At 73.8% G+C, this 115343-nt stretch carries 97 protein-coding genes, 1 pseudogene and 1 riboswitch (1 of these 99 only partly in view); of the genes and pseudogenes, 67 read left to right on the top strand and 31 right to left on the bottom strand.

Features of this window, described 5'->3' with window-relative positions:
• Positions 1-214 precede the first annotated feature (214 nt).
• Positions 215-688 (top strand): phage holin family protein, encoded by a 474-nt coding sequence (locus tag SM573_RS23320; RefSeq protein WP_474610696.1) that lies wholly within the window; start codon positions 215-217, stop codon positions 686-688.
• 90 nt (positions 689-778) lie between these two features.
• Positions 779-2578 carry a thiamine pyrophosphate-dependent enzyme gene (locus SM573_RS23315; RefSeq protein WP_474617059.1) on the top strand — a complete coding sequence of 600 codons (1800 nt, stop codon included), beginning with the start codon at positions 779-781 and terminating at the stop codon, positions 2576-2578.
• A gap of 29 nt (positions 2579-2607) precedes the next feature.
• Here SM573_RS23315 and SM573_RS23310 read toward each other — a convergent pair whose 3' ends face one another.
• From SM573_RS23310 to SM573_RS23295, 4 genes and pseudogenes are all read right to left on the bottom strand, one after another.
• On the bottom strand, positions 2608-2772 hold the full coding sequence (locus SM573_RS23310; RefSeq protein ID WP_474617058.1) for a hypothetical protein: 165 nt from the start codon (positions 2770-2772) through the stop codon (positions 2608-2610).
• A 142-nt stretch (positions 2773-2914) separates the two neighbouring features.
• Positions 2915-3202: a BON domain-containing protein gene (locus SM573_RS23305; RefSeq protein ID WP_474617057.1), complete on the bottom strand. Its 288-nt coding sequence runs from the start codon at positions 3200-3202 to the stop codon at positions 2915-2917.
• A 197-nt stretch (positions 3203-3399) separates the two neighbouring features.
• Positions 3400-3948, bottom strand: a pseudogene (locus tag SM573_RS23300) (STAS domain-containing protein); the annotation flags it as partial.
• A gap of 69 nt (positions 3949-4017) precedes the next feature.
• The gene (locus SM573_RS23295; protein ID WP_474617056.1) at positions 4018-4329 is read right to left on the bottom strand and encodes a hypothetical protein; all 312 of its coding nucleotides are present in this window, start codon (positions 4327-4329) and stop codon (positions 4018-4020) included.
• 221 nt (positions 4330-4550) lie between these two features.
• Here SM573_RS23295 and SM573_RS23290 point away from each other — a divergent pair, with 221 nt between their 5' ends.
• The 5 genes from SM573_RS23290 (at position 4551) to SM573_RS23270 (ending at position 9608) form a co-directional block, all read left to right on the top strand.
• Complete coding sequence (locus SM573_RS23290) at positions 4551-5225, top strand: response regulator transcription factor (RefSeq protein ID WP_474610691.1); 675 nt, start codon at positions 4551-4553, stop codon at positions 5223-5225.
• Positions 5222-6577, top strand: coding sequence for a sensor histidine kinase (locus tag SM573_RS23285; protein ID WP_474617055.1), 1356 nt, complete (start codon positions 5222-5224; stop codon positions 6575-6577). The genes SM573_RS23290 and SM573_RS23285 overlap by 4 nt, the downstream gene beginning before the upstream one ends.
• On the top strand, positions 6565-7137 hold the full coding sequence (locus tag SM573_RS23280) for a GerMN domain-containing protein (RefSeq protein WP_474617054.1): 573 nt from the start codon (positions 6565-6567) through the stop codon (positions 7135-7137). The genes SM573_RS23285 and SM573_RS23280 overlap by 13 nt, the downstream gene beginning before the upstream one ends.
• Positions 7138-7161: 24 nt before the next feature.
• A complete protein-coding gene (locus tag SM573_RS23275; RefSeq protein WP_474617053.1) occupies positions 7162-8433 on the top strand; it encodes an MFS transporter in 1272 nt (423 codons plus the stop codon).
• A gap of 86 nt (positions 8434-8519) precedes the next feature.
• The gene (locus tag SM573_RS23270; protein ID WP_474617052.1) at positions 8520-9608 is read left to right on the top strand and encodes a cellulose binding domain-containing protein; all 1089 of its coding nucleotides are present in this window, start codon (positions 8520-8522) and stop codon (positions 9606-9608) included.
• 18 nt (positions 9609-9626) lie between these two features.
• Here SM573_RS23270 and SM573_RS23265 read toward each other — a convergent pair whose 3' ends face one another.
• Entirely contained in the window at positions 9627-11219 is a 1593-nt protein-coding gene (locus tag SM573_RS23265; RefSeq protein WP_474617051.1) for a GMC family oxidoreductase, read from the bottom strand.
• Positions 11220-11400: 181 nt separating this feature from the next.
• Between SM573_RS23265 and SM573_RS23260 the strand changes: the two genes are divergently transcribed.
• From SM573_RS23260 to SM573_RS23250, 3 genes are all read left to right on the top strand, one after another.
• Complete coding sequence (locus SM573_RS23260; protein ID WP_474617050.1) at positions 11401-14211, top strand: family 78 glycoside hydrolase catalytic domain; 2811 nt, start codon at positions 11401-11403, stop codon at positions 14209-14211.
• A gap of 126 nt (positions 14212-14337) precedes the next feature.
• Positions 14338-18990, top strand: a complete 4653-nt coding sequence (locus SM573_RS23255; RefSeq protein ID WP_474617049.1) for a family 78 glycoside hydrolase catalytic domain — start codon at positions 14338-14340, stop codon at positions 18988-18990.
• 35 nt (positions 18991-19025) lie between these two features.
• Positions 19026-22877 carry a family 78 glycoside hydrolase catalytic domain gene (locus tag SM573_RS23250; RefSeq protein WP_474617048.1) on the top strand — a complete coding sequence of 1284 codons (3852 nt, stop codon included), beginning with the start codon at positions 19026-19028 and terminating at the stop codon, positions 22875-22877.
• A 142-nt stretch (positions 22878-23019) separates the two neighbouring features.
• Here SM573_RS23250 and SM573_RS23245 read toward each other — a convergent pair whose 3' ends face one another.
• Positions 23020-24051, bottom strand: coding sequence for a LacI family DNA-binding transcriptional regulator (locus tag SM573_RS23245; RefSeq protein ID WP_474610682.1), 1032 nt, complete (start codon positions 24049-24051; stop codon positions 23020-23022).
• 316 nt (positions 24052-24367) lie between these two features.
• Here SM573_RS23245 and SM573_RS23240 point away from each other — a divergent pair, with 316 nt between their 5' ends.
• From SM573_RS23240 to SM573_RS23200, 9 genes are all read left to right on the top strand, one after another.
• Entirely contained in the window at positions 24368-25894 is a 1527-nt protein-coding gene (locus SM573_RS23240) for a sugar ABC transporter ATP-binding protein (protein ID WP_474610681.1), read from the top strand.
• Positions 25895-25967: 73 nt separating this feature from the next.
• Positions 25968-27029 carry an ABC transporter permease gene (locus SM573_RS23235; protein ID WP_474617047.1) on the top strand — a complete coding sequence of 354 codons (1062 nt, stop codon included), beginning with the start codon at positions 25968-25970 and terminating at the stop codon, positions 27027-27029.
• Positions 27019-28080, top strand: a complete 1062-nt coding sequence (locus SM573_RS23230) for an ABC transporter permease (protein ID WP_474617046.1) — start codon at positions 27019-27021, stop codon at positions 28078-28080. Before SM573_RS23235 ends, SM573_RS23230 begins: the two co-directional genes overlap by 11 nt.
• 32 nt (positions 28081-28112) lie before the next feature.
• The gene (rhaS, locus tag SM573_RS23225) at positions 28113-29198 is read left to right on the top strand and encodes a rhamnose ABC transporter substrate-binding protein (RefSeq protein WP_474610678.1); all 1086 of its coding nucleotides are present in this window, start codon (positions 28113-28115) and stop codon (positions 29196-29198) included.
• Between the two features lie 64 nt (positions 29199-29262).
• Complete coding sequence (locus tag SM573_RS23220) at positions 29263-29616, top strand: L-rhamnose mutarotase (protein WP_474610677.1); 354 nt, start codon at positions 29263-29265, stop codon at positions 29614-29616.
• The gene (gene rhaI / locus SM573_RS23215; RefSeq protein ID WP_474610676.1) at positions 29613-30794 is read left to right on the top strand and encodes an L-rhamnose isomerase; all 1182 of its coding nucleotides are present in this window, start codon (positions 29613-29615) and stop codon (positions 30792-30794) included. The genes SM573_RS23220 and rhaI overlap by 4 nt, the downstream gene beginning before the upstream one ends.
• Positions 30782-32863: a bifunctional aldolase/short-chain dehydrogenase gene (locus tag SM573_RS23210; RefSeq protein ID WP_474617109.1), complete on the top strand. Its 2082-nt coding sequence runs from the start codon at positions 30782-30784 to the stop codon at positions 32861-32863. The genes rhaI and SM573_RS23210 overlap by 13 nt, the downstream gene beginning before the upstream one ends.
• A gap of 34 nt (positions 32864-32897) precedes the next feature.
• The gene (locus SM573_RS23205) at positions 32898-33098 is read left to right on the top strand and encodes a helix-turn-helix domain-containing protein (protein ID WP_474610675.1); all 201 of its coding nucleotides are present in this window, start codon (positions 32898-32900) and stop codon (positions 33096-33098) included.
• Complete coding sequence (locus SM573_RS23200; protein ID WP_474617045.1) at positions 33095-34525, top strand: rhamnulokinase; 1431 nt, start codon at positions 33095-33097, stop codon at positions 34523-34525. Before SM573_RS23205 ends, SM573_RS23200 begins: the two co-directional genes overlap by 4 nt.
• Before the next feature lie 76 nt (positions 34526-34601).
• On the opposite strand, the gene SM573_RS23195 is transcribed toward SM573_RS23200, so the two are convergent.
• The 10 genes from SM573_RS23195 to SM573_RS23150 all read right to left on the bottom strand — a co-directional run bounded on the left by SM573_RS23195 (position 34602) and on the right by SM573_RS23150 (position 44257).
• Complete coding sequence (locus tag SM573_RS23195) at positions 34602-35273, bottom strand: FadR/GntR family transcriptional regulator (RefSeq protein ID WP_474610673.1); 672 nt, start codon at positions 35271-35273, stop codon at positions 34602-34604.
• 41 nt (positions 35274-35314) lie between these two features.
• Complete coding sequence (locus SM573_RS23190; RefSeq protein ID WP_474617044.1) at positions 35315-36166, bottom strand: amidohydrolase family protein; 852 nt, start codon at positions 36164-36166, stop codon at positions 35315-35317.
• The gene (locus SM573_RS23185; protein WP_474617043.1) at positions 36163-37173 is read right to left on the bottom strand and encodes an aldo/keto reductase; all 1011 of its coding nucleotides are present in this window, start codon (positions 37171-37173) and stop codon (positions 36163-36165) included. The genes SM573_RS23190 and SM573_RS23185 overlap by 4 nt, the downstream gene beginning before the upstream one ends.
• The gene (locus tag SM573_RS23180) at positions 37170-37505 is read right to left on the bottom strand and encodes an L-rhamnose mutarotase (protein ID WP_474617042.1); all 336 of its coding nucleotides are present in this window, start codon (positions 37503-37505) and stop codon (positions 37170-37172) included. Before SM573_RS23180 ends, SM573_RS23185 begins: the two co-directional genes overlap by 4 nt.
• A 32-nt stretch (positions 37506-37537) precedes the next feature.
• A complete protein-coding gene (locus tag SM573_RS23175) occupies positions 37538-38563 on the bottom strand; it encodes an ABC transporter permease (RefSeq protein WP_474610669.1) in 1026 nt (341 codons plus the stop codon).
• Positions 38560-40095 (bottom strand): sugar ABC transporter ATP-binding protein, encoded by a 1536-nt coding sequence (locus tag SM573_RS23170; protein WP_474610668.1) that lies wholly within the window; start codon positions 40093-40095, stop codon positions 38560-38562. Before SM573_RS23170 ends, SM573_RS23175 begins: the two co-directional genes overlap by 4 nt.
• Positions 40095-41141 carry a sugar ABC transporter substrate-binding protein gene (locus SM573_RS23165; protein ID WP_474610667.1) on the bottom strand — a complete coding sequence of 349 codons (1047 nt, stop codon included), beginning with the start codon at positions 41139-41141 and terminating at the stop codon, positions 40095-40097. Before SM573_RS23165 ends, SM573_RS23170 begins: the two co-directional genes overlap by 1 nt.
• Positions 41142-41322: 181 nt before the next feature.
• Positions 41323-42084, bottom strand: a complete 762-nt coding sequence (locus SM573_RS23160) for an SDR family NAD(P)-dependent oxidoreductase (RefSeq protein WP_474617041.1) — start codon at positions 42082-42084, stop codon at positions 41323-41325.
• On the bottom strand, positions 42081-43427 hold the full coding sequence (locus SM573_RS23155; RefSeq protein ID WP_474617040.1) for an L-fuconate dehydratase: 1347 nt from the start codon (positions 43425-43427) through the stop codon (positions 42081-42083). The genes SM573_RS23160 and SM573_RS23155 overlap by 4 nt, the downstream gene beginning before the upstream one ends.
• Positions 43424-44257, bottom strand: coding sequence for a fumarylacetoacetate hydrolase family protein (locus SM573_RS23150; protein WP_474617039.1), 834 nt, complete (start codon positions 44255-44257; stop codon positions 43424-43426). Before SM573_RS23150 ends, SM573_RS23155 begins: the two co-directional genes overlap by 4 nt.
• A 327-nt stretch (positions 44258-44584) precedes the next feature.
• Here SM573_RS23150 and SM573_RS23145 point away from each other — a divergent pair, with 327 nt between their 5' ends.
• The 4 genes from SM573_RS23145 (at position 44585) to SM573_RS23130 (ending at position 51045) form a co-directional block, all read left to right on the top strand.
• Positions 44585-47968, top strand: a complete 3384-nt coding sequence (locus SM573_RS23145) for a glycosyl hydrolase family 95 catalytic domain-containing protein (protein ID WP_474617038.1) — start codon at positions 44585-44587, stop codon at positions 47966-47968.
• A 262-nt stretch (positions 47969-48230) separates the two neighbouring features.
• Positions 48231-49004, top strand: coding sequence for a (Fe-S)-binding protein (locus SM573_RS23140; protein ID WP_474610662.1), 774 nt, complete (start codon positions 48231-48233; stop codon positions 49002-49004).
• A gap of 17 nt (positions 49005-49021) precedes the next feature.
• The gene (locus tag SM573_RS23135; protein ID WP_474610973.1) at positions 49022-50443 is read left to right on the top strand and encodes a lactate utilization protein B; all 1422 of its coding nucleotides are present in this window, start codon (positions 49022-49024) and stop codon (positions 50441-50443) included.
• Positions 50440-51045 (top strand): LutC/YkgG family protein, encoded by a 606-nt coding sequence (locus tag SM573_RS23130; protein WP_474610661.1) that lies wholly within the window; start codon positions 50440-50442, stop codon positions 51043-51045. Before SM573_RS23135 ends, SM573_RS23130 begins: the two co-directional genes overlap by 4 nt.
• A gap of 46 nt (positions 51046-51091) precedes the next feature.
• On the opposite strand, the gene SM573_RS23125 is transcribed toward SM573_RS23130, so the two are convergent.
• A complete protein-coding gene (locus SM573_RS23125; RefSeq protein ID WP_474610660.1) occupies positions 51092-51973 on the bottom strand; it encodes a sigma-70 family RNA polymerase sigma factor in 882 nt (293 codons plus the stop codon).
• Positions 51974-52121: 148 nt separating this feature from the next.
• On the opposite strand from SM573_RS23125, the gene SM573_RS23120 reads away from it, so the two are divergent.
• From SM573_RS23120 to SM573_RS23110, 3 genes are all read left to right on the top strand, one after another.
• Positions 52122-52586, top strand: a complete 465-nt coding sequence (locus tag SM573_RS23120) for a carboxymuconolactone decarboxylase family protein (RefSeq protein ID WP_474617037.1) — start codon at positions 52122-52124, stop codon at positions 52584-52586.
• Positions 52587-52745: 159 nt separating this feature from the next.
• Positions 52746-54341 carry a glycosyltransferase 87 family protein gene (locus SM573_RS23115; RefSeq protein ID WP_474610658.1) on the top strand — a complete coding sequence of 532 codons (1596 nt, stop codon included), beginning with the start codon at positions 52746-52748 and terminating at the stop codon, positions 54339-54341.
• Between the two features lie 112 nt (positions 54342-54453).
• Positions 54454-55617, top strand: a complete 1164-nt coding sequence (locus SM573_RS23110; protein ID WP_474617036.1) for a CapA family protein — start codon at positions 54454-54456, stop codon at positions 55615-55617.
• A 36-nt stretch (positions 55618-55653) separates the two neighbouring features.
• On the opposite strand, the gene SM573_RS23105 is transcribed toward SM573_RS23110, so the two are convergent.
• On the bottom strand, positions 55654-56415 hold the full coding sequence (locus SM573_RS23105; RefSeq protein WP_474610656.1) for a FadR/GntR family transcriptional regulator: 762 nt from the start codon (positions 56413-56415) through the stop codon (positions 55654-55656).
• Positions 56416-56550: 135 nt separating this feature from the next.
• On the opposite strand from SM573_RS23105, the gene SM573_RS23100 reads away from it, so the two are divergent.
• The 9 genes from SM573_RS23100 (at position 56551) to SM573_RS23060 (ending at position 64587) form a co-directional block, all read left to right on the top strand.
• Positions 56551-57837 (top strand): ABC transporter substrate-binding protein, encoded by a 1287-nt coding sequence (locus tag SM573_RS23100; RefSeq protein WP_474610655.1) that lies wholly within the window; start codon positions 56551-56553, stop codon positions 57835-57837.
• A gap of 72 nt (positions 57838-57909) precedes the next feature.
• Positions 57910-58860 carry a carbohydrate ABC transporter permease gene (locus SM573_RS23095; protein ID WP_474610654.1) on the top strand — a complete coding sequence of 317 codons (951 nt, stop codon included), beginning with the start codon at positions 57910-57912 and terminating at the stop codon, positions 58858-58860.
• Positions 58857-59672, top strand: coding sequence for a carbohydrate ABC transporter permease (locus SM573_RS23090; RefSeq protein ID WP_474610653.1), 816 nt, complete (start codon positions 58857-58859; stop codon positions 59670-59672). Before SM573_RS23095 ends, SM573_RS23090 begins: the two co-directional genes overlap by 4 nt.
• Before the next feature lie 7 nt (positions 59673-59679).
• Positions 59680-60828, top strand: coding sequence for a galactonate dehydratase (gene dgoD / locus SM573_RS23085; protein WP_474610652.1), 1149 nt, complete (start codon positions 59680-59682; stop codon positions 60826-60828).
• Between the two features lie 4 nt (positions 60829-60832).
• Positions 60833-61459, top strand: a complete 627-nt coding sequence (locus SM573_RS23080) for a bifunctional 4-hydroxy-2-oxoglutarate aldolase/2-dehydro-3-deoxy-phosphogluconate aldolase (RefSeq protein WP_474617035.1) — start codon at positions 60833-60835, stop codon at positions 61457-61459.
• Positions 61456-62409, top strand: a complete 954-nt coding sequence (locus tag SM573_RS23075; protein WP_474617034.1) for a sugar kinase — start codon at positions 61456-61458, stop codon at positions 62407-62409. The genes SM573_RS23080 and SM573_RS23075 overlap by 4 nt, the downstream gene beginning before the upstream one ends.
• Before the next feature lie 34 nt (positions 62410-62443).
• Complete coding sequence (gene manD / locus SM573_RS23070) at positions 62444-63673, top strand: D-mannonate dehydratase ManD (RefSeq protein WP_474610649.1); 1230 nt, start codon at positions 62444-62446, stop codon at positions 63671-63673.
• Positions 63663-64208, top strand: a complete 546-nt coding sequence (locus tag SM573_RS23065) for a gluconokinase (protein ID WP_474617033.1) — start codon at positions 63663-63665, stop codon at positions 64206-64208. Before manD ends, SM573_RS23065 begins: the two co-directional genes overlap by 11 nt.
• A 37-nt stretch (positions 64209-64245) precedes the next feature.
• Complete coding sequence (locus SM573_RS23060; protein ID WP_474610647.1) at positions 64246-64587, top strand: MmcQ/YjbR family DNA-binding protein; 342 nt, start codon at positions 64246-64248, stop codon at positions 64585-64587.
• Positions 64588-64639: 52 nt separating this feature from the next.
• On the opposite strand, the gene SM573_RS23055 is transcribed toward SM573_RS23060, so the two are convergent.
• Positions 64640-65212, bottom strand: coding sequence for a TetR/AcrR family transcriptional regulator (locus tag SM573_RS23055; RefSeq protein WP_474610646.1), 573 nt, complete (start codon positions 65210-65212; stop codon positions 64640-64642).
• A gap of 73 nt (positions 65213-65285) precedes the next feature.
• On the opposite strand from SM573_RS23055, the gene SM573_RS23050 reads away from it, so the two are divergent.
• Entirely contained in the window at positions 65286-67064 is a 1779-nt protein-coding gene (locus tag SM573_RS23050; protein ID WP_474610645.1) for an ABC transporter ATP-binding protein, read from the top strand.
• A gap of 138 nt (positions 67065-67202) precedes the next feature.
• On the opposite strand, the gene SM573_RS23045 is transcribed toward SM573_RS23050, so the two are convergent.
• Entirely contained in the window at positions 67203-68549 is a 1347-nt protein-coding gene (locus tag SM573_RS23045) for an MFS transporter (RefSeq protein ID WP_474617032.1), read from the bottom strand.
• 82 nt (positions 68550-68631) lie between these two features.
• Complete coding sequence (locus SM573_RS23040) at positions 68632-70071, bottom strand: SagB/ThcOx family dehydrogenase (RefSeq protein WP_474617031.1); 1440 nt, start codon at positions 70069-70071, stop codon at positions 68632-68634.
• 188 nt (positions 70072-70259) lie between these two features.
• Here SM573_RS23040 and SM573_RS23035 point away from each other — a divergent pair, with 188 nt between their 5' ends.
• The 15 genes from SM573_RS23035 (at position 70260) to SM573_RS22965 (ending at position 85555) form a co-directional block, all read left to right on the top strand.
• Positions 70260-71537, top strand: a complete 1278-nt coding sequence (locus tag SM573_RS23035) for a multidrug effflux MFS transporter (protein ID WP_474617030.1) — start codon at positions 70260-70262, stop codon at positions 71535-71537.
• A 230-nt stretch (positions 71538-71767) separates the two neighbouring features.
• Positions 71768-72547 (top strand): SAM-dependent methyltransferase, encoded by a 780-nt coding sequence (locus tag SM573_RS23030; protein WP_474617108.1) that lies wholly within the window; start codon positions 71768-71770, stop codon positions 72545-72547.
• A 60-nt stretch (positions 72548-72607) separates the two neighbouring features.
• Positions 72608-73057: a VOC family protein gene (locus tag SM573_RS23025; RefSeq protein WP_474610641.1), complete on the top strand. Its 450-nt coding sequence runs from the start codon at positions 72608-72610 to the stop codon at positions 73055-73057.
• A 172-nt stretch (positions 73058-73229) separates the two neighbouring features.
• Complete coding sequence (locus SM573_RS23020; RefSeq protein ID WP_474610640.1) at positions 73230-73937, top strand: phosphatase PAP2 family protein; 708 nt, start codon at positions 73230-73232, stop codon at positions 73935-73937.
• Between the two features lie 425 nt (positions 73938-74362).
• Positions 74363-75832 carry a cytochrome P450 gene (locus tag SM573_RS23015; RefSeq protein WP_474617029.1) on the top strand — a complete coding sequence of 490 codons (1470 nt, stop codon included), beginning with the start codon at positions 74363-74365 and terminating at the stop codon, positions 75830-75832.
• Positions 75833-75914: 82 nt separating this feature from the next.
• On the top strand, positions 75915-76367 hold the full coding sequence (locus tag SM573_RS23010; protein ID WP_474617028.1) for a helix-turn-helix transcriptional regulator: 453 nt from the start codon (positions 75915-75917) through the stop codon (positions 76365-76367).
• Positions 76368-76639: 272 nt separating this feature from the next.
• On the top strand, positions 76640-79078 hold the full coding sequence (locus tag SM573_RS23005; RefSeq protein ID WP_474617027.1) for a sensor histidine kinase: 2439 nt from the start codon (positions 76640-76642) through the stop codon (positions 79076-79078).
• Positions 79079-79094: 16 nt separating this feature from the next.
• Positions 79095-79499, top strand: coding sequence for a roadblock/LC7 domain-containing protein (locus tag SM573_RS23000; RefSeq protein ID WP_474610636.1), 405 nt, complete (start codon positions 79095-79097; stop codon positions 79497-79499).
• 52 nt (positions 79500-79551) lie between these two features.
• Positions 79552-80745 (top strand): ABC transporter substrate-binding protein, encoded by a 1194-nt coding sequence (locus SM573_RS22995; RefSeq protein WP_474610635.1) that lies wholly within the window; start codon positions 79552-79554, stop codon positions 80743-80745.
• The gene (locus SM573_RS22990; RefSeq protein ID WP_474617026.1) at positions 80742-81638 is read left to right on the top strand and encodes a branched-chain amino acid ABC transporter permease; all 897 of its coding nucleotides are present in this window, start codon (positions 80742-80744) and stop codon (positions 81636-81638) included. The genes SM573_RS22995 and SM573_RS22990 overlap by 4 nt, the downstream gene beginning before the upstream one ends.
• Positions 81635-82657: a branched-chain amino acid ABC transporter permease gene (locus SM573_RS22985; RefSeq protein ID WP_474617025.1), complete on the top strand. Its 1023-nt coding sequence runs from the start codon at positions 81635-81637 to the stop codon at positions 82655-82657. Before SM573_RS22990 ends, SM573_RS22985 begins: the two co-directional genes overlap by 4 nt.
• A complete protein-coding gene (locus SM573_RS22980) occupies positions 82654-83397 on the top strand; it encodes an ABC transporter ATP-binding protein (protein ID WP_474617024.1) in 744 nt (247 codons plus the stop codon). The genes SM573_RS22985 and SM573_RS22980 overlap by 4 nt, the downstream gene beginning before the upstream one ends.
• Positions 83397-84194 carry an ABC transporter ATP-binding protein gene (locus SM573_RS22975; protein WP_474617023.1) on the top strand — a complete coding sequence of 266 codons (798 nt, stop codon included), beginning with the start codon at positions 83397-83399 and terminating at the stop codon, positions 84192-84194. Before SM573_RS22980 ends, SM573_RS22975 begins: the two co-directional genes overlap by 1 nt.
• Before the next feature lie 5 nt (positions 84195-84199).
• Positions 84200-85006 (top strand): methyltransferase, encoded by an 807-nt coding sequence (locus SM573_RS22970; protein WP_474617022.1) that lies wholly within the window; start codon positions 84200-84202, stop codon positions 85004-85006.
• 165 nt (positions 85007-85171) lie between these two features.
• Positions 85172-85555, top strand: coding sequence for a DUF2267 domain-containing protein (locus SM573_RS22965; RefSeq protein ID WP_474610629.1), 384 nt, complete (start codon positions 85172-85174; stop codon positions 85553-85555).
• 84 nt (positions 85556-85639) lie between these two features.
• Here the strand turns inward: SM573_RS22965 and SM573_RS22960 are convergent, their stop codons facing one another.
• Positions 85640-87316, bottom strand: coding sequence for a coiled-coil domain-containing protein (locus tag SM573_RS22960; protein ID WP_474617021.1), 1677 nt, complete (start codon positions 87314-87316; stop codon positions 85640-85642).
• A 281-nt stretch (positions 87317-87597) separates the two neighbouring features.
• Here SM573_RS22960 and SM573_RS22955 point away from each other — a divergent pair, with 281 nt between their 5' ends.
• Positions 87598-88389: a maleylpyruvate isomerase family mycothiol-dependent enzyme gene (locus SM573_RS22955; RefSeq protein ID WP_474610627.1), complete on the top strand. Its 792-nt coding sequence runs from the start codon at positions 87598-87600 to the stop codon at positions 88387-88389.
• Between the two features lie 194 nt (positions 88390-88583).
• Here SM573_RS22955 and SM573_RS22950 read toward each other — a convergent pair whose 3' ends face one another.
• Entirely contained in the window at positions 88584-89615 is a 1032-nt protein-coding gene (locus tag SM573_RS22950) for a LacI family DNA-binding transcriptional regulator (protein ID WP_474610626.1), read from the bottom strand.
• Positions 89616-89737: 122 nt separating this feature from the next.
• Here SM573_RS22950 and SM573_RS22945 point away from each other — a divergent pair, with 122 nt between their 5' ends.
• The 7 genes from SM573_RS22945 to SM573_RS22915 all read left to right on the top strand — a co-directional run bounded on the left by SM573_RS22945 (position 89738) and on the right by SM573_RS22915 (position 97674).
• On the top strand, positions 89738-90961 hold the full coding sequence (locus tag SM573_RS22945) for an amino acid ABC transporter substrate-binding protein (protein ID WP_474610625.1): 1224 nt from the start codon (positions 89738-89740) through the stop codon (positions 90959-90961).
• A gap of 6 nt (positions 90962-90967) precedes the next feature.
• Positions 90968-91855: a branched-chain amino acid ABC transporter permease gene (locus SM573_RS22940; RefSeq protein WP_474610624.1), complete on the top strand. Its 888-nt coding sequence runs from the start codon at positions 90968-90970 to the stop codon at positions 91853-91855.
• Positions 91839-92966, top strand: a complete 1128-nt coding sequence (locus tag SM573_RS22935) for a branched-chain amino acid ABC transporter permease (protein WP_474610623.1) — start codon at positions 91839-91841, stop codon at positions 92964-92966. Before SM573_RS22940 ends, SM573_RS22935 begins: the two co-directional genes overlap by 17 nt.
• 22 nt (positions 92967-92988) lie before the next feature.
• Positions 92989-93735: an ABC transporter ATP-binding protein gene (locus SM573_RS22930; protein WP_474610622.1), complete on the top strand. Its 747-nt coding sequence runs from the start codon at positions 92989-92991 to the stop codon at positions 93733-93735.
• Positions 93725-94474, top strand: a complete 750-nt coding sequence (locus SM573_RS22925; RefSeq protein WP_474610621.1) for an ABC transporter ATP-binding protein — start codon at positions 93725-93727, stop codon at positions 94472-94474. The genes SM573_RS22930 and SM573_RS22925 overlap by 11 nt, the downstream gene beginning before the upstream one ends.
• 102 nt (positions 94475-94576) lie before the next feature.
• Entirely contained in the window at positions 94577-95539 is a 963-nt protein-coding gene (locus SM573_RS22920; protein WP_474610620.1) for a LamG-like jellyroll fold domain-containing protein, read from the top strand.
• A gap of 38 nt (positions 95540-95577) precedes the next feature.
• Entirely contained in the window at positions 95578-97674 is a 2097-nt protein-coding gene (locus SM573_RS22915) for a PQQ-dependent sugar dehydrogenase (RefSeq protein WP_474610619.1), read from the top strand.
• Between the two features lie 121 nt (positions 97675-97795).
• On the opposite strand, the gene SM573_RS22910 is transcribed toward SM573_RS22915, so the two are convergent.
• The gene (locus SM573_RS22910; protein ID WP_474610618.1) at positions 97796-98821 is read right to left on the bottom strand and encodes a LacI family DNA-binding transcriptional regulator; all 1026 of its coding nucleotides are present in this window, start codon (positions 98819-98821) and stop codon (positions 97796-97798) included.
• Between the two features lie 206 nt (positions 98822-99027).
• Between SM573_RS22910 and SM573_RS22905 the strand changes: the two genes are divergently transcribed.
• The 3 genes from SM573_RS22905 to SM573_RS22895 are packed head-to-tail and all read left to right on the top strand — an operon-like array spanning position 99028 to position 102250.
• Positions 99028-100179: a Gfo/Idh/MocA family protein gene (locus SM573_RS22905; protein WP_474617020.1), complete on the top strand. Its 1152-nt coding sequence runs from the start codon at positions 99028-99030 to the stop codon at positions 100177-100179.
• Positions 100176-101339 carry a dihydrodipicolinate synthase family protein gene (locus SM573_RS22900; protein WP_474617019.1) on the top strand — a complete coding sequence of 388 codons (1164 nt, stop codon included), beginning with the start codon at positions 100176-100178 and terminating at the stop codon, positions 101337-101339. The genes SM573_RS22905 and SM573_RS22900 overlap by 4 nt, the downstream gene beginning before the upstream one ends.
• Positions 101336-102250: a sugar phosphate isomerase/epimerase family protein gene (locus tag SM573_RS22895; RefSeq protein WP_474610615.1), complete on the top strand. Its 915-nt coding sequence runs from the start codon at positions 101336-101338 to the stop codon at positions 102248-102250. Before SM573_RS22900 ends, SM573_RS22895 begins: the two co-directional genes overlap by 4 nt.
• A gap of 18 nt (positions 102251-102268) precedes the next feature.
• Here SM573_RS22895 and SM573_RS22890 read toward each other — a convergent pair whose 3' ends face one another.
• From SM573_RS22890 to SM573_RS22875, 4 genes are all read right to left on the bottom strand, one after another.
• Positions 102269-103012, bottom strand: coding sequence for an amino acid ABC transporter ATP-binding protein (locus SM573_RS22890; RefSeq protein ID WP_474610614.1), 744 nt, complete (start codon positions 103010-103012; stop codon positions 102269-102271).
• Complete coding sequence (locus tag SM573_RS22885) at positions 103009-103788, bottom strand: amino acid ABC transporter permease (RefSeq protein WP_474617018.1); 780 nt, start codon at positions 103786-103788, stop codon at positions 103009-103011. Before SM573_RS22885 ends, SM573_RS22890 begins: the two co-directional genes overlap by 4 nt.
• A gap of 44 nt (positions 103789-103832) precedes the next feature.
• A complete protein-coding gene (locus SM573_RS22880; protein ID WP_474610612.1) occupies positions 103833-104708 on the bottom strand; it encodes an ABC transporter substrate-binding protein in 876 nt (291 codons plus the stop codon).
• Between the two features lie 105 nt (positions 104709-104813).
• Positions 104814-104963, bottom strand: coding sequence for a hypothetical protein (locus SM573_RS22875; protein WP_474610611.1), 150 nt, complete (start codon positions 104961-104963; stop codon positions 104814-104816).
• Positions 104964-104997: 34 nt separating this feature from the next.
• Positions 104998-105110: riboswitch (SAM riboswitch) on the bottom strand.
• Between the two features lie 205 nt (positions 105111-105315).
• On the opposite strand from SM573_RS22875, the gene SM573_RS22870 reads away from it, so the two are divergent.
• Together SM573_RS22870 and SM573_RS22865 are read left to right on the top strand one after the other, a co-directional pair.
• Positions 105316-105723, top strand: coding sequence for a ChaB family protein (locus SM573_RS22870; RefSeq protein ID WP_474617107.1), 408 nt, complete (start codon positions 105316-105318; stop codon positions 105721-105723).
• Positions 105724-105727: 4 nt separating this feature from the next.
• On the top strand, positions 105728-106141 hold the full coding sequence (locus SM573_RS22865; protein ID WP_474617017.1) for a nuclear transport factor 2 family protein: 414 nt from the start codon (positions 105728-105730) through the stop codon (positions 106139-106141).
• 49 nt (positions 106142-106190) lie between these two features.
• Here SM573_RS22865 and SM573_RS22860 read toward each other — a convergent pair whose 3' ends face one another.
• Positions 106191-108284 carry an amylo-alpha-1,6-glucosidase gene (locus SM573_RS22860; RefSeq protein WP_474617016.1) on the bottom strand — a complete coding sequence of 698 codons (2094 nt, stop codon included), beginning with the start codon at positions 108282-108284 and terminating at the stop codon, positions 106191-106193.
• 225 nt (positions 108285-108509) lie between these two features.
• Here SM573_RS22860 and SM573_RS22855 point away from each other — a divergent pair, with 225 nt between their 5' ends.
• The 3 genes from SM573_RS22855 to SM573_RS22845 all read left to right on the top strand — a co-directional run bounded on the left by SM573_RS22855 (position 108510) and on the right by SM573_RS22845 (position 110876).
• Positions 108510-108830, top strand: coding sequence for a hypothetical protein (locus SM573_RS22855; RefSeq protein ID WP_474610608.1), 321 nt, complete (start codon positions 108510-108512; stop codon positions 108828-108830).
• Positions 108824-109111 carry a hypothetical protein gene (locus tag SM573_RS22850; protein WP_474617015.1) on the top strand — a complete coding sequence of 96 codons (288 nt, stop codon included), beginning with the start codon at positions 108824-108826 and terminating at the stop codon, positions 109109-109111. Before SM573_RS22855 ends, SM573_RS22850 begins: the two co-directional genes overlap by 7 nt.
• 190 nt (positions 109112-109301) lie before the next feature.
• Entirely contained in the window at positions 109302-110876 is a 1575-nt protein-coding gene (locus SM573_RS22845) for a Na+/H+ antiporter (protein ID WP_474617014.1), read from the top strand.
• 117 nt (positions 110877-110993) lie between these two features.
• On the opposite strand, the gene SM573_RS22840 is transcribed toward SM573_RS22845, so the two are convergent.
• Entirely contained in the window at positions 110994-113045 is a 2052-nt protein-coding gene (locus SM573_RS22840; RefSeq protein ID WP_474617013.1) for a glycosyl hydrolase family 28-related protein, read from the bottom strand.
• A 90-nt stretch (positions 113046-113135) separates the two neighbouring features.
• Positions 113136-115343, bottom strand: the 3' portion of a protein-coding gene (locus SM573_RS22835) for a galactose-binding domain-containing protein (protein ID WP_474617012.1). The gene runs 165 nt beyond the window's last position; the window shows 2208 of its 2373 coding nt (coding positions 166-2373); the start codon falls outside the window, past its right edge; it ends in the stop codon at positions 113136-113138.

The following is a 115343-nucleotide window of genomic DNA, read 5'->3' as shown; positions in this document are numbered from 1 at the left end:
CGCGCGCCACCGCGCACCGACCGCGCCACCGCACACCGTCGGGAGTGGGCGGACGGTGGCGGCCCGACCTTCTGACGTCGCGGGCCTCGGTCGCGCGGCGAAACGGTGGCGGCGGGGGCTCGCGGATCAGCGCACCGATCCCCTCGCCGGTGCCCGAATGCCGCCCCGCTCGCCGGGTACCCAGGCGGCCCGGAACGAGCCGAGGGGAGCGGAAATGAGTGATGTCGTCGCAGGTGGGTCGCGTGGTGACGGGCGGCGGGGTGGCCCGTCCGACAGCCTCGCGGAGAGCGTGGCCGAGGTGGTCCGCGCGGAGGTGCGGACGGTGCGCGGTGAGCTGGTGGCCGCTCTCCGGCCGGCGGGGATCGGCGTCGTGCTGCTCGGCGCGGCGGGTGGGTGCGCGGTGCTCGCCGTCGGGGCGGCGTCCACCACCGTGCTCCGGATGCTCGAATCGTTCCTGCCCCGCCGGCTCGCCGTCGCGGGGCTGACCGGGGGCTACGTGGTGGCCGCCGCGTTCCTGGGCAGGCTGGGTCTGGACCAGCTGCGGTCCGCCGGAGGCAAGCCGGCGCGCATCGCCGACGAGCTGCGGGACGCCGTCTCCACCACCGCCAACCGGATCCTGCCGGCCGGCGCCGCGGCGGGCGGTGACGGGCGGCACCAGGCCCGTACCGACACGGCGCGGGAGCGCTGACGCCGCGCACCTCCTCGGGGTGGACCCTCCGACCTGGGGCATTTCTCCTCTTTGCGGGGATATCCCGCTGCTCGTCCCCGAAGATGGCGGGTGACGGCCGAGCCCCACCACCAGGAGGACGACGTGCAGGAGATCGTTGGCGAGAGCCTGGCCCGCCGGCTGGTGGAGTGGGGGGTGGACACGATCTTCGGCCTGCCGGGCGACGGGATCAACGGCCTCATGGAGGGCTTCCGCCGGCACCGGGAGAAGCTGCGGTTCGTCCTGGTGCACCACGAGGAGGCGGCCGCCTTCATGGCCACCGGGTACGCGAAGGCCACCGGCCGCCTCGGCGTCTGCGCCGCCACCTCCGGGCCGGGCGCCATCCACCTGCTCAACGGCCTCTACGACGCCAAGCTCGATCACGTGCCGGTGCTGGCGATCACCGGCATGCAGGAGACCTCGGTGCTCGGCGCGCAGTACCAGCAGGAGGTGCACACCACGCAGCTCTTCCACGACGTGGCCGCGTACAACCTGATGGTCACCAACCCGCAGCAGATGCCGGCGGTGGTGGACCTGGCCATCCGCAACGCGCTGAGCAAGCGGACCGTGGCGCACCTGACCTTCCCCAACGACATCCAGGTGGCCCCGATCGGCGAGGACCCGTACCGGCACGTCAGCCCGGGCACGCCCCCGTCGAGCAGCGCGATGGTCGCCCTCCCGCGGCTGTCGCCCGACCCGGAGGAGATCGCCCGGGCGGCCGACGTGCTCCGGCAGGGCCGCAAGGTGGCCATGCTGGTCGGCGCCGGGGCGCGGGGCGCGCGCGAGGAGGTGCTCGCCCTGGCGGAGGCGCTGGCCAGCCCCGTCGTCAAGACCCTGCCCGGCAAGCACGTCGTGCCCGACGACCATCCGCTCACCACCGGCGGCCTCGGGCTGCTCGGCACCCGGCCGAGCGAGGACCTGATGGAGGAGTGCGACACCCTGCTGATGGTGGGCACCTCCTACCCGTACGGGAAGTACCTGCCCTCGCCCGGCCAGGCCCGGGTGGTGCAGATCGACGTCGACCCGAGCCTCATCGGCATGCGGCTGCCGCTGGCCGTGGGTGTCTGCGCGGACGCCCGGCTGGCCCTGCGTCACCTGCTGCCGCTGGTGGACCGGCGTGACGACCGGTCGTTCCTGGAGAAGTACCAGCACGAGACGCGGACCTGGCACGCCGACATGGCGAGCCTGCGGGACCCGGGGCGGCACCCGATCGCGCCCCAGTACCTGATGGGCTGCGTCGACGAGGCCGCCGCCGACGACGCGATCCTGACCTGCGACTCCGGCACCATCACCACCTGGTCGGCCCGGCACTGGACGATTCGGGGCGGCCGCGAGTACTACCTCTCCGGCAACCTCGCGAGCATGGCGCCGGGCCTGCCGTACGCGATCGCCATCCAGCACGCGTACCCCGGCCGGCAGGTCATCGCGTTCGTCGGTGACGGCGGGTTCGCCATGCTGATGGCCGAGTTCCTCACCGCCGTACGGCACGAGCTGCCGATCAAGGTGATCGTCAACAACAACAACGCCTACGGCGAGATCCTCTGGGAGCAGATCCTGCTCGGCTACCCCGAGTACGCCGTGCGGCACCGCCCCCCGGAGGCCGACTTCGGCGCCTGGGCCCGGGCCTGCGGCGGCTTCGGCGTCAAGGTCACCGATCCGGCCGCGCTGCCCGACGCGATCAGGCAGGCGCTGGCGCACCCGGGGCCCGCGCTGGTCGACTGCGACGTCAACGCCGACGAGCCGCCGATGCCCGGCAAGGTCAACTACGAGCAGGCGAAGCGCTTCACCGAGTCGTTCCTGCGGGGTCAGCCGCGCAAGATCGCGACGTTGGCGAGCGTCGCCCGGGACAAGCTCAACGAGCTGCGCACCTGACCGGGGTCGGCCACCCGCCCCGCGGGCGCTCAGGCCAGCAGGTGCTCGTCGCCGCGCAGCCGCAGCTCCTGGCGCACGGCCGCGGGAGCGCGCACGACGCGGACGCGGGTGGCGCCGTCGCCGGCCGCGCCGATGACGGCGGCGACCGTCCCCGCCACGCCCGGGTCCAGCTCGAACACGCCGGAGAAGTCCACCTCCAGCTCCCGGGGCGGTGCGCCCTGAGCGCGTCGCCGATCGCCGTGCGGAAGGCGTCCAGGTCGAGGCGCCCCACCGAACCGCGCAGCGCCAGGACGACCGTCCCCGAGGAGCGGATCACCGACGTGATCGACATCCCGCTCATCCCTGGCCGCGCCGGCGGCCCGCCAGGCGAAGGGTGTTGCACACGTCGAAGACGCCGGGCACGTCCCAGGCGAGTTCGGCCGCGACGTGGCGCACGTCCGCGCTGGCCACCACGCCGGAGAGGATCACCACCCGGTTCTGCACGGTGACCTCGATCTGCTGGTTGCGGGTCGTCCAGTCGGCGGCCAGCCGTTGGGCGACGAGCGTGGAGAGCCGGATGTCGTCGCCCAGCGGCTCGGGCGGGGGTGTGTAGGGGTGCGCGGCGTCGTCGGGCCAGGGTGGCACGGGTGTCTCCTCCGGGTGGTGCGTCGGTTCGTCGGTGATCAGGTCCGCGTCGCGCGGGCGCCGGCGGTCTCGGTCCGGCCGGGCGGTGCGGTGTCGACGCGGTCGGGTGGGGCGGTGTCCGGCGGGGCGGTGTCGGCGGCTCCGCCCGAGGTGGGGCCGGGCGGAGCCGGGTGGCCCGCCCCGGGCGGGTCGCTCTCGCGCGGGCCGAACGCCGCCGCGTCGCGGGTCTCCGCCACGGCGAGCACCCCGTCGAGGCGCATCGTGTGCAGCACGGTCAGGACGAACCGGGACGGCGCGACCAGGTAGAGCGTCTTGCCGCGCTGCCGGGCCTCCTGGTGGGCGCGGACCAGCAGGCCCAGGCCGACCGGGTCGATGACGTCCACCTCACCGAGGTCGACGAGGACCCGGTCGCCGAGGTCGGCGGCGTCCCGCAGCGCCCGCCGCACCATCTCCCGCGAGTCGGGCTCGGCGGCGGTGAGGGGCTCACCGACCTCGTCCAGGTAGTCGATGGCGAGCCCCTGCGCGCCCGCGGCCGGCTTCCCGGCGGGCCCCTCCTCGGGCAGCGTGAGCGCGCAGCGGGGGCAGTGGTGCGGGCCGGAGGCGAAGGGGGAGCCGACCCAACCGTTCTCGAAGACCAGCGTCCAGACGACCTCCGCGTCGGGGAGGACGCACGCCGTGCCGGTGATCGTGTCGCCGCAGCCGTCGCAGATCAGGGTCATGAGGTGATCCGCGGGTACGACGGTCATCGTCGGTCCTCTCGTTCGTCGCGGGCCGTGGGGAACGGCGCGATCGGTGGCCTGCGGGGGTGGGATCGGTCAGCGTCGCCGGAGGGTGCCCGCGCCGTCGGGAACGGTCGGCGAGTCGCGGTGCCGACGGCCGGCCGTCACGAGGGCCAGCAGCACCGCGGCGGCGGCGCAGCCCGCCTGGACCGCCAGCCGGAGGCCGGGCAGACCGTCGACGTCGGCGCCGGCCACCCGCGCGACGATCGAGCCGAGCAGCGCGGCGGCCACGCCGAGGGAGAGGGTCAGCCAGAAGGGCGCGACCCGGCGCCCGGGCACCGCCCACCGCCCGACCACGCCCACGGCGAGCCCGACGACCAGTGCGTGGACCAGGGTCTCGCCGCTCACGCGCACCTCCTTCGTCACGCGCGGGACGACGCGGCCGGTGCCCGTGCCCGCTCGCGAGCCGACCCCGGCCCCGGACCCGTGCCACGCGCCGGCAGGGCCTGGCTATCACCCTGGGTGACGATCTTGGAGGTGGCCACGCGGTTCCATGACAGTTGTGTGACAAATCCGGGGAACGGCGACCACGGTTGGGCCTGCCCCCGCCCGGCGGGGATGATGCCGATATGACGGCCGTGCTGGTGATCGAGGACGACGACCGCATCCGGCTGGCGCTGCTGCTCGCGCTCGAAGAGGAGGGCTACCAGGCGCACGGCGTGCCGACGGCGGAGGAGGGGTTGCGGCGGCAACGCGCCGAGCCGGCGGAGAACGTGCTGGTCGACCTCATGCTCCCGGGGATGGACGGGTTCGAGTGCATCCGGCAGTTGCGGCGCGACGACGACGTGCCGATCGTGGTGATCAGCGCGCGGGACGACACCCACGACATCGTGGCCGCGCTGGAGGCGGGTGCCGACGACTACGTGGTGAAGCCGGTGGCGATCAAGGAGCTGTCGGCGCGGCTGCGGGCGCTGCGCCGCCGGGGTCGTGCCGGGGCGGCACCGGTGAGCAGCCAGGTCTTCGGTGACCTGGAGGTCAGCCCCGAGGCCGGCGAGGTGCGCCGGGCCGGCGAGGTGGTGCCGGTCACCCGCACCGAGTTCCGGCTGCTCTGCGAGCTGGCCGAGCACGCCGGCCGGGTGCTGTCCCGCCGGCAACTGCTGCAACGCGTCTGGGGGTACGACACCGGGGACGAGCGCCTGGTCGACGTGCACGTCGGACGGCTGCGGCAGAAGATCGAGGAGGATCCGGCCAACCCGCGGCACCTGGTCACACTCCGGGGTCTCGGCTACAAGTTGCAGCGATGACACGTCTCGGACTGCGGGCACGGGTCACCGCCGCGTTCGCCGTCGGCGCCCTGCTGCTGGCCGCGTCGATGGCGCTCTTCTCGTACGACCTGACCCGGCGCTCACTCCTGGAGGAGCGGGAGCGGACGGCGGTGCGCGCCGCCTACTACGACGCCGCCGTCGTGCGTGCCGGTCTCGACACCGAGGCTCCCGACGTCGTCGAGGTGCTGCGGTCCCTGGACACGGGCAGCAGCCGCCGCCCGCTGCTGCACCGCGACGGCCGCTGGCACAGCCGCTCGGCCGAGATCAACGGCAGCCCGGTCCCGGGGGACCTGCAACAGGTGGTGCGCTCCGGTGACGCCGCGGTGCAGCGGATCACGGTGGCCGGCCAGCCCACCCTGCTGGTCGGGGTCCCGGTGTCGGACACCACCAGCTATTACGAACTCACCTCGCTGCGCGAGGTCGCGCAGACGCTGCGGGTGGTCGCGCTCACGCTGACCGCCGTGGCCATCATGACGGCCGGGTCCGGCGCGGCCCTCGGCTGGTACGCCACCCGGCACAGCGTGCGCCCGCTCACCGCGGTGGCCGACGCCGCCGAGCGGATCGCGGCCGGCGACTACACCACCCGCCTCGACGTGACCACCGACCCGGACCTGACCCGGCTGTCGACCTCGTTCAACCGGATGGTCGACGAACTGGTGGAGCGCATCGACCGGGATCGCCGCTTCGCCGCCGACGTCAGCCACGAGCTGCGGTCGCCGTTGCAGACCCTCGCCGCCGCCGCGAGCGTCCTGGGCCGCCGCCGCGAACACCACGACGAGCGTACGGCGACCGCGGCGCGACTGGTCGCCGAGGAGATCACCCGCTTCCAGCGTCTCGTCGACGACCTCATCGAACTCGCCCGCACCGAGCAGCCCGCCCAGCGCGAACTGGTCGACGTGGTGACGCTGGCCCGGGAGACCTGCCGCGCGCGCGGCCTCCCCGCCGACCTGGTCCGGGCCGGCCCCGGGTCGACGACGGAGTGGCTGGTCGACCGGCGCCGGTTCGAGCAGATCCTGCTGAACCTGCTCGACAACGCGATCCGGTACGGCGGTGGCCCGGTCGCCGTACGCCTCTCGTCCCACCCGCCCGAGACGGGTGTGCTGGAGGTGGACGACGACGGCCCGGGCGTGCCCGCCACCGACCGGGAGGCCATTTTCGACCGCTTCGTCCGCGGCCGGGCGGCGCACTCCCGCGCGGACAGCGACGGCACGGGTCTCGGGCTGGCGCTCGTCGACCAGCACGCCGCCGCGCACGGCGGACGCGCCCTCGTCGTCGACCGCCCCGAGGGCGGGGCCCGGTTCCGGGTCGAGCTGCCGGGATGCCTGCCGTGAGCCGCCGCGCGGGGGTGGTCCTCCTCGTCGCGCTGCTCGTCGGCGGCTGCGGGGTGCCGGTCGACGACGCGCCTCGCCGCGTCCAGGCGCCGCCCGGCCCGTTCCCGACGCCCGCGACGGCCAGCCCGACCGCCGCCACGGGCCGGGTCGACGAGACCCTCTGCTTCGTCCGGGACGACCGGCTGGACCGCGCCGTACGACGGGTCGAGGCGCTGCCCGGCGTCGACCTGCACCTCCAGCACCTGCTGGCCGGGCCGTCCGCCATGGAGCGGGAGGCGGGGAGCACCAGCGCCCTGCCCGGCACGGTGGTCGTGGCCGGCGTCCGGGTCACCGGCACGCTGGCCGAGGTGGACGTCCGGGCCGCCGGGGAGGACACCGGGCGCAGCGACGAGGTGCTCGCCTTCGGACAGATCGTCTGCACGCTCACCACCCGCCCCGACGTGGAGCGGGTCTCGTTCCGGCGGGACGGGCGGCCGTTGGACGTGCCGCGGGCCGACGGTTCCCTCTCCCAGGATCCACTCACCCTGGCCGACTACCGGGCGCTCCTGCCGGAGCGCTGACCCTCGGACCGGTAGCCTGCCGCCATGAACCCAGGCCCGGCCACCGCTCGTGCGTCCCTGTGGCGGGACCGCGCCTTCGGCACGTACTGGGCGGCGCAGTCGCTCTCGGCCGCGGGTGACGCGTTCGCCTACCTCGCCGTCCCGCTGCTGGTGCTGCACGCCACCGGGTCGGTCGCGCAGATGGGCCTGCTCACCGCCGTGGCCGGGGCCGCGTCCGTGGGCGCGGGGGTCTTCGGCGGTGTCCTCGTCGACCGGTACGACCGGCGCACGCTGATGATCGCGGCGGACCTCGCGCGGCTCGTGCTCTACAGCCTCGTTCCGCTGGCCTGGCTCGCCGGACCGCAGGTCTGGCTGCTCTTCGTCGTCCTGCCGATCAGCGAGGCGGCCGGGATGGTGTTCCAGATCGCGGCGGTCGCGGCGGTGCGCAACCTGGTGGACCGGGACCGGATCACGGAGGCCAACGGACGGTTGCAGGCCACGTACGCGCTCGCGGCCGTGGCCGGGCCGCTGCTCGCCGGCGTGGTGTCGGCCCGCTTCGGTGCCACGGCCGCGATCGCCGTCAACGCCGCGAGCTTCGCGCTCTCCGCCGTGGGGCTCGCGCTGATCCGGTTCCGGTCGCTCGCCTCGCGCGACGGTGCCGCTGGCCGTCGGGAGGGACCGGTGACCGAGTTCCTCGCCGGAGCGCGATTCCTCTGGCGCGAACCCGTGCTGCGGGCGCTGACCGTCCTGCTGTCGGTCTTCGTCTTCCTGACCTACGGCTTCACCGACGTGCTGGTCTACCACGTCAAGCACGACCTCGGCGGCTCCGACGGCACGGTCGGGACCGTGCTGGGCCTGGCCGCGCTGGGCACCGTCGCGGGCGCCCTGCTCGTGGCGCCGCTGCGCCGCCGTCGCGGCTTCGGCACCGCGTGGATCGGGGCGCAGCTGGTGTGCGGTCTGGCGATCGCGGGCGTGGGCCTCGCGGGGAACGTCCCGGCCGTCACCGTCCTCACCGCGGTGTACCTGTGCGGCCTCAGCGTGGGCGGTATCTCCTCGATGTCGCTGCGTCAGGAGATCACACCGGATCACCTGCTCGGCCGGGTCACCTCGGCCTTCTGGAGCACGCACTACTCGCTGGGCCCGGCGGGCGCGGCCGTGCTGACCTGGGCGGCCGGCCGCTTCGGCGTGGCCGTGGTGACTGTGGTGGCCGGCGCGGGGTGCGTCCTGATCGCCCTCGGTGGACTGTGCACACCGATCCGTCGCGCCGGGACGCCGCAGGCTGCCCCGAGGGCGCAGCCCGCACCGGCCGGGGCCTGAGCCGGCCCCGTGCGGGCGCCCCGGCCCGGCGCCGTCGCGCCGACCCGTCCCGAGCGGCGGGACGCCGCGGACCGTAGAGTCTCGCCGTGATCGAGATCGGTGCGCAGGTCGACCTGTTCCACCCCGTCGACCGGGTCTGGCACGCGTTGACGGACCGAGGGCTGCTCGGCCGGTGGTTCACGGAGGTGGCGGCGGACGACGGGTCGCCCGGCCGGCTGCGGTTCGCCACGTCGGGGCTGCCCGGCTTCGATGCCGTGGTGGAGGCGGAGGTGGTCGAGCGGCGCGCCCCGGAACTGATCACGCTGCGCTGCCGGGAGGCGGACCGCCGTACTCGGTTGACCTGCTCCCTCACGTCCATCAGCGACGGCTGCCGCCTGTCGGTGCGGGAGACGCTGGAGCACGGTGAGTGGGTGCCGCCGCTGCGCGACGCCCGCGAGGAGAGCTACCGGCAGGCGCTCACCAACCGGCTCCCCGCCATCCTCGACTGGTTCGCCTTCCAGCAGGTCGACCTGCGTCGCGGTGACGCCGGCATGACGACGGAGCTGCCGCTCGTGGCGCTGCCGGGCACGGCACGGTCGCGTGGCCGCCGGGGAATGGTGTTCCTCGCCGGCGGAGTCGGCATGCTCCTGGCCGGCGGGGCGGCCGTGTGGGCGCTGCGCCCGGACCAGACGCCACAGGCGGCGGCGCCACCGGCGCCCGCGGGGAGCGAGTCGCCGAGTGGCAGCGCCGCCCCGTCGAGCCGTCGACCGGCGGCCACGTCGGCGGCCCGCCCCACCCGGACGGCCAGCCCGACCGCCAGCCCCAGCCGCAGCCCCTCGGCGAAGCCCTCCCGTACGCGCAGCTCGGCCCCGCCGACCGTCGGGCCGGTCATGACGGCCCGATACCAGACCACCTCCTCCCGGCTCCTGGGCTACACCGGCGAGGTGGTGGTCACCAACCCGGGCACCGTCGCGGGGAAGGCCTGGAGCGTGGTCGTGACCTTCTCCGACGACAGCGAGGTCAGCAAGGTCAACGGCGCCGAGTGGCGGCAGGACGGGCAGACGGTCACGTTCACCGGGTCTTCCCTGGCGGCGGGCCGGTCGCAGACGATCAGGTTCGACGTACGGGACAGCGCGGCGTTCGCCGAGGGCCCCCAGAGCTGCGCGATCGACGGGGACCCGTGCGAGGGCCTGTGACGGGGGTCGTCGCGCCGGTCAGTGGTCCGTGATGAGGTCGGCGGCCCGCCAGGCCAGCGCCATCACCGGGGCGTTCAGGTAGCCGGAGACCAGCACCGGCAGCACCGACGCGTCGACGACCCGCAGGCCGGCGATGCCCCGGACACGCAGCCGGGCGTCGACCACCGCGTCGTCGTCCGGCCCCATGGCGCAGGTGCCCACCGCGTGGTAGCCGCAGTAGCCGTTCTCCAGCGAGGCCCGGACGATCTCGTCGTCGTCCTGGACCGCCGGCCCGGGCACCGTCTCGGTGGAGATCCGCTTGGCGATGGGACCGGTGGCGAACAGCTCGCGCACCCGCCGGAAGGCGTTCACGGCGACCCGCCGGTCGTACGGGTCGTCGAAGTAGTTGGCGACGATCCGCGGGGGCGCATCCGGGTCGGGTGAGGTGATGGCGAGGAAGCCCTCGCTCCGCGGCCGGGTCACCGCCACGAGCCCCATGAGCCCCGGCTCCGACTCCAGCTCCAGCGCCCGGCCCGGCCGCCGGGGCGCCGCCGAGTAGGGGGCGAGCAGCAGCTGCGCGTCGGGCCGGTCGGCCTCGGGCCCGGAGCGGATGTAGGCGCCGACGTCGGACACCGGGAGCGCCAGGGGGCCCCGGCGGGTGAGCAGGTAACGCAGCGCGGCGCGGGCCTGACCGAGGCCGGTGCTGAGCGCGGGGTTGTACCCGCCCCGGGCGGCCAGCCGGAACTGGAGCGGCACCGAGCGGTGCTCGCGCAGGCCGGCGCCCACCCGGGCCCGGTCGAGCAGCACCCGCACCCCGGCGCCGCGCAACACGTCCGCGGGTCCGATGCCGGAGACCTGGAGCAGGTGCGGTGTGGCGAGCGCGCCGGCCGCGAGGACGACCTCGGCGGAGGCGTAGCAGTCGACGACCGCGCCCGCCCGCTGGACGCGTACACCCTGGGCGCGTCCGTTGTGGATCAGCAGGCGGCGCACGACGGTCCGCACGGAGACCGTCAGGTTGGGCCGGTCGAGGACCGGGCGCAGGAACGCCTCGGCGGCGCTGACCCGGCGGCCGTCGCGGATGGTCGCCATCAGGTAGCCGATGCGCTCGCCGTCGTCGGCGTTGAGGTCGTCGACCCGGCGCCAGCCCAGCTCCTCGCCGCTCGCGATGATCTCCTCGCAGAGCTCGTCGGTGCCGGTGGCGGTGGAGAGCCGCAGCGGCCCGCCGGTGCCGCGCGACCCGTCCGCGCCGAGCGGGTTGTCCTCCAGCCGTTTGAAGATCGGCAGCATGGTGTCCCAACCCCAGCCGGGGTTGCCGAGACGCTCCAACTCGTCGTAGTCGACGCGGTCGCCCCGGCCGTAGACCATGCCGTTGATCGCGCTGGACCCGCCGATGATCCGGCCGCGCTGCCAGGTTTCCCGCTGCCCGGGCGCCACCTCGGCGGGGTAGTGCCAGGCGGTGCGCCGGTCGTCCATGAGCTTGCTGAAACCCTTGGGGATGCGGACGTAGGGGCTGCGGTCCCAGCCGCCCGCCTCGACCAACAGGACCCGGGTGCCCGGATCGGCGCTCAACCGGTTGGCCAGCACGCAGCCCGCGGCTCCCGCGCCGACGACGATGTAGTCGTACTCCGCCACGAGGCACCCCCGTTCCGCCGGCTCCGTCGGGACATACGGTAGGCCCTTGATCACTCTACGGGAAGGGTGTTCGCGTTCGCCGGACCGTCCCTCGTGGCCGGATCCGGCCACGGCGGACGTCTTCACAGGACGGAGACGAGCACGTAGCCTGCCTGAAACGATTCACAGGCGGGAGGCAGGCGTGCCACCTCGGATCTTCGACTCACGACCACTCGCCGGGCGGGGCCGGACCACCGTGATCATCGCCGCCGCGACGGTCGCCGCGACGGTCCTCACCGGGGCGCCACCCGCACTCGCCGCCCGGGGACACGCCCCGGCCGCGCCGGTCGCCCTCACCGTCGACGACCGGCCACACCCGCTCAACGTGGAGGGCGCTCCGAGCTTCGGCTGGCTGCCCCGGGACGCCGACCCCGGCGAGGTCCAGACCGGCTACCGGATCACGGTCGCCGACAGCCGTGGCCGCACGGTCTGGGACTCCGGCAGGGTCCCGTCCGACCAGCAGTCCTACGTGCCCTACGCCGGGCCCGCGCTGCGGCCCGGATCGGCGTACCGGTGGACCGTGCGCACCTGGGACCGCACCGGCCGCCAGTCCCCGCCCGCCACCGGCGCCTTCGAGACCGGCATCCCCGACGACCAGTGGGAGGGCGCGAGCTGGATCCGCCGGCCCACCACGGAGGCGGACGACTACACCCTGGCCCGCACCGAGGTGCGCCCCAGCGCGAGCAGGGTCGTCCGCGCCCGCGCCTACACCGCCGCCGACCACACCTACGAGCTCTACCTCAACGGCGTGCGCGCCGACCGCGGCACCTCCTTCGGCTACCCCGGCGAGGACTACTACCAGGCGGCCGACGTGACCCGCCTCGTGACCGCCGGCCGGCCGCTCGCCATCGGCCTGCGTTACCACTGGTACGGCAGCGGCCAGGGCCGGCCCGCCGGGGCCCGCGGCGCGCTCATGAAGCTCGTCGTCGAGCACGCCGACGGCACCCGCGAGGTGTTCGTCACCGACGGATCGTGGCGGGTGGCCCGGGACACCCGGTTCGTGGCCGGCGCCGAACGCCGCAACGGCGAGGGCGACCGGGTCGAGCGGCAGGACGCCCGCGCCGAGGTGACCGGCTGGACGCGGCCCGGCTTCGACGACACCGTCGCGCCCTTCACGGCCGCCGAGGTGATCGGCGCGCACCCGACCGCGTCGTCCCCGCACCTCGTCGGCCAGGAGACCCGGCTGACCGAGACCACCGTCGCCCCGGTCGCCCTGCGCACCGCCGCCGACGGCACGGTGGTCGCCGACTTCGGTGTGGTCGTCCCCGCCCGCCCGGCCGTCCGGTTCGACGCCGGCGTCGCCGGGCGCACGGTCCCCATCCGGGCCGGCTACACCCTCACCGACACCGGCCGGGTCGCCACGTCCACCCTGTTGTCCCAGGGCACCGACATGAGCTTCCCGTACATCCAGAGCGACGGCCCCCAGCAGTTCCGCGCCTTCACCCACCTCGGCTTCCGGTATCTGGAGATCCCCGACGCCGGCGAGGACATCTCGCTGCGCGACATCTCCGCCGTCGTGGTGCACACCGACGTCCCGGCCGGCCGGGAGGCCACCTTCGCCAGCTCCGATCCCACGCTCGACGCGGTCTGGGCGATGATGACGCGCTCCGCGCTCTACTCCGTCCAGGAGGCGTTCGTCGACACGCCCACCCGCGAGAAGGGCCAGTTCCTCGGCGACGCCGCCAACATCTCGTACGCCACCATGGGCGCCTTCGGCGAGCGGGACGCCACCCAGCAGGCCATCCGGGAGTTCCTCCGCTCGGCCGCCCGCTACTGGAACACCGGCGCCGACCGGGGTCGCTACAACGCCGTGTACCCCAACGGCGACGGCAAGCGCGACATCCCCGACTACTCCCTGATGTTCGTCGACTGGGTGTGGCGGTACTGGAGCGAGACCGGTGACCGTCAGCTCCTCGCCGAGGCGTACCCGTTCGTGCGGGACACCGCCGACTACGTGCTGCGCCACATCCCGGCCACCGGCCCGACCGCCGGCCTCGTCACCGAGCTCGCGGGCGGCAGCGGCGCCTACCGGTACGGCATCGTCGACTGGCCCGAGCCCGGCCGGTTCGGCTACGACATGAGCGCCGCGGCCCGCACCACCATCAACGCCCAGGGCGTCGACGTCCTGCGTACCACCGCCCGGATGGCCGAGGCCCTCGGCCGACCCGCCGCGGAGGTCGCCGGCTACGACGGGCACGCCACCGACCTCGTCGACGCGATGAACACCAGGCTGCGCCGCGCCGACGGCGCCTACGTCGACGGGCTGTCGGCCGACGGCGCCCCCAGCGCGCACGCCGGCCAGCACGCGACCTCGTACGCCGTCGCGCACGGCGTGGCCCCGGCGGCGGACCGGCCGGCACTGGCCGCGCACCTGGCGTCGATGGGCATGAAGCAGGGACCCATGACGGCGCACTGGCTGTTGCGGGCGCTGGCCGACGCCGACCGGCCCGACGCCGTGCTGCGGCTGCTGACCAACCCCGACGACCTCGGGTGGGCCGACATCCTCGCCCAAGGCGGCACGTTCACCTGGGAGGCGTGGACGCTCGACCCCGGCAGCAACTTCAGCCAGTCGCACGGGTGGGGCGCGCAGGCCGTGGTCGACGTGCAGGAGACCCTGCTCGGCGTCCGGACCGCCAGCCCCGGCGCGGCCCGGGTCGACATCGTGCCGCCCGCCGTCGGGCTCGACCACGCGGCCGGCGTCGTGCCCACCCAGCGGGGAGCGGTACGCCTCGACTGGCGGCGCACCGGCGCGGGCCTGCGCGTCGACCTGGACGTGCCGGTGAACGTCACCGCCCGGGTCGCCCTGCCGCTCACCGAGGGGAAGACCTATCGGGCCGCCGGCCCGAGCAGAGCCAGGTTCGTCGGGGTCGAGGACGGCCGCGCCGTCTTCGAGGTCGGCTCCGGCCGGTCCCAGTTCCGGCCGGTCGCCGACCGGGCCGCCCCGCCACGCTGACCGACGGCCGGGCCGCGCCGTCGGCCCGGCCACCCACCACCGCCGACCACGGTCGGGGCGTCCCGCCGGCCCGACCGCCGCCCGGACCGCCGGCCCGCCCGGCGCCGAGAAGGGTGAGGACCAGGTATGAGGCTCCCGACCCGGCGCGGACTCGCGCTGTCCACAGTGCTCCTGATGCTCGTCGGCCTCGGACCGACGGCGGCCACGGCGACCCCCGCGGCCGCCAACGCGGCGAAGGCGGCCCTCGCCGTGGCCGGTCTCACCACCGAACGGGCCACCGACCCGATCGGCCTGGACCTGCCACGGCCCCGGTTCGGCTGGCGGATCGACTCCGCCGCCCGTGGGGTGGTCCAGGAGTCCTACCAGGTACGCGTCGCCACGAGCAGCGACCGCCTCGACGACCCCGACGTGTGGGACAGCGGCCGGGTCCGATCCCGGCAGAGCACCCTCGTGCCGTACGCCGGCCCCCAGCCGCGCCCCCGCACGCGGTACGTCTGGCAGGTCCGGGTGTGGGACACCGCCGGCCGGTCCTCCGGCTGGAGCGCGCCCGCCTCCTGGGAGACGGGTGTCGGCGGCGCCGAGGGCTGGCGGGCGGACTGGATCGGCCTGCCGTCACCCACCGAGACGTGGGCCGACTACACGGTGCGGACGACGGTGCGCGTGGAACGCGACGCGGCCGGCGTCTACCTGCGCGCCAACGGTCCGGCGAACGGGTACATGTGGCAGTTCTCCGTGGTCGGCGGCACGGCGAAGCTGCGCCCACACGTGCGCGTCGACGGCGCCTGGCGGGTGCTCAAGGAGGTGCCGCTCGACCAGGTCGTGCCGACCGACCGGCTGACCGCCCCGCACACGCTGCGCATCACCGCCTCCGGGGACACCATCACGACCTGGGTGGACGGCACCCAGGTCGACGTCACCCGGGACAGCGCGCACCGTGGCGGCTCGGTCGGCCTGCGCACCGACGGTGCCGAGACCGGCGTCTTCTCCGACTTCTCGGTGACCAGTGGTGACACGACTCTCTTCACGGCACCGCTCACCGACGGCGAGAACCCCTTCGGCGCTGGCACACCCACGGCGGACGGCCTGCGCGTCACCGGCGCCACCGAGGCGATGCTCACCGCGCTGGACGCGAACCCGCTGCTGCGACGCGGGTTCCGGGTCGACGGCGAGATCGCCCGCGCCCGGATCTACGCCACCGCGCTCGGGGTCTACCAGCTGTCGCTGAACGGCCGGCGGGTCGGCGACCACGAGCTGGCGCCCGGCTGGACCGACTACGACAAGCGCGTGCAGTACCAGACCTACGACGTGACCGGTCAGCTCCGCCAGGGCGACAACGCCCTGGGCGCGCTGCTCGGGGACGGCTGGTACTCCGGCACCATCGCCTCGTTCGGCACCGACCACTACGGCTCCCGCCCCCACCTGAGTGCGCAACTCGTCGTCGACTACACCGACGGGCGCAGCGAGACCGTCCGCACCGACGGCTCCTGGCGGGCCACGCCCGGGCCGTTGCGGCAGAGCGACCTGATCCACGGCGAGACGTACGACGCGCGCCGGCTCCCGTCCGGCTGGGACCGGCCCGGGTTCGACGACTCCGGCTGGTCGGCCGCCACCGTCGACGACACCCGCGCCACCGGCCGGATCGTCGCCCAGGTCGACCCGCCGGTGCGGGTCGTGCAGGAGCTGACGGCCCGCGCCCTGACCCAGCCCACCCCCGGAACGTGGATCGTCGACCTCGGGCAGAACATGGTCGGCAAGGTGCGGCTGCGGGTCGACGGGCCCGCCGGCGCCACCATCCGCGTCCGGCACGCCGAGGTGCTCAACCCCGACGGCACCGCGTACACCGCCAACCTGCGCTCGGCCCGCGCCACCGACCACTACACCCTCCGGGGCGGCGGAGCCGAGGTCTACGAGCCGACGTTCACCTTCCACGGCTTCCGGTACGTCGAGCTGACCGGCTTCCCGGGCACCCCCGACCTGTCCACCGTCACCGGCCTGGTCATGCACACCGACGGGGAGCTCACCGGCGAGTTCGAGACCTCCAGCGCGATGGTGAACCAACTGCACAGCAACATCACCTGGGGGCAGCGGGGCAACTTCCTGTCCATCCCGACCGACACCCCGGCCCGCGACGAGCGGCTCGGCTGGACCGGCGACATCAACGTCTTCGCCGAGACCGCGACGTTCAACATGGACAGCCTCACGTTCCTCACCAAGTGGCTGCGGGACCTGCGTGACGCCCAGTCCGCCAACGGCGCGTACCCCGACGTGGCGCCGCGGGTCTGCTGCGGCGACGGGGCGACCGGATGGGGCGACGCCGGCATCACCGTGCCGTACACACTCTGGCAGCGCTACGGCGACACCCGGGTCGTCGAGGAGCACTACGCGTCGATGACGCGGTACGCGTCCTGGTTGGAGAGCACCAGCTCGGGCAGGCTGCGCACCAACGCCGGGCCGTACCTCGACTGGCTCAACCTGGACGACCCGACGCCCGCCGGGGTGATCGGCACCGCCTACTACGCGTACAGCATCCGGCTGCTGGGGGAGATGGCCGCCGCCATCGGCCGGGACGCCGACGCGGCCCGCTACGCGGCGCTCGCCACGGACATCGCCGCGGCGTTCGTCGACGCCTACGTCGCGGCGGACGGCACCGTGCAGGGCGACAGCCAGACCGGGTACGTGCTGGCCATCGGCATGGACCTGCTGCCCGACCCGCTGCGGGCCCGCGCCGCCGACCGCCTCGTCGACAACGTGCGACGCCACGACTGGCACCTGTCCACCGGCTTCCTCGGCACCCCCGACCTGCTGCCGGCGCTGAGCGAGACCGGCCACCTCGACGTCGCGTACCGGCTGCTGCTCAACGACACCTACCCGTCCTGGGGCTACGAGATCGCCAGGGGTGCGACCACCATCTGGGAGCGCTGGAACTCGATCATGCCGGACGGCAGCTTCGGCGACGTGTCCATGAACTCCTTCAACCACTACGCCTACGGCGCCGTGGGCGACTGGATGTACCGGACCGTCGCCGGCATCCGACCCGACCCCGCCAACCCGGGGTACGCGCACCTCACGTTCGCGCCCGAGCCCGGCGGCGGCCTCACCTCCGCCCGGGCGTCGTACCGCGCGGCGCAGGGCGTCATCGGCAGCGACTGGCGCCTCGACGCCCGCGGCGACATGCGCCTGCGCCTCACCGTCCCGGCCAACGTCACCGCGACCGTACGCGTCCCGGCGCCGACCCGGCACGCGGTGACCGAGGGCGGCCGGCCCGCCGACCGGGCCGACGGCGTGCGGTTCGTCCGCATAGACGGCGCCGTGGCCGTCTACGAGATCGGTTCCGGGGCGTACGACTTCGCCGTCGACCGGGTGCTCGGCGACCTGGGCGAGGCCGGTGACGCGGTGCGGGACCTCGCGGCGCTGACCGACGACCTCGCCGACGAGCTGGGCCGGCCCGTGACGGCGTACCTGCGCGCCCGGCTCGGCCGACTCGGCGTCACGACGGCGGAGGCCCGCGCGGCGTACCTGGCGCGCGACACCCGCGACGCCGCCACCGCCGCGCACCGCTCCCTCGCCACCGTCGACGACGTGGACCGGTGGCTGCGCACGCAGGTCGGCCTCGGCCGGCTCGACAAGGCCCACGCCGACCGTTACGCCACGCTGCTCACCCGCGTCGACCAGCGGCTCTCCGCCGCGTCCTCGACGCTGGTCGGGGCCGTGGTGACGCTCGACCTCCCGGTGGGGGAGCGGCTGCCCGGCGACGTCGTCCGCGCGACGGTCGTCCTCACCAACGGCGGCGGTGCGCCGCTGACCGGGGTGAGCACCCGGCTGACGGCCCCGGACGGTTGGACGGTGAGCCGCGTCGGCGACCAGCCGGCCACGGTCGCGCCCGGCGCCACGGTGCGACACCGCTACGACCTGCGGATCCCGGCCGGGCAGCCGCCCGCGACCGGTGCCGTGGACGGCGCGGTGAGCTACCGCTACCGGGGTGGCGCGGCCACCCTGCCCGTGTCGGGAACGGTCACCACCGTGCCGGCGGTCGAGATCGTGTCGGCGGCCGCCGACCCCGTCGCCCCCGGCGCGGCCACCACGCTCACCACCGTGCTGCACAACCGGGCCGCCCTCGCCGTGAGCGGACGCCTCACCACCACCGCACCCGACGGCTGGACGGTGAACCCGGCCGGGGCCGACTACCACCTCGCCCCGGGCGCGCGGACCACCGTCTCCACCGTCCTCACCGCGCCGCTGTCCACCACCGAGGGCCCCGCAGCGGTCACCGTCGCGACCGGCGGCACCGAGGCCGAACGGCACCCGCTCACCGTCGGAGTGCGGATCACCAACCCGCCGGCCGGGGCGTACGACCACGTGGACCTCGGCGACCCGGTGTCGGAGCGGGCCCACCGGCTCACCGCCTCCCCGCACTCCGGCACGAACACCGAGGCCGGCCTGACCCGCCGCTACACGAACGTCACCTACCCCGACGGCTGGTTCGAGTTCGACCTGGCCGTCGCGCCCGGCGCGCCGTTCCTGCTGCGCGCCGTCGAGACGTACGACCAGGCGCAGCTGAAGGACTACGAGATCGTCGTCGACGGGGTGCTGGCTCATCCCCGCTCCTGGCGCCGGACGGCGGGCGGCGCCGGCACGGTCGGCTACCAGGTCGTCGTCGACCTGCCGGAAGTGACCCGCGACGGCCTGGTGCGGGTGCGGTTCCGCGACACCGGCGACGGCTACGACCCGTCGATCGCCGACGTCTGGTCCGCGCCGCTGCCCACCGGCGCCCCGTCCTGACCTCCACCGTCTCACCCGCACCCGAGGAGAAGTTGATGGCGCAGACCCCACGACCCGCCCCGACGGCGGGATCGGAACTCAGCCGCCGGTCCCTGCTCGGCTGGAGCGTCGCCGGCGCCGGCGCGGTGGCGATCGGCGCGGGCACGGCCGCGCCCGCCGAGGCGGCTCCACCCGCCCACGCCGGCGCCGGGCCGCTCACCGTCGACCGGCTGCGCACCGAGTACGCCGACCGGCCGCTCGGCACCGACGTCACCGCGCCGCGCTTCTCCTGGACCGGTGCCGCCCACGGCCACAACGCCACCCAGAGCGCCTATCAGGTGCTGGTGGCCACCCGCCCGGACCGGCTCACCCCCGGGGCGACCGACGTGTGGGACTCGGGCCGGGTCGCGTCGGCGCGCTCGGTCGGTGTCCCGTACGCCGGCCCCCGGCTCGCGCCGCGCACCCGCTACCACTGGCGGGTACGCGTCTGGGACGGGTCCGGCCGGACGACGGGCTGGAGCACGCCGAGCTGGTTCGAGACCGGTCTGCTCGACGAGGGCTTCGGGGCCGCCCGGTGGATCGGGGCGGAGCCGGACGTCGAGACGGCGCCACTGGACCTCGCCGGCGCCTCCTGGGTCTGGTCGCCGGACGCCACGTCGGGCAACGCCCCGGCCGGCGCCCGCTGGTTCCGGGGCGGGCTCGCGATCCCGGCGGGCACCGAGATCGCCGTCGCGTACCTCGTGGTGACCGCCGACGACGACTACACGGCGTACGTCGACGGGCAGCAGGTGCTGCACGCGCCGCAGGAGGCCGACGGCTGGAAGAAGGCCGACGCCGCCGATGTCACCGCGCTCGCCCGCGCCGCGGTCGGCCGGAGGCTCACCGTCGCCGCGGTGGCCGTGAACCGTCCCGGCCCCTCGGTCAACCCGGCCGGGTTGCTGGCGAAGCTGGTCGTCACCACCACGGCGGGGGAGCGGCTCGTCCTGCTCACCGACTCCTCGTGGCGCAGCGCCGACACGGAGCGTCAGGGGTGGGCGGAGCCGGGGCACGACGACACGGGCTGGGCGGGCGTCGCGGTGCTCGCCCCGTACGGGCAGGGGCCGTGGGGCGGCAACGTCACCGTGCCGCAGCCGCACGTCCTCGACCTCTCCGGTGCCTCCTGGGTGTGGGGGCCGGGCGCGACGACGAACAACGCCCCCGTCGGCCCGCGCTGGTTCCGGGGCCGGCTGGCCCTGCCCGCCGGCACCGACGTCGCGTCCGCTCGACTGATCATGAGCGCCGACGACGACTTCACCGCCCACCTGGCCGGCCGGCTCGTGCTGTCCGCGCCCGAGCAGACCGACGGCTGGCGTACCGCACGGGTCGCGGACGTCACCGAGCTGACCCGCGGCGCCGTCGGCGGCGACCTGGTGCTCGCCGCGCTCGCCACCAACCGGGGCGGCGCCTCGGTCAACCCGGGCGGCCTCATCGCGAAACTGGTCGTGCGGACCGCCGACAACCGGGACCTGGTGCTGACCACCGACGCCTCGTGGCGCACCACGGGCACCGCGGAGTCCGGCTGGGAGCAGCCGGGTCACGACGAGTCGGCCTGGTCGCCGGTGGTCGTGCTCGCCCCGTACGGCCAGGGACCGTGGGGCAGCGGCGTCGAGCCGCCGGTGCGGGAGCGGCCCGCGCCGCTGCTGCGGCGGGAGTTCCGGCTGAGGAAGCCGGTGGCCCGCGCCCGGCTGTACGCGACCGGCCTCGCCTACCAGGTGCTGCACCTCAACGGCGAGCGCGTCGGGTCGGCCGTGCTGGACCCGGGGTTCACCGACTACGACGACACCGTCCTGTACGTGACGCACGACGTCACCGAGCTGCTCGCGCGGGGGACGAACGTGCTCGGCGCCGAGCTGGGCCGCGGCTTCTACGGCATGACGACCCGCAACGTCTGGCGCTGGCACCAGCCGCCCTGGCACGGCGAGCCGCGCCTGCTCGCGCGCCTCGTCGTCGACCACCCCGACGGCTCGCGTACCGAGATCGTGAGCGACGACGCCTGGCGGGTGACCGACGGTCCCACCCGCTCGAACTCCCTGTTCGCCGGGGAGACCTACGACGCCCGGCTGGAGCCGTCGGGCTGGTCGACGGCGGGGTTCGACGACTCCGGCTGGGCCGGCGCCAGCGTCCTGGACGCCCCGGCGGGCACGCTGCGGGCCCAGGAGCACGAGCCCGTCCGGATCGTCGAGTCCCTCACCCCGGTGCGGCTCAGCTCACCCCGCGCCGGCGTCTGGGTCGCCGACTTCGGCCGGACGACGGCCGGCTGGGTGCGCCTGCGGACCACCGCCCCCGCCGGCACCGTCATCCGCGTCCTGTACGGCGAGAAGCTGCGCGCCGACGGGACCGTGGAGGCGTCCAACGGCAACGTCCAGAGCGCCCGGTTCCAACTCGACGAGTACGTGGCCCGCGGCGGCGGCGAGGAGGTGTGGGAGCCGCGCTTCTCGTACAAGGGCTTCCGGTACGTGCAGCTCGACGGGCTGCCCGGCGCCGCGACCACGGAGACCCTCGCCATGCGCGTGGTGCACTCCGACGTCCGCGACGTGGGCGAGTTCCGGTGCAGCGAGCCGCTGTTCGAGCGGTTCGAGCGGATGATGCGGCGCACGGTGCGCAACAACCTGCACGGCATCCCCACCGACACCCCCATGTACGAGAAGAACGGCTGGACCGGTGACGCACAGGTGGCCGCCCCCACCATGGCCGGTCTGCTGGACCTGTCGCGGTTCTTCACGAAGTGGCTGGGTGACCTGCGCGACGCCCAGGTCACCTCCGGCCAGGTGCCGGTCATCGTGCCCAGCGGCGGCTGGGGATACCAGGAACTCGCCCCGGCGCCGGAGTGGACCACCGTCTACCCGTTCCTGCTGCGCGAGATGCACCGCTGGTACGGCGACGACCGGCTGCCCCGCCAGCACTGGGATGCGGTGGTGGACTACCTGGAGTGGGAGCTGGGCCGGCTCAGCGACGGGCTCGCGGTGACCGCGCTCGGGGACTACCTGTCGCCGGGCACCGGTGGGAACCCGCCCGAGGACACCCGGCTCACCGCCACCGCGTACCTGCACCGGGCGCTGGTGGCGACCGCCGAGGTGGGCGAGCTGATCGGGCAGGACGCGCGGGCGGCCCGCTTCCGTTCGGCGGCCGCCGGGCTGCGCGACCGTCTCAACGAGACGTTCCTCGACCGGACGCGGGGCCTCTACCGCACCGACCGCGATCCCGGCTACCGGCAGACCTCAAACGCCGTCCCGCTGGCGTTCGGCCTGGTGCCCGAGGACCTGGTGGGCGCGGTGGTGGAGAACCTGGTGGCCGACATCCGGGAGCGGGGCTGGCACCTCAACACCGGCTGCCTCGGCACCAGCGTCCTGCTGCCGGTGCTGACCACGCACGGCCACGCCGACGTGGCGGCCCGGGTCGCGTTGCAGCGGACGTACCCGAGCTGGGGCTTCTGGGTGGACAACGGCGCGGACACGATGTGGGAGATGTGGCCGACCTCCACCCGGTCCCGCCAGCACTACTTCCACGGCACGGTGGTGCAGTGGCTCTACGAGCACGTGGCCGGCCTGCGACCGGTCGCCGACGGCTGGGCCCGCATCGTCGTCCGGCCCGACGCCCGCGCCGAGGTCTCCTCGGCGTCGGCGGCCGTCGACACGGTACGCGGCCGGGCGTCCTCCGCCTGGCGGAGCGAGCGCGGCCGGTTCGAGCTGACCGTGCGGGTGCCGGTCGGCGCCACCGCCGAGGTGCACGTGCCCGCGGCGCGGGCCGGCGACGTCGAGGCGTCACCGGGCGGGCTGGTCAAGGCCCGGCGGATGGAGGCGGGCTACCTGGTGCACACCGTGGGCGCCGGCACCTGGCACTTCACGAGCACCTCCGCCCCCACCACCTGACCCCCAACCCCCGCCTCCCGCCCCGCTCCTTCCGGTGATCACGAGGGTCGCCTCGTCCGGAGTCCGGATTCTGACGCGAACCTCTTGACCACCGGGGCGGGGGGCGGGGGTGGGAGGGGAGGGGGTGGAGCCGGGGGCGGGGTCAGCGGCGGCCGCGCCGGGGTTGCTCGCTGGAGCGGCGGACGACGAGCTCGGGTTGGAACACGACGTGCCGGTGCTGGTGCGTCTCGCCGTGCTCGGCCTCTTCGAGCAGGAGTTGGGCGGCGGTGCGGCCCAGCTGCTCGCGGGGCTGGCGCACGGAGGACAGCGGCACCGCCGCGGCGGCGGCGAACTCGATGTCGTCGTAACCGACGATCGCGATGTCGCCGGGCACGCGCAGGCCGCGCGCCGTCAGCTCCTGGAGCACGCCGAGGGCGACGAGGTCGTTGGCGCAGAAGACCGCGGTGGGGCGTTGCCGGGCGGGCAGCGCCAGCAGGTCCTCGGCGGCCCCCCGCCCGGCGGCGACGGTCAGGTTGGGGGTGGCCGCGACCCGCAGGTCGGCGTCGCCGCCGCGTTCCTCCAGGGCCTCGGCGGCGCCGGCGTGCCGGTCGGCCACCTGCGCGATGGAGAGCGGCCCCCCGACGTACGCGATGCGGCGGTGGCCCTGGTCGAGGAGGTGATCCATGGCGAGCCGGCCGCCGAGGACGTCGTCGACGGCCACCGAGCAGCGGCTGGCCCGGCCGGTGCCGCGGTCGACGAGGACGACGGGGATGCCGCGGTCGATGAGCTTCTCGAGGTGGGGCTGCGGCCCGTCACCTACCGGGGTGATGAGCACGCCGCGTACGCGTTGCTCCTCCAGCAGTTCGAGGTGCCGGCGCTCGCGGGCGACGTCCTCGCCGCTGTTGCAGACGATGAGCATGGCGCCGGTCGCCTCGACGACCTGTTCGGCGCCGCGGACCATGTCGGTGAAGAACGGGTTGGCCACGTCCAGGACGACGATGGCGACGGTGCGGCTCTGCCCGGCGCGCAGCTGGCGGGCGGAGTCGTTGCGCACGTAGCCGAGCTCGGCGATGGCGTCGAGGACCCGCTGCCGGGTGGCGGGGGCGACCATGTCGGGCCGGTTGAGCACGTTGCTCACCGTGCCGAGCGACACGCCGGCGTGGCGGGCCACCTCCTTGATGCTTGCCCCTGCCATGGCTCCCTCGACGATCCCTAGCTGCGGCGACCCCGGTGACGCCGGCCCCGGGACGCGGTGGTCCCGGAACGTGATGGTCCCGGAACGTGAACGGGCGCGTCGCGCAGGGCGGGCCCGGCCGGGCGATGCCGGGCAGTCTATAGCTCCTAAAACGTTTCATCCAGTTGCCCCGCACCCCGGGCGCGCCTCCCCACCCAGGGACGGGAGGCGGCGGCGCTTCGGCAACAGGTAGGAAATCGCGGGGAAACCCTTGACGCTCGTCAACGCCTGCCCCTACCGTCCAGGCACGACATGAAACGATTCAGGAGGGGGTTGGATGAGCCCCGGCACACCGGGCGCGGACGGCGCACCGCTGCTGGTACTCGACGGCGTGACGAAGTCCTTCGGCGCCGTGGCCGCCCTGCGCGGGGTGCACCTGGCGCTGCATCCCGGCGAGGCGCACGCCCTGGTCGGTGAGAACGGGGCCGGCAAGTCCACTCTGGTCAAGACGCTGGCGGGCGCGCACGCGCCGGACACCGGGCGGATGACCCTCGACGGCCGACCGCTGGAGCTGCGCGCCCCCGCCGACGCCCTCGCCGCCGGCATCGCCGTCATCTACCAGGAACCGACGCTGTTCCCGGACCTGTCGGTCGCGGAGAACATCTACATGGGCCGGCAGCCGCTGCGCGGCCTGCGCCGCATCGACGCGGCGGCCATGAACCGCGACGCCGAGCGGCTCTTCGCGCGGCTCGGCGTCCGGATCGACCCCACCCGACCCGCGCGCGGGCTGTCCATCGCCGACCAGCAGCTCGTCGAGATCGCCAAGGCGCTCTCCTTCGACGCCCGGGTCCTGGTCATGGACGAGCCGACCGCCGCGCTCTCCGGCGTCGAGGTGGAACGCCTCTTCGGGGTCGCCCGGTCGCTGTGCGAGCGCGGCGCGGCGGTGCTGTTCATCTCGCACCGCTTCGACGAGGTCTTCTCGCTGTGCCAGCGGATCACCGTCCTGCGCGACGGCGCCTGGGTCTCCACCGACCGCACCGCGGACCTCACCGTCGACGAGGTCGTGCGGCGCATGGTGGGCCGCGACGTCTCGTCCCTCTACCCCAAGCAGGCCGCGCCGGTGCGCGACACCCTGCTGGAGGTACGGGGGCTCACCCGCGCCGGTGTCTTCTCCGACGTCTCCTTCGACGTCCGGGGTGGCGAGATCGTCGCCCTGGCCGGGCTGGTCGGCGCCGGCCGCAGCGAGGTGGCCCGCGCGATCTTCGGAGTGGACCGCTACGACGCGGGCGAGGTGCGCGTCGCCGGCCGGGTGCTGCGTCCCGGCAGCCCGCGCCGGGCCATCTCGGCCGGCATGGCGCTGGTCCCCGAGGACCGCCGCCAGCAGGGGCTGGTCATGGAGCTGTCGGTGGAACGCAACGCCACGCTGGCCCGCCGCCGGGCGCTGAGCCGGCTGGGCCTGCTCCTCGGCGGCGCCGAGCGGGCCGAGGCCCGCCGGTGGACCCGCCAGTTGCGGGTCAAGACGGCCCGGCTCGCCGCACCGGTCGCGACCCTGTCCGGCGGCAACCAGCAGAAGGTCGTCCTCGCCAAGTGGCTCGCCACCGAACCCCGGATCCTGATCATCGACGAGCCGACCCGCGGCATCGACGTCGGCACCAAGGCCGAGGTCCACCGGCTCCTCTCCGAACTGGCCGGCGAGGGGCTGGCCATCCTGATGATCAGCAGTGAGCTGCCCGAGGTGCTCGGGATGGCCGACCGGGTCCTGGTCATGCACGAGGGGCGCCTGGTCCGCGAGCTGCCCCGGGCCGAGGCCGACGAGACCTCGGTGATGCTCGCCGCCACCGGCCAGGGAGGGGCGAGGGCATGAACTCACGTCAGCGAACGATCCATCGGGACGGCGCGGTGGTGTCCGGCGGCGCCGGGCGAAGCGAGGTGCCGGCATGAGCCTCACGGACACGGGGACGCCGGGCCGCCTCGCCGAGGAACCGCCCGCGGGCCGACAGCGGCGCGGTCGCGGTCTCACCGAGCGGCTGCTGGCCGTACGCGAACTGAGCCTGCTGCTCGCGCTCGGTGCGCTCGTGCTGGTCACCAGCCTCCGCAACGAGCGCTTCCTGAGCGCGCAGAGCACCAAGGACCTGCTGCTCGGCTGCGCGATCCTGGTGATCCTCGCGGTCGGCCAGACGATGGTCATCGTCACCCGCAACGTGGACCTCTCCGTCGGCTCGATCCTCGGCCTGGTCGCCTTCGCCACGGGCTCGCTCTTCCTCGCCGCGCCCGGGACCCCGTGGCCGGTGGCGCTGCTGCTCGGCGTCGCGCTGGGCGCCGTGTGCGGCGCGGTGAACGGCGGGCTCATCGCGGTGGCCAAGGTGCCGGCGCTGGTCATCACCCTCGGCACGCTCTACGCCTTCCGGGGCGTCGACTACTACTGGGCGTCCGGCCGGCAGATCAACGCCGCCGACATGCCGCGTTCGTTCCTGCGGCTCGGCAACCAGACGGTGCTGGGCGTCCCGGTGCTCTTCCTCGTGGCGCTGGTCGTGGTCGCCGTCGTCGGCTACTACCTGCGCTCGTACCGCAGCGGCCGGGAGCTCTACGCCATCGGCTCGGAGCCGGCGGCCGCCCGGCTGTCCGGCATCCCCGTCGGCCGGCGGGTCTTCGCGGTGTTCGTCGCCAACGGGGCGCTCGCCGGGCTCGCCGGTGTGCTCTACGCCGCCCGGTTCGGCACCCTCGACGCCGCCGCCGGCACCGGCCTGGAACTCCAGGTCGTCGCGGCCGCGGTGGTCGGCGGGGTGGCCATCTTCGGCGGGAGCGGCAGCGCGTACGGCGCCGCGCTCGGTGCCGTCCTGCTCACCACGATCGGCAGTTCGCTGGCCGTCCTGCGCATCGACCCGTTCTGGCAGCAGGCCGTCGTCGGCGCGCTCATCCTCGCCGCCATCGGCCTGGACCGGCTCCTGGCCCTGCGGATGGCGGCCCGGCTCAGAGGGAGAAGCGCCCATGGCGCATGACAGCCTGTACGCGGCGCCGCCGTCGGGAGCGGAGACCGAGCGGGAGCCGGGCCGGCTGGCCGGGCTGCGCGGCGCGCTCGGCTCCTGGGACGCGGCGGTGGTGGCCGCCCTGGTGGTGGCCGCGCTGCTGGCCAGCGTGTCGGTGCAGAACTTCGCCACCGGCCGCAACGTGCAGTTCCTGCTGCTCGACCTGGTGCCGCTGGCCCTGCTGGCGCTGCCCATGACGCTGATCGTCGTCACCGGCGAGATCGACCTGTCGGTGGCCAGCACGGTCGGCCTGTGCAGCACCCTGATGGGGCAGATGTGGCTGTCCAGCGGGTTGTCACTGGAGCTGATCTGCGTGTTCGTGGTGCTGCTCGGCGCGGTGCTCGGCGCGGTGAACGGCGTGTTCGTCACCGGTTTCGGCCTGCCCTCGCTGGCCGTGACCATCGGCACCCTCGCCCTGTACCGGGGCCTGTCGTTCGTCGTGCTCGGTGACCAGGCGGTGGCCGACTTCCCGGCGAGCTGGACGGCGGCCGCGGTGCGGAACATCCCGGGCACCCCGATCCCCGTCGTGATGGTGCTCGTCCTGCTGCTGGCGCTGGCGTTCGGCGTCGTCCTGCACGCCACCGCGGCGGGCCGGGCGCTCTACGCGATGGGCAACAACGACCAGGCCGCCACGTTCGCCGGCATCTCGGTGGCGCGGACGAAGTTCTGGCTGTTCGTGGCGTCCGGGGCCGTCTGCGGTCTGGTCGGCGTCTTCTGGACGCTGCGCTACGCCAGCGCCCGCGGCGACAACGCCACCGGCCTCGAACTCACCGTCGTGACCGCCGTGCTGCTGGGCGGCGTGTCCATCTTCGGCGGTCGCGGCGGCCTGCTCGGCGTGGTCGCCGGCGTCCTGCTCCTGGGTGTCCTGCGCAACGCCCTGCAACTGGCCGACATCGACGCGAACGCGTTGACCATCGTCACGGGCGCCCTGCTCATCGCCTCCGTCGTGCTGCCCAACGCGGTCGCGGACATCCGCGCCCGCCTGCACCGCCGACGACAGCGCGCGAACCCCGTCGCGCCGTGATTCCCCCACCACCAACCCCCGGAAGGATAGCGATGTCCGCGTACCGCAGAGGTTTCCGTCTCGGGGCCACCGGCCTCACCCTCGCCGCACTGCTGTTGAGCGCCACGGCCTGTGGCGGCACCACCCGGGAGAACTCGGGCAGCGACTCCGGCGGCGGCACGCAGGCGAGCGGGGCCGCCGACCCCGACGCCCCGATCAAGGAGGGCCTCAAGATCGCCTTCCTGCCGAAGCAGGTGAACAACCCCTACTTCACCGTCTCCGACAACGGCGGCAAGACGGCGGTCACCGAGATCAAGGGTGAGTTCAAGGAGGTCGGCCCCTCCGAGGCCAGCGCCTCGTCCCAGGTCAGCTACATCAACACCCTGTCCCAGCAGGGCATGGACGTGATCGTGACCTCGGCGAACGACCCGAACGCGATCTGCGGCGCGCTCAACCAGGCGAAGGCGGCGGGCGCCAAGATCGTGACCTTCGACTCCGACACGAAGCCCGAGTGCCGGCAGATCTTCGTCAACCAGGTGACCGCCCAGGGCATCGCGGAGAACCAGGTCAAGCTCGTCTCCGAGCAGATCGGCGGCGAGGGCGAGATCGCCATCCTCTCCGCCACGGCCAACGCGACCAACCAGAACGCCTGGATCGAGCTGATGAAGGAGGAGCTGAAGAAGCCCGAGTACAGCAAAATCAAGCTGGTCACCGTGGCGTACGGCAACGACGACGACCAGAAGTCGTTCCAGGAGACGCAGGGCCTGCTCCAGTCGTACCCGAACCTGAAGGGCATCATCTCGCCGACCACGGTCGGCGTCGCGGCCGCCGCCCGCTACCTCAGCGGCTCCCAGTACAAGGGCAAGGTCAAGCTCACCGGCCTGGGCACCCCGAACCAGATGCGGGAGTTCGTGAAGGACGGCACCGTCGACGCGTTCGCCCTCTGGAACCCGGCCGACCTGGGCTACCTCGCGGCGTACGCCGGCGCCGCGCTGGCCTCGGGCCAGATCACCGGCGCGGAGGGCGAGAAGTTCACCGCCGGCAAGCTCGGCGAGTACACCGTCGGCAAGGACGGCGTCGTCGTCCTCGGCCCGCCGACCGTCTTCGACAAGAGCAACATCGACCAGTTCGACTTCTGACGCCCACCCCGTGGCGCCGGCCTGCGAACGCCGGCGCCACGGGGGGAGGCCCGACGGGAGAACCATGCCCCGCGTCTGCTTCACCCTCCAGGTCGATCCGGAACGGCTGGCCGAGTACCGCGCCCGGCACGAGCGGGTCTGGCCCGAGATGCTCACCGCCCTGGCCGAGTGCGGATGGCACGACTACTCGCTCTTCCTCCGGGAGGACGGCCTGCTCGTGGGGTTCCTGGTCACCGACGACTTCGCGGCGGCGCAGGCCGCCATGCAGGCCCGAGACGTCAACGCCCGCTGGCAGGCGGAGATGGCGTCGTTCTTCCTCCACCTCGACCAGGGCACCCCCGACCGTGCCATGCGGCCGCTGGACGAGGTCTTCAACCTTGCGGCTCAGCTCGCCGCGCAGACGGGAGAAACCCCATGACCCAGCCCGAAGCGCCGACCCGCGAGCGGGTCACGCAGGCCCTGCGCGCCCAGCGCATCGAGACCCCGTCCTGGGCGTACGCCAACTCCGGCACCCGGTTCAAGGTGTTCCCCCAGGAGGGCGTGCCGCGCGACCCGTACGAGAAGATCGCCGACGCGGCCGTGGTGCACCGGCTCACCGGCGTGGCGCCCACGGTGGCGCTGCACATCCCGTGGGACCGGGTCGACGACTACGCGGACCTGGCCCGCTACGCGGCGGACCAGGGCGTCGCGCTGGGGGCGATCAACGCCAACGTGTTCCAGGACAACGACTACCGGCTGGGCAGCGTCACCAATCCCGATCCGGGCGTACGGCGCAAGGCGATCGACCACCTGCTGGAGTGCGTCGACATCATGGACCGCACCGGGTCGCGCGACCTGAAGCTGTGGTTCTCCGACGGGACGAACTACCCCGGGCAGGACGACATCCGGGCCCGCCAGGACCGGCTGGCCGCCGCGCTGCGCGAGGCGTACGACCGGCTCGGCGACGACCAGCGGCTGCTGCTGGAGTACAAGCTCTTCGAGCCGGCCTTCTACACCACCGACGTGCCGGACTGGGGCACCGCGTACGCGCACTGCCTGGAGCTCGGCCCGAAGGCGCAGGTCGTCATCGACACCGGGCACCACGCGCCCGGCACCAACATCGAGTTCATCGTGGCGTTCCTGCTGCGCGCCGGGAAGCTCGGCGGGTTCGACTTCAACTCCCGCTTCTACGCCGACGACGACCTGATGGTCGGCGCCGCCGACCCGTTCCAGCTGTTCCGGATCATGCACGAGATCGTGCGCGGCGACGCGCTGAGCCCGCGGGCCGGGATCGCGTTCATGCTCGACCAGTGCCACAACATCGAGCCGAAGATCCCGGCGATCATCCGCTCGGTGATGAACGTGCAGGAGGCGACCGCGAAGGCGCTCCTCGTGGACGCCGACGCGCTGGCCGCCGCGCAGCGCGACGGTGACGTGCTCGCCGCCAACGCGGTGCTGATGGACGCCTACCACACCGACGTCCGTCCGCTGCTCGCCGATCTCCGGGCCGACCTGGGCCTGGACCCCGACCCCGTCGCCGCGTACGCCCGCTCCGGCTACTTCGCGCGCATCCGGGCCGAACGCGCGGGCGGGCAGCAGGCCGGCTGGGGCGCCTGACCATCACCGAGACCGCAGACAGGGACGTGAGGACGATGCACTCCGAGGTTCAGGCGCTGATCGCCCGCAGCAACCGGCTGGGCGCCGATCCGACCACGACCAACTACGCCGGGGGCAACACCTCGGCCAAGGGCCGGGCCACGGACCCGGTCACCGGCGGGCCCGTCGACCTGTTGTGGGTCAAGGGCTCCGGCGGTGACCTCGGAACGCTCACCGAGGCCGGCCTCGCGGTGCTGCGACTGGACCGGCTGCGGTCCCTCGTGGAGGTCTACCCGGGCGTCGACCGCGAGGACGAGATGGTGGCCGCCTTCGACTACTGCCTGCACGGGCGGGGCGGGGCCGCGCCCTCCATCGACACCGCCATGCACGGCCTCGTCGACGCCGCGCACGTGGACCACCTGCACCCCGACGCCGGCATCGCGATCGCCACGGCCGCGGACGGCCCGGAGCTGACCAAGGAGATCTTCGGGGACCGGGTGGTGTGGGTGCCGTGGCGACGGCCGGGCTTCCAGCTCGGTCTCGACATCGCCGCCGTGGCCCGGGCCAACCCGCGCGCCATCGGCGTCATCCTCGGCGGGCACGGCATCACCGCCTGGGGGACGACGAGCGACGAGTGCGAGCGCCACTCGCTGGAGATCATCCGCACGGCCGAGGCGTACCTCGCCGCGCACGGGCGCGCGGAGCCGTTCGGCCCGGTGGTCGACGGCTACGCGCCGCTGCCGCCGGAGGAGCGCCGTGCCCGGGCGGCCGCGCTGGCGCCCGTCCTCCGTGGCCTGGCCTCCACGGACCGCCCGCAGGTCGGGCACTTCACCGACAGCGACGCGGTCCTCGACTTCGTGGCGCGCGAGCGGCATCCCGCCCTCGCGGCGCTCGGCACGTCGTGCCCGGACCACTTCCTGCGCACCAAGGTCCGTCCGATGGTGCTCGACCTGCCGCCCAGCGCGCCGCTGGAGGAGACGGTCACGCGGCTGAGGGAGCTGCACGCCGCGTACCGCGACGACTACCGGGCCTACTACGAACGGCACGCCACCGCGGACAGCCCGCCGATGCGCGGCGCCGACCCGGCGATCGTCCTCGTGCCGGGCGTCGGCATGTTCAGCTTCGGCGCCGACAAGCAGACCGCCCGGGTCGCCGGCGAGTTCTACCTGAACGCGATCAACGTGATGCGCGGCGCCGAGTCCGTGTCGCGGTACGCCCCGATCGACGAGGCGGAGAAGTTCCGCATCGAGTACTGGGCGCTCGAGGAGGCGAAGCTGCGGCGCCGGCCGAAGCCGAAACCCCTCGCCACCCGTGTCGCGTTCGTCACCGGCAGCGGCTCCGGCATCGGCCGCGCGGTCGCCCACCGCCTCGCCGCCGAGGGCGCCTGCGTGGTGGTCGCCGACCGCGACGCCGGATCCGCCGCGACCGTGGCCGCCGAGATCGGGGGCACCGACGTGGCGGTCGCCGTGGCCGCCGACGTGAGCGACGCCGACGCCGTCGCTCGCGCGCTGCGCGAGGCGGTGCTCGCCTTCGGCGGGGTGGACCTGGTCGTCAACAACGCCGGGCTGTCCATCTCCAAGCCGCTGCTGGAGACGACCGAGGCGGACTGGGACGTGCAGCACGACGTGATGGCCAAGGGCTCCTTCCTGGTGTCCCGGGAGGCCGCCCGGGTGCTCACGGCGCAGGGGATGGGCGGCGACATCGTCTACATCTCCAGCAAGAACTCCCTGTTCGCCGGCCCGAACAACGTGGCGTACGGCGCGGCCAAGGCCGACCAGGCGCACCAGGTGCGGCTGCTCGCGGCCGAGCTGGGCGGCCAGGGCATCCGGGTCAACGGCGTCAACCCCGACGGCGTGGTACGCGGCTCCGGCATCTTCGCCGGGGGATGGGGGGCGAAGCGGGCCGCGGTCTACGGGGTGCCGGAGGAGAAGCTGGGGGAGTTCTACGCCCAGCGCACCCTGCTCAAGCGGGAGGTGCTGCCCGAGCACGTCGCCAACGCGGTCTTCGTGCTCACCGCCGGCGAACTGTCGCACACGACCGGGCTGCACATCCCCGTGGACGCCGGCGTCGCCGCGGCGTTTCTCCGCTGATCCGGGTCGGTGCGGGATGAGGACGAGGGCCGCCGTGGAGAATCCGGTGCTCGACGAGGAGGACCTGCGACTGCTCCGGCTGCTGGCGACCGGTCTGCCGCTCGAGACGGTCGCCCGGCGGACGGGGCTCTCGGAGCGGACCGTACGCCGCCGGGTGCGGGCGGTCTGCGACCGGCTCGGCGTGGGTGCGCCGATCCAGGCGGTGGTGTGGGCGGCGCGGCGGGGGCTGCTGTGAACGCCGCCCGCCTCGCCGCCGTGGACCTCGGCGCCTCCAGCGGCCGGGTCATGGTGGGGCAGGTCGGCGCGGACACCCTCGACCTCGTCGAGGTGCACCGGTTCGCCAACGAGCCGGTGCGCGTCGGCGGCACCCTGCACTGGGACGTCCTGGCCCTCTACCGGGGCGTCCTCGACGGCCTGCGGGCGGCCGGCCCGGTGACGAGCGTCGGGATCGACTCGTGGGCCGTGGACTACGGGTTGCTCGACGCCTCCGGCGCGCTGCTGGGCAATCCGGTGCACTACCGCGACGCCCGTACCGACGGGGTGGCCGAACGCGTGGCGAAGCACCTGGGGGAGGAGCGGCTCTACGCGACGACCGGGTTGCAGCAGCTGCCCTTCAACACCCTCTACCAGCTCGTCGCGGCGGCCGGTACGCCGCAGCTGGAGGTCGCACGGCGGCTGCTGATGATCCCGGACCTCGTCGCGTACTGGCTCACCGGCGAGATCGGCGCCGAGATCACCAACGCCTCCACGACCCAGCTGTACGACCTGCGGCGCCGGGCCTGGGCCACGGACGTGATGGTCGACGCCGGGATCCGGCCGGAGCTGTTCCCGCCGCTGCGCGAGCCCGGCACCCGCGTCGGCCCGGTCCTGCCCACGCTGGGGCTGCCCGGCGGGGCCGACGTGGTGGCGGTCGGCTCGCACGACACCGCGTCCGCCGTGATGGGGGTGCCGGCGGCGGGGGAGAACTTCGCGTACATCTCCTGCGGCACCTGGTCGCTGGTGGGGGTGGAACTCGACGCCCCGGTGCTCACCGAGGCGAGCCGGCGGGCGAACTTCACCAACGAGTCGGGCGTCGACGGCACGATCCGGTACCTGCGCAACGTCATGGGCCTGTGGCTGTTGCAGGAGTCGGTGCGTGCCTGGGGCGGGGTCGACCTGCCGGACCTGCTGCGGCGCGCGGCCGACGAGCCGGCGTTCCGGTCCGTGGTGGACCCGGACGACCCGGTGTTCCTGCCCCCGGGGGACATGCCGGCGCGGGTCGCCGACGCCTGCCGTCGCGCCGGCGAACCGGTGCCGGCCACACCGGCGGCCACGGTCCGGTGCATCCTCGACAGCCTGGCCCTGGCGCACCGGCGCGCCGTACGCCAGGCGCAGCGGCTCTCCGGCCGCCACGTGGACGCCGTGCACGTCGTCGGTGGTGGGGCGCGCAACGCGCTGCTCTGCCAGCTGACGGCGGACGCCTGCGGCCTGCCGGTGCTGGCCGGCCCGGTGGAGGCGACCGCCCTGGGCAACGTGCTGGTGCAGGCACGCGCGGCCGGTGTCGTGGCCGGCGACCGGGCGGCGCTGCGGGCCCTGCTGCGCGGCACGCAGGAGATCGTGCGGTACGAGCCCCGCGGCACCGATGCCCCCTGGCGGCGCGCCGAGGCCCGCCTCCCCGGCTGAGGCCCTCGCGACCGGGCGGTCGTGCCCTCGTCGTGGGCGGCTCGCGCCGACCCGACACCGGGCGGGCGCGGGCCCGCTACAGGGCGCGGCGCAGCCACTCCTCCACGCCGGCGATGTGGACCGTCGCCCAGGAGCGGGCCAGGTCGGCCTGCCCCGCGGCGACGGCGTCGAGGATGGCGGCGTGCTGCTCGCGGGTCTTGGCGACCGCGCCCTCCTGGGTGAGGCCGCGCCAGACCCGGGCCCGCGTCGTCGGCCCGGAGAGGCTGTCGAGCAGGGACGACAGCACGTTGTTGCCCGCGCAGGCGGCGATCAGCCGGTGGAATTCCAGGTCGTTGGCGACCAGTTCGTCGATCGTCGGGTCGTCGCCGAGCCCGTCGAGGACCCGGCGCAGCGCCGCCACGTCCTCGTCGGTCGCGCGCTGCGCGGCGAGCGCCGTCGCTCCCGGTTCGAGGATGCGCCGGACCTCGAGGAACTCCAGCACCGTGTCGTCGCGGTGGAAGTCGACGACGAAGCTCAGGGCGTCGAGCAGCAGCGCCGGGTCGAGGCTCGTCACGTACGTCCCGTCGCCCTGCCGGACGTCGAGGACCCGGATCAGCGACAGCGCCTTGACCGCCTCGCGTAGCGAGTTGCGGGACAGGCCGAGCCGCTCGGCGAGGTCGGGCTCGCGGGGCAGCCGGTCGCCGGGGCGCAACTCGCCGGCGAGGATCATCTGTTTGATCTTGTCGATCGCCTCGTCCGTGACAGCCACGTTCTCCTCCGCCTCTTCCGTACCGCAGAGTAGGGGACGGCTCAACGCCCGAGCCGGTAGGTCCGCACCGCGGTGCCGCCGAACACGGCGGCGGACTCCTCCGGCGACAGCGACGGCAGGGCCTCGGTCAGCGCCGAGCGCACCGTCGGGTAGTCGGCGGCGAGCCGGCAGACCGGCCAGTCGGACCCGAACATGAGGCGGTGCGGGCCGAACCGGGCGAGGGCTTCGGTCACGAACGGCCGCAGGTCGCTCACCTGCCACCGGCCCCAGTCCGCCTCGGTCACCAGGCCGGAGAGCTTCGCGGTGACGTTGGGCTCGGCGGCGACGGCGGCGATCGGCCCGGCCCAGGCGGCGAGGCCGGCGGCGCCGTCGCGGACCGGCGGCTTGCCCAGGTGGTCGAGGACGAGGCGCAGCTCCGGCACGGCCCGCGCGGCCCGGGCCACCGCGGGAAGCTGGTCGGCGCGGACCACCGCGTCGAACGCCAGCCCGGCCGCGGCGATCGTGCGCAGGCCGCGCCGCACCTGCGGGCGGTCCAGGTAGTGCGGGTCCGTCTCCGCCTGCAGCTGCGGCCGGACGCCGACCAGCAGGTCGCCACCGGGCAGTTCGCGGTAGCCGGCGACGGTGTCGGCGAGCGCCGGGTCGGCCAGGTCCGCCCACGCGACGACGCCCGCGATCATCGGTGATTCCGTCGCGTACGCGAGCAGCAGGGCCGCCTCGTCGACGTCGCAGCGGCCCCCCTCCACGAGGACGGTCCGGTCGACGCCCGCGGCCGCCAGCTCCGGTGCGAGGTCGGCGGGCCCGAACGAGCGCCGGATCGGGGCGAGTTCGGGCGCGTCCAGCCACCGGTAGCCGTCCGTGATCCGCCACAGGTGGTGGTGGGCGTCGACGATCACGCCGCACCGACCGGGGCGGCGGGCAGCGGCGCGTCCGCCCGCAGCAGCCCTTGCGCGACCAGCTCCGACCAGAACTCGGCGCCCGGCGGCTCGGCCGCCACCAGCGCGGCGTTGCGCCGCACCTGCCCGGGCTCGTGGGCGCCCACCACCACGGCCGCCACGGCCGGATGGGCGGCGGCGAAGGCCAGCGCCGCGGCCGGCAGCGACGTGCCGTGCCGGGCGCAGACGTCGGCGATGGCGCGGGCGCGGGCTACCACGGAGGCCGGCGCGTCGCCGTACTCGTAGGGCAGGCCGGCGTGCGGGCGCGGCACGGCGAGCAGTCCGCTGTTGAACACGCCGGCGTTGAGCACCGAGACACCCCGGCGCTGGCACTCGGGCAGCAGCGAGTCGAGTGCGGGCTGCTCGAGCAGGGTGTAACGGCCCGCCACCATGACCACGTCCACGTCGGTCTCGGCGACGAACCGGTGCAGCACCTGCCACTGCTTCGACCCCACACCGATCGCACCGACGACGCCCTGGGCGCGCAGCTCGTGCAGCGCGGGGTAGGCCTGCGCCAGCGCCGGTGCCTGATGGTCCTCCGGGTCGTGGATCAGCGCGATGTCGACCCGGTCGATTCCGAGCCGCACGAGGCTGGCCTCCAGCGAGCGGTGCACCCCGTCCGCCGAGAAGTCCCAGACCCGCCGGTGGTCGGCGGCGACCGCGAAGCCCTCGGGGTCGCGACCGGCGGCGCCGGCGCGGTCCGGCACGAGCAGGCGGCCCACCTTGGTGCTGACCGTGTACGCCTCCCGCGGCTGGGCGCGCAGCGCGTCACCGAGCCGGCGTTCGGACAGGCCGAGCCCGTAGTGCGGGGCGGTGTCGAAGTACCGGATCCCGTGCTCCCAGGCGGCCCGGACCGTGTCGATGGCGTCGGACTCGCCGATCGGTGTGTAGAGGTTGCCGAGTGGGGCGCAGCCGAGGCCGAGCCGGCTCACGGTCACCGCCGACCGGCCCACCCGTACGCCGGTCACGACGGCTCTCCGCCGGGGGTGGCGGCCAGCGCCCAGACGAGGGACAACCCGTGGTCGGCGCCCGAGTAGTCGTCCGCCACGCCGAGCAGCTCCGCCATGCGGGTCTGCCACGCCACGTTGGCCGGATCGTCCCGCAGCCGGTGTCGCATCCGCTGGTAGTCGTCGACCTCCACCAGGTGGAACAGCTCCCGGCCGCTGCGCCAGATCCGCCAGTCGCGTACGCCGGCAGCGCGGATCGCGGTGGCCAGCTCCGCCGGGATCGTGGCGTGGACCCGGTCGTACTCCTCTTCGCGGCCGGGCCTGAGCCGCGTGTGCAGGGCGATCCGTTGCACGGCGCTCCTTCCGTCGTCGCTGGTGCGGTCGGCTAGTCCTGGGCCTTGCCGGAGGTGAGCCGGGCGAGGATCAGCGCGACCAGGATGATGGCGCCGTAGATGGCCTGGATCCACTGCGCGGAGACCCCGGCGAGGGTCAGGATGTTGTTGATCAGCCCGAGGACGACGACGCCGCACAGCGCGCCGAAGAGCGTCCCCTTGCCGCCGTCGAGGCTGATCCCGCCGATCACGGCCGCCGCGAACACCGTGAAGATCATGCCGTCGCCCTGTGCCGCGGCGACCGAGCCGAGTCGCCCGGTCATGAGCAGGCCGGCGAGCGCGGCGAGCACGCCACCGATCATCAGCACCACCCACACCACCCGGTCGGTGCGGATGCCCGCGGCGCGGGCCGCGTCGGTGTTCCCGCCGATGGCGTAGACCGACCGGCCGTGCCGGAAGTAGCCGAGCGCCACGATGCCCACCGCGAAGAGCACCCCGCTGATCCAGATGGACGCCGGTACGCCGAGCCACACGGCACTGCCCAGATAGAGCACCGAGGGCGGGATGTCGAACAGGTTCTGCCCGCCGGTGATGCCGATCTGCAGACCGCGCAGCACGATCAGCATGCCGAGGGTCACGATGAAGGCGGAGAGCCGGAACCGCAGGATCAGCAGGCCGTTGAAGGCCCCGATCGCCAGCCCGGTGAGCAGGCACAGGACGATGGCCAGGCCGGCCGGAAGCTCGGTGCCCAACCCGTTGCTGGCGGCGGGGATGACCAGCGCGACGGCCAGCGCCGGGGCGAGCCCGATCGTCGACTCCAGCGACAGGTCGAACTTGCCGGCGATGAGGATGATCGCCTCGGCGAGCACGAGCAGCGCGAGTTCGGTCTGCTGTTGCAGCACGTTGGTGATGTTGGCGGCGCTGAGGAACACGGGGTCGATGAGCGCTCCCACCACCACGAGCAGGAGGATCGCGGGCACCAGCGCGAAGTCCCGGAGCCGGGCCAGTGGTACGCGGCCGGCGCCGGGCCGGGGGCCGGCGGGCGTCGGCGGCTTGACGATCGTCTCGGTGCCGGTCACGGCTGCTCCACTCCCTCCACTGCGGACACCAGCTCGGCGTCCGTCCAACCCCGGGCGACGTCCCGGACCACCTTGCCGTGGAACATGACCAGCACCCGGTCGCAGGAGCGCAGGTCGTCCAGCTCGTCGGAGACGATCAGCACGCCGGTGCCCCCGGCGGCGGCCTGCGTCACGGCGCCCAGCAGGGACGCCTTGGACCGGACGTCCACGCCCGCCGTCGGGCTCACCATGACCAGCGCCTTCGGGTCGTCGGCGAGCGCGCGGGCCAGCACGACCTTCTGGGCGTTCCCGCCGGAGAGGTCGCTGACCGGCTGGTGCGGCCCGTCGGTCTTGATGTCGTACCGCTGGATCATGCGCTCGGCGACCGCGCGCCGCCGGGCGGGGGCGACGATCCCGGCCGGGCCGAGCCGGCCGGCGATCGGCAGCGTGGCGTTCTCCGCCACCGACAGCAGGGGGACGAGCCCCTCCCGGTGCCGGTCCTGCGGCAGGTAGCCGAGGCCGGCCGCGAGCGCGGCCGGCACGCTGCCCGGCCGGGGCGTGGTGCCGGCGATCGTCACACCGCCGGAGTCGGCCCGGCGGAGCCCGGCGATCGTCTCGGCGAGGGCGACCTTGCCGCTGCTGCCCGAGCCGATGAGCCCGACCATCTCCCCGGCGCGCACCGTGAGGTCGACGCCGTCGTAGCAGCCGGCCAGTCGCAGCCCGCGGACGTCGAGCACCACCGGGGCGGTGGCCGGCACCGGCGGGCGGTCGGCCCCGGTGGCGAGGGTACGCGCGTTCTCGCCGGTCATGGCCGTGACCAGCTCGTCGCGGGAGATCGTCTCCACCGGCTGGGTGAGGATGTGCCGCGCGTCCCGCAGCACCGTCACCGTCTGGCACACCTCGTACACCTCCTGGAGGTGGTGGGAGATGAACAGGAAGGTGACCCCGCCCGCCTGCAGTTCCCGCATCCGGAGGAAGAGCCGCTCGATGGCGGCGGCGTCGAGCTGGGCGGTGGGCTCGTCGAGGATGATGAAGCGGGCCCCGAACGAGAGCGCCCGGGCGATCTCCACGAGCTGCCGTTGCTCGACGGTGAGCGCGCCGGCCGGCGCGGCCGGGTCGACGTCGACCTCGTACCCGGCCAGCAGGTCGGCGGCCCGGCGGCGCAGTCCGCCCCAGCCGATCGGGCCGTGGCCGGCCTGCCGGTTGAGGAAGAGGTTCTCCGCGACGCTCAGGCTGGGGATGATGGTGGACTTCTGGTAGACGCAGGCGACCCGCTGCCGCCAGGCGTCCCGGTCCGCCAGCGCGGGGGCGGGTGCGCCGCCGAACCGGATCTCACCGCTGTCCGGCCGCTGCAGCCCCGTGAGGATCGAGACCAGAGTCGACTTGCCGGCGCCGTTGCGCCCGACCAGCGCGTGGCTCTCGCCGGCCCGAACGGTGAGGCCGGCGGAGTGCAGCGCCACGGTGGGTCCGTACCGCTTCGACACGTCGCGTGCCTCCGCGGCCGGGGCGGTGGCCCCGACCGCGGCGGCCGCGGTCTGCTCACGAGTGGTCATCACTTGCCGATCTGGTTTCCCCAGAGCGCCGGATCGTCGACGTTCTCCCTGGTGACCAGCGGTGCGGCGATCTGGTCCTCCAGGCCGTTGCCGATGTCGATGATGGTGCTGTCGTGGTCGGTCGGGCCGGGCTGGAAGGTCTTGCCCTCGGCCGCCGCCTTGGCGTAGTAGAGCGCCCACTTGGCGTAGAGGTCGGCGGGCTGGGAGACGGTGGCGTCGATCTCGCCCTTGCGGATCGCCTCGAACTCCTGCGGGATGCCGTCGTTGGAGACGACGAAGATGTGCTTCGGGTCGGTCGGCGGGACCAGCAGGTTCTTCGACCGGAGCACCTGGAGGGTCGGCGCGAGGAAGACGCCGCCGGCCTGCATGTAGATGCCCTTGATGTCGGGGTGCTGGGCGAGGCGGGTCTGCAACGCGGCCGCCGCCTTGGTGCCCTCCCACTCGGTGGGCTCCTCGAAGATGGTGATGCCGGGGAACTTCGTCTTCATGCACTCCGCGAACGCCTCGGACCGGTCCCGGCCGTTGATCGAGGAGAGGGAGCCCTGGAACTCCACGACCTTGCCCGTGCCGCCGAGCTTCTCGCCCAGGAACTCGCAGGCCTTCTGCCCGTACGCGCGGTTGTCGGCCCGCACCACCATGAACACCTTGCCCTTGTCGGGGCGGGTGTCGACGGAGACCACCGGAATCTTCCGGTTCTCGAGCGTGTCCAGGGTGGAGGCGATGGCGCCGGTGTCCTGCGGCGCCATGACGACCGCCTTGGCGCCCTGGCTGACCATCGCCTGCACGTTGGCGACGAGCTTCGAGACGTCGTTCTGGGAGTTGGTGGGGGACATCAGGTTGATGTCGTACTCGTCGGCGAACCGCGGGACGTACTTGGCGTACGAGTTCCAGAAGTCGGAGTCGGCGCGGGGCAGGTCGATGCCGATCTGCGGGCCGCTCCCGGCCCCCGCCGATCCACCCGACGAGGAGTCACCGCAGGCGGCGGTGCCGAGGGCGAGGATCGCGGTCAACGCGAGCGCGACCGGGGTTCTGGCGGTGTGTCTCACGGTGGTCCCTCCATCGGTGGGATGTGCGGTGGGCGATCTCGGAGGCGGGCGGAAACAAGCGGTTAATACATCGGGTGTCTATCAATGCCTGAAGGGGCCTGCAAGACCCCTGGCGCGGTCCGTGCGAGGTGGATCGGGCGGAGAACGCGGGTGACATCGGATGTCCTCAGGGCGTGGTCGCTCACTGCCGCGGGCTCAGCCGGAGGCCCTGCATCCCGCCGTCCACGGCGAGCACGGCTCCGGTCGTCGCGGCCGCCAGGGGGCTCGCCAGGTAGGCGACAGCGGCGGCCACCTCCTGCGGGGTCACGAGGCGACCCGTGGGCTGACGGGCGCACAGCGCGGTCAGCTCCGCCGCCGGATCGTCGGCGGCGTCGAGCAGCCGCCGCACCCACGGCGTGTCGGCCGTCCCGGGGTTGACGCAGTTGACCCGGATGCCCTCCCTGACGTGGTCGGCGGCCATCGCCAGGGTGAGCGCCTGGACGGCGCCCTTGCTGGCGCTGTACAGCGCCCGCTCCGGCAGCCCGGCCGACGCGGCGATGGAGCAGGTGTTGACGATCGCGGCGTGGGCCGACGCGCGCAGGTGGGGGAGCGCGGCGCGGGTCACCCGGGCGATGCCGACCACGTTGACGTCCAGCACCCGGTGCCACTCCTCGTCGGAGTTGGCCTCCACCGTGCCGCGTGCGCCGATGCCGGCGTTGTTGACCAGCACGTCGATGCCGCCCAGCACGTCCGCCGCGGCGGCGACCGCGCTCCGCACGGCCGCGTCGTCGGTCACGTCGGCGGCCAGGCCGACCAGCGGCTCGGGCACCGTGGGATCCAGGTCCAGGCAGGCGACCCGGGCTCCACGCTCGGCGAGCAGCGTGGCGGTCGCCAGGCCGATCCCGGACGCCCCGCCGGTGACCACGGCCGCCAACCCGTCGAACTCCTTCCGGTCACCGCTCACGGTGCCACCTCCGCTCCGGGACGCTCCTGACGGTGCGGCTCCTCGGCCGGCGCGGCCCAGACGGGGCCGTCCGGATACGCGTACTCGGCCAGCGTCGCCGGCCGGATCGTCGCGCTGAACCCGGGCGCGGTGGGGGCGACGTACCGGCCCTGGCGGATCACGACGGGGTCGACGAAGTGCTCGTGCAGGTGGTCGACGTACTCGATGACCCGGTCCCGCAGGTCACCGGCGACCGCCACGTAGTCGAACATCGACAGGTGCTGCACCAGCTCGCAGAGCCCCACGCCGCCTGCGTGCGGGCAGACCGGGACGCCGAACTTCGCCGCCAGCAGCAGGATCGCGATGTTCTCGTTGACCCCGGCCACGCGGGTCGCGTCGATCTGCACGTACGAGACCGCGCCGAGCTGGAGGAGCTGCTTGAAGAGCACCCGGTTGGCGACGTGCTCGCCGGTGGCGATCCGCATCGGCGCCAGCTCGCGCGCGATCGTGGCGTGCCCCACGACGTCGTCGGGGCTGGTCGGCTCCTCCACCCAGTACGGGTCGAACCGCGCCAGCTCCCGCATCCAGGCGATCGCCGTCGGCACGTCCCAGCGCTGGTTGGCGTCGACCGCGATGCGGAAGTCCGGCCCGCAGGTCTGCCGGGCGATGGTCATCCGCCGCACGTCGTCGGCCAGGTCGGCGCCGACCTTGAGCTTGATCTGGCCGAACCCGTCGGCCACCGCCTCCTTGCAGAGCCGGCGCAGCTTGTCGTCGTCGTAGCCCAGCCAGCCCGGCGACGTCGTGTACGCCGGAAAGCCCTCCCGCAGCAGGTGCGCCTCGCGTTCGGCCCGGCCGGGACGGGCGGCCCGCAGGATCGCCAGCGCCTCGTCGCGGGTCAGCGCGTCGCCGAGGTAGCGGAAGTCCACGAGGTCCACCAGCTCCTCGGGGCTCAGCCGGCTCAGCAGCTGCCACAGCGGGAGCCCCTCGCGCTTGGCCCGCAGATCCCACAGCGCGTTGACCACGGCCGCGATCGCCATGTGCATGACGCCCTTCTCCGGGCCGAGCCAGCGCAGCTGCGAGTCGTGCACGAGCTCCCGCCAGAGGCCGCCCAGGTCGCCCAGGACCGCCGGCACGGACCGGCCCACCAGGTACGGGCGCAGCGAGGCGATTGCCGCCGCCTGGACGTCGTTGCCCCGCCCGATGGTGAAGGCGAAGCCGTGCCCCTCGTGGCCGTCCGCGGCGTCGGTGCGGATCACCACGTAGGCGGCCGAGTAGTCCGGATCGGGGTTCATGGCGTCGGAGCCGTCGAGTGCCCGTGAGGTCGGGAACCGGATGTCGGAGATCGCCAGGTCGGTGAAGATCATGCCTGCGCCACCACCTGACGCTGCCGGCCGAGGCCGTCGATCTCCACCTCGATGACGTCGCCCGCCCGCAGGTAGGGCTTCGGGTCGGGCTGCCCGAGGGCGACCCCGGCGGGGGTGCCCGTGTTGATGACGTCGCCGGGGTGCAGCACCATGAAGTGGCTCAGGTAGCGGACGATCTCGGCCACCGGAAAGACCATGTCCTTCGTGGTGCCGTCCTGCCGGAGCGCGCCGTTGACCCACAGGCGCAGGCGGAGGTCCTGCGGGTCCGGAATCTCGTCGGCGGTCACCAGCCAGGGACCGAACGGGTTGAACGTCTCGCAGGACTTGCCCTTGTCCCACTGGCCCCCGCGGTCGAGCTGGAACTCCCGCTCCGACACGTCGTTGGCGATCGCGTAGCCCGCGACGCAGGCCATCGCCTCCTCGGCGGTGTCCAGGTAGCGCGCGCGGCGGCCGATGACGACCGCGAGCTCGACCTCCCAGTCGGTCCTGGTGCTCCCGCGGGGCACCAGGACGGTGTCGTCGGGGCCGACCACCGTGTCGGGCGCCTTGAGGAAGACCACCGGCTCGGCGGGCAGCGGCGCGCCCGTCTCGGCGGCGTGGTCCCGGTAGTTCAGGCCGATGCAGACGATCTTCCCGGGGCGCAGCGGCGGGCCGACGCGGACGCCCGTGGCGTCCACCACCGGCAGGTGGTCGAGCGGGATCGTGGCCAGCCGGGCGAGCCCGTCGGTCGCCAGGAAATCCGCGTCGAGGTCGTCGGTCACCCCACTGAGGTCGCGCAACCGTCCCGTCCCGTCCAGCAGCGCCGGCGTCTCCCACCCCGGCGTGCCCACCCGCAACAACCTCACCCGTCGCCCCCAAGAAACCGTGTCGCAAACGCTCGGCAATACATCCGATGTCTATCAGTGCCCACGGGAGTCCACAAGACCACGACGTCGACGACGTTCGACCTATGGCCGACGACCGGATCCCCACCTGCCCGGATTTGCCCAGGCAGTGCACCAAAAATTCCTCTCCATCGAGCAGGGTGAGTTCTTGTTGCCGGCTCATGTCCTTTGTAACCTCGGCTTCAGACATCCGAGGCGTGCCTCAGGTGATCGGCCCTCGCCGAGACCGGCCCGCCCCTGCCCACCCGGCCCTCGGACGATCCGGAGACGCTCATGGACGACCCCTCCCGGTGGCGACTACCCCGCCGGATCACGGCAGCGGCGCTCGTGGCCACGCTGGCCGCGACGCTTCCCGGCTGGGCGGCGCCAACGCCGGCCGCCGCCACCGCGCCTGCCGTCACCGCCACCCAGGATCCCCTCACGCTCTGGTACGACGAACCGGCCACCGACTGGGAGACCCGGGCACTACCGATCGGCAACGGCGCCCTCGGCGGCATGGTCTTCGGCGGTGTGGCGGCGGAGACCGTGCAGTTCAACGAGAAGACACTGTGGACGGGTGGCCCCGGCTCGGCCGGCGGCTACGACTTCGGCAACTGGACCACTCCCCGCCCCGGCGCGATCGAGGAGGTGCAGCGCCTCATCGACGAGCGCGGGCGACTGTCGCCGCAGGAGGTGGCGGATCGGCTCGGCCAGCCCAAGAGCGGCTTCGGCTCGTACAACACCTTCGGTGACCTCACGCTACGGCTGACCGAGGACCCGGGCGCGGTCCAGGAGTACCGCCGCGAGCTGGACATCGGCCGGGCGGTGGCCCGGGTCTCCTACGTCGACGACGGTGTGCGCTACACCCGCGAGTACTTCGCGAGCCACCCCGACAAGGTCCTGGTGGTGCGCCTCAGTGCCGACCAGCCGGGCCGGATCGGCTTCACCGCCGGCGTCACGGCCCCGGACAACCGGTCGAAGACGGTCACCGCGACCGGTGGCCGGATCACGTTCGCCGGCACGCTCAACGACAACAAGCTCCGGTACGAGTCCCAGATCCAGGTGGACGTCGAGGGCGGGGCCGTGACGGCCGGCGCCGACGGCACGGTCACCGTGCGCGACGCCGACGCCGCCACGCTGGTGCTGGCCGCCGGCACCGACTACGCGCCCCGCTATCCCCGCTACCGGGGGGTCGACCCGCACGGGGCGGTGACCGCCGCCGTCGACGCCGCGGCGGGCAGGACCTACGCCCAGCTGCTCGCCACGCACACCGCCGACCACCGTGCCCTCTTCGACCGCGTGCGGCTGGACATCGGGCAGGCCATGCCCGACATCCCGACCGACGAGCTGCTGCGCGGCTACACGGGCGGGGCCGCGCCGGCCGACCGGGCCCTGGAGGACCTCTTCTTCCAGTACGGCCGCTACCTGCTCATCGCGTCGTCCCGCGCCGGGTCGCTACCGGCGAACCTCCAGGGCGTCTGGAACAACTCGACCAACCCGCCGTGGGACGCCGACTACCACGTCAACATCAACCTTCAGATGAACTACTGGCCCGCCGAGATCACCAACCTGTCGGAGACCACCGCGCCGCTGTTCGACTACGTCGACTCGATGGTCCCGCCGGGCCAGGTCACGGCGCGGGAGATCTACGGCAACCGGGGCTGGGTGGTGAACAACGAGACGAACATCTACGGCTTCACGGGGCTGCACAACTGGGCCTCCTCGTTCTGGTTCCCGGAGGCCGGCGCCTGGCTCGCGCAGCACTACTACCAGCACTACCAGTTCACCCGCGACACCACGTTCCTGCGGGAGCGGGCGTACCCCGTCATGAAACAGCTCGCCCTGTTCTGGCTCGACGAACTGGTCGTCGACCCCCGCGACGGCACGCTCGTCGTCTCGCCCAGCTACTCCCCCGAACAGGGGGACTTCACGGCCGGCGCCTCCATGTCCCAGCAGATCGTCGGGGAGCTGTTCACCAACACGATCGAGGCCGCCGGCATCCTCGGCGGTGACAACGCGTTCCGCAAGCAGCTGCGGTCCGCGCTCGACCGGCTCGATCCGGGCATCCGCGTCGGTTCGTGGGGCCAGCTCCAGGAGTGGAAGGAGGACCTGGACGATCCCGACAACGAGCACCGGCACGTCTCGCACCTGTTCGCCGTCCACCCCGGGAGCCGGATCTCCGCCCTGAAGGACCCGGAGCTGGCCGCCGCCGCGAGGGTCTCGCTCACCGCGCGGGGCGACGGCGGCACCGGCTGGAGCAAGGCCTGGAAGATCAACTTCTGGGCTCGCCTGCTCGACGGCGACCACGCGCACAAGATGCTCACCGAGCAGCTGCGCCAGAGCACGCTGCCGAACCTCTGGGACACCCACCCGCCGTTCCAGATCGACGGCAACTTCGGCGCCACCTCGGGCGTCGCCGAGATGCTGCTCCAGAGCCAGAGTGGTGACGTGCACGTGCTGCCCGCCCTCCCCAGCGCCTGGCGGAACGGCTCGGTCAGCGGTCTGCGTGCCCGCGGCGACCTGACCGTGGACACGACCTGGTCGGCGGGCGCGGCGACCGAGATCGCCGTCACCGCCGGCCGCGCCGGCGAGGTCAGCCTGCGCAGCCCGCTGTTCGCCGGGCCGTTCCGCCTGGTCGACGCCACCACCGGCAAGCGGGTCGACGCGCGGCCGCAGGGCGAGCGGCTCGTCTTCCCGGCGAGGAAGGGTCACCGGTACGTCGCGACCGCGCAGGTCGCGTTCACCGTCGACGCGCCGGAGACGCTCGAGGCGGACCAGCCCGGGACGGTCGCCGTGACGGTCGACGCCGCGGCGAACCTCCCGGCGTCGACGCTCAAGCTGATCCTGCCCGCCGGCTGGACCGCGCGACCCGCGCGGTTCGAGGTGCCGCGGCTGCGCTCCGGCGACTCCCAGGTCTACCGGTTCACGGTCATGCCGGGTCGGGAGGCCGCGCCGGGGCGGAACCGGATCGAGGCGCGCCTGGTCAACGACCGCTGGCGGGCCTCGGCGTACACGGCCGTCGCACTGCCCGTGCCGCCACCCTGCGCCCGCCCCGATCCGGGGCACCCGCTGGTCGCCTGGGACCCGGCGAGCGGCGACACGATCGCCGACCACTCGCCGCACGGACGCACGGCGACCGTGCAGACGGGCGCCGCCTACGTCGCGGACGGGCCGACCGGTAGCGCGCTGGCGCTGGACGGCGACCGCTACCTGCGTACGGCACCCACCTCACTGGGCTTCGTGGAGGCCGCGACGTTCGCCGCCGAGGTCAAGGTGACGACGAGCGGCAGCTATCGTCGGCTGTTCGACTTCCAGCCCAGCGGCGACCCGGGCACCGACGGGATCCTGATCGACCTCACCCCGGGCAACCAGGTGCGGTTCATCGGCTCCGGCGCCGGTGTGACCAGCAACGCCACGGTGCCGGTCGGACGGTACGTCGACCTCGTGGTCACCATGGACGACGGCGGCGACATCGTCGTCTACGTCGACGGTCGGCAGGCCGGGACGGCGAAGGTGCCCGATGGCGGCATCGTCGGCTGCGCCACGCGCGAGCTGCGGTTCGCCGCCGACCAGGGCGGCGGGCAGCGGCTCACCGGCGAGGTGGACCGGATGGCGATCCTCCCCGAGGCGCTGCCGGCCGACCAGGTGCGCACCTGGCAGGCCCGGGCCTTCGGCTGAGCCGGTGCCCGAGGACCGGCGGTCGCCCGCCGGGACGGCTTCGTCCCGGCGGGCGACGGCGGTCCGACGCGTTGCGGTTCCACTGTTGATCTGATCGAATAGCCGCGGCCGGGCCCCGACACGCGTGCCCGCGGCGGGACGACGACCACCCGGCGGCGTCCCGGTGGTGGCGGGCGGGCGCCCCGACGGCGTGGCGCCGGGTGGCCGGCGGGTGGCGTGACCCGGCGTCGCGGGCCGCCGAGGCCCGGATGGGTGGTGAGACATGCGGATCGCGCTCTTCGTGACGTGTCTGGCCGACACGCTCTTTCCCGACGCGGCCACCGCGACCGTACGGCTCCTGGAGCGGCTCGGGCACGAGGTGGTCTTCCCGCCGGGGCAGACCTGCTGCGGGCAGATGCACGTCAACACCGGCTACGTGGCCGACGCGGTGCCGCTGGTGCGCCGCCACGTGGGCGCCTTCGAGCCGTACGACGTGATCGTCGCCCCGTCGGGCTCGTGCGTGGGGTCGGTGCGGCACCAGCACGCGATGGTGGCCCGCCGGGCCGGTGACGAGCGGCTGGCCGGCCGCGCCGAGGCGGTGGCGGCGCGCACGTACGAGCTGTCGGAGTTCCTCGTGGACGTGCTCGGGGTGACCGACGTGGGCGCGTACTACCCGCACCGGGTGACGTACCACCCGACCTGCCACTCGCTGCGGATGCTGCGGGTGGGCGACCGGCCGTTGCGGCTGCTGCGCGAGGTGCGCGGCCTGGACCTGGTCGAGCTGCCGCAGGCGGAGCAGTGCTGCGGCTTCGGCGGCACGTTCGCCGTGAAGAACGCGGACACCTCGACGGCGATGCTCGCGGACAAGCTGCGGCACGTCCTGTCCACCGGGGCGGACGTCTGCACCGCCGGGGACGCCTCCTGCCTCATGCACATCGGCGGGGGGCTGTCCCGGCTGCGCACCGGCGTCCGCACGGTGCACCTGGCGGAGATCCTCGCCGCGACCGAGCAGAGCGGGAGCGCCGGCGAGCCGGACCGGACGGCGGTGGGCGCGTGAGCCGGACCTTCCTCGGCATGCCGGCGACCGCGCCGCGCGGCGTCGGGCACCTGCGCGGCGACGAGCCCTTCCCGGCCGCGGCCCGGCGCAGCCTCGCCGACCCGCAGCTGCGCCGCAACCTCGGGCACGCCACCACCACGATCCGCGCCAGGTCCGGCGCGGTCGTCGGCGAGCTGGCCGACTGGGAGCAGCTGCGCGCGGCCGGTTCGGCGATCAAGGCCGACGTCCTGGCCCGCCTGCCGGAGCTGCTCGAACAGCTCGAGGCGGCCGTCGTCGCGGCCGGCGGCACGGTGCACTGGGCCGGGGACGCGGTGGAGGCCAACCGGATCGTCACCGAGCTGGTGGCGGCCACCGGCAGCGACCGGGTCATCAAGGTGAAGTCGATGGCGACCCAGGAGATCGGCCTCAACGAGGCCCTGGCGGCGGCTGGGATCACGCCGGTGGAGACCGACCTCGCCGAGCTGATCGTGCAGCTCGGCGAGGACCGGCCGAGTCACATCCTGGTGCCGGCCATCCACCGCAACCGGGCCGAGATCCGCGAGATCTTCCTGCGCGCGATGCCCGGCGTCGACCCCGCGCTCACCGACGACCCCGCCGCGCTGGCCGCCGCCGCCCGCCGTTACCTGCGGCAGACCTTCCTGACCACGCCCGTGGCCGTCTCCGGCGCCAACTTCGCCGTCGCCGAGACCGGCACCCTCGCCGTGGTCGAGTCCGAGGGCAACGGCCGCATGTGCCTCACCCTGCCCGAGACGCTGATCACCGTCATGGGTGTCGAGAAGGTGGTGCCGACCTGGCGCGACCTGGAGGTGTTCCTGCAGCTGCTGCCCCGCGCGTCCACGGGGGAGCGGATGAACCCGTACACGTCGATGTGGACCGGTGTCACCCCCGGCGACGGTCCGCGGGCGTTCCATCTCGTCCTGCTCGACAACGGGCGCAGCGCCGTCCTCGCCGACGAGGTGGGACGGCAGGCGCTGCACTGCATCCGCTGCTCGGCCTGCCTCAACGTCTGCCCCGTGTACGAGCGCGCCGGCGGGCACGCGTACGGGTCGGTCTACCCGGGCCCGATCGGCGCCGTGCTGTCGCCACAGCTCACCGGCGTGGAGGACAACGCGTCCCTGCCGTACGCCTCGACGCTCTGCGGCGCCTGCTACGACGCCTGTCCCGTGAAGATCAACATTCCGGAGCTGTTGGTGCACCTGCGCGCCGAGCACGTGGCCGCCCAGCGGCGACCGACCGCCGAGTCCGTCGCGATGGGCGCCGCAGCGTACGTCATGGACCACCCGGCGCTCTTCGCGGCGGCGCAGCGGGCCGCCCGGCTCAGCCGCCTCGCCGGCCGCCGCGGCCGGGGCGTGCCCCCGCCGCTGTCGGGCTGGACCATCGGGCGCGACCTGCCGCAACCGCCGCAGCGGTCCTTCCGCGAGTGGTGGGCCCGACGGTGAGCGGGCGCGAGGAGGTGCTGGCCCGCCTGCGGGCAGCCCGGGGCGACGCGCCGGCCGCGCCCGCCGACGTGCCGCGGGCGTACCGCCCGGCGGGCGGCCCCGCCGACCTCGACCTGCTGGTGCACCGGCTCACCGACTACCGGGCGACCGTGCACCGGTGCGCCGACCGGGAGGTCGCCACCGTCGTGGCGACCATCCTCGGTGGTCGGCGGGTCGTGGTCCCGCCGGAGCTGCCGCGACACTGGCTGCCGGCGAGCGTGGAGGCGGTGACCGACGACGGCCTCACCGCCGCGCAGCTCGCCACCGTCGACGGCGTGGTCACCGCGGCTGCCGTCGCGGTGGCCGAGACCGGCACCGTCGTCCTCGACGCCGGGCCCGACCAGGGACGGCGCGCGATCAGCCTCCTGCCGGACGTGCACGTCTGCGTGCTCCGCGCCGACCAGGTCGTGGCCGGCGTGCCGGACGCGCTGGCCCGGCTCGACGCGCGTCGTCCGCTCACCTGGATCAGCGGGCCCTCCGCCACCAGTGACATCGAGCTCAACCGGGTGGAGGGCGTGCACGGCCCGCGGAACCTGCACGTGGTGCTCCTGCCGGCGCGCTGATCGCCCCGGCCCGGCCCGGCGCCGCGACGACCGCCGTGGCGGCGGCCTACCGGGCCGCCGCGCTGTCGACGACCAGGTCGAGCGCCGCGAGCCGCTCCGGGTCGGCCACCGCGTCGATGCCGATGATCCGGTCGGTGACGACGAAGGTGAGCGCGATGCGGATCTTCCCGCCGAGCAGCACCACCGCACCCGGGACGCCGTCCACGTACGCCGGCCGCGCCCCCTGCGCCCGGCCGTTGAAGAAGGCCGCGACGGCGGCCGAGCCGCGCGCCTCCGCCGTGCCGCCCAGCGCGGCGGCGACCGCGTCGGCCCGCACCACGACGTGCGGGTCCAGCATGGAGACGAGGTCGTCGAACCGGCCCTCCCGGGAGGCGGCGAGGAACGCGTCGACGATCTGTCGCTGACGCGCCGGGTCGGTCTCGGGCGCCCGGCCGGCCTGCCGCACCCGGCGCCGCGCCCGGCTCGCGATCTGCCGTACGGCCGCGGGGCTGCGGTCGACGACAGCCGCGATCTCGTCGAAGGAGACGGCGAACATGTCGTGCAGCACGAAGACGAACCGCTCGGTGGGCGCGAGGGTGTCGAGGACGACCAGGAGCGCCCGCCCGACCGACTCGGTGAGCACGGCCTCGCGCTCCGGATCGGCGGGCTCGCCCGCCACCGGTGCGGACGCCGGGTCTCCGTCCTCCCACGGCCGCTCCGGGCGGGCCGTACGCGCCCGCAGCCGGTCGAGGCAGACCCGGCCGACGGCGGTCGTGAGCCAGCCGGGCAGGTTGTCGATCTCGTCGGCGGCGGCCCGGCTCAGCCGGAGCCAGGTGTCCTGGACGGCGTCCTCGGCCTCGGCGCCCGAGCCCAGCATGCGGTGCGCCACCGCGCGCAGGCGCGGCCGGTGCTCCTCGAAGCGCCGGGCCAGCAGGTCCACGTCGCTCACGGTCTCCCCACCCCCGTTCGCCGCCCGAGCCGGGGACGTGACGGCGACCACATCTGTCACGCGGCCGTGCCGGCGGCCGACATCCCGGTGTACGCGCGGCCGGTCGCACCGACGGACGCCGGCCAGCCTAGAGGAGAGGACGCACGACATGACCATCGAGCCCCGCATCCAGAACCCCGCCGGGCTGCTCCCCGACGCGGTGAAGGCCGTCAACCTGCTGTACAAGGCGGCGCACTCGACCGGGGTCCCCGGGAGCACGCTGGAGCTGGTGCACCTGCGGGCCAGCCAGATCAACGGGTGCAGCGCCTGCGTCGACTCGGGTGCCCGGGCCGCCCGCAAGGCGGGGGAGACCGAGGAGCGGCTCTTCGCGCTGGCCGCCTGGCGCGAGACCCCGTACTTCACCGACGCCGAGCGGGCCGCACTGGCGCTCGCGGAGGCCGCCACGCGGCTCGCGGACAAGGCCGACGCCGTGCCGGACGACATCTGGGCGGAGGCCGCCCGGCACTTCGACGAGAAGGAACTCGCGGCGATCGTGCTCTGGGTGGCGACCACCAACTTCTTCAACCGGATCAACGCCGCCACCCGCCAGCCGGCCCCGCAGAACTGGGGCTAGGCCGGCACGGCGGGCCGGGGGTGCGACGCTGTCGCCGTCCTCGCCCGGTCCGCCGGCGGCCACCGCCCGCCATCGCCGTCGCAGCCGTGCGATCGATCGGGCGGTGGGCCCGGTCGCCAGCCGCCCGTCGCCGCCTTCCGGGGGCCGTATGCTGGCCCGGTGCGGGATCGACGGGCGGCACTGCTGTGGACGGCATTCGGCCTCGTCGCGCTGGTCTCCGCGGTGCTCGTCATGCGACGCCCGGACCGCCTCTCCGACCTGCACATCTACTACGGTGCGTTGACCGACCTGCGGGCCGGGCGCCCGCTGTACGCCTACGTGGCGGAGAACGGGGGCCCGTTCACCTACCCGCCGTTCGCGGCGCTCGTGCTCTCGCCGATCACGCTCGTCCCCGAGCCGGTGCTCCAGGTGCTGTGGCTGGTGGCGACCGGCGCGGCGGTCGTCGCGGTCGCGGTGCCGGTGGGCCGCGCGCTCGCGTCCACCCGGGACCGGCGCGGCCCGGTGGTGGCGGCCGTGGCGCTGGTGCTGATGCTCTCCGCCCCGGTGCAGAGCAACCTGCGCTTCGGCCAGGTCAGCATCTTCATCGTGCTCCTGGCGCTGCTCGACGGGATGGGCGTGGTCCCCGCGCGCCTGCGCGGGGTGCTGGTCGGCGTGGCGTCGGCGATCAAGCTCACCCCGCTGCTCTTCGTCGTCTACTTCCTCGCGGTCGGGCGCTACCGCGACGCGGCCCGGGCGGCGGGCACCTTCGTGGCCTGCGCGACGCTCGCCGCCGTCGTCCTGCCCCGCGAGAGCTGGACCTACTGGGCCGGGACGATGCTGGAGACGGGTCGCATCGGCAACCTCGCGTCGCTGGGCAACCAGTCCGTGCACGGGATGCTGCTGCGGCTCGGGATCGAGGAGACGTCCCTGCCGCCGCTCTGGGCGGGTCTGGTGGGGGTGATCTGCGCGGTGGCGCTGCTGCGGGCGCGGCAGTTGGCGGCGCGGGGACGCCCCGGTCACGCGGCCGTCCTCGTCGGCTGCGCCACCGTGGCCGCGTCACCGGTCTCCTGGACGCACCACCAGGTGTGGCCGGTGCTGGCCGCGATGCTGCTCGTCGGCACCGCCGGGGTGGCCCGCCGGGTCGCCGGGGTCGCGCTGCTGGTCACGATGGTGGTGTCGCTGGGCGCGGCGCTCAGCGCCGTCTCCCTGCGCCCGGGGGTGCAGTTCCTGTTCGAGAACGCCCGGGCGCTCGGCGTCCTCACGCTCTGCCTCACCGGTTTCGGCGGGGTGGCGGTCGCCGCGGCCCGCACGAGACGCTCCGGGGCCGCCGGCCGCTCCGCCCTGCGGGTGGGGGTCACCGCCGCGGCGGCGCTGGCGTTCTTCGCCGTCCAGCCGCTGCCGGCCGGTGCCGACCCCACCTTCAAGGCGTACGCGCTGGACGACGTGACCAACCCGCGCTACTTCTTCGTCTGCCGTGGCGCGGCCGACTGCGCCGCGTACGGGGGCGACGCGCCGGTCACCTTCGGCACCCGCAGGGAGAAGACGAAGGTCCGCGTGAACGGGGTGGTCGCCGCGGGCGTGACCCGGTTGGAGTACTTCTCGGCCCCGGGCGGTCCGCCTCGCGTCGTCCCCCTGCTGGCGGCGTACCCGGGCTCTCGGGTCTTCTCCTTCCGCTCCGCCACCATGGCGCACGGACGGTTGGTCGCGTACGGGCCGGACGGGCGGCCGATCGCCGCGTTCGACGACGAGCTGGCCGCGGCCTTCGGCACCGACTAGGCCCCGCGCCCGGCGGTGTGGCGGGTGGCGGTGTCCCACCGTCCGAGCCCGCCCGGGAGCAGTTTCGGCGTTCGTCCCGCATCGCCCGCCGCAACCGGCATCATCTCCCGTTATGAGAAGAAGGTCCCTTGTGGTGGTGCTGCTCGCGGCGCTCGTCGCCGCGGGCTGCGAGGCGCCCCGGCCGGAGGCGGTCGACCCGCCGTCGCCCGCGCCGTCGGCCCCCGCCACGAGCCCCGCCCCGCCGACCACGCTCACCGTGGTGGCGGCGGGGGACCTGCTCGTGCACCCCGCGCTCAGCGAGCAGGCCGCCGCCGACGCCCGCCGGGCGGGCCGCGACGGGCACGACTTCACGAGGGTGCTGGCCGCCGTCCGCCCCCGGGTGAGCGCCGCCGACCTGGCCATCTGTCACCTGGAGACGCCGCTCGCCGAGCCGGACGGCCCGTTCACCGGTTGGCCGAACTTCAGCGTCCCGCCGCAGCTGGCCGACGCCGCCGCCTGGGCCGGGTTCGACACCTGCTCCACCGCGTCCAACCACTCCCTTGACACCGGTGTGGAGGGCATCGCCCGGACGCTGGACAATCTGGACCGCGTGGGGCTGCGGCACACCGGCACCGCCCGCTCGGCCGCCGAGGCGCGGCGTCCCCTCGTCCTGGACGTCAAGGGCGTCAAGGTCGGGCACCTGTCGTACACGTTGAGCTTCAACGACATCCCGCTGCCCGCCGGGCGACCGTGGGCGGCCAACCTGATCGACGCCGACGCCATCCGGGCCGAGGCGCGCCGGGCCCGGGAGGCCGGCGCGGAGATCGTCATCCTCTCCCTGCACTGGGGTACGGAGTACCAGCACGAGCCGAACGGTGACCAGGTGGATCTCGCCCGGGAGCTGCTGGGTTCACCGGACATCGACCTGATCGTGGGCCACCACGTGCACGTGGTGCAGCCGTTCGAGAAGGTGGCCGGCAAGTGGGTCGCGTACGGCATGGGCAACCTCACCACCCGGTTCGCCGACGGTTCGCGGGAGGAGACCCAGGACGCGGTGGTTCCCGAGTTCACCTTCACCCGCACGGCGGCGGGCCGCTGGACGGTCAGCGCGGTGACCGTGCTCCCGACCTGGATGGAGTACCGGCCGTTGGCGCGCGTGATCGACCTGACCGCGGCGGCGGCCGACCCGGCGTCGCCGGCCTGGCTTCGCGCGCGCTACGCCGCGATCGTCCGCCGGATCACCGGCCTCGTGGACCAGCGGGGCGCGTTCGCGGCGGGGCTGCGGATGCCGCACTGAGCCGGCGCCGCGCACGCGCGGCGAGGGCGGCCCGGGTCACCCCCGTGCCGGCTCGCCGGCCTGCTCCCAGAGCGACTTCATCTCGCCGAACGCCTGCTCCATCAGCTCCACCATGGCCCGTCGCGCGCGCTCGCCGTCGTGCCGCTGGATCGCCTGGGCCACCTCCGCGTGCAGCGCGAGGGCCTGCTCGTGCGGGTGGTGCGGCATGAGGTGGTGCTTGTGCCGCCCGGTGAGCACCTCGGCGACCAGGTCCTGAAGCCGCAGGAACATCTCGTTGCCGGAGGCGAGCAGCACCCGGCGGTGGAACTCGATGTCCAGGCGCAGGAAGCGGTCCTCGTCGCCGGCCTTGCCGGCGGCCCACATCTTCGCGGCCAGCCCCACGAGGTCGCTCGCCTCTTCGTGGGTCGCCCGACCGGCGGCGAGCTGCGCGGCGTGCGGCTCGACGGCGGTGCGCAGCTCGGTGATCGACCGGAGCTGGGCCATCCGGCCGGACGAGGCGAGCCGCCAGCGGATCACCTGCGGGTCGAAGACGTTCCAGGCGCTCGCCGGCCGGATCAGCACGCCGACGCGGCGGCGGGTCTCGATGAAGCCGATCGAGGCGAGGACCCGGAGCACCTCGCGGATGACCGAGCGGGAGACGGCGTACCGCTCCACCAGGTCGTCGATGTTGAGCACCGACCCGGGCGGCAGCTCGCCGCCGCAGACCGCCGTGCCGAGGTGGTCGAGGACGCGTGCGTGCAGCCCGGCCTCGACGGGGGCGGTCTCGGCGGCTGCAACCCCTGAGGAGGACCGATCCACGTCACTAATCATATCAGTTAGATCAACGCCTTGAATAAGTCTGCTTTTTCGGCCTAGCATCCCGTCGTTAAGCGGATGTAAACAGCGAGGTGGCGCCTCGCCGAGGCAGCGACCGCGACAGAAGGAGAGACAAACGTGCGACGTAGATCGATCCTCGGCACATCTCTGGCCGTGGTCGTCGCCCTGGGCCTGTCCGCCTGCGGCGGCGACGACGGCGGCGAGGGGTCCACCACCCTGCGGGTGACGCTGGTGAATCACGTGTGGACGGAGAACATCAAGGCGGCCCTGCCCGAGTTCGAGAAGCAGTCCGGCCTGAAGGTCGAGGTCACGCAGCTCGGCGAGGACCAGCTCTCCGACCAGTACAACGTGAAGCTGAACGCCGGCTCCAGCGACATCGACGTGATGATGTACCGGCCGCTGCAGGAGGGGAAGCTGTTCGCCAAGAACGCCTACCTCGCCGACCTGACCGAGCGGGCCAAGTCCGACGGCGCGTTCGAGTTCGCCGACTTCCAGCCCGGCCCCGTGCAGGCCACCACGTACGAGGACAAGGTGGTCGGCGTGCCGATCATCACCGAGCAGGAGGTCCTCTACTACCGCAAGGACCTGCTGCAGAAGTCCGGGTTCACGGCCCCGCCGAAGACGCTCGACGAGCTCAAGGCCCAGGCCGCGAAGGTCGAGGCCGACAACCCCGGCGTCGCCGGCTTCGTGGCGCGCACCGGCAAGGCCGCCGCCGTCACCCAGTTCTCCAGCTTCCTCTACAGCTTCGGCGGCGACTTCGTCGACGCCAGTGGCAAGGCGTCGGTCAACACCCCGCAGGCCAAGCAGGCGTACGCCTTCTACGGCGGCCTGCTGCACGACCACGGCCCGGAGAACATCAGCACCGACATGAGCTGGTCCGAGGCGATGGCCATCTTCACCCAGGGCAAGGCCGCCTTCTACACCGAGGCGAACTCGCTCTACAAGAACGCCACCGACCCGGCCAAGTCCAAGGTGTCCGACACCGTCGGCTTCGCGGCGTTCCCCGCCGGCCCGGCCGGCTCGAAGCCGTACAACATCCCCTCCTGGGCGCTGGGCATCAACGACGCCTCGGAGAACAAGGACAACGCCTGGAAGTTCATCCAGTGGGCGGCGGGCAAGGAGCAGGCGCTCGCGCAGCAGAAGGCCGGCGTGCCCGGCGCCCGGGCCTCCGTCTGGGCCAACCCGGAGGCCAGCTCCTCCTACCCGAAGGACCTGGCCGAGGCGACCACCGTCAGCACCGCCAACGGGATCGGCCACGACCGGCCGCTGGTCGTGAAGGTCGCGGAGGCGCGTGAGATCGTCGGCCAGCCGATCGTCGACGCGATCACCGGCAAGGACTCGTCCGCCTCGGCGGACACGGCGAACGAGGCGTTCCAGAAGTTCCTCGACGACGAGGCGAAGTAGCCCGACCGCGACGGTGGCGGGGCCGAGCGCCCCGCCACCGCCGGTCCCGGCCCCTGCGACCCCGGAGACCCCATGTCCACCGTCACCACCCCCGTCACCACATCACCCGAGGCCCGTCCGGTGCTTCCGGAGGGGTCGGCCTGGTCGCGCTGGGCCAACGCCCACCGCAAGTGGCTCTTCGCCGCGCCGGCCATGATCTTCGTCGCCGTGCTGATCGTCTTCCCGGTGGCCTGGACCGGGTACCTCAGCCTGACCGACGCCGAGGGCTCGGTACGCGCCGAGAGCGAGTTCGTCGGCATCCAGAACTACCTCGACGTGCTCGCCGACACCGACCGGTTCTGGCCGGCGGTGTGGCGTACGGTCGCCTTCACCGGTGTCGTGCTCCTGTTCGAGATCGTCCTCGGCATGGCGATCGCGCTACTGCTGTGGCGCCCGTTCCGCGGTGAGCGGTGGGTGCGCGTGGCGATCCTGCTGCCGCTGGTCGCCACCCCGGTCGCCGTCGGCATGATGTGGCGCCTGATCTTCGACCCGAACATCGGTATGGCCAACCAGCTGCTCGGCTGGGTCGGCATCGGCCCGCAGCCGTGGCTCTCCGGCCAGCACACGGCGCTGCCGACCACGATGTTCATCGACATCTGGCAGTGGACGCCGATGGTCGTGCTCATCCTGCTCGCCGGGCTGACCTCGCTCTCCGACGAGCCGCAGGAGGCCGCGCTCATCGACGGCGCCAGCACCTGGCAGCGGTTCCGGCACGTCACGCTGCCGCTGCTGATGCCCACGGTGATCGTCGCGATCCTGCTGCGGGGCATCGACGCGTTGAAGACGTTCGACATCCTCTACGCCACCAAGGGCCGCGGCGGCGGGTCGTTCCACGAGGTGGAGACCCTCAACGTGTACGCGTACGGGCTCAGCTTCGACTACAACGACTACGGCGTCTCGTCGACGGTCCTCATCATCTTCTTCCTGATCATCATCGGGGCGATGTGGGCCCTGACCTACCGCAAGAAGGGGCTGGAGCGATGAGACCGGGCCGGCCGTACAAGACCTTCCGGGCGGTGGCCATCACCCTCGTGGTGATCGTGCTGCTCGCGCCGCTGCTCTGGATGATCTCGGCGTCGTTCAAGACCAACGTCGACATCTACGACAGCGCCAAGGCGTTCGTCTTCTCGCCCACGCTGGACAACTACACGAACGTCCTCCAGCGGGCCAACTACGTCGAGTTCATCGGCAACAGCCTCTGGGTGGCGTTCGCCGCGACCGTCCTCTCGCTCATCCTCGGCGTGCCCGCCGCGTACTCGATGAGCCGGTTCAGCATGCGCCGCTCCGCCCTCGTGGTGCTCATGGCCCGGGTGATCCCCGGTGTCTCGCTCCTCGTGCCGTGGTACTACGTCTTCTCGAACCTGCGCATGGTCGGCGGGTTCTCGGTGCTCATCCTGAGCCACATGTTCGTGTCGCTGCCGTTGATCGTCTACATCATGATGGGCTACTTCGACGGGCTGCCGACCGAACTGGAGGAGGCGGCGCTCGTCGACGGGCTGACCCACATCGGCGCGTTCCGGCGCATCTCGCTGCCGCTGGCCGTGCCCGGCATCGCCACCGCCGGCATCCTGTCGTTCATCTTCTCCTGGAACAACTTCATGTTCGCCCTCGTGCTCTCCGACGCCGACACGAAGACGCTCCCGGTGGCGATCTTCGACTTCGTCGGGTACGCGAGCATCGACTGGGGTGGCCTCATGGCGGCGGCCACCGTGGTCACCCTGCCGATCATGGTGATCGCCCTGTTCGTGCAGAAGTACGTCGTCTCCGGCCTCACCGCCGGCGCCACGAAGGGTTGAGGACGTCATGACGACGATCGAACGGGTGGAGACCTTCCTCGTCGCGCCCCGCTGGCTGTTCGTCCGGGTGGAGACCGCGTCCGGCGTCGTCGGCTGGGGCGAGGCCACCTGCGAGGGCCGGTCGGAGACCGTCCGCACCGCCGTCGAGCAGCTCAGCGAGCTGCTCGTCGGCCGGGACGCGCTGCGCATCGAGGACCACTGGCAGGTGATGACCAAGTCCGCGTTCTACCGGGGCGGGCCGATCCTCGCCAGCGCCGTCGCCGGGCTCGACCAGGCGCTCTGGGACATCGCGGGCAAGCACTTCGGCGCCCCCGTGCACCAGTTGCTCGGCGGGCCGGTGCGCGACCGCATCCGGGTCTACGGCTGGGTCGGCGGCGACGAGCCCGCCGAGGTGCGCGACCACATCGCCGCCGCCGTCGAGTCGGGCCTCACCGCGGTGAAGATGAACGCGTCCGGGCGGATGAGCCCGGTCGCCTCGGTCGCCGAGATCGACCAGGTGGTGCGGCGGGTGGCCGCCGCGCGCGAGGTGCTCGGCGAGGAGCGGGACGTCGCGGTCGACTTCCACGGCCGGTTCACCCTCGCCAACTCCCGCCGCATCGCCCCGCTGCTCGAGCCGTACCGGCCGTTCTTCCTCGAGGAGCCGGTGGTCCCGGAGAACTCCCACCTGATCGGTGAGTTCGTCCGTGCCACCAGCACGCCGGTCTCCACCGGCGAGCGGCTCTACAACCGGCAGGAGTTCCTGCCCGTGCTCCAGGCCGGCATCGCGGTCGCCCAGCCGGACCTCTCGCACGCCGGCGGCATCACCGAGGTGCGCAAGATCGCCGCGCTGGCGGAGGCGTACGACGTGCAGCTCGCCCCGCACTGCCCGCTCGGTCCGATCGCCCTGGCCGCCTGTCTCCAGGTCGGGTTCGCCACGACGAACTACCTGATCCAGGAGCAGAGCATCGGCATCCACTACAACCTCGGCGCCGAGGTGCTCGACTACTGCCTCGACAAGACCCCGTTGACGTTCGTCGACGGGTACGTCGAGCGGCTGCGGGCACCCGGCCTCGGTATCGAGATCGACGAGCACGCGGTGCGTACCGCGGACAAGCGCGGCCACGCCTGGCGCAGCCCGACCTGGCGGCACCGCGACGGCTCCTATGCGGAATGGTGAACCCATGATCCTCAACCTCACCGCCGAACTCCGGGCGGCCCGCATCCTCGCCGTCATCCGCGGCACCTCCACGGCCGGTGCCATCGCCGCCGGCACCGCCCTGCTGGAGGAGGGCGTACGCATCGTCGAGGTCGCCCTCACCACGCCGGACGCCCCCCGCGCCGTCGCGGCGCTGCGCGCGGCCGCCCCCGCCGGCTCGCTGGTCGGCGCGGGTACCGTCCTCACCGCCGCCGACGTCGCGGACGTGGTCGCCGCGGGCGCGCAGTTCGTGGTGACCCCGGCCGTGGTGGAGTCCATCGCCGAGGCGGCCCGCCGCGACCTCCCGGTCGCCGCGGGGGCGTTCACCCCGACGGAGGCGTACACCGCCGTGCGGATGGGCGCCTCGGCGGTCAAGCTGTTCCCGGCGTCGGTGGGCGGGCCCGCGTACCTCAGGGCGGTCCGCGACCCGTTCCCGGACATCCCGTTCGTGGCGGTCGGCGGGGTCGGCCTGGCCGACGTGCCGGGCTACCTCGCGGCGGGCGCCATCGCGGTCGGTGTCGGTGGGCCGCTGGTCGGTGACGCCGCCTCCGGCGGTGACCTCGACGCCCTGCGGGAGCGGGCGCGCACCTACCTCGCGGCGGTGGCGGCATGAGCGCCGTGGACCTGCTCACCTTCGGCGAGGCGATGGTGTCGATGCGGGCGGCCGGGCCGCTCGCCGTCGGGGGAACGCTGAGCATGCACCTGGCCGGCGCCGAGTCCAACGTGGCCGTCGGGGTGGCCCGGCTGGGCCACCGCGCGGCCTGGGTGGGGCGGGTCAGCACCGACGAGTTCGGCGAGTTCGTGCTGCGCCAACTGCGGGCCGAGGGCGTCGCCGTCGACGGGGTCACCCGGGACGCCGAGCGGCAGACCGGCCTCATGTTCCTGGAGCACCGCTCCGCCGACCTCACCCGGGTGCAGTACTACCGGGCCGGCTCGGCGGGCTCGGCCATCGGCGTGGAGGACGTGAAGGCGTCCCTCGCCGCCGGGGCGCGGATGCTGCACCTGACCGGCATCACCCCGGCGCTCTCCGACAGTGCGCGAGAGGCGACCCGGTGGGCGGCCGAGACCGCCTCGGCGGCCGGGATCCCGGTCTGCCTCGACGTCAACTACCGCGCCCGCCTCTGGTCGCGGGAGGCGGCCCGGGAGGTGCTCACCCCGCTGGCCGCGCACGCCTCGATCGTGATCGCCTCCGCCGACGAGCTGGACCTGGTCGGCGAGCCGGGAGCGGACGAGGCGGTCGTGGTGGCCGACCTGCTCCGGCGCGGGGTGGAGACCGTGCTGGTCAAGCTGGGCGCCGACGGCGCCCGGGCACACACCGCCGACGGCGTGGAGCACAGCGGCGTGCTCCGGGTCACCGCCGTCGACACCGTCGGGGCGGGGGACGCGTTCACCGCCGGCTACCTCTCGGGCTGGTTCGACGGTCTGGACCTGGCCGGCCGGTTGCGGCGGGCGGCCACCCTGGGCGCCTTCGCGGTCTCCACGCGGGGCGACTGCGAGGGTCTGCCGCGCCGCGCCGAACTCTCCCTCCTCGACGGTCACGAGGCGGGCAGCGTCCTCCGCTAGCCGCCGTACCACCTGCAGAAAGGCACCACCCCTCGTGAAGATCGTTGCTGCCGACGTCATCGTCACCAGCCCGGACCGCAACTTCGTCACCCTGAAGATCACCACCGACGAGGGGCTCACCGGCCTGGGCGACGGCACCCTCAACGGCCGGGAGCTGAGCGTCGCGTCGTACCTGCGCGACCACGTCGTCCCGCTGCTCATCGGGCGGGACCCGCACCGCATCGAGGACACCTGGCAGTTCCTCTACCGCTCGGCGTACTGGCGGCGCGGGCCGGTCACCATGGCGGCCATCGCCGCCGTGGACGTCGCCCTGTGGGACATCAAGGCCAAGGCCGCCGGGATGCCGCTCTACCAGCTGCTGGGCGGCGCGTCCCGCACGGGCATCATGGCGTACGGACACGCCTCCGGCCGCGACCTGCCGGAGCTGTTCGACTCGATCCGCCGCCACCTCGACGAGGGCTTCAAGTCGATCCGCGTGCAGACCTCCGTGCCGGGCATCAACGCCGTCTACGGCGTGGCCGCCCAGCCCAGTGTGGACGGCAAGCGGTACGACTACGAGCCGGCGCAGCGCACCCCGCTGCCCGCCGAGGAGGACTGGGACACCCGCTCCTACCTGCGTCACCTCCCCGGCGTCTTCGAGGCCGTACGCAACGAGTTCGGCCCGGAGCTGCCGCTGCTGCACGACGGTCACCACCGGATGACGCCGATCCAGGCGGCCAAGCTGGGCAAGGCCCTCGAGCCGTACGACCTGTTCTGGCTGGAGGACTGCACCCCGGCGGAGAACCAGGAGGCGCTTCGGCTGGTGCGGCAGCACACGACCACGCCGCTCGCCATCGGCGAGGTCTTCAACACCGTGTGGGACTACCAGACGCTCATCCGGGAGCAGCTGATCGACTACGTCCGCTCCGCGGTCACCCACACCGGCGGCATCACCGCGATGCGCAAGCTGCTCGACTTCGCCGCCCAGTACCAGATCAAGTCGGGCATCCACGGCCCCACCGACATCTCCCCGGTGGGCATGGCCGCCGCCCTGCACCTGGACCTCGCGATCCACAACTTCGGCATCCAGGAGTACATGCGGCACGGCGCGCTCACCAACGAGGTGTTCCGGCAGTCGTTCACCTTCACCGACGGCTACCTGCACCCGGGAGAGCAGCCCGGCCTCGGCGTCGAGCTCGACGAGGCGGCCGCCGCCACGTTCCCGTACGTGCCGGCCTACCTCCCGTTCAACCGGCTCAAGGACGGCACGGTCCATGACTGGTGAGCACCACCCGACCCGGCACGTGGTGGTGATGGGCGTCTCCGGCGCCGGCAAGACCACCGTGGCCCGGGGGATCGGCGCGGCGACCGGGTGGTTGTTCGCCGAGGCGGACGAGTTCCACACGGCGACGAACGTCGCGCGGATGCGGGCCGGGGTGCCGCTGGACGACGCCGCCCGCTGGCCGTGGCTGCGCGACCTGGCCGACTGGATGGCCGCCCGCAGCGCGGAGGGCCGGTCGACGGTGCTGGCCTGCTCGGCGCTGCGCCGCTCGTACCGCGACGTGCTGCGTCAGGGGCCGCCCGGCGTGGACTTCGTGCACCTCGACGGGGCAGCGGAGGTCATCCGGGACCGGATGGCCCGGCGCACGGGCCACTTCATGCCGGCGAGCCTGCTCGAGTCGCAGCTCGCCACGTTGGAGCCGGCCGAGCCGGACGAGTCCGTGCTGGTGCTCGACGTGTCGCTGCGCCCGGAGGAGCTGGTGGCGGCCGCGATCGAGGGCCTCGGGCTGCCCACCGTGAGCCCGGTGGGGGAGCGGTAGCAGCAGGACTGTCGGTGGCGGTCGCTACGGTGCTGCCGTGGTGACCGTCGCCGACGTCCGGGCCCTGGCCCGCACGCTGCCCCGCACCAGCGAGCACCTGATCCACGACCGGGTGAAGTTCCGGGTCGGGTCGATCGTCTACGTGGCGTTCAGTCGTGACGAGACGACGATGGGGTTCGGCTACCCGAAGGAGGAGCGCGACGCCCTCGTCGCGGCCGAGCCGGACGTGTTCTTCCTGCCGCGCCCGTCCGACCTGCGGTTCCACTGGGTCTGCTGCCACCTGGCCCGGCTCGACCACGACCACATGACCGAGCTGGTGACCGAGGCGTGGCGGATGGTCGTGCCGAAGTTCCTGGCCCGGCAACGGCTGGGCGGGTGAGGCGCCTCCCGGCCGGTGCCGGCGGCGTGGCGGCCACCGCCAGGCGGCGCGGTCAGGCAGCCCTGACGGCGATCGCGCCGTCGACGGTGCGCAGGACGAGGCGCAGCACCTCGTGTCGCGACGCGCCCGTCTCGGCCCGGTAGGACCAGCCGGCGTAGAGCTGTGACCAGATGAGGCTCTGCACCCAGTCGGCGGGCAGCTCGGGATCGATCGTGCCGTCCCGGTGGCCGCGTTCGACCATCGCGGCGAAGTCCGGGTCGCAGCCGACGGGCTCGCCGCAGGTGGGGTCGGCCGAGACCAGCTCGCTGGCGAAGAGCAGCGACAGCACGCTGCCCAGGTCGAAATACTCCGCGCAGAGGCGGCGGACGGCGGACGCTCCCGTGCCGTCGGTCATCCGCGCCGCGGCGGTGGCCCGGTCCAGCCGGGCGCTGGCCTCGGCGCTCACCGCCTTGATCAGGTCGGACCGCTCGGTGAAGTAGCGGTGCAGGGTGGTGCGACCCACCTCGGCGGCGGCGGCGATGTCGCCGAGGGACGCCGCCGGGTTCCGGCCGAGCACCTCGATCGCCGCGTCGATGATGGCCTGCCGGGTCCGCGCCCGGCTGCCGGTCACCTGCGCCTCCGTCACCGGAGAAGGATAGCAACGCGCTGATACGACAAACAGGTTGCCCGAAACGGAACAGCGATGTTCCAATCGGGTCATGCCGTCCACCACGACGTCCCTGCCGCGCCTGCGGGTGCTCCTGTCCTTCCTCGCCCCGCACCGGGCCACGATGGTCCTCGGCCTCGTGCTGGGCCTCGCCGCCAACGCGGCCGGGCTCGCCACGCCGATGGTGACCAAGTGGGTCCTCGACACCCTCGGCTCCGGTGAGCCGATGACCCGCCCGATCGGGGTCCTCCTCGCTCTCGTCGTCGTCGGCGCGGCCATCTCCCTGTGGCAGTGGCGGCTCCTCGGCACCCTCGCCGAGCAGATCGTGCTCGACGCGCGCACCGCCATGATCGGCCGCTACTTCCGCGCCCGCGTCGGTGACCTGAACCGCCGGCCCGGCGGCGAGCTGGTCACCCGGGTCACCTCGGACGCCGCCCTGCTGCACCAGGCGTCCGGCAGCATCGTCGGCCTGGTGAACAGCGCCATCGCGCTGGTCGGCACGCTCGTGCTGATGGGTGTGCTCGACCTCTTCCTGCTCGGCTGCACCATCGCGGCGGTGGTCGTCGTCGCGGCGATCATGGGGGCGCTCCTGCCGTCGATCGGGAAGGCGACCACGGCCGCGCAGGAGTCGGTGGGCCGGCTGGGCGGGACGCTGGAGGGCGCGATCCGCGCGATCCGGACGGTCAAGGCCAGCCGCGCCGAGGCGCGGTTGAGTGAGCGCGTCGTCTCCGAGGCGCGGGACGCGGCGGCGCACAGCGTACGCGCGGCGCGGGTCACGGCGTCCGTCTGGACGATCGCCTGGACGGGCATCCAACTGGCCGTCATCGCGATCCTCGGCATCGGCGCCTGGCGTGCCGACCGGGGCCTGCTGGAGATCTCCAGCCTGATCGCCTTCCTGCTCTACACCTTCCAGCTCATGGGGCCCATCACCGAGCTGACCCAGAACGTCACGGCGTTGCAGGCCGGCATCGCGGCGGCCGGCCGGATCCGCGAGGTCGACGCGATCGGCGTCGAGGCCGCCGCCCCGGTCGCCGCGCCGCTGCCGGGGCACCGGCCGGCCGTCGACGCCGACCAGCCGATCCTCGCCTTCCGGGGCGTCACGGCCCGCTACGGCCCGGACGCCCCACCCGCCGTACGCGGGATCGACCTGGAGATCCCCCGTCGGGGGCACACCGCCGTCGTCGGGCCCTCCGGCGCCGGCAAGACGACCCTCTTCTCCCTCATCCTCCGCTTCCTCGAACCGGAGCAGGGCCAGCTGCTGCTCGACGGTCGCCCCTACCGCGGCTACACCCACGACCAGATCCGCGCCCGGCTCGCGTACGTCGAGCAGGAGACCCCGGTCGTGCCCGGCACCATCCGCGACAACCTGCGCTTCGCCCACCCCGACGCCACCGACGCCGAGATCCGGGAGGTGCTGCGCGCCGTCCAGCTGGACGAGAAGGTCGACTCGCTGCCGGACGGGCTGGACACGCCGCTGGCGTCCTCGGAGGTCTCCGGCGGGCAGCGGCAGCGCATCGCGCTCGCCCGCGCCATGCTGCGCACCCCGGACGTCCTGCTGCTCGACGAGGCGACCGCCCAGCTCGACGGCCTCACCGAGGCAGCCCTGCACGAGTGCATCCGGCAGCGCGCCGCGGCGGGCGCCGTGGTCACCATCGCCCACCGGCTCTCCACCGTGCTCGACGCGGACCGGATCATCGTGCTGGAGCACGGCCGCATCCGGGCCCAGGGCACGCACGGCGAACTGCTCGCCGCCGACGAGCTCTACCGCAGGCTGGTGCAGGCCCTGCGGATCGCCGCCGACCAGGACGTGACCGCCGCCGCCGTGCCGTGACGACGCCGGGACCGGCCGGTCCCGCGTCACCGGCCGAGCGGCCCGTCCGTGTGCCGCCGGTCCGTGTGCCGCCGGTCCGCGCGTCGCGGTCGTGGCGCCCGGCCGGTTCCGTGCGGCGCGGCCGCCCGCGGCGGTGCGTCAGGGCCGGGCGGCCGGCGTGACCGGCGTCGGCTGTGGCCGATCGCCGTCGGCCGGCCACCGGCGGCCGTGCTGCCAGTAGCCGTGGATCTCCTCCAGCGTCCGGCCGCGGGTCTCGGGCGCGTAGCGCAGGATGAACAACCAGGCCAGGACGGTCACGCCGGCCAGCAGCCCGAAGGTGGCCGCACCGCCCAGGACCGTGAACGCGCTGAGGAAGAACTGCGCCAACAGGAGGTTGGCCAGCAGGTTCGGCAGCAGCATGGCCGTGGTGCCGGCGCTGCGCAGCCGGTCGTCGTACCCCTCGGCCGCGTACACCCAGATGAGCGCGCCGAAGCCGCTGTTGAAACCGATCGCGAAGACGACCAGGCCGAGCAGGCCGGCGAGTGGCGCCCGGCCGCCCGTGGCGAACGTGACGGCGAGCAGGGCGTGGCCCGCCGTCATCACGCCGGTGCCGATCAGCAGTGTCGCCCGCCGGCCCAGGCGGTCCACGGTGAACGTCGAGCCCAGCGCCGCGAGCAGGCCCGCGACCTGGATGAGCGCGGGCACCACGAGGAGCGCGAAGTAGCCCTCGTACCCCATTCCCTGGAAAATCCGGGGACTGAAGTTGCCGACCGCGCTGACGCCGGTCATCTGCGCGAAGAACCCGAGGGTGAGGACGAAGGCGGTCACCGGGCGGTAGCGGGGGCCGAGCAGCTCGCGCAGCACGGGGAAACCGCCCCGGCCGACGGCCCCGGTTGACCGACGGGTGGCCCGTACCCGCTCCCCGTGCGGCGTCTCGGGCACTGGCGCCAGGACCGCGACGACGACCGCCGCGAGCACCGCCGACCCCCACAGCATGATCCGCCAGCTCCGGCTCTCCGCCAGGCCGTAGGAGACGAGCAGCGCGGTGGCGATCCCGGTCACGGTCGCGACCTGGTAGAGGACGCCGATCCGCCCCCGGGCCGCCGCCGAGGCGGACTCGGCGATGAAGATCGGTGTCACCACCAGGATCACGCCCATGCCGACGCCGAGCAGCAGCCGGGTGGCGTCCAGCCACACCAGGTGCGCCACCACCGGCGACGCGGCGGCCACCAGCGCGAACCCGATGGCCGTCAGGAGCAGCGTGCGTGTGCGGCCGTGCCGGTCGGCCAGGCGCGCCGCGGCCAGCGTGCCCAGGATCAGGCCCACCGCCGGGCTGGCGTGCAGCGTGCCCTGTTGCGTCGTGGACAGGCCCAGGTCGGCGGTCACGAAGAGCTGCGCTCCGGCCATCACGCCGCCGTCGTAGCCGTAGGTGAGACCGAGCGCCACGACGACCAGCGCGAGGTACCTGTCCCGGGCCCGGCTCGGGGGCTGGATGGTGCTCGACACGGTCCTCCTCAGCCCGCGGGCGTGCTGCTGTCCGCGCGAGTGAACCACGAGGGTCCGACACCGGCCCGCCGGGGCGGTGCGGTCATGCCTCGCCGAGGCGGGGGACCACCGGACGGACCTCCACCGGCGCACCCGGCCGGCCACCGGGACGGGACGCGTACTCCGGCACGCCCACGCAGGTGAACAGGAGCGCCGCGAGGTCGCCGGGCGCGCCCAGCAGGCCGGGCACCTCCGAGTCCAGGAAGGTCATGCCCGAGGCGCTCGCGCCCAGCGCGTACGCCGCCAGGTGCAGCCGGCCCTCGACGAGCCCGGCCGCGAGCTGCGCGTCCCGGTAGGTGCGGTCGTCGAGCGCGGTCACGGGGGTGGCCGCGACGACGACGTAGGCCGCGTCCGCCGCCAGCGACTGGTCGAGGCAGACGCGGAGCAGCTCGCCGCGCAGCTCCGCCGCCCGCACCGGGCTCGACAGGTCGGGCCACCGGTAGACGCCCGGCGCCACGCCGTCGACCCCGTGCACCGCGACCCAGTGCGGCACCGTCACGCCGCGCAGGGCGGCCGCCAGCGGCCACTCCAGCAGCCGGCGCGGCAGGGTGCGCGACCGGTCCATGCGCCGCTGCGAACCCCGCCGGAGCACCACCTCGTCGAGGGAGTCGGACGGCGGCGCGTCCGGCAGCGCCGGGGCGGCCGGCCAGGGTGCGCCGAGGACGTCCCGCTCGCCGGCGCGCTGCGCGGCGGTGCAGAGCGGCAGCTCGACCGGGGGCAGCTCGCCGGCCGTCGCCGGGCCGGCCGGCTCGATCGCGGGGTTGCCGTCGCCCAGCGAGAGCAGGGCCAGTGGATATTCGTGCACCCCGTCGGCGCCCACGAGCCGGCGCACGGTGGCGTCGGGGAAGAGCGAACGCAGCCTCGGCGCGAGGCCGGCGCTCGCCGCGGCGGCCGTGAGCTGGGAGAGCAGCGTGCCCGCGTCCCAGTAGAGGTGCCGCCAGCCGCGCTCGGCGTAGCGCCACCCGGTCCGCCACGGCACGCCGGTGACGACGAGCGTGGTCACGTCCCCGTGGGCGGCGGGGGCGACCTGGACCAGCGCGTGGCGCACCGGGTCGTACCAGTGCACGCCGTCCGGGACCCCGGCCACGCCGCGGGTGCTCGCGTACAGCTCCAGGGGGAACCGGCCCCCGGCCGACCCGGCGGCGCGGAAGATGACCGAGCGGCCGTTGCGCACGGCGGTGCGGACGACGCCGGCGCCGAGGAACAGCACCCGGCCGAGCTGCGCGGCGTCGAGGGGCTGCGCGTCGGCGGCGACACCCGCCAGGACGGCCGTGGCGGGGACCGCGGGATCGGGCAGGTCGCGCGGCAGGGGAACCACGGGCAGCCCGTCGGGGTAGCCCTTCAACGGCGGCGGCAGCGTCGCGGGATCGTTCGGGACCAGGTCGTGGCGAACCCGTGGGTCGTCCACGGGCACGTCCCACTCGCGGTCCGGAGCGTACGAGGTCAGGCGGTGCAGCAGCCCGGCACCGGATTCGAGATCCACCCGGCCATCGTGCCAGTGCCCGGCCCCGGGGGGCGGTCCCGGGGCGGGCGACGGCCCCGCGTACGCCTGTGAGCTGGGGCACGTTCCGCTCCGGGGGGAATGAGATCGTCCGCCAGCGATTTGGTGGCAGGTGTGATCGCTACATGGAAGCCCGCCCCGGTACGCCGCGCCCGACAGGGAGAGCGGGCATGACGGCCGCTGCCCGGAACGTCGCGCCCCCGGCCCCGATGTCCGGCGACCTGATGACGGCCGGACAGCGGCTGCGTCTGGTCCTGGTGCTCGGCTCGCTGATCGCGATCGGGCCGCTCACCATCGACATGTACCTGCCCGCGCTCCCCGACATCGCGGCGGACCTTCACACGACGCCCTCGGCCGTCCAACTGACCCTCACCGGCACCCTCGCGGGGCTCGCCTTCGGTCAGTTGCTGATCGGTCCGCTGTCCGACGCGGTGGGCCGACGGGCGCCGCTGCTCGCCGGCATCGCGCTGCACATCGTGGCGTCGGCGCTGTGCGTCGTCGCGCCGGACATCGCCGTCGTCGGTGTGCTGCGGTTGTTGCAGGGCCTGGGCGTGGCAGCCGCCTCGGTGGTCGCGATGGCGGTCGTCCGGGACCTGTTCAGCGGCTCCGCCTTCGCCCGGCTGTTCTCCCGCCTGATGCTCGTCATGGGTGTGGCGCCGATCCTCGCCCCGACGCTGGGCAGCGCCCTGCTGCGCTGGTCGGACTGGCGGGGCGTCTTCGTGGCGCTCGCGGTGTTCGGCGTGCTGCTGGTCACGGTCGCGGCGCTCCGCCTGCCGGAGACCCTGCCGCCCGCCGCCCGGCGCCGGGGCGGCGTGGCGGCCACCGCCCGCGTGTACGGCGTCCTGCTGCGCGACCGTACGTTCGTGGGTCTGGTCCTGGTCGCGGGCCTCGCCATGGCGGCGCTGTTCGCGTACGTGGCCGGATCGTCGTTCGTCTTCCAGGAGCAGTACGGCCTCGACGAGCAGCAGTTCGGGCTGGTGTTCGGCGCCGGCGCCGTCGGCCTGATCACGGCCACACAGCTGAACGTACGGCTGCTGCGGCGGTACTCGCCGCAGCGGATCCTCGTCGCGTCCCTGCTCGGCGGCACCGTGGCCGGCCTCGTGCTGCTCGCCTTCGCCGTCACCGGCGTCGGTGGCCTGGTGGCCGTCCTGGCCTCGTTGTGGCTGGTCCTGGCCGCGGCGGGGCTCGCCATGCCGAACGCGCCGGCGCTCGCGCTGTCCCGGCACGGCGAGGCGGCCGGCACCGCCGCGGCGATGCTCGGCGCGGTGCAGTTCGGCGTCGGCGCGCTGGCCGCGCCCCTCGTCGGGGTGCTCGGCACCGGGATCGTGGCCATGGCCGTGGTCGTGGCCGGCGGTATGGTGGCCGCGGTCGCCGTCCTGTTCGTGGTGGTACGGCCGGCGCGGCTCGGCGACGTGACGACCTCGGCGGTCGTCGTGGCGGCCCACTGACGGCCACCGTCACCGCCACCGTCGGCGTCGGCGTCGGCGGAGGGTGTCGAGCGGTTTGCCGGGGGTCCGGTGCGGTACCCACCGCGCCGGACCGCCCGGCCCCGCTCGCGGCGACGCGGGATCGCGTCGGATCCTCTAGGCTGCGCTCGTCGATACCGGCCGATCGAGGGGAGACGATCGTGTCGCACAGTGGCACCGGCACCGCGGGCGCCGAGGTCCCACCGTCGGGCGTGGACGCGTCGGTCCCGCACTCCGCCCGGGTCTACGACTGGTGGCTCGGCGGCAAGGACAACTTCGCGGCCGACCGGGCCATGGGCGCCGCCCTCATCGAGGCGATCCCCACCCTGCGCACCATGGCCAAGGAAAACCGGCTGTTCGTCCACCGGGTGGCCCGCTATCTGGTGGGTGAGGCCGGCATCCGGCAGTTCCTCGACATCGGCACCGGCATCCCCACCCGGCCCAACCTGCACGAGGTGGCGCAGGCCGTGGCGCCCGACACCCGGGTGGTCTACGTCGACAACGACCCCATCGTGCTCGCGCACGCCCGGGCGCTGATGATCAGCACCGAGCAGGGGCGCAGCGAGTACATCCACGCCGACCTGCGCGAGCCCGAGAAGATCCTCGCCGACCCGCGGCTCACCGAGACGCTCGACCTGAGCCGGCCCGTGGCGCTCACCCTGATCGCGGTGCTCATGCTGCTGCGCGACACCGACGACCCGGCCGGCAGGCTGCGTACGCTCATGCGGGCCCTGCCGTCGGGCAGCTACCTGGCGATCACCCACCCGACCGGTGACTTCAACCCGGCCGAGATGGACGCGGCGGTGGCGGCGGCGACCCAGGGGCGCATGACGCTGGTGCCCCGCACGCGTGCCGAGGTGGAGCGGTTCTTCGACGGGTGGGAACTGGTCGACCCGGGCGTCGTCCCCGTGATGGCCTGGCGGCCGGAGGACGGCGAGCCGGCGGACCCGCACGCCGCCTACTACTGGGCTGGTCTCGCCCGCAAACCCTGAGGTGTGCCGGCGCTCTCGCCGGGTACGCGCCGCCGGACGAGAAACTCCCGGGAGGCGTGGATGGCGGTCGAGGCGCCGGACTACTTCCGTCCGGAGCACGGGATGGTGCTCACGCACCTGCTGATCGTGCGCGATGTGGACCGGTCACGGGACTTCTATCAGCGGGTGCTGGGCGCCACCGTGGTGCGGGAGCGGCAACCGGCGATCCTGCGGTTCCACAACAGCTACATCGTGATCAACGACGAGGGCGGCCCGACCGACGACAAGCCCACCGTCCGGGCCCAGGCGCCCGCGGACCCGGACGTGCTGAGTGGCGCGATGAACGTGCGGGTCACCGACGTCCACGCCGTGTACGAGCTGTGGCGCTCGCGGGGCGGCGAGTTCCTGACCGAGCCGAAGGACCACGGCGTCGAGATCCGCTGCTACCTGCGCGACCCGGACGGCTACCTGATCGAACTCGGTCAGGGCACCGGGATCCTCGCCGAGGCGGGCCCGACGGGTACCGGTTGAGCGGCGAGCGGACGGGCCGCCGTGGGCCGCACCGCCGGCCGCCGGCCGCCGCGCCGTCGCCGCCGGCGTGCGCGTTCGGGGAGCAATCGCCGACTCGCCCGCGCCCGGGAGGCGGTTCGCGCTAGTTTCGCCCTGTTGGCCGGCATCGGTCGGGCCGGAGCGGAGAGAGGGCATGCCAGCGGGGAGAGCGTCGCGACGTCGCCCGCCCCGGCCGCTCGGCGTGCCCGTGCTGGTGCCCGTGCCGCGCGGCTGGTGGTTCGACGGGCTGCTGCTGGCCGCCCTCGTCGCCGTCACCGCCGCGTTGGTCTGGTGGCGCCCGCTGCTGCGGGTGGACATCGCCGTCCGCGACTGGTGCGACTCGCACCGGCCCCCGGTGGTGGACACCATGATGTACGTCTTCGACCGCCTCGGCCAGGGCGGCGCGCTGACCACCGTGACCGTGCTGGTGTCGTTCTGGCTGGCCTGGCGGCACCGTTCGGTGCGGCCGATCATCCCCGCCGGGCTGGCGCCGATCATCAGCACCCTGCTGATCGTGGGCCTGAAGCGGTGGACGTCCCGGGGGGCGCCGCACCACGGCTCGGTGGAGATGTTCAGCGACGGCTGGGAGGAGTACTACCCCTCCGGGCACGTCAGCAACGGCATCGTCTACTACGGGGTGCTCGCGATGCTGCTCGCGCCGTACCTGCCGGTGCTCGTCCGCCGGTTGCTGCAGTGGGTGCCCGGTGTGCTCGTGTTCATCGGCACCACCTACCTGGGCTACCACTGGTTGACCGACAGCATCGGCGGTTACCTGCTGGGCCTGCTGATCGTACGGCTGCTCTTCCGCGTGCCGTGGCGGACGCTGCCGTTGCCGCACTGGCTGGACCGGCGCGCGCGCTGACGGCATCTGTTCGTGGCATCTTTTCCAGGTGGCCGGTGGAAGGTTCCCGGAAAAGGCGGTCGGATGCGGTTTTCCGAGCCCTTCAGAAACTGATAACAGCGCGAGCCCGGAGGAATCAGAAACGGCCTCGCCGACAGCCATGCGCGCCGTGACCCGTCTCTAGGGGTGGGGCGCCAACGCCTCACGCCGGCGTGTTCGGCCTGCTGAACGCCGTGTGCTTCGGGCAACAGTCGGCTCGCAAGTTGCGTTTCGGGCTCGGCGGTCGATCGCCGTTCCGGGTATTTGTCATCCACCCATCTATTGACGAAAATAAATCTTGACTTGCCCGGGGAAGAGGCGCACCGTGAAATCCTCCCCGGCCCTCGGGAATTCCGGTGGCCACGTCGGCGAATGCGGTTGGCGCCGCATCACCACCAGGAGGCGTCATGCGGTTGAATCCGTTCGACGAGCCGTACCTCAGCGATCCGGCGCTCGTGTGGCGGCGGCTGCGCGACGAGCCCGCCGGAGTGCACCACGATCCCGACCTCGGGCTGTGGCTGATCACCGGCCACGCCCACGTGCGGCGTGCGCTGGCTGACGCGGCGACCTTCGGCAGCGCCCGCACCCTCGCGCCGATCTACGACGTCTGCCCCGAGGCGCTGCAGATCATCCTGCGGATCGACGCGCCGCCCACCACCGCCGCGGCGGACCGGCCCGTGCATCCGCGGACCCGCCGGGCGCTGCGGGCCACCTTCGCCAACACGCCCGAGCGGGTCGAGCAGCGGTACGGGCCGATCGTCCGCCGCCGGGTGGACGAACTCGTCTCCCGGCTGGTCGCCCGCCGGGGCGCACGGGTCGACCTCGTCGCCGAGTTCACCGCCGAGCTGCCGCTGCTCGTCCTGCTGGACCTGCTGGGCGTGCCGGAGCGCGACATCGGGCGGGTCCGGGAGTGGGCCGACGGGCAGATCGCCCTCATCTGGGGTCGCCCCGAGCCGGCCGAGCAGGTCCGGCTCGCGGGAAGCCTGCTGGAGTTCTGGCACTACTGCCAGCGGCTCGTCCGCGACCGCCTGGCCACCGGCCGGTACGGCGACGACTACGTCGGCCTCGCGCTCGCCTACCGCGACGGCGACGACGGGGTGCTGACCGTCGACGAGGTCGCCAGCATCGTCTTCAACCTGCTGGTCGCCGGGCACGAGACCACGGCGGGGCTGCTCGCCCACGCGCTGGACCAGGCGCTGTCGGTGCCGCAGCGGTGGCGGGCCATGGTCGAGGATCCTTCGCACATCCCGGCGTTCCTGGCCGAGACGCTGCGCTTCGCGCCCGCCATCGACGGCTGGCTGCGGGTGACCCTCCGGCCCGTGGCGCTCGGCGGGGTCACCATCCCGGCGGGCGCGCGTTGCCTACTGCTGATCGGCGCGGCCAACCGGGACCCGGCGGTCTTCGCCCACCCCGACCGGTTCGATCCGGGCCGACCGGACGTCTCGGATCACCTGTCGTTCGGCCACGGCCCGCATTTCTGCATTGGCGCGGCATTGGCGCGACTGGCGGCCGGGACGGCTCTCACCCGGCTCGCTGCGGCGATTCCCGGGCTGCGGTTAACACCCGGCCACCGCCGTTCATACAAGCCGAATGTTGCATTCCGCGCGCACCGCGCACTACCGGCGATCGTCGATACCGACCTCCCGGCCACTGCCGGGGTGGCGCCGGGGGAGGCGGTCGCCGAGGCGCCCGCCGCCGGAGGCGATGCCGTTGACCAGGGGATCGTCGGGCGCGGCTCCGCGCCGTTCGGCCCGGGCGCGAGCGCGTCCGGGCCTCGTCAGCGGGCGGGCGGTTCCGGTCCCGTCAGTGAGACCATCGACGTACGACAATGGCTTTCGTGTGATCCGCGTCTTCACACGCGTCCGCTGATGGGTTAAGAATTGTGCCCTGCCAATGCACGATCATTGCCCGACCTCGATCTGACGCCGTGCCCGGTCCCGGCGTCGCGAAGGTGAGCAGATGGATTCCGCACCCCAGTCGGACGCTCCCCGTTCCGGTGCCAGTGAGCGGTTTCGGGTCGAGCTACGGGCCTGGCGTGCCCGGCAGGGGCTGACCCAGCGGGCCCTGGCCGAGCGGGTGCGGTTCAGCCGCGAGACGGTCGCCGCGGTCGAGTCCGGTCGCCGGTTCGGCAGCCACGAGTTCGCCGTCCGGTGCGACGAGGTGCTCGACACCGGCGGGCGACTGGCGGCGCTGTGGCCGCAGGTCGCGGCCGAGCAGATGGCGGCGGACGGCCGTCGCGGCCCCCGGTTCGAAGCGCCGCGCACCGGCCGGCGGGCGTCGCGACGGGACGCCCGGGACCCGGGCGCCGTCGTGGCGGCGATCGACGAGCTGCGCGAGCTGATCGGGCAGGTGCTCAACGGACCGACGGGGTCGGAGGAGCCGCCCGTGGGGCCCGGCGGCCAGCGGTCCTGACGCGGGCCCCCGCCCGGCGACCTGTCGCGGGCCGGCCGGTGCCCCGTCGGCCGGTCGTGCTGACTCTGGGTACAGATGTTGGTACGGGCAGTTTGTACCACCGACGGGTCTGGTCTGCCGCCGCGCGTTCCGGCGCAATGAAACGTGCATTCAGCAACGTGCACGTAGGCCGCTGTCGATGAACGTGGGAGTCAGTCTTGGCGTCGAGCACGAGGTCCCACGCGGCCCGACCCTACCCGAACCGTCGTCGACGGGGGAGGATCGCGGCCCGGATGCGGCTCATCGTGGCCGCGCCGCTCGTGGCGGTCGTCGGCTTCGCCGGCCTGGCCCTGACCGAGAGCGCCCGCCAGACCACCCGCGCCAGCGAGCTGGGCGACCTGGCGCGGCTCGGTGCCGAGGCGGGCGACCTCGCCCACCGTTTGCAGCGGGAGCGGATCGCCGCCGCCGACCTGCTGACCCGTGGCACGCCGCAGCAGCAGGACGCGTTCGTCGACGCCACCGACGCGACCGACGCCGTGGCCGCCGGCTACCGGGCGCAGCGGGCCCGGGTGACCGCCGGGCCAGCCGGCACCCGCGCCGTGCTCTCCCGCATCGACGCCGCACTCGCCGCGCTCCCGCCGCTGCGCGCGCAGGTCCGCACGGCGGCCCACGCGTCGGTCTCCGCCATGACCTTCAGCTACCGCATCGCCGTCGCCGACCTGCTCACCCTGCGGGAATCCGTCACCCTCGGCGTCGTCAACGCCCGCATCGCCGACGGCATCCGCGCCTCGGCCGCGCTGTCGAAGACGTCGGAGGCGATCGGCCAACAACAGGTCGCCGTCCTCCGCGCGGTGGCCGCCGGCGAGTTGACCCCGGCCCTGCACCAGGACGTCACCGCCGCCCGGACGAGCTTCACCGAGGCGAGCCTGTCGTTCCTCGCGCTCGCCCGGCCCGACTGGGGCGTGTGGTGGGAGCAGGCGGGCAGCGGCGAGGAGGCGCTGCTGCTGCAACGGATGCAGGACGAGATCTCCCGCACCCCGGCCGGCAGCCGCCTGCGGCTCGACGTCGACGCCTGGATCACGGCCACCCAGCAGTGGTCCGGGCGCCTCTCCGACCTGCGGCAACGGGTCGACGCCGCGGTGCTCGACGACGTCCGGGCCGCGCACGCCGAGCAGCGGCGGCGGGCGGCGGCGGAGGCGGCCGGGGTGGTCCTCGCGCTGGTGCTCACCGCGCTGGTGACCTGGGCCGTGGCGCGCCAGATCACCCGACGGCTGGGGCGCCTGCGGGACGCGGCCAACGAGGTGGCGTTCCGCCGACTGCCGGAGGTGGTCGCCCGGTTGCAACAGCCGGGCAGCAGCTCGGTCGACCCCGAGGACCTCGCCCGCCGGCAGGGCGACGAGGCGCTGGAGCACTCCAGCGACGACGAGATCGGCGAGGTCGGTCAGGCGTTCGCCGCCGTGCACCGGGCGGCCGTACGCACCGCCGCGGAACAGGCGGTGATGCGCGCCAACACGGCCGAGATCTTCATCCACCTCAGCCGACGCGAGCAGCGGCTGGTCGACGCGGTGCTGGCCCAGGTCGACCGCGTGGAGCGCGACGAGACTGATCCGGAACGCCTCGACCAGCTGTACACGCTCGACAACCTCGCCACCCGGATGGGCCGCATCAACGCCAGCCTGCTGGTGCTCGGCGGGGTCGGCGTCGGGCGGGTGCGTCAGGAGAACGTCCCGCTCCAGAAGGTGCTGCAGGCGGCGCAGTCCCAGATCGAGCACTACGCGCGGATCCGGCTCGGCATGGTCGACGGGGACGTCGCCGTCGCGGCCGAGGCGGTCGACGAGGTCGTGCACCTGCTCGCGGAGCTGATGGACAACGCCACGGCCTACTCCCCGCCGGGAACGGAGGCGTGGGTGACCGGCCGGAGCCTCGGCGACCGGGTGATCGTCCAGGTCAGCGACGAGGGCGTCGGCCTCAACCCGCAGCGGTTGCGGCAGCTCAACGACCTGCTCGCCCGTCCGCCGGCCATCGACGTGGCCGCGGTGCGCGCCATGGGACTGGTCGTGGTGGGCCAGCTCGGGGCCCGGCTGGGCGTGAGCGTGCACCTGCGACCCGGGCCCCGCCTCGGCACGATCGCCGAGGCGGCGCTGCCGGCCGCGCTGATCCGCCCGCTGCCCCCGGAGGAGTACCTGCTCAGCGCGGCCCGGCCGTCCCGCCGCGCGGCACGCACCGGAGCACCACCGCCGTACGCGCCCCCGGAGGCGCCCGGTGTGCCGCAGCCCCGGGCCGGGCGGCCGGTGACCGACCGGGCACTGCCGGTCGCCCCGGTGTTCCGGCCGGCCGCCCCGCCCGCGCCGGTCCACGAGCCCGCCCGGCGCGGTGGCCCGACCGACCGGGGCGACGCGCCGACCGAGGAGCTGGTGATCTTCCAGCAGGTCAACCACTGGTTCCACACGGCCCAGCCGGACGGCGTCGACGGTGACGGGTGGGCCGGCCCGGCCGACGACGCGTGGCGCACGGCGACGCGGGCGGCCGCCCCGGAGGCCGCCGGCACCACCACCTCCGGCCTGCCCCGGCGCCAGCCGCAGCGGCACCTGGTCCCCGGCGCGGTCACCGTGCCCGCCCAGCAGCAGCGGTCCGAGCACCGCGATCCGACCCAGGTGGCCACCGCGATGGCCGCGTACGCGCGCGGCGTCGCCGGCCGCCGGCCCACCCTGACCAACCTCGGCAACCACTGACCCGACAGGAGAGCACGTGACCGACCATCAGGACCTCGGCTGGCTCCTGGACAGCTTCGCCGAGCGCGCGACCGAGGTCAGCCATGCCATCGCCATCTCCGCCGACGGCCTCATGGTGGCTGCGACCCGGGGCCTGCCGGCCGACCGCGCCGATCAGCTCGCCGCCACCGGCAGCGGCCTCGTGAGCCTGCTGCGCGGCGCGGCCGCGTTCTTCGACGCCGGTGCGGTGATCTCCAACGTGACCCAGCTCGAGGGTGGATTCATGTTCTCGATGGCGTTCAACGACGGCGCCTCCCTGCTGGTGCTCGCCTCGCCCCAGTGCGACGTCGGCCAGGTGTCGTACGAGATGACCGAGCTGGCCAACCGGATCGGCGACGCGCTCACGCCGGCCGCCCGCGCGGCGCTCAGCCGCAGCCGCTGACACCCCGGCACACCCCTCCGTACGCCGGGCCCCTCACCCCTCTGGAGAGAAGATGACCGTCACCACCCCTGCGCGCCGCCGTGCCCCGATGGCCGCGCTGCTCGCCCTCGCCCTGGTCGCCACGTCCGCCTGCGGCAGCGGCGGGGCCGGCGCGAGCGAGCCCGGAACGATAAAGATCGGCCTGCTGGCGTCGCTCTCCGGCACCTACCAGGCCGTCGGCACCGAGATCCGCGACGGCTTCGAGCTGTACCTGGAGACGCACGACGGGAAGCTCGGCGGGCACCCGGTCGACCTGGTCGTGGCCGACGAGGGCAACGGCGCCCCGACGGCCGTGCCGGCGGCCACGAAGCTGCTCAAGCAGGACCGCGTCGTCGCGCTCACCGGCATCGTCGGGGGCGGCTCGGTGGCCGCCGTCTACCCGCTGCTCAACGAGACGAAGGTGCCCCTCGTGGGCTCCAACGGCCGGCCGGAGCTCAAGGACGTCTCCCGGATCTGGCACACCTCCTACCTGTCCGACGAGCCGGGCGAGGCGATCGCCCAGCACGTGCGGGACACCGTGAAGGGCACGGTGTACGCGATCGGCCCGGACTACCAGGGCGGCTGGGACGAGCTGCGCGGCTTCACCGAGACCTTCACCGCGGCCGGCGGCCGGCTCGCCAACCCGGACGGCAAGACCACCTTCACGCCGTTCCCCGCCACCACCAACTTCACGCCGTACTTCGCCCGGATCAAGGCCTCGGGCGCGGCCGCCGTCTACACCTTCTACGCCGGCAGCGCCGCCGTGGACTTCGTGAAGCAGTACGCCCAGTCGGAGATCAAGGACCTCCCGCTCTACGCCGCAGGCTTCCTCACCGAGGGCGGGGTGCTCGACGCGCAGGGCGAGGCCGCCCGCGACATCTACTCGGTCCTCAACTACGCCCCCGACCTGGACAACGCCGAGAACCGGACGTTCGTCGCCGCCTGGAAGGCGAAGCACGACGGCTCGCCCACGACGTACGCCATGGCGTCGTACGACGCGGCCGCCGTGCTCGACCGGGCGATCGGGGCGGCCGGGGAGAACCCGACGGCGGAGAGCATCAACCGGGCCATCGGCGAACTCGGCCAGATCACCAGCCCCCGCGGCACCTGGCAGTTCTCCACCACCACCCACTCGCCGGTGCAGAAGTGGTACCTGCGCCAGGTGCGCCAGGACGGTCGCGCGCTGTCCAACATGGTCGTCGGTGACCTCGCGACCATCGGCCGATGAGCGTGCTGGCCGCCGGCCCGGCCGCGATCGACCCGTACCTCGTGCCGGCGGTCGACGGGGTCGCGTACGGCCTGCTGGTCTTCGTGGCCGCGGCCGGGCTGGTCTTCTGCTTCGGCGTCGCGGGCATCCTCAACCTCGCGCACGGCACCCTCTACGCGATCGGCGGCTACACGGCCGCCGCCCTGCTCGACGGGGGCTGGGCCAGTCTGGCGCTGGCGTTCGGGCTGGGCGTCGCGGCCGCCACCGCCGGCGGGGTGGCGCTCGCCGGGCTGCTCACCCGGGCGGCCGCGCGCAACCACCTCACCCAGGCGCTGCTCACGTTCGGGGTGGCGCTGGCCGGCGGCAGCCTGCTCGTGGCGGCGTTCGGCCCGGACGACCGGCCGGTGCGGGTGCCCGCCGCGCTCGACGGCTCGGTGGAGGTGGCCGGGCATCGCTACGCGGCGTACCGCCTGGTCTTCATCGTGGTCGCGGCGGCGCTCGCCGCGCTGCTCCACCTCGCGGTGCGCCGCACCCGGGCCGGCATGCTGGTCCGTGCCGCCGTGGACGACGCGGACATGGTCGCGTGCCTGGGCGTGAGTCCGACCCGGATCCGGGTCGGCGTGCTCGCCACCGCGGGCGCGCTGGCCGGCGCCGCCGGTGTGCTCGGCGCGCCGATCATCGGCCCCGGCCCGGACACGGCCGACACCGTGCTGCTGCTCTCCCTCGTGGTCGTGGTTCTCGGCGGCCTCGGCTCGCTGGCCGGCACCCTGGTCGCCGCGCTCCTGGTCGGCCAGATCCAGACCCTCGGCGTGGCGCTGGCGCCGTCGGCGGCCCCGTTCCTGCTCTTCGCCGCGATGGCGGCCGTGCTCGCGGTGCGGGCGCGCGGCCTGGCCGGGGCGAGGAGGACGACGTGAGGCACGAGCTGCTCCGGCCGCTGCGCGTCGGCGTCGCGGCTGTCGTCCTCGCCGGCCTGGTCCTCGCGCCCTGGCTGGTGGACGACTACACCGTGGCGATCCTCGCCCGCACCCTGGCGCTGGGCCTGGTCGGGGTGAGCGTCGCGCTGCTCACCGGGGTCGCGGGGCTGCCCACCCTCGGGCAGACCGCCCCGTACGCGGCCGGCGCGTACGCGTGCGCGACGATCGGCGCGCAGGTCACCGACGTGGGCGTCGTACGGCTCGCCGTGGCGGCCGCCGCCGGGGCCGCCCTGGCCGCGCTGACCGTGCCGCTCGTGGTGTCGGCCCGCGGAGTGGTCGTCCTGATGATCACCCTGGCCGTCGGCGAACTCACCGTCACCGTCCTGGGCCGCTGGAAGTCGGTCACCGGCGGCACCGACGGGCTCGCCGGCATCGCGCCGCTGCGTCCCTTCTGGGGGCTGCCGCCGCTCACCACCGACCGGGCCCGTTACCTCTACACCCTCCTCGTCGTCGCCGTGGTGGTCGGGGCGCTGCTGCTGGCGCTGCGCAGCCGCTTCGGCCTGGTGCTGCGGGCGGCCCGCGACGACGAGGCGCGGCTGCGCGCCAGCGGGCACCACGTCGCGGCGCACGTCGCCGGTGTGCACCTCGCGGCCGGTGCGCTCGCCGGCGTCGCGGGCTCCCTGCTCGTGGTCGCGCAGCAGTACCTGTCGCCGGCCGACTTCGGCTTCGAGACCTCCGCCCTCCTGCTGCTCGGCGTGGTGATCGGCGGCACGGTGTCGGTCGCCGGAGCCCTGGTCGGCGCGGTGCTCGTCATCGCCGCCCGCGACTGGCTGCTCGGCGTCCTGCCCGGTCACGCGCCCCTGGTGCTCGGCGCGCTCTTCGTCGCGACGGTGTACCTGCTGCCCGGCGAGGGCGGCCGCCGCCCGGGGCCCCTGCGCGGTCCGTTCCTCCGGCGCCCGGCCCGCCACCCGGAGCCCCGCCCCGTCCCCGAGCCGACACCGACGGAGGTACGGACATGACCCCACTGCTCGCCGCCGACGCCATCACCGTGCGCTACGGCTCACTCGCCGCGCTCGACACCGTCGACCTGCGCGTCGACCTCGGTCAGCGGCACGCGCTCATCGGCCCCAACGGCGCCGGCAAGACCACCCTGCTCAACGTCATCGCCGGCACGGTCCGGCCCACCACCGGCCGGGTCCGGCTCGCCGGCCGGGACGTCAGCCGGCGCGGCCCGGCCGCCCGGGCACGCCGGGGCGTCGGACGCATCCACCAGCGACCCGCCGTCTGGTCGACGCTCACCGCGGCGGAGAACGTCCAGGTCGCGGCCCTGCCGCACACCGCCCCGCCGGGCCGGTGGCGCCCCGGAGCAACGCGCGCCGCGGCCCGCGCCACGGCGGACCGGCTGCTCACCCGGGTGGGCCTGGCCGATCTCGCCGGCGTGCCCGCCGGTCAGCTCGCCCACGGCCAGCAGCGACAGCTGGAGATCGCCGTCGCGTTGGCGAGCCGACCGCGCCTGCTGCTGCTCGACGAGCCGGCCGCCGGGCTCTCCGCCACCGAGGTCGGCCGGCTGGTCCAGTTCCTGCGGGAACTGCCGAGGGCGGTCGCCGTGCTGCTCGTGGAGCACCGGCTGGACCTGGTCTACGCCCTGAGCGACACCGTCACCGTGCTGCGCGACGGCCGCGTCCTCGCCGCCGGCCCACCCGAGGAGATCCGCGCCCGCGCCGACGTGCGTCGGGCCTACGCCGAGGGGGTGGCCTGATGCTGCGCCTGGACCGCGTCTGCGCCGGCTACGCCGGCGGTACGGTGCTGCACGAGGTGACCCTCCGGGTGCCGCCGGGCGGTATCCAGGCGGTGGTGGGCCGCAACGGGGCCGGCAAGAGCACCCTGGTGCACACGATCGCCGGGCTGGTCCGGCCCTACCACGGTCGGATCGAGGTCGGCGGCGTGCCGGTGGCCGGCGGCCCACCGCACCGCGTCGCCCGCACCGGGGTCGGCCTGGTGCCGCAGGGCCGGCGCGTCTTCTCCCGGCTCACCGTGGCCGAGCACCTCGCCCTGGCCGCCGCGCCCTGGCGCGCCGCGACACCCGGCGCCGAGGGCTGGACTGTCACCCGGGTCCTGGAGCTGCTGCCCCGGCTGGGCGTGCGGCTGCGGCACCGCGGCGACCAGCTCTCCGGCGGCGAGCAGCAGATGTTGTCGATCGCGCGGGCGCTGCTCGGCCAGCCCCGGGTGCTGCTGCTCGACGAGCCGTGCGAGGGCCTCGCCCCCGACCTCGCGGCCCGCGTGCGCGACGTCGTCGGCGACCTGGCCGGCACGGGCCTGACCGTGCTCCTCGTCGAGCAGCAGCTCCAGCACGCCATGCGGGTCGCCGACCGGATCGCCGTGCTGGAGTACGGCCGCCTCGTCTACGACCGGCCGGCCGCCGAGGCGCGGGCCGACCCGGCCACGCTCGCGGCGATGTTGAGCATCGCCACCGTCGCGACCCCCGAGGCGGCCCACCCGGTGCCCGGGCTCCGGGCCGACCTCCCGCAGCTGCCACGACCTCTTCCGGAAGGGTGACCACGATGCCGACCGAAACCCGCGACAGCGAGTACGCCTTCGACAACGCCGCCGAGGAGGCGGTGCCCCAGCTGCGCACGCTGGAGGCGTTCCTCGACCCGATCACCATGCGCCGCCTGGCGCCGCCCGTGCTCACCCCCGGGCTGACCTGCTGGGAGGTCGGTGCCGGCGGCGGCTCCGTGGCGCACGGCATGGCCTGGGCGGTGGGCGCCGACGGCCACGTCCTCGCCACCGACATCGACACCGCCCGGCTGCGCGCCGAGGCGAACCTCGACGTGCGGCGCCACGACGTGCGGACGGAGCTGCCGCCGGGGGAGTCGTTCGGCCTGGTCCACGCCCGGCTCGTGCTGCTGCACCTGCCCGAGCGGCGGCGGGTCCTGCGGAAGCTCGTCGGTGCGCTCGCCCCCGGCGGCTGGCTGGTGGTCGAGGAGTTCGACTGCACGACCACGCCCCGGGTGCTGACCGCCCCGAACGACGACGCGGCGAAGCTGTTCAGCCAGGTGACCGACGCGATGATGGACGTCCTCCAGGGCCACGGCGCCGACCTGGGCTGGGCGCAGGACGTGCACGGCGAGATGACGCGGGTCGGCCTGACCGACGTCGACACCGTCACCCACGCGGAGAGCTGGGCCGGCGGGTCCGGCGGGGCCTCGCTCTACGAGACGAACTCCCGCCAGCTGGAGCCGGAGCTGCTGGCGGCCGGGTTCACGCCGGGCCAGTTGGACGGCTACCGCCGGCTCCTGCGCGACCCGGGCTTCGCGGTGATGTCGTACGAGTTCGTGTCCACCCGCGGGCGGCGCGGGCCCGGATAACCCTACGACCGGTGCACGGGCCGGCCGGGGCGGCGAATACCGCGTCCCGACCGGCCCGGACGTGCCAGACTCGTCGCAGGCGGACGCGTAGACGCTCCGTTCCCGCGGCGCCCGCCGCTCCCTCCGGTCCGGATGCCCGCCCGACGGTCAGGAAGGGACAGCATCGTGAAGTACCACGAGTTCGTGGCCGCCGTACGCGAGCGCGGCGAGTACGGCAGCGCCGCCGAGGCCGAGGGCGTCATCCGCGCCGTGCTCAGCGTGCTCGCCGCGCGGTTGACGCCCGACGAGGCCCGCGACCTCGCCGCCCAGCTGCCGCGGGGCATCGGCGAGATCCTTGAGGAGCAGAGCGAGCCGACCCTGCAGCTGTCGGTGCAGGAGTTCCTCACCCGGATCGCGGCCGGCACCGGGGCGACGAGTCAGACGGCCCAGTGGGACGCCGGTGCCGTCCTGTCCACGGTGGCGGACGCGGTGACCGCGGGCGAGCTCAATGACGTGATCACCCAGCTGCCGTCCGGCTACGCGGCCCTCTTCGGCACCGGCGGGGCGTGACGAGCGGCGTCGTGCCGCCGGGTCGAGCCGGCGGCACGACGCGTGTCACACCTGCTCGACGCGCGCCGGCGGCACGACGGGTGGTCACACCTGCTCGACGCGCGCCGCGTCGGCCCGCGGCTCACCGCCGGCCGACGGTTCGGCCGGCCGCTGACGCGGCGTGAAGAGGTCGACCGGCGGCGCCGCCGGCTCCGCCCCGCCCGCGACCCGGCCGTCGGCCGCGACGTCGTCGGCCCGCCGGGCGCCGCCGGCCGCGTCGTCGGCCCGCCGCGCGCCGTCTCCCGCCTCGTCGGGCCGCCGCGCGCCGTCTCCCGCGTCGTCGGCGCGCCGCCCGGCGGTCACCGCCTCGGTGCCGGGCTCGCCGGCCGCCGCCTCGGGGTCGGACTCGCCCGCCGTCTCGACGTCGGCGGGGGGCGCCGCGTCCTCCATCGTCCGGGCGTGCCGCTCGCCGGGCTCGGCGGCGCTCGGCTGCTCCGCGTTCGGCCGCGGCGTCACCATCGGATACTCGGCCGTGGCCACGCCGCCCGCCGCGGCGGCCATGACCGCGGCCGCGGCCAGGTCCGCGACCCGCTTCGCCTCACGCTGCACCCGGGCGCGGACGTCCTTGGCGTGCCGTTCGGCCGAGTCGGCCGCCCGCCGTGCCGCGTCCAGGCGTTCGACCTCGGCCGTGAGCTCCCGCCGGACCTCGTCGAGCCGCTGCCGCACCTGAGCCAGCTCGCGCTCCGCCTCCGCCTGCTCGTGGTGCGTCTCGGCGAGTTGCTGCCGGGCCGACTCCAGCTCCGCCTGCAACTGGGTCACCGCCTGCTGCCGGGCAGCGAACTCCTGCTGTACGACGGCGAGCTGCTCCTGGTGGGTGGCGAGCTGCTCGTCGGCGCGCTGCCGTACGTCGGTGGCGTACTGCTGCGCCTCGCCGATGAGCGAGCCGATCGTCTGCTCGGCGGCGCTGCGCTGGCTGGCGATCTCCCGCTCGGCGGCCGCGCGCTGCTCGGCGATCTCCTGCTCGGCGGCGGCCCGGCGCTCGTTGACGTCCCGCTCGATGTTGGACTGCCACTGGGCCAGCTCCTGCTGGCTCTTGTTGCGGGTGGCCTGCAACTCCTGCTGGATCTGCGTACGGGCGGCGCGGGTCAGCGCCTCGGACGCGGCCCGGGCCTGCTCGATCTGCTGCGCGCTCTGCTCGCTGATCCGCTTCGCCTCCTGACGGGCGCGCTCGTGCGCGGCCTCGCCGTCGGCGCGGAGCTTCTCCGCCGCCTCTCGGATCTCGGCGAGCTCCGCCTCCACCGCGGTGCGGCGCTCCTCGTACGCCTTCTCCTGCTCGGTGCGGCGCGCGGACAGCTCCTCCTCCAGGTCGCGCAACGCACGGCTGGCCCGCTCCCGCGCGTCGACAAGCGTCCGCTCGGCCTCGGCCTGCAACTCCCCGGCGCGTTGCGCGGCGGTCTCGGTGATCACCCCGGCCTGCTTCTCGGCCAGCGCGAGGATCTGGTCCACCATCGGGCCGAGGTCCCGGAAGGTGGCCCGGTCCGGTTGCGTGGGGCGTTGCCGCAGCTCGGTCAGCTCCGCGTGCAGCTGCTGCACCTGCCCGCTCAACTCGCGGACCTGCCCGCTCGCCCGCTCCCGCTCGGCCGCCAGCGACGCGAGCTGGGCGTCGAGCTGCTCGATGTGCCGGTCGACCTGCCGCTTGTCGTAGCCGCGCAGCGTCAGCTCAAAGGTGGGTCGCGAGCTGCCGTGCTCGCGAACCGCGAACGGCTCGTCGCCGTTGGACATTCGCCAACCTCCGTACGGTCCTGCCACCCCCACGGGCCCATGGGATCGCGCAACGCTACCGCCGTGCCCGCGCGGCCCGTCGTCCCGGCCCGGCCATCCCGCCCGCGCGGCCGGCCGGTGGCGCTGCGTGACCGGCCGGCGCCGGTCGCCGGGCCGACGGCAGCGGCGGTGAGTGCCCGAACCCGACCCGGGCGGGAGCATGATAGGTGCCGGCGTCGTGCACCGGCCGGCTTCCCGAGCGGGGAGCGGCGGCGACGCCGAGCCGAGTCGACAGGAGAGAGATGTCTTCGATCGCGGACCAGACGATTGCCGCCCTGCGCGGCGGGCACGACGCGCTCGCGGCCTTCGTCGGGAAGCTCGGCCCGGACGACCTGACCCGTCCGTCCGGCGCCAGCGAGTGGCAGGTGTCCCAGGTGCTCAGTCACCTCGGCAGCGGCGCGGAGATCAACCTGGCGGCGCTGCGCGCCGCGCAGGCCGGCGACCCGCCGCCCGACGGCGACTTCAACCGGTCGGTGTGGGCGCGGTGGGACGCGATGCCCCCGGCCGAGCACGCCGCCGGGTTCGTCGAGGCCAACGAGCGGCTCGTGCGCGCGTACGAGTCGCTGGACCCGGCGGCCCGGGCCGAACTGCGCGTCGACCTGGGCTTCCTGCCCGAACCGGTGGACGTCGCCACGGCGGCCCGGATGCGGCTCAGCGAGTTCGCCCTGCACCGGTGGGACGTCGAGGTCGGCTTCGAGCCGGCCGCGACGGTGTCGGCCGACGCGGTGCCGCTGCTGCTCGATCAGGTGGGGGCGATGCTCGGGTGGACCGGCCGGGCGGACGCCCTCGCCGGCCGGCGGGCCACGCTCGCCGTGCGGGTGCACGACCCGGAGCGGGCGTTCGGGCTGCGGCTGGGCGAGCGGATCGAGCTGACGGACGTCCCGGAGCAGCCGGACGGCGAGCTGGTCCTGCCCGCCGAGGCGTGGCTGCGCCTCACCGTGGGGCGGCTCGGCGCGCGGTACACGCCGGACGACGTACGCCTCACCGGGCCGGTGAGCCTGGACGAGCTACGCCGGGTCTTCCCCGGCTTCTGACCCCGCGGCGGCCCCGGGAGCCGGTCAGGCCGTCCCGTCGCTCCCCGGGGCGCGGTCCCGCCCCTTGATCCCCACGATCCTGGATGTGGTGGCCTCGGAGTGGCCCGAGGCCACCACGACCAGGATGTCGCCGCCGCGCGAGCGCGCGGTGCGAGCGCGGCGCGGCAGGGTACGAGCGCGGCGCGGAACGCGGGTCAGGCGGGTGCGGGTCCTGTCGAGTCGCGGACCACGAGGGTGTGGCCGGTGGAGCGCCGGCGCGGCCGGGCCGACCGGGGCTTGAGGGCGAGGGCGAGGGCCATCCGTCCCATGTCGGTCATCGGCAGCCGCACGGTGGTGAGGCTCGGCGCGAGGTCGGCGGCGACGGACACGTCGTCGAAGCCGACCACGGACATCCGCTCCGGCACGGGGATGCGGTGCGCCCGCAGCACGGCGAGCACTCCCATCGCCATCGCGTCGTTGAGCGCGATGATCGCGGTGGTCGCCGGGTGCTCGGCGAGGATCCGCTCGGCGGCCACCCGTCCGCCCTCCCGGGTGAAGTCGGTGTGCACCACCGGCAGGCCGGCGAGGTCCAGCCCGTGCGCGCGCAGCGCGGAGGCGACCCCGGCGAGCCGGTCGACGACGGTGGTGAGCCCCTCGGTGCCGGCCGCGACGGCGATGCGGCGGTGCCCCAGCGCGAGCAGGTGCTCCCCGAGCGCGCGACCGCCGGCCTCGTTGTCCGGCAGCACGGCGTCGGCGCCCAGGGAGTGCCGCCCGATGACCGCGACCCGCCCGCCGACGTTCTGGTACGCGGACAGCTCGGCCTTCGTCTCCGCCTCGATGCGGGTGTCGGTGTAGCCGGACCCGGCGATGAGGATGATGCCGACCCGCTGGGCGATGAGGTGGCGGATCTGCCGCAGCTCGAAGTGCGGGTCGCGCCCGGAGTGGCAGATCTGTACGAGCAGCCCCTGTTCGGCGGCGACCTCGATGACCCCGCCGGCGATCTCGGAGAAGTACGGGTCGTCCACCTGGTGCACGACGAGGCCCACAGTGGAGCTGGCGCCACCGGCGAGGGTGCGTGCGTACGGGTTGGCGACGTAGCCCAGCTCCTGGGAGACCCGCCGTACCCGGTCGGCGACCTCCTCGCTCACGCCGTCGCGCCCGGACAGGGCGCGGGACGCTGTCGCCAGCGACACCCCGGCCCGCTCGGCGACGTCGACGAGGCGCAACCTCGAGCCAGGCTTCGGCATCAGTGACTCCCGAGACATCGATGTCGGCGCGTCCCGGCTCTTGCCAGTGACGTAGCACACACCCTAGAGTACGAAAGCGCTTTCGTAAGCGCTTCCAGCCCGGTGCAAAGGAGCGTCCGAGCATGTCCACCCGGTTGACAACAATGAGATGGGCGACGGCGTTCGGCGCGACGATGGCCCTCGCGCTCGCCGGTTGCAGCGGAGGCGACGAGGGTTCGTCCGCCACGGACGACCCGATCGTGGTCGGGATCTCGCTGCCGCTCACCGGAGACTTCTCCGAGCCCGGCAAGGGCGTGCAGCGCGGCTACCAGGCCTGGGCGAAGATCGTCAACGACAAGGGCGGCCTGCTGGGCCGTCAGGTCGAGCTGAAGATCCTCGACGACCAGTCCAACGCCGACCGCGTCGTGTCGGACTACGAGCAACTGATCGGCCAGGACCAGGTCGACGTGGTGGTCGGTCCCTTCTCGACCCGGCTCGTCGTGCCGGCCGCCCGCGTGGCCGAGGAGTACGGGATGTTGTTCGTCGAGCCCGCCGGCGCGGCGAACGAGGTCTTCGAGCAGGGCTTCAAGAATCTCTTCTACGCCGCCCCGGCGGTCGCGAACGACCACTACAACCACCTCGCCGAGTACCTCCTCGGCCTGCCCGCCGACCAGCGGCCCGCCACGGCGGCCTACGCGGCGATGGACGACCCGTTCGCGCAGGGCACCGCGTACGGCCTGAAGGAGAAGCTCGAAAAGGGCGGCATCCGCACCGTGGTCGACGAGGTCTATCCGCCGAACACCACCGACTTCAGCGGCATCGCCGCGAAGATCGCCGCGTCCAAGGCGGACATCGTGGTCGGCGGCTCGCAGTACCAGGACGGCGTCAACCTGATCGTCGCGCTCCAGCAGCTCGACTACCAACCCAAGCTGGCCGCCTTCTCGACCGCCCCGACCAGCCCCGAGTTCGCCGCCGCGATCGGCAACAAGACCGAGGGCATCCTGGCGCCGACCGGCTACACGCAGAAGGCGCCCTACCCGAGCAACGTCGAGTTCGTGGAGAAGTACACGGCGCAGTTCGGTTCACCGCCCGAGGAGGACGAGGCGAACGCGTACACCACGGGCCAGGTCGTGGCCGCGGCCATCACCGCGGTCGGCTGCGCCGAGCAGGGCGACTGCCAGCAGAAGCTGATCGACTGGGTGCGCGGCAACACCGTGGAGACCGTCGTCGGCCCGCTCAGCTGGGACGCGACCGGCAAGCCGAAGGGCGCCCACATGATCCAGCAGTGGGTCGGCGGGGAGATCCAGATCGTGCTCCCGGCCGACGCGAAGGAGACCGACATCGTCTATCCCAAGCCGGCCTGGTAGGCGCCGATGTCCTCCGGAGCGCTGATCTTCCAGAGCGTCATCCTGGGTGTGCTCCTGGGTGGGCTCTACGCCCTGCTGGCCTCGGGCCTGACGCTCTACTTCGGCATCATGCGCGTGGTGATGATCGCCCACTCGGCGTTCCTCATCCTCGCCGCCTACCTGGCCTGGTGGTCGCACACCCGGCTGGGTGTCGACCCGCTGCTCTCGCTGGTCGTCACGGTCCCGCTCTTCTTCGGCGGCGGGGTGCTGCTGCAACGGCTGCTACTGTCGCGCCTGCGCCCCGCCACACTGACCATGATGTCGGTGCTGCTGACCTTCGCCATCGCGGTCATCATCGAGGGCCTGCTCGGGTACGCCTTCACCGGCACCCAGCGCCGCATCCAGCTCGGTTACGGGGCGGCGAACATCGAGCTGTTCGGGGCCCGCGTCGCGGTGGTCAAGCTGATCGCGTTCGGGCTCGCCGCGGTCGCGCTGCTCACGCTCTACCTGCTGCTCAAGCGGACCACGTTCGGTTGGGCGCTGCGGGCGACGATCCAGCACCGGGACGCGGCCCGGCTGGTGGGCATCGACACCGACCGGGTCGCGGGCTTCGGCTTCGGCATCGGGCTCGCCAGCGCCGCCGTCGGCGGCACCGCACTGGCGCTGGACACCACCATCTACCCGTCGCTGCACTGGCACTGGATCGGGCCGCTCATGGCGATCATCGTGGTCGGCGGGCTGGGCAGCGTGCCCGGCGCGGCGGCCGCCGCCATGGTGCTGGGCCTCACGCAGAGCCTGTTGCAGATCCCGCTCAACACCACCTGGGCGCAGACCATCTTCTACCTCGCGCTCTTCGTCACGCTGGCGTTCCGCCCGCAGGGATTCTTCGGAGGCCGGCTTGCCCAGCGCTTCTGACCCCACACCCGTCCGGCTCGCGCGCCGGCCGGCGCTCACCACCGGCCGCCTGGTCCGGGGCGTCCTGCTGGTGGCGCTCGTCGCGGCGGCCCTGTCGTTCCCGTCGCTGGCCCCCAACCCGTACATCCTCTCGGCCGGCATCCTCGTACTGAACTACGCGCTGCTGTCGACGTCGTGGAACTTCGTCGGTGGCTTCACCGGCTACATCTCGCTCGGCCACGGCGCGCTCGCCGGGCTCGGCGCGTACGGCACCGGCCTGCTCGTCACCAAGGCCGGCGTGCCGAGCTTCCTGGCGCTCGTGGTCGCGGCGCTCGTCGTCGCGGCGCTCGCCGTGCCGATCGGGTACGCGGCGCTGCGCGTGCGCGGCGCCTCCTTCGTCATCGTCTCCATCGCGCTGGTGCTGGTCCTGCTGCTGATCTTCCAGAGCTGGGCGTCGTTCACCGGAGGCTCCCGTGGCCTCAACGTGCCGCGCCCGTTCCCGGACCTGCTGCGCCCCGAGCACCACCGGGTCTTCTGGTTCCTCTTCGCCGGCCTGCTCGCGCTCGCGCTGCTGGCCTGGTGGCTGATCGACCGCTCCCGGTTCGGGTTGGGCCTCAAGGCGATCCGCGAGGACGAGGACAAGGCCGAGTCGCTGGGCATCCCCACGTTCGCCTACAAGCTGGTGGTCTTCGTGGTGTCGGCCGGGTTCACGGCGGCGGCCGGCGGGCTCTACGCGCTCTGGTTCGGCGACCTCGACCCGGTCTTCCAGTTCTCCATCCTGACCGGCTCGTACATGGTGCTGATGGCGCTGCTCGGCGGCGTACGCACGCTGTTCGGCCCGCTGCTCGGCGCGCTGGTCGTCGGCACGGCCCTGGAGTACTTCAAGGTCGAGTACGGCAACACCCCGCTGCACCTGGTCGCGACCGGCCTGCTGCTCGCCCTCGTCGTGCTCTTCATGCCCGACGGGGTGCTGCCCGCGATCGCCGCCGGGCTGGAGCGGTTCCGGCCGGCCCAGCAGTCGATCCGCGAGGTGACCGCGGCCGAGCTGCGCGAGCAGCGCGAGCGCGCGGCCGGCGCGCCCGAGCTGGCCGGGGCCAGCCCCGGCGCGCCGTCGACGAAGGAGCCGTCATGAGCGAGCGGAGCGAGGAGGCGGCATGAGCGAACGGGACGGGCAGGCGCTCCGGACGGAGGGCCTGACGAAGGCCTTCGGGGGCGTGGTGGCGCTCGACGGGGCCAGCGTGACCTTCCAGCACGGCAGGGTGAACGCCCTCATCGGGCCCAACGGCTCGGGCAAGACGACGTTCTTCAACTGCGTGACCGGCATGATCCGGCCCGACGGCGGCCGGACCACCTACCGGGGACGGGACATCACGCGGGCCACCCCGCACGTGGTCGCGCACGCCGGCATCGGCCGTACCTTCCAGCTCTGCCGGGTCTTCGGCCGCATGTCGGCACTGGACAACGTGCTCGCGTCCGTCCGCCCCGCGGGCCTGCTCGGTCAGCTGCGCGGGGCGCGCGGCCGGGCCGAGGTCGACCGGGCGCGCGGCTGGCTGACCCGCCTCGGCATCGAGCACCTCGCCGACGTCGAGGCGCGGAACATGTCCTGGGGTCAGCAGAAGCTGCTGGAGCTGGCGGGCGTGCTGATGAGCGACCCGGAGACCGTCCTGTTGGACGAGCCGGCCGGCGGGGTCAACCCGGCCCTGCTCGACCGCATCGGCGGCCTGGTCCGGGAGCTGAACGCCGAGGGCCGCACCTTCGTGATCGTCGAACACAACATGGACCTGGTGATGAGCATCAGCGACCACATCGTGGTCTTCGACCGTGGTCGGCCGATCGCCGAAGGGCCGCCGTCGGTCATCCGCACCGACGAACGCGTGCTGGGAGCCTACCTTGGCGTCTGAGATCGAACTCGTCGACATCCAGGCCGGCTACGGCCGGGCCGCCCCGGTGCTGCGCGGCCTCTCCGTCGCCGTGCCGGCCGGGTCCATCGTCTGCCTCGTCGGCCCGAACGGCGCCGGCAAGTCGACGGTGCTGAAGGTCGCGAGCGGCCTGCTGAAGCCCCGGTCGGGGCGGATCCTGGTCGGCGGCCGGGAGATCACCGGGCAGGGGCCGCAGGCGATGCTCGCCGCCGGGGTGGCGCACGTCCTGCAGGGACACAGCGTGTTCCGCGAGATGACCGTGGCCGAGAACGTTCTCCTCGGCGGCTACACGCTGCGCGACAAGGCGTTCCTCGCCCGCCGGGCCGAGTTCGTCAAGGAGCTGTTCCCGGTGGTGGCCCAGCGCTGGGGCAGCCTCGCCGGGCTGCTCTCCGGCGGGCAGCAGAAGCAGGTCGAGTTCGCCCGTTCGCTCATGGTCGACCCCAAGGTCGTCCTGCTGGACGAGCCGTCCATGGGCCTGGACCCGAAGGCGACGGCCACCGTCTTCGAGCAGGTCGTCCGGATGCGCGACGCCGGCACCGCCGTGCTGCTGGTCGAGCAGAACGCCCGGCGGGCCCTGGAGACCGCCGACCTCGGCTGCGTGCTCGACCTCGGTCGGGTGCACATCTCCGGCCCGGCGGCCGAGTTGTTGGCCGACCCGCAGCTGGGCGAGTTGTACCTGGGCGGGCGGCCCGCCGAACCGCCGGTCACCCCGAAGCGCTGAACCCCGTACGGCACCACCGCACCACCACATAGGGTCCGGCCACTCCGGTAAGCGCTTACCGGGCCCGGACCGCCGAGTTCGTGGCACAGAGAGGTGTACGCGATGTCGAGAACACGACGCGTCGCCGCCGCCACCGCCGCCGTCCTGGCGGCCGGGGTGCTGGCCGGTGTCGCGGCGCCACCCGCGTCCGCGGGCCATCCGGGCCCACGTGACGTCCACCCGTCCCTGCGAGACAACCTGGTCGCGTTCTACGACTTCGACCACCCCGTCCCCGGCGACGAGGCGCTGGAACGCGACCAGGGCCGCTCCGGCACCGAGATCGAGCTGGTCAACGGCGCGGCGGCGATGCGCGTGCGGGACCACGCGTACGCCGGCAGCGGCCGGGCGTTGCAGACCCGGCAGGTCGAGCCGACGGTCGCCGGCAACGACGACTGGAAGGCCGGCATCTACTCGGCCAGCGGCGTGCGTACGCTGCGCGCGTTCAACGCCGTGGCCGGCACCACCGTCATGGGCTGGTTCAAGGTCGAGATGACCGGCCCGCTGCCCAACTCCAACACCCAGAACCCGGATGACCTGTTCAACGCGATCGGGCTGGCCGGCGTGCTCACCGGCGACTCCGACGGGCACGGCGTACGTGCCCTGCTGGAACTCATCGACGTCAACGGCGAGCTGCGCCTGGTCGCGTTGGGACGCCGGCTCGACGGCGGGAACTCCCAGACCTTCGCGGCCCAGGAGGACTGGCGCACCCTGCTGCCGGTGGGGCGGTGGGTGCACCTCGCCGCCACCTTCGACTTCGCCACCGGCACCATGGCGCTCTACCGCGACGGCCGGCCCCTGGCCGGCTTCTACACCCGCACCGACGACCCGTGGCTGGTCGGCGGCCCCGGGCCGCACGTCACCACCGCCACCGACCCGCGCGGCATCAAGATCGGCGGGAGCTTCCCGCAGGACACCCGCGAGCAGAACCCGTGCGACTGCCGGATGGACGCGTTGATGTTCCTCGACCGCGCGCTCTCGGCGCGGGACGTCGAGCGGCAGTACCGGCACATGATCCGCGGTCGCTGATCCACCACCCCACCGTCCCCCCGAGAATGGAGTGACCCGTGCGCATCTCCACTCGCCGCCCGCGCAGACCGGTGACGACGACGGCGCTCACGATCGCCGCGCTCACCCTGTCGCTGGTGGCCGCGGCCCCCGCCCAGGCGGCCGACCCGATCTACGACCCGGTCCCCGAGGCGCAGATCCAGAGCCGTCTCGGCCTGGTCCTGAGCGAGTACACCAGCTTCCCGAAGTCCGAGCCGACCCCGGCACCGACGGACACCCGGCTCATGCGCCAGGCCCGGATCAACACCATCATGGAGATCCCCGACGGCTCCGGCCGCCGGGCCGTGCCCGACCTCAACGGCAAGCTGTACGTCGTCGAGGACGGGGTGCCGCACGTCTACCTGGACGTCGCCGCGACCTTCGCGCCGAAGTTCTTCTCCGGCCGCGGGCTCGGCCAGGGCTTCGGCTACGTGGCCTTCCACCCGGACTTCACGCGCAGCGGCAAGTTCTACACCGTCCACACCGAGCAGGCGTCGCTCGCCACGGAGACGCCGGACTGGTCGCAGGCCGGCACCATCTACCACGGCATCATCACGGAGTGGACGGCGAGCGACCCGGCCGCCGACACCTTCGCCGGCACCCGCCGGGAGGTGCTGCGCATCGGCTTCGGCGGCCAGGTGCACGGCATCCAGGAGATCAACTTCAACCCGACGGCGAAGAAGCGCGACCCCGACTACGGCATGCTCTACATCGCCGCCGGTGACGGCGGGCTCGGCGTCCGCAACACGGACCCGCAGAACCTCGCCCTGCCGCACGGCAAGCTGCTGCGGATCGACCCGCTGGGCACCAATGCCGCGAGCCGGCGGTACGGCATCCCCCCGTCGAACCCGTTCGTCGGGCGGGAGGGCGCGCTCGGCGAGATCTACGCGGTCGGCTTCCGCGACCCGCACCGGTTCAGCTGGGACCGCCAGACCGGGAAGATGTACCTGGGCCACATCGGCGAGCACGCCATCGAGGCGATCTACGAGGTGCGGGCCGGTGACAACTTCGGCTGGAGCGAGCGCGAGGGCGCGTTCGTCTTCGACAAGGCGTCCACGCGGCCCTGCGACAAGCTCTTCCCGCTGCCCGAGGACGACGAGCGGTACGGCTACACCTACCCGGTGGCCGCGTACGACCATGACCCGGCGCCGGGCTGGAACTGCACCTCGGACGTCGGGGTCGCGGTGGCGGGCGGGTTCGTCTACCGCGGCCGCGACGTGCCGGCGCTGCGCGGCAAGTACGTCTTCGGCGACCTGGTCGACGGCCGGGTGCTCTACACCGAGGCGAAGGAGATGCGCCGCGGGGCGCGGCCGGCCCCGATCCATCGGCTGGCCCTCTTCACCGAGGACGGCACCCCGGTGCGGATGCAGGACCTCTCCGGGCCCGGCGCGCCGGGTGACCCCAACCGGGTCGACCTGCGTTTCGGCACCGACGCGCGGGGCGAGCTCTACCTCCTCGCCAAGGCGAACGGGAAGATCTGGAAGGTGACCGGTACCCGGGAGTTCGCGAGCGGGAAGCCCGGCACCACGAAGGTGCGGGACACCATGCGGCCGAGCAACTGGGCGCCGGTGACCCCGTCGAAGTGGCGGTTCACCGGCGAGCAGGTCATCCTCGCCGAGGCGGGCGTGGCCCGGCCCGGTCCGCGTCGACCGTTCGAGTACGCGGTGCTCACCGCCGGCCCGGAGTTCGGGGCCGTGGACATCACGGCGGACGTACGGCTGGACACGCCGGTCGAGGTGACGAACCGGGACGTGATCATCGTCTTCGGCTACCGCTCGGACACGGAGTTCTACTACGCCCACCTGTCGACCGACAACACGATCCTGCCGCACAACGGCATCTTCAAGGTCGACAACGCGGACCGGGAGCGGATCGACTACCAGTGGAACGGCCGTTCGCGCGGTGCCGCGCCGGCCGTCGTGGACGCCGACTGGCACACCGTCCGGGTCCGGCACCTGCCGACCACCGGGGAGATCGCGGTCTACGTGGACGGGGCGAAGGACCCGCTCATGACCGCCCGCGACACGACGTTCACCTCCGGCCGGGTGGGCTTCGGGTCCTTCGACAACATCGGCCGGCTGCGCGACCTGCAGGTGCGCGGCACGCCGGCGGGCTGAGGCGTCCGGCGCGGCGCGGTGGGGGAGCGGTGGCAGCCGGCCGCCGCTCCCCGGCCCACCCGCCCCGGTGCCGCCCGACACCGACGTCGGCGGCGGAGCCGGGCCTCGCCGGCCCGACCGGTCAACCGAGGCGGGGGGTGCTGGGGCGCACGACGACCTCGCCGGCGACCCGGTGCACGCGGGGCCGGTCGACGTCGTCGTCGAGGGCCAGCCGGACGGCCAGCGCGCCGATCTCCTCCAGCGGGATCCGCACGGTGGTCAGCCCCGGGCTGACGTCGCGGAGGGTGGCGATGTCGTCGAACCCGGCGATCGCCATGCCCGCCGGCAGCTCGACGCCGCGGTCGCGCAGCGCGGCCATCGCCCCGACCGCCATCACGTCGTTGACCGCGAAGACGCAGGTGACGTCGGGCTCCCGGTCGAGCAGCTGGTGCATGGCCGCGTAGCCGCCGTCGCGGGTGAACGGCCCGGGCACCACGTGCGCCGGGGCGAGCCGGACGCCGCGCCGGGCCAGCGCCTCCCGGAAGCCGGCCACCCGCTCGGTCGCGGTGAGCAGGTCGGTCGGGCCGGAGAGGACGGCGAAGCGGCGGTGCCCGAGGTCGTGCAGGGCGCTGCCGAGGTCGCGCGCGCCGGCCTGGTTGTCGATCGAGATGGTGTCGACCGGCAGGCGGGGCTGGCTGATGGCGACCGCCCGGCCGCCCTCGGCCTCGAACGCCGCGAGCTCCTCGGCGAGCTGGTCGGTGGCGGCCCGGTCGTCGGTGCGGCTGCCGACCACGATGACCACACTGGCCCAGTGCCGGCGGAAGGCGCCCACGTAGTCCGTCTCGGCGCCCGGCCGCCGCTCGGTGCTCGCCATGGTGACCAGCAGGCCGTTCGCCTCGGCCTCCCGCATCACGCCGGCCGCGACGGCCGAGAAGTAGGGATCGGCGATGTCGTGCAGCGACAGGCCGACGATGTTGGTGCGGCCCCGGGCCATCGCCTGGGCGTGCGCGTTGGGGGAGTAGCGCAGCTCGGCCGCCGCGCGCAGCACCCGCTCGCGCAGCTTCTCACCCACCACGCGGTTGGCGCTGCCGTTGAGGGCTCGGGAGGCGGTGGCCAGCGAGACGCCGGCGCGGCGTGCCACGTCGTGCAGCGTGACGGAACCGGTCACGGGACGTCCTTCCGCAGGCGCCGGGTGGGGGTCGTCCGCCAGCGTAGGAAGCGGCCGACCGGGCGTCAAACCCCGGTGACCTGCACTTCCGCCATTCACGACGGCCGATTCCGGGTGCCGTTGACCGGCCGCTGGGGACGGGGCTTGCACGGGCGCCTCGCTCTGCCCTACCGTTCCGGGTAAGCGCTTTCCCAAGGAGGTCGTCGATGGCCGGTCGCAAGCTCGGCGTGGTGATGAACGGGGTGACCGGGCGGATGGGCTACCGGCAGCACCTCGTCCGATCCGTCCTCGCCATCCGGAAGCAGGGCGGCGTCGCCCTCTCCGACGGCACGCGCGTGCAGCTCGAGCCGCTGCTGGTCGGGCGGAACGCCACGAAGCTGCGCGAGATCGCCGAGCGGCACGAGCTTCCGCGGTGGAGCACCGACCTGGACGCCGCGCTGGCCGACGACGACTACCCGGTCTACTTCGACTCCCAGCTGACCCAGGTGCGGGAGAAGGCGCTGATCAAGGCGATGGACGCCGGCCGGCACGTCTACGCGGAGAAGCCCACGGCCGAGTCGCTCGACGGAGCCCTCGAACTCGCCCGCCACGCCCGCCGCGCCGGGGTGAAGAACGGCGTGGTCCACGACAAGCTCTACCTGCCCGGCCTGCTGAAGCTCAAGCGGCTCGTCGACGGCGGGTTCTTCGGCCGGATCCTGTCGGTGCGCGGCGAGTTCGGCTACTGGGTCTTCGAGGGCGACTGGCAGCCGGCCCAGCGTCCGAGCTGGAACTACCGCGCGCAGGACGGCGGCGGCATCGCGCTGGACATGTTCCCGCACTGGAGCTACGTGCTGGAGAACCTCTTCGGCCGGGTGCGCGCGGTCACCGCCCGGGTCGTCACGCACATCCCCGAGCGCTGGGACGAGCAGGGCGAACGCTACGACGCGACCGCCGACGACGCGGCGTACGCGATCTTCGAGCTGGACGGCGGCATCGTCGCGCAGGTCAACTCCTCCTGGGCGGTCCGGGTCAACCGGGACGAGCTGGTGGAGTTCCAGGTGGACGGCACCGAGGGCAGCGCGGTGGCCGGGCTGCACCGCTGCCGCGTGCAGCACCGGGCGGTCACCCCGAAACCGGTCTGGAACCCCGACCTCGTGGAGACGCAGAGCTTCCGCGACCAATGGCAGGAGGTGCCGGACAACGCGGTGCTCGACAACGGATTCAAGGCGCAGTGGGAGCAGTTCGTCCGGCACGTCGTGGAGGACGCGCCGAACCCGTACGACCTGCTCTCCGGCGCTCGCGGGGTGCAGCTCGCCGACGCCGGGCTGCGCTCGTCGCGGGAGGGCCGCCGCGTCGAGCTGCCGGAGCTGACCGCGTGAGCGCCCGGGTGCGGCTGCCCCGCCCGGACGGCACGCTGGAGGAGCGGTGGCTGAGCGAACCGGCCCGGTGGCCCCGACCGGCCGGGCCCCTCACGTCCCGGGTCGCCTTCGCGGCGGCGCACGTGGTGGCCGACCCGCTCGGCGACAACACCCCCGGCGCGCCGGCGGTCGTCGACTGGGAGTCCACCCTGGCGTTCCGACGGCACCTGTGGTCGTACGGGCTGGGGGTGGCCGAGGCGATGGACACCGCCCAGCGCGGGATGGGGCTGGACTGGGCGACCACGCGGCAGCTCATCGCGCGCAGCGCCGCCGCCGCCCGCGAGGTGGGCGGGCGCATCGCCGCGGGCGCCGGCACCGACCACGCCCCGGCCGACCTCGCCTCCCTCGACGACGTCACGGCCGCGTACGCCGTGCAGGTCGAGGTCGTGCAGGCCAGCGGCGCGCAGGTCATCCTGATGGCCAGCCGGCAGCTCGCCCGCCTGGCCCGCGGGCCCGAGGACTACGCGAAGGTGTACGGGCGCCTGCTGGACCACGTCTCCGGCCCGGTGATCCTGCACTGGCTGGGGCCGATGTTCGACCCGGCGCTTGCCGGCTACTGGGGCTCGGCCGACGTGCCGGTCGCCACCGCCGCGTTCCTCGACCTCGTCGCCCGGCACGCCGACAAGGTCGACGGGGTGAAGGTGTCGCTGCTGGACGCCGCGCACGAGCGGGGGCTGCGGGCCGCCCTGCCCGCCGGCGTACGCCTCTACACCGGTGACGACTTCAACTATCCCGAGCTGATCCGCGGGGACGGTGTCCACCACAGCGACGCCCTGCTCGGCGTCTTCGCGGCGATCGCACCGGCGGCCTCCGCCGCGCTCCAGGCGCTCGACGAGGGCGACCCGGCCCGCTACGACGCGATCCTCGCGCCGACGCTGCCCCTCGCCCGGCACGTCTTCGCCACCCCGACCTGGTACTACAAGACCGGCATCGCCTTCCTCGCCTGGCTCTGCGGCCACCAGCCCGGCTTCACGATGGTGGGCGGCCTGCAGAGCGCCCGGTCGGTGCTCCACCTCGCGGAGCTGGCCCGCCTCGCCGACGACGCCCGGCTGCTGCCCGACCCGGACCTCGCCGCCGCGCGCCTGCGGGCGTTCCTCGACGTCGCCGGGGTGCCGCGATGACCGGCACCGCGCCCTCCACCGTGGACGGCCTGGACGTGCCGTCCGGGCGGCCGGCCGAGGTGCCGACCCCGGGCCCGGGCGACCCGCGGCTGGCCCGGCTGTCGCTGAACCAGAAGACCACCGACCGGTGGTCCGTCGCGGAGGCGGTCGCCGGCTGCGTACGCGCCGGGCTGCCCGCGATCGGGCTGTGGCGGGAGCCCGTGCAGGCGATCGGCGTGAGCGCCGCGGCCCGCCTCGTGGCGGACGCCGGCCTGCGGGTCTCCTCACTGTGCCGGGGCGGGTTCCTGACCGCCGCCGACCCGCAACGGTGGCGCCGCGCGCTCGACGACAACCGCCGTGCCGTCGACGAGGCCGCCGCCCTGGGCGCCGCCTGCCTCGTCATGGTGGTCGGTGGCCTGCCGCCGGGCTCGCGCGACCTGGCCGGCGCCCGCGCGCGCATGGCCGAGGGTGTGGCCGCGCTGGCGCCGTACGCGGGGGAGCGGGGGGTGCGGCTCGCGCTGGAGCCGATGCACCCGATCTTCTGCGCCGACCGGGGAGTGCTCTCGACCCTCGGTCAGGCGCTGGACCTGGCCGAGCGGTTCCCGGCCGAGCAGGTCGGCGTGGTCGTCGACACGTTCCACGTCTGGTGGGACCCGGACGTGCTCGACCAGATCGACCGGGCCCGGGGGCGGATCGCGAGCTTCCAGGTCTGTGACTGGATCACGCCGCTGCCGCCGGACGCCCTGCTCTCCCGGGGCATGATGGGCGACGGGCACATCGACTTCCCGCTGCTGCGCCGGGCCGTCGAGCGGGCCGGCTACACCGGCGACACCGAGGTGGAGATCTTCAACGCCGACGTGTGGGCGGCCGACCCCGACGCGGTCGTGGCGACCCTGACCCGCCGGTACGTCACGCACGTGCTGCCCGACTGAGCGGAGCCGGGGGCCCGCTCAGAGCACCTGGGCCAGGAAACGGCGCAGCCGCGGGTGCTCGGCGGCCTCGAAGACCGCTGCCGGTGCGCCGGCCTCCAGCACCACCCCACGGTCCATGAAGGCCACCGTGTCGGCGACCTCGCGGGCGAAGCCCATCTCGTGGGTCACCACCACCATGGTCATCCCGCCGGACGCGAGGTCGGCCATCACCCCGAGCACGCCCTTGACCAGCTCCGGGTCGAGCGCGCTGGTCGCCTCGTCGAAGAGCATCACCTGCGGCTGCAACGCCAGCGCGCGGGCGATCGCGACGCGTTGCTGCTGCCCGCCGGAGAGGTGCCCCGGCCGGGCGTCGGCCTTGCCGGCCAGCCCCACCAGCTCCAACTGGGCCCGGGCGACCGCCACCGCCTCGTCCTCCGGCAGCCGCTTGATCCGGCGCAGCGCGAGGGTGACGTTGCGCAGGACGCTCATGTGCGGGAACAGGTTGAACTGCTGGAAGACCATGCCGACCCGCTGGCGCAGGGCGTCCGGGTCGTCGCCCAGGACGCTGCGCCCGTCGAGCAGCACGTCGCCGCGGTCCGGCTCGATCAGCCGGTTGATCGTCCGCAGCAGCGTCGACTTGCCCGAGCCGGACGGCCCGATGACGCAGGCGGTCTCGCCCCGCGCGACGTCCAGGTCCACGCCGCGCAGCACCCGGTTGGCGCCGAAGGCGAGGTGGACGTCGCGCACGGCCAGGCTCACCGAGGTGCTGGTGTCGACGCTCATCGCTGGCTCCCTCCCGCCGCTCCCGGCAGCGCCAGGTCGGCGTCGTCGATCTCCTCGGCCGGGGCGCCGGCCGGGCGTCCGTGCCGCAGCCGCCGGTCGATGGCGTTCACCACGTGGGTCAGCGGCACGGTCAGCGCCAGGTAGAACAGCCCGGCGAGCAGCAGCGCCGACTCGTTGCCGGTGGTGGCCGCGTAGTCCTGGCCGATCCGGAACAGCTCCCGCTGGCTGGCCACCAGCCCGAGGAAGTAGACCAGGCTCGAATCCTTGATCAGGGCGATGAGCTGGTTGACCCACGCGGGGAGGACGCGGCGCACGCCCTGCGGGATGATGACCACCCGCATCGCCTCGCCCCAGGAGAAGCCCAGGGCGCGGGCCCCCTCCAACTGGGTCGCCTCCACCGACTGGATGCCGGAGCGGAAGATCTCTCCGATGTAGGCGGCGGCGATCAGGGAGAGCGCCAGGATGCCCAGCGGGTACGGGTTCGGTCCCCACACCTGCATGCCGAGCGGGGCGAGGCCGACGCCGATCAGCAGGATCGTCGCGGCGGCCGGCAACCCCCGGAACACGTCGGTGTAGACGCGCGCCGGCCAGCGCAGCCAGCGGGTGCGGGAGATGCCGGCGATCGCCAGCAGCATGCCCAGCACCGAGCCGAGCAGAGCGGCGGAGACCGCCAGGATCAGCGTGTTGGGCAACCCGACGGTGAGCATCTCGGGCAGCGCCTCGCGCATGGACTCCCAGTCGAAGAAGGTCTCCCACAGGGTGCGCAACGGATCCATCAGTCGTCTCTCCTACCGCTCCGCTCGCTCGTGCTCTCGTACCGTCAGGACGCGGCCGACGCGGACGCCGACGCGGTGGGCGCGGCCGGGACCGCGACGGTGCCGCTGCCGGGCTTGAAGTCCGCCGGGATCGGCCGGCCCGGGTAGTACTGGGCCTGCAGGCGGCTCCACGTGCCGTCCGCGATCACCTCGTCGAGGCCCTTGTTCAGCGCCTCGCGCAGCGGGTCGTTCCCCTTGGCGACCGCGTACGCCGTCGGCGCGGGGCTGAGCAGCTTCGCGGCCACGGTGATCTTCCCGCCGCTGTCCGCCGCGGACTTCTCGCCGATCTCGGCCGGGGCGATCCAGGCGTCGGCGGTGCCCGCCTTGAGCTGGTTGATCGCGCCGTTGTAGTCCGGCACGCGCACCGGGTCGAGGCCCTTGCCGGTCGCGTAGTCGTCCTGGACGGTGCCCTGCACGACCACCACCCGCTTTCCGGCGAGGCCGTCGAAGTCGCGGATCGGGGAGCCGGCCGGCACGTCGAGTCCGAAGTAGCCGAAGTCGTAGCCGTTGCCGAAGTCGACGGTCTTCTTGCGGGCCTCGGTGATCGTGATCGAGGAGCTGCCGACGTCGAACTTGTGGTTGTTGACCTGGGAGAGGAGCGCCGAGAAGTCGGTGCCCACGAACTCGACCTTCAGGCCGATCTTCTCCGCGACCGCCCGGAGCAGGTCGTTGTCGAAGCCGGTGAACTGGCCGTCCTTGAGGTAGACGTTCGGCGGCGCGTCGGTGAGCGTGCCGGCCCGCAGCACGCCGGGCTGGAGCAGGTCGTACGGGTTGTCCGCGGCGGACGAGGCGTCGTCGCCGCAGGCGGTCAGGGAGGCGGCGCCGAGGATCGCGGCCACGCCGAGGGCGGTGACCCGGGTCAGGGCAGGAAGGAATCGCACAGGTGTCTCCGGAATCGGTCAGCGGCGGGGCACGAACGTGCACCGCCGACGGCGCGCCGCTCGGGCGCACCGCTGAAGGGCTCGGGAAGGCGGGAGAGGGCGCGGTCAGCGCCGGGCGCCGGCCGGACAGGCGGCGCTGCACACCCACATCATGTCGACGTGCCGCCGGCGGGTCAGGGCCGGCGGCGCGGGCCACCGGACGGACGCGTCGCGCGCGGTCAGACCGACCGACGGGGTGGTGTCACGGAACGACATGTGGCTCTCCTGGGTCGTTGCTGACCTGGGAACCAGGCCACGCTTGCACCGGGGATCTCTCCGGTGCCCGGTCCTCACCCGGGGCACCCCACCGCGGAGGAGGGTTGCCGGCCAGCAAGCCGGGGCTTGACGCTGGCGCTCATGACCTGCGGCAGAGGTTAGCAGGCCGGCACGGAGGGTCGTCCAGCCGTTATGACCACGCTCACGCAGGCCGCGACGGCCGACCGGGCGAGGCGGGAGCGGGCCGGGCGAGCGCGGCGGGAACCGCCGGCCGGGCGTAGGTGTGGCGCAGCCGGGTACGCCCGCCCGGGGAGGTGTCGCGGTGACCGACAAGCACGAGCAGGCCGAGCAGATGCGCGACGACGTACCGTCGACCGTCGCCCGCTCCGACGACAAGGCGGTGCGGACGTACAAGAAGACGCTCGAGTCCGCCGAGGAGACCTACGGCGACGGTGAGCGGGCCCACCGCACGGCGTACGCCTCGCTGAAGCACACCCACGAGAAGGTCGGCGACCACTGGGAGCCCAAGGAACGTCCCGGGCCGTCCGACCCGCAGGCGGCGCTGGGCACCCCCGTCTCCCGGGACCGCCCCCGGGAGACGGCGCAGGGCGTGGACGCGAACGCGAGCAGGGGGCACCTCGACGAGGTGGCCCGGAAGGTAGGCGTCGCGCGCCCGGAGGACATGGCGCGGGACGACCTGGTCCGGGCGATCGAGAAGGCCAACGCGCGGGCCACCGCCCGGGCGCGGCGACGGCGCTGACGGTATGACGGCGAACCGGGACATCGTCGCCCGCGCCTTCGCGGACTGGTCCGCCGGGACCGGCGACGTCACCGACCTCTTCGCCCCCGACCTGCGCTGGGAGATCGTCGGAAACTCGGCGGTGTCGCGCACCTACGGCAGCGCGGCCGAGTTCGTGAACGAGGCGCTGGCGCCGTTCAACGCCCGGTTCGGCGCCGACAGCCCGTTCCGGCCGGTGACCGTCCGGGCGATCTACGAGGACGTCGAGGCCGGCACCGTCGTGGTGCTCTGGGACGGCGCCGGGGTCACCGTCGGCGGCGAGCCGTACGCCGACACGGTCGCCTGGATCCTGACCTTCCGGGACGGCAAGGTGGTCGCCGGCACGGCGTTCTTCGACAGCGTCGCCTTCAACGATCTCTGGCGCACCCCGCCGGGGTGACGCGCCGCCCCCGGGGGGCCACCCGGCCCCGCCGCCTCCGGGCGTCGCGTCAGCTGGCGGGACGGATCTCGCCGTGGGTGCCCTCGGCGTACAGGTCCCACCGCCGGTCGAACGCCGGCACGCCGAGCAGCCGGACCGGGCCGATCCACTCCGGCAGTTGCGGGTCGAGCACCAGGTGGCCGTCGACGGCGTCCAGGCCGAGCAGCGTACGCAGGAACAGCAGCGGCGCCCCACTGGCCCAGGCCTGCGGGTTGCACGCCGTGGGATAGGGGACCGGGCGCCGGCCGAAGGCGCGGTCGTAGCCGGAGAACGCCTCGGGCAGCCGGTGCTCGGAGTAGGCCGACGCCTCCAGCATGGCCGTGATGATCCGCTGCGCCGCCTCGTGCTGCCCGTACCGGGCGAGGCCGGCCGCGATGAGGGAGTTGTCGTGCGGCCAGACCGTGCCGACGTGGTAGCCGATCGGGTTGTAGCCGCTGTCGGCGGTGGAGAGTGTCCGCACGCCCCAACCGGAGAACATCTCGTCGGACATCAGCTGGGCGGCCAGCAGCGCCGCGCGCTCCGGCGGGACGATCCCGCTCCAGAGCAGGTGGCCCATGTTGGACGTCATCGAGTCGATCTGCCGGCCGTCCCCGTCGAGACCGATCGCGTAGTAGCCGCCCCGCTCCGGCACCCAGTAGTCGCGGTTGAACCGGTCCCGCAGCGCGGCGGCCTCCGCGCGCAGGCGGTCGGCGAGCGCCGCGTCCCGCCACGGCCCGGCGGCGAGTTCGGCGGTCCGCAGCTTCGCGTCGTACGTGTAGCCCTGGGTCTCGCAGGTGGCGATCGGGAGCACCGGAATGGTGCCGTCGGCGAACTGCACGCCGTCGTGCGAGTCCCGCCAGCACTGGTTGCCCAGCCCTTCCCGAGAGCGGGTCGCGTAGCCGACGTACCCGTTGCCGTGCAGGTCGCCGTGCTCGTCGATCCAGCGCAGCGCCGCCTCGGCGTTCGGCCGCAGCTTGCGCACCAGCTCGTCGTCACGGGTCCAGCGCCAGTACTCAGAGAGCAGCACCAGCCAGAGCGGTGTGCTGTCGGCGGAGCCGAAGTAGGGGTGGTAGGGCTTGATCCCCAGCTGGGTCAGCTCGCCCGTGCGGTACTCGTGGAAGATCTTCCCCGGCTCCCGGTCGGTGAAGTCGTCGTGGTCCTCCGCCTGGTGGTAGGCGAGCACCAGCAGGGCGCCCCGCGCCATGGCCGGGCCGAAGGCGACCGTCTGGTACGACGTGATGATCGTGTCGCGGCCGAACACGGTCATGAACCAGGGCAGGCCCGCCGCGTGCAGGACCACCGGCTCGCCCCGGATGCGCTTCTCCAGGCGCATCGACACCAGGTCCGCGGCCGATTTGGCGTACACGGCGACCAATCGGTCGGACCCGGCCTCCAGCGCGGGCACGGCCGCCTGCCAGCGGGTGGAGGGGTCGTCCCCGTCACGCTCGAAGACGTCGCCGAACGAGCGGGGCACCGGCTCGAAGCGCTCCTCGCCGCAGTGCAGAGGCACCCGCAGCTCGCACTGCCAGCCCTCACCGCGGGCCAGCCGCAGGTGCCAGAGCAGGGAGTCGCCGTCGACCTCGTGCGCCGCCGGGTCCGCCTCCACCCGGACCATGGCGAAGTAGCTGCCGTTGCGGTACGTGAAACAGAGCGCGGACCCGTCCGTCGCGTGATCGCGGACGATCTCCGCGGAGCGGTCCCGACCGGACTCCTTGATCTCGAACAGGTCCGCGAAGTCGGTGTCGACGGCGAGCCGCAGCCGGAACTCGACCGGCTCGGCCCCGAAGTAGCGCAGCTCGACCCGCTCGTACAGGCCGTCACCGACGAACCGCTGCCGGCGCAGCCCCACGCGGTTCGGCGGCAGGTCCGGCAGGTCGGCGTTGGCGAGGAAGAACGCGGCGGAGAACGGGTCGACCGTCCCGGACCCCAGCACCAGCAGCGGCGCGTCGTTGATGGTGAGTTCCCACCGGTCGAGGAAGCGGGTGTCGTCGTGCACCAGACCGCCGATGGAGCCCTTCGGCACGTCCCCGCTCGCGTTGGAGAACATGAAGGTGCGGCTCTCGAGCACGCCCACCGCGTCCGGCCCGAGCTCGGGCGGCAGGTCGCGACAGGTTCCGCTGGCCACCCGGTCGTTCGGTCCGAGCTCCGGCCACGGCTGTGCCGGGGTGCGTCGTCGTTCCGCAGCCGTCACGTGTCCCCCCGCCGGCGAACGGGACCTGCCGTCACCGCCGACCCTATGCGGCCGTCGGGCCACTCCGCCCCGGCATCGACCAACATGGCGGAGCCTATAGATGATCCTGGATCTATTTGGTAGCCTCGGGCCCGTCCGCACCGTAACCGGGGAGGTCCGATGCGCCGATCCGCGGTCCGCGCCGCCGCCGCGCTGGCGGCCGCCGCGGTGTCGACCCCGCTCGGGGTGGCCGTCGCTCACGCCGACCCGGTGGTGCCGCGCCACGCCGTCGTCGTGTGCCAGAGCGCCAGCTTCTACGCCAACTACGACTCCGCCGCCGGCCCGGTGGGGCTCAAGCGCGTGCTGGCCTACGGCAACAAGATCGGCCACACCCCCGGCGCGCACCCCGTCTACAACGGCTGGGCCGCGGCCTTCGACTTCGGTCCCAACGACTGGGGCTACCTGCGCGTCGAGTGCATCGGGGGATACGACTCGTGGTGAGAACGCTGGGGCGCCTCGGCGCCGCCTGCGCGGTCGCGGCGCTGGCCGTCGGCGCCGCGGCCGGGCCGGCTCAGGCCGCGTACGGCACGATCGGTGAGCGGGAGACGGTCTGCGCCGTCGACCTCTTCGTCCGCACCCAGCCGAGCGGAGCCTGGATGGGCACCCTCTACCAGGGCCAGACCTTCCTGGTCGAGGGGCCGCGCAGCGGCGGCTACGTCTACGGCTTCGCCTACGGGCACATCAACCGGCGCGGGTGGGTCCAGGACGGCTGGTTCTGCTGACGTGCCACCCGGGCCGCCGCGACGCGCCACCGCGCGCTGCCACCCGCGGTGACCTGACCGGCGCTGGTCACCGTGCCGCACGTGCCGGTGATCCCGCCCGGCGCTGTGCCCGTTCCGCCTCCCCGAGCCGCCGTGAGCCGCGACAGTTGGTGTCGGGGGGCGGCCACGCGGCGACGTCGGGGAGTGCGACATGGAGGCGCTGCTGCTGCTCGTCGTCCTGGGCGCCACCGTCCTGGTCGGCACCACGATCGGCGGGCGTTACCGGGTCGCGCCTCCGGTCCTGCTCATCGGCATGGGCGCGCTGCTCGCCCTGCTCCCGCCGCTGTCGCACGTGGTCCTCGAGCCCGAGGTGGTGCTGCTGTTGTTCCTCCCGGCGATCCTCTACCGGGAGGCGCTGACCACGAGCCTGCGCGAGATCCGCGCGAACCTGCTGATCATCGGCCTGCTCGCGGTGGTGCTCGTGGTGCTCACGATGGTCACCGTGTCGCTCGCGGCACAGGCCCTCGGCGTGAACCCCGCGGCGGCCTGGGTGCTCGGCGCGGTGCTGGCCCCGACCGACGCGGCGGCCGTCTCCGGCCTCGCGAAGCGGATGCCCCGCCGCCTGCTCACCACCCTGCATGCGGAGAGCCTCATCAACGACGGCACGGCGCTCGTGCTCTTCGCCGTCACGGTCGGCCTGCTCGGTGGCGGCGCCGTGCCGGGGCCGCTCGAACTCACCGGCGAGGTGGTCCTCTCGTTCGCCGGGGGCATCGCCGCCGGTGCGGCGGTCGGCGGCCTCGTGGTGCTGGTGCGCCGCCGTCTCGACGACCCGCTGCCCGAGGGCGCGCTCAGCGTGCTCACCCCGTTCGCCGCGTTCCTCCTCGCCGACAGCGTGCACGCCAGCGGCGTGCTGGCCGTCGTGGTGGCCGGGCTGATGCTCGCGTACGCGGGGCCGCGGGTCATCCGGGCCCGCTCCCGGGTGCTGGCCCTGTCGTTCTGGGACCTCTCCACGTTCCTCGTCAACGGCGGGCTCTTCGTGCTGCTCGGGATGCAGATCCCCCGCGCGGTCCGCAGCGTCACCAGCGTCTCGACCGGGCGGGCCGTCGTCATCGCCACGGTGGTGACCCTGGTCGTGGTGCTGACGAGGGCCGCCTGGATCATGCTGTCCCCGTACGCCTTCCGGCTGATCGACCGGCGGGAGTCTCAGCGACGGGCCCGGGTGAGCTTCCGCGTCCGGCTGGTCGCCAGCTGGGCCGGCTTCCGCGGCGCGGTCTCCCTCGCCGCGGCCCTCGCCGTGCCCATCAGCCAGCACGACCAGCGGGTCCAGGAACGTGATTTGATCATCTTCTGCACCGCCGTGGCCATCCTGTCGATCATGTTGATCCAGGGCACCACGCTGCCGCTGATCGTGCGGTGGGCGGGTCTGATGGGCGACCGGCAGCGCGTCGACGAGATACGGCGGGCACGGATACAAGCGGGAAGGGCGGGTCTGTCGGCGCTGCCGGACGTCGCCGCCCGGGTCGGCGCCGACGAGGAACTGGTGGGCCGGGTCCGCACCGACTACGAGGCGCTCCTCGACGACATCCAGGCCGCCGAGCGCGAGGAGGGCCAGCCGCGGACCCGCGAGCTGGAGCGCCAACTGCGGCTGGGCGTGCTCGAACACAAACGCCGGGAGATCACCCGGATGCGCGACGCCAACGAGATCGACGACGTGGTGCTGCGCGAGCTCCAGGCCGCAATGGACATCGAGGAGATCCGACTGCTCGGGCCGATGGCCTCGGAGTGACGGGGCGCGCCGCCCACGTGACGGCCTGACCCGGCCACCTCCGAGCCGCCGGCCGCGAGGTCGACGGCGTCGAGAGCCGCCGTCGACCTCGTGACCAACCTTCCCGGGTGCCCTCGGTCACCAGCGCGACGGCGGGGGCGGCGGGACGACCGGCGGGCGGTCGTCGCAGGTGATGGTGTTGGGCAACTGCCAGTCGGCGAGCCAACCGCCGTCGTTGCCGCCGAGGTCGGTGAGGCCGAACTCCGAGCCGGCCGGGGTGAAGTGGAACGACCCGCAGTTGTTCACCCCGACGGCGCCGACGTTGCGCGCGTCGACGTTCTGGAAGGACGCGGAGCCGGCCGTACGGGCGCTGACCACCGAGGTGCCCGTGCCGTCGACCCGGATGTCGCGGAAGTGGACGTCGCCGATCGAGTAGAGGTCCTTCACCGCCCACTCGCTGACCAGCATGATCGCGTTGTAGGTGTTGTCCAGGTACGCGTCCCCGACCACCTCCACACGGGCGTCGATGCTGCGGTCGAGCGCGTAGAACCAGATGGCCCCGAGCCCGATCTTCCAGTTCAGCTCCCAGGTGCCGGCGCGGACCGTGGTGTTGCCGGTGATCCGCAGATGCCCGGTGAACGGCTCGGCCCCGAAGCGGGACCCGACCTGGATGGCGCTGCCCTCCCGGACGGGGTCGGCTATCAGGTTGCCGGAGACGGTGTTGTCGGCGCCGCCGTAGACGGCGATGCCGTTGGCCAGCACCGGGGACTGCACGGTGTTGCGGTGGAACGTGTTGCGGGCGTTCGCCGTCGTCTCGGACCACATCGCGAGCCCGTCGTCGCCGGTGTTGCGGACGAAGTTGTGGGCCACCAGCGAGTCCGTCACGCCGGTGTGGAAGTTCAGCGCGTCGGCGATCTGGTCGACGACGATGTTGTTGGTGATCCGGACGTTGCGCATCGGCCCGTCGAACCACATGCCGACCTTCGTGTGCCTCAGGTGAAGCCCGTCGATGGTCGAGTCGCTCATCGCCCCGCCGATGCCGTTCACCTGGTCGGTGTCGATCCGCTCCCGTACGTCGCCCTCGATCGCGAAGCCGGAGAGGTGGACGTTCCGGCTGCCGCCGTCGGCCGCGTCCCGGCCGTAGAAGCCGACGCCGGTGTGCACCGACCCGTCCGGGGCGGGGGCGGGCAGGGCGACCTCCCGGCCCTTGATGATCGTGTACCAGTTGCCCGCGCCCTCGATGGTCACGTCGTCGACGACGATGTGCCGGTTCACCTGGTAGGTGCCCGGCGGAAGGTAGACCGGCAACCCGGTGCGCCGGGCGGCGGTGATCGCCCGTTCGATGGCCGGGGCCGAGTCCCGGCGTCCGGTCGGGTCGGCGCCGAACACGAGCACGTTCGCGGCGAGCAGCCGCACCCGCGGCGGACCGACCAGCTCCGAGTCGAGCAGGTCGATGACCGTCCAGGCGGCGTTGGTGCCGGCCGGGGCGGTGAGCCGGATCCGGTCACCCGCCCGGAACGTGCGACCGAGCAGCAGCCGCTGCTCGTCGTAGAAGTGGCTGGGGCGGAACGGCTTTCCGATGGTGGGGAACGGGGTGGTCTCCGCCGGCACGCAGGAGCACTCGGTGATCCACCAGTCGGGGTGCAGCAGGTCGGCGTCGGGGTCGTTGGTGAACGGGTACTGGTTGTAGAGCCACGCGTACTGCGAGGTGAGCGTCATGGTGCGGATCCGCTTGCCGTTCGCCGCGACGTCCAGCGGGGCGGTGATGCCGCCGCCGGTGGGCGCGTCCGGAATGCTGTAGCGCACCGTGATCGCGTTGGCGGCGGCCGGCAGCGTGAACTCGACGTGCTGACCCGGGGTCAACCGCACCGCCCGCCGGCCGGAGGCCTCCGAGGGCAGGGTGTAGGCGGTGCGGTCCGGGCCGATGACCTCGCCGTTCGTGCGGGCGTTCTCCGCCTCCTGTTCGAGGAAGGCGACCTGGGCCCCCCGGCCGGTGACGAGCTGCGGATCGAGGGCGGCCCGGGTCACCACGGGGCCGGTGCGGGCGGGCGCGGCTTCGCCGGTGGCGGCCCCGGCCGGCGCGCCGGCCAGGACGGCGAGCGTCGAGGCCAGCGCCGTGACGGCGGCGAGCGCCGCCCGTCGGGGCCGGTGTCGGATGCGCGGCGGGGCCGCGGGCGTGCTCCGGTTCATGTGTCGGCTCATCTCTTCTCGGTGGTGGGTGCTGCGCCCGGCCCACCCCGGGAAGCCGGCCGAGCCGGCCCGACGTGGGCTCTCCGGCGGTCAGGCGGTGTAGACCTCGAGCTGGGAGAGCTGCCCGGCGGGCCACCCGGTGTTGCCGGTGACGTGGATCCGCACGTACCGGGTCGGAGTGGCGCCGAACGTCAGCGTGACCTGGTTGCCGCCGGCCGGGTCGAAGCGCCGGTCGGCGGCGGGCACGAGCGTGGTCCAGCCGGCGCCGTCGGTGCTGCCCTGGACCGCGAGGGTCTGCGTCCGCGTCGACCAGGACGCCGACGGGGGCAGCCGGAGCACGACCCGTCCCACCGGGGTGGCCGCGCCGAGGTCGACCTGCACCCACTGGGGGAAGGCGTTGTTGGCGCTCTCCCAGTAGCTGTCCGGGTTGCCGTCGACCACGTTCGCGCTGCCGTACGACTGGGTCTGGCTGCTCTGCGCGGTCGGCCGCCCGCGGGCCAGGTCGGTCGGGGCCGCCGGGTCGGTGGTCACGGTGACCGCCGGGGACGGCGCGGAGGGTGTGCCGGCGGTGTCGACCGCGACCACGGTGAAGGTGTACGCGGTGGCGGGGCTGAGCCCGGTGACCGTGGCCGAGGTGCCGGTGACCGTGACCACCGTCCGGTCGTCCTGCCGGACCTGGTAGCCGGCCACGCCGTCGGCGTCGGTGGACGCGCCCCACGTCAGCGACACGCTGGTGGCGGTGCGCCCGGTGGCGGTCAGCCCGGCCGGGGCGGTCGGCGGGGTGGGTGTGGTGGTGGCCGCGTACACCTCGACGTGGGCGAGCTGCGCCGCGGGCCAGGCGGTGTTTCCGGTGATGGTCACCCGGATGTGGCGGGCGGAGGCAGCCGGCACGGTAACGGTCGCGGTGTTGCCCGTCGCCGGGTCGAACCGGATCCCGGACGGCCCCGCGAGGGTGGTGAAGGCGGCCCCGTCGGTGCTGCCCTGTACCGAGAGGGTCTGGGTGCGGGCCTCCCACCCGGGCGGCACGGCGAGGACGAGCCGGTTCACCGGGTGGGCGGCGCCGAGGTCGACCCGCCACCACTGGGGGAAGGCGTTGTTGGCCCCCTCCCAGTAGCTGCCCCGGTCGGCGTCGACGGCGTTGCCCGCGACGAACGGGCCGTTCTGGCTGCTCGCCGAGGTGGGTCGGCCGGCGGCCAGGTTGCCGCCGGGGGGCTGCCCACCGCCGGCGACCGGCGGGGTGGGCCGCACCGGGGTGAGGGGGAGCTGGCCCTTGAGCATCCGCCCGCCGTCGGCGGTGATGCGCAGGTAGTAGTCGGCCGAGCAGTAGGTGCCGTCCTCGTCGAGCGCCCGGATGCCCGCCCCGGCCGGCGTGGTCGCCTGCGTCTCGGAGGTCTTGGCGATCTGGTTGCCCTCGTTGAACTCGTCGAACATGGAGACGTAGAGGCCCTGCGCCCCGAGGCGGATCATGTTGTAGAGGTGCCGCCAGTAGAAGTCGCCGTGCCGGCGGTGGCCGGCCGACAGGTCGCCCGGCATGACGCAGGGCTGGTAGTCGATGCCGTGGGCGGCGCACTCGGCCAGGTCGGGCACGTTGACGTTGGTGTGGAACCAGTCGAGGCCGTCGAGCGTGCCGGTGCGCCCGACCATCCAGGGGGAGATCATGTGGAACGCGCGGTAGACCGCGCCGAAGCCCGGCCGGGAGTCGTTGACGCCCTCCCGCCAGTAGGTGGGTACGCCACCGATGACGTAGCAGCCCTGGGCCTTGAACCACTGCACGACGTCGAGGCAGGGCTCGGGAGCGAAGGGACGCCCGTCGTCGTTGAAGCCGAAGCCCCAGACGCACACCACCGGGCGGCCGTTCTGTCGGGCGTACGCCGGTGAGGCGGTGTGCGCCGACATCTTCGTCGTCCAGTCCTGTTTGATCTGGGACTGCATCGCCGTCCAGCCGGTGACGTCGTACATGATGTAGAACTTGCGCCCGAACCGCTCGGCCGCGCCGCGGACCTTGACGGCCATGGCGTCGCGGGTCGGGCCCTCGTCACCGAACGGGTTGAACCGCTGCAACGCGGCGGTGTCGCAGCCGTGCTCCTGCATCCACCGGAAGTGGGTGTCGACGGTCTGCTGGTCGTAGGAGGAGAAGAGCTGGGCGGGCTGCCCGTTGCCCAGCGGCGGGTACGCGGTGGAGTAGCCGCGGGTGTACTCCCGCATGTCGGGCCAGGAGACGATCGTCGTGTTGGCCGGTGACGGGGGCTGGAAGCGGTCGCGGCTCCAGTGCCACCAGCCGCCGATCGGGGCGCCGTC

It is taken from the genome of Micromonospora xinjiangensis (assembly GCF_056150165.1).
Note: the sequence above shows the minus strand (reverse complement) of the source record. Positions and strands in the feature narration are given on the sequence as shown.

Excerpts from the sequence above, each read along its gene's own strand:
- SM573_RS23320 (WP_474610696.1), top strand. The coding sequence starts at position 215 with ATGAGTGATGTCGTCGCAGGTGGGTCGCGTGGTGACGGGCGGCGGGGT.
- SM573_RS23290 (WP_474610691.1), top strand. The coding sequence starts at position 4,551 with ATGACGGCCGTGCTGGTGATCGAGGACGACGACCGCATCCGGCTGGCG.
- SM573_RS23285 (WP_474617055.1), top strand. The coding sequence starts at position 5,222 with ATGACACGTCTCGGACTGCGGGCACGGGTCACCGCCGCGTTCGCCGTC.
- SM573_RS23280 (WP_474617054.1), top strand. The coding sequence starts at position 6,565 with ATGCCTGCCGTGAGCCGCCGCGCGGGGGTGGTCCTCCTCGTCGCGCTG.
- SM573_RS23275 (WP_474617053.1), top strand. The coding sequence starts at position 7,162 with ATGAACCCAGGCCCGGCCACCGCTCGTGCGTCCCTGTGGCGGGACCGC.
- SM573_RS23255 (WP_474617049.1), top strand. The coding sequence starts at position 14,338 with ATGAGGCTCCCGACCCGGCGCGGACTCGCGCTGTCCACAGTGCTCCTG.
- SM573_RS23250 (WP_474617048.1), top strand. The coding sequence starts at position 19,026 with ATGGCGCAGACCCCACGACCCGCCCCGACGGCGGGATCGGAACTCAGC.
- SM573_RS23245 (WP_474610682.1), bottom strand. The coding sequence starts at position 24,051 with ATGGCAGGGGCAAGCATCAAGGAGGTGGCCCGCCACGCCGGCGTGTCG.
- SM573_RS23240 (WP_474610681.1), top strand. The coding sequence starts at position 24,368 with ATGAGCCCCGGCACACCGGGCGCGGACGGCGCACCGCTGCTGGTACTC.
- SM573_RS23235 (WP_474617047.1), top strand. The coding sequence starts at position 25,968 with ATGAGCCTCACGGACACGGGGACGCCGGGCCGCCTCGCCGAGGAACCG.
- SM573_RS23230 (WP_474617046.1), top strand. The coding sequence starts at position 27,019 with ATGGCGCATGACAGCCTGTACGCGGCGCCGCCGTCGGGAGCGGAGACC.
- rhaS (WP_474610678.1), top strand. The coding sequence starts at position 28,113 with ATGTCCGCGTACCGCAGAGGTTTCCGTCTCGGGGCCACCGGCCTCACC.
- SM573_RS23220 (WP_474610677.1), top strand. The coding sequence starts at position 29,263 with ATGCCCCGCGTCTGCTTCACCCTCCAGGTCGATCCGGAACGGCTGGCC.
- rhaI (WP_474610676.1), top strand. The coding sequence starts at position 29,613 with ATGACCCAGCCCGAAGCGCCGACCCGCGAGCGGGTCACGCAGGCCCTG.
- SM573_RS23170 (WP_474610668.1), bottom strand. The coding sequence starts at position 40,095 with ATGACCACTCGTGAGCAGACCGCGGCCGCCGCGGTCGGGGCCACCGCC.
- SM573_RS23155 (WP_474617040.1), bottom strand. The coding sequence starts at position 43,427 with ATGATCTTCACCGACCTGGCGATCTCCGACATCCGGTTCCCGACCTCA.
- SM573_RS23145 (WP_474617038.1), top strand. The coding sequence starts at position 44,585 with ATGGACGACCCCTCCCGGTGGCGACTACCCCGCCGGATCACGGCAGCG.
- SM573_RS23140 (WP_474610662.1), top strand. The coding sequence starts at position 48,231 with ATGCGGATCGCGCTCTTCGTGACGTGTCTGGCCGACACGCTCTTTCCC.
- SM573_RS23135 (WP_474610973.1), top strand. The coding sequence starts at position 49,022 with ATGCCGGCGACCGCGCCGCGCGGCGTCGGGCACCTGCGCGGCGACGAG.
- SM573_RS23120 (WP_474617037.1), top strand. The coding sequence starts at position 52,122 with ATGACCATCGAGCCCCGCATCCAGAACCCCGCCGGGCTGCTCCCCGAC.
- SM573_RS23110 (WP_474617036.1), top strand. The coding sequence starts at position 54,454 with ATGAGAAGAAGGTCCCTTGTGGTGGTGCTGCTCGCGGCGCTCGTCGCC.
- SM573_RS23095 (WP_474610654.1), top strand. The coding sequence starts at position 57,910 with ATGTCCACCGTCACCACCCCCGTCACCACATCACCCGAGGCCCGTCCG.
- SM573_RS23090 (WP_474610653.1), top strand. The coding sequence starts at position 58,857 with ATGAGACCGGGCCGGCCGTACAAGACCTTCCGGGCGGTGGCCATCACC.
- dgoD (WP_474610652.1), top strand. The coding sequence starts at position 59,680 with ATGACGACGATCGAACGGGTGGAGACCTTCCTCGTCGCGCCCCGCTGG.
- SM573_RS23080 (WP_474617035.1), top strand. The coding sequence starts at position 60,833 with ATGATCCTCAACCTCACCGCCGAACTCCGGGCGGCCCGCATCCTCGCC.
- SM573_RS23075 (WP_474617034.1), top strand. The coding sequence starts at position 61,456 with ATGAGCGCCGTGGACCTGCTCACCTTCGGCGAGGCGATGGTGTCGATG.
- SM573_RS23065 (WP_474617033.1), top strand. The coding sequence starts at position 63,663 with ATGACTGGTGAGCACCACCCGACCCGGCACGTGGTGGTGATGGGCGTC.
- SM573_RS23050 (WP_474610645.1), top strand. The coding sequence starts at position 65,286 with ATGCCGTCCACCACGACGTCCCTGCCGCGCCTGCGGGTGCTCCTGTCC.
- SM573_RS23035 (WP_474617030.1), top strand. The coding sequence starts at position 70,260 with ATGACGGCCGCTGCCCGGAACGTCGCGCCCCCGGCCCCGATGTCCGGC.
- SM573_RS23025 (WP_474610641.1), top strand. The coding sequence starts at position 72,608 with ATGGCGGTCGAGGCGCCGGACTACTTCCGTCCGGAGCACGGGATGGTG.
- SM573_RS23020 (WP_474610640.1), top strand. The coding sequence starts at position 73,230 with ATGCCAGCGGGGAGAGCGTCGCGACGTCGCCCGCCCCGGCCGCTCGGC.
- SM573_RS23015 (WP_474617029.1), top strand. The coding sequence starts at position 74,363 with ATGCGGTTGAATCCGTTCGACGAGCCGTACCTCAGCGATCCGGCGCTC.
- SM573_RS23010 (WP_474617028.1), top strand. The coding sequence starts at position 75,915 with ATGGATTCCGCACCCCAGTCGGACGCTCCCCGTTCCGGTGCCAGTGAG.
- SM573_RS23005 (WP_474617027.1), top strand. The coding sequence starts at position 76,640 with ATGCGGCTCATCGTGGCCGCGCCGCTCGTGGCGGTCGTCGGCTTCGCC.
- SM573_RS22995 (WP_474610635.1), top strand. The coding sequence starts at position 79,552 with ATGACCGTCACCACCCCTGCGCGCCGCCGTGCCCCGATGGCCGCGCTG.
- SM573_RS22990 (WP_474617026.1), top strand. The coding sequence starts at position 80,742 with ATGAGCGTGCTGGCCGCCGGCCCGGCCGCGATCGACCCGTACCTCGTG.
- SM573_RS22980 (WP_474617024.1), top strand. The coding sequence starts at position 82,654 with ATGACCCCACTGCTCGCCGCCGACGCCATCACCGTGCGCTACGGCTCA.
- SM573_RS22975 (WP_474617023.1), top strand. The coding sequence starts at position 83,397 with ATGCTGCGCCTGGACCGCGTCTGCGCCGGCTACGCCGGCGGTACGGTG.
- SM573_RS22970 (WP_474617022.1), top strand. The coding sequence starts at position 84,200 with ATGCCGACCGAAACCCGCGACAGCGAGTACGCCTTCGACAACGCCGCC.
- SM573_RS22960 (WP_474617021.1), bottom strand. The coding sequence starts at position 87,316 with ATGTCCAACGGCGACGAGCCGTTCGCGGTTCGCGAGCACGGCAGCTCG.
- SM573_RS22955 (WP_474610627.1), top strand. The coding sequence starts at position 87,598 with ATGTCTTCGATCGCGGACCAGACGATTGCCGCCCTGCGCGGCGGGCAC.
- SM573_RS22950 (WP_474610626.1), bottom strand. The coding sequence starts at position 89,615 with ATGCCGAAGCCTGGCTCGAGGTTGCGCCTCGTCGACGTCGCCGAGCGG.
- SM573_RS22945 (WP_474610625.1), top strand. The coding sequence starts at position 89,738 with ATGTCCACCCGGTTGACAACAATGAGATGGGCGACGGCGTTCGGCGCG.
- SM573_RS22940 (WP_474610624.1), top strand. The coding sequence starts at position 90,968 with ATGTCCTCCGGAGCGCTGATCTTCCAGAGCGTCATCCTGGGTGTGCTC.
- SM573_RS22930 (WP_474610622.1), top strand. The coding sequence starts at position 92,989 with ATGAGCGAACGGGACGGGCAGGCGCTCCGGACGGAGGGCCTGACGAAG.
- SM573_RS22920 (WP_474610620.1), top strand. The coding sequence starts at position 94,577 with ATGTCGAGAACACGACGCGTCGCCGCCGCCACCGCCGCCGTCCTGGCG.
- SM573_RS22905 (WP_474617020.1), top strand. The coding sequence starts at position 99,028 with ATGGCCGGTCGCAAGCTCGGCGTGGTGATGAACGGGGTGACCGGGCGG.
- SM573_RS22895 (WP_474610615.1), top strand. The coding sequence starts at position 101,336 with ATGACCGGCACCGCGCCCTCCACCGTGGACGGCCTGGACGTGCCGTCC.
- SM573_RS22890 (WP_474610614.1), bottom strand. The coding sequence starts at position 103,012 with ATGAGCGTCGACACCAGCACCTCGGTGAGCCTGGCCGTGCGCGACGTC.
- SM573_RS22885 (WP_474617018.1), bottom strand. The coding sequence starts at position 103,788 with ATGGATCCGTTGCGCACCCTGTGGGAGACCTTCTTCGACTGGGAGTCC.
- SM573_RS22875 (WP_474610611.1), bottom strand. The coding sequence starts at position 104,963 with ATGTCGTTCCGTGACACCACCCCGTCGGTCGGTCTGACCGCGCGCGAC.
- SM573_RS22870 (WP_474617107.1), top strand. The coding sequence starts at position 105,316 with ATGCGCGACGACGTACCGTCGACCGTCGCCCGCTCCGACGACAAGGCG.
- SM573_RS22865 (WP_474617017.1), top strand. The coding sequence starts at position 105,728 with ATGACGGCGAACCGGGACATCGTCGCCCGCGCCTTCGCGGACTGGTCC.
- SM573_RS22855 (WP_474610608.1), top strand. The coding sequence starts at position 108,510 with ATGCGCCGATCCGCGGTCCGCGCCGCCGCCGCGCTGGCGGCCGCCGCG.
- SM573_RS22845 (WP_474617014.1), top strand. The coding sequence starts at position 109,302 with ATGGAGGCGCTGCTGCTGCTCGTCGTCCTGGGCGCCACCGTCCTGGTC.
- SM573_RS22840 (WP_474617013.1), bottom strand. The coding sequence starts at position 113,045 with ATGAACCGGAGCACGCCCGCGGCCCCGCCGCGCATCCGACACCGGCCC.